Below are 90,710 nucleotides of genomic sequence, written 5' to 3'. Positions count from 1 at the left end.
GCGCGAGCCCGTCCCGGTCGCTCAGGGCGAGCACACCGCCCCGGGCCATGCGGCCGCGGTCCACCCCGTCGAGCCGGCCGGCCATGCCGTGCTCCCAGGCGCCCCAGGCGAGCGACCGGCCCGGCAGTCCGTCGGCGCGCCGCTGCTCCGCCAGGGCGTCGAGGAAGGCGTTGGCGGCCGCGTAGTTGGCCTGGCCCGGGGTGCCGAAGGTGGCCGCCGACGAGGAGAACAGCACGAAGTCGGCCAGCTCGGCGTCGCGGGTCAGTTCGTGCAGGTGCAGTGCGGCGTCCGCCTTGGCGTGCAGCACCGCGTCGAACCGGTCCGGCGTGAGCGAGGTGATCACGCCGTCGTCCAGGACGCCGGCGAGGTGGACCACGGCGGTCAGCGGATGCGCCGGGTCGACCGCTGCCAGGGCCCCGGCCAGGGCGGCCCGGTCGGCCGCGTCGCAGGCGGCCAGGGTCACGTCGGCGCCCAGTTCCGCGAGTTCGGCCCGCAGCGTTTCGGCGCCGGGGGCGGCCGGTCCGCTGCGGCTGACCAGCAGCAGGTGCCGTACGCCGTGTCCGGCGACGAGGTGACGGGCGACCAGGCCGCCGAGTGCGCCGGTGGCACCGGTGACCAGCACGGTGCCGTCCGGGTCCCAGGCGGCGCCGGGCTCCTCGGGGACGGCGACCCGGGCGAGCCTTGCCGCACGCAACTCGCCTCCCCTGATGGTTAGTTGAGGTTCCCCGGTGCCGAATGCGGCGGGCAGGGCGAGGACCGAGGCATCCGTCCCGTCGAGGTCCACGAGGTGGAAGCGGCCGGGGTTCTCCGACTGGGCGGTCCGCACCAGGCCCCAGAGCGGCGCACAGGCCAGGTCGTCCGGGCGCGCGGTGCCGTCGCCGAGCGCGCCCCGGGTGACGAAGACCAGTTTCGCTCCGGCGAACCGCTCGTCGGCGATCCAGGACCGCACGGTCCGCAGTGCCGCGCCGGTGATGTCCCGTATGGCACGGGCCGGGTCGGCCCCGGCGTCGGAGGCGACGGAGACCAGGACGGTCCCGGGCAGGGTCATGCCCGCCGACGCGGCGGCCGACAGGGCCTCCAGGTCGGCGAACGACTCGGTCCACACGCCCGACCCGGTCAGGGTGTCCATGATGCCCAGCGCGTCCGTACCGACCAGCGCGCACCGGCCCGCCCCGGCCTCCGCCTCCGGCACCGGCTGCCACTCGACGCGGAACAGCCCGTCCACCGCCGACGCCTCGCGGGGGCGGCCGACGGCGTGGGGCCGCAGTGTGAGCGAGGCGATCGAGGCGACCGCCCGCCCGGCCGGGTCCACGGCGCTGAGCGCCACCTCTTCGGCGCCGGTCGCGGTCAGCCGTACGCGCAGTGCGGTGGCGCCCTGCGCGTACAGGGCGGCGCCCGCGAAGGAGAACGGCACGAGCCGGCCGGCGGCGCCGGGCAGCAGGTGGGCGAGTCCGTGCAGGGCCGCGTCGAGGAGGGCGGGGTGCAGCCCGTACCGCCCGGTGTCGTCGGGGACCGGTTCGGGCAGCGCCACTTCGGCGTAGAGCTCGCCCTCGCGCCGCCAGGCCGCGGTGAGCCCCTGGAAGGCGGGGCCGTACGCGACACCGGTCCCGCCCGGGTCCTGGTCGCCGTCGTAGAGCCCGTCGAGCGGCACTTCCAGCGCGCCCCGCGGCGGCCATACGGAGGTGTCGAACGGCTCGCCGCCGGACGGGGCGGCCGCGGCGAGGGTGCCGGTCGCGTGCAGGGTCCAGGGCGTCTCGGCGGGCGCGTCGGCCGGCCGGGAGGAGATCCGTACGGTGTGGTTCCCGGCCGGTCCCGCGGGCTCGGTCAGGACCTGGAGCTGCCGGTCCCCCGCGTCCAGGGGCAGGGGCGCGGACAGCACCAGTTCGTCCACCAGGCCGCAGCCGGCGTGGTCGCCCGCGTGCACGGCCAGGTCGACGAGTGCGGTGCCGGGCAGCAGCTCCACCCCGGCGACGAGGTGGTCCGCGAGCCACGGGTGGGCGGCGGTGGAGAGCCGCCCGGTGCAGACGGACCCCCCGCCGGACAGCGGGACGCAGGCGCCGAGCAGCGGGTGGTCGGCGCCGCTGAGTCCGGCGCCCGCCAGGCCGGCCGGGGCCGAGGCGTTCTCGGCCCAGTACCTCTGGTGGTGGAACGCGTACGTCGGCAGGTCGACGCGGCGGGCCCCCGTGCCGTCGTAGAACTCCGGCCGCCGCGCGCCGTTTCCGTGGACGAGCAGCGGGGCCAGCGCGGCGGCGAGCGTCCCGGTCTCGGGCCGGCCTCGGCGCAGGGCGGCGGCGCGCACGACCGGTGCCGCCCCGGTGTCGTCGCTGTCGTCGTTCGCCAGGCACTCCCCGACGGCGGCCGTGAGGACCGGGTCCGGGCCGAGTTCGACGAAGGTGCTCACCCCGTCCGCGCGCAGCCGGGTGACCGCGTCGTGGAAGCGCACGGTCTCGCGGACCTGGCGCACCCAGTACTCCGGCGTCCCGAAGGCGTCCGGCTCGGACGCGAGGGAGCCGCCGGTCGGCACGACCGGGATCTTCGCCGGGTGGTGGGTGACGGACTCGGCGACCCGGCGGAACTCCTCCAGCATCGGGTCCATCCGGGCGGAGTGGAAGGCGTGGCTCACCCGCAGCCGCTTGGCCCGGCGGTCCGCGAACCGCCCGGCCACCGCGAGGACGGCTTCCTCCTCGCCCGACAGCACCACGGCCCCAGGGCCGTTGACCGCGGCGAGGTCCACGCCCTCGCCCAGCAGGGGGGTGACCTCCGCCTCGGTCGCCCGCAGGGCCAGCATCGCGCCGCCCATGGGCAGCGCCTGCATCAGCCGTGCGCGGGCCGCGACCAGTCGGCAGGCGTCCTGAAGGCTCAGTACGCCCGCCACGTGCGCGGCGGCCAGTTCACCGACCGAGTGGCCGGCCAGCTGGTCGGCCACGACGCCGAAGGACTCCAACAGCCGGTACAGGGCCACTTCCAGGGCGAACAGCGCGGGCTGCGCATACCCCGTACCCGACAGGGCCTCCTCATCGGTGAACATCAACTCACGCAGCGAGGTACCGAGTTCGGCGTCGAGGTGCTCGCACACCGCGTCCAGCGCCTCGGTGAACGCGGGCGCGGACGCGTACAGCTCGCTGCCCATGCCGACCCGCTGGCTGCCCTGCCCGGTGAACAGCATCGCGGTGCGGTGCCGCGCGGCCCGGCCGTGCGCGACGCCCGGTGCGGCGGTGCCGGCCGCGATGGCGTCCAGCCCGGCCAGCAGCCCTTCCCGGTCGGCGGCGACCGTGAGCGCCCGGTGGTCGAACAGGGGGCGCGTGGTGGCGAGCGAGTAGGCCACGTCGAGCGGGTCGAGCCCGGGGTTACGTGCGAGGTGGTCGCGCAGGGCCGCGGCCTGGCCGGGTACGGCCGCCTCGGTACGGGCCGACACCAGCAGCGGCAGCACGGGCGGCGCCGGCCGGGTCGCGGGCGCCGGGGCGGCTGCCTGCCGCTCGGCCGGGGCTTCCAGGATGACGTGCGCGTTGGTGCCGCTGATGCCGAAGGAGGAGACACCGGCGCGGCGGGGGCGGTCGGTCGTGGGCCAGGAGACGGTCTCGGTGAGCAGTTCGACCTGCCCGCCCGACCAGTCGACCTCTTCGCTCGGCCGGTCCACGTGCAGGGTCGGCGGCAGCACGCCGTGCCGCATGGCCTGCACCATCTTGATGATGCCGCCGACGCCCGCGGCTGCCTGGGCGTGCCCGATGTTCGACTTGAGGGAGCCGAGCCACAGCGGCCGGCCCTCGGGCCGGTCCTGGCCGTACGTGGCAAGGAGCGCCTGGGCCTCGATGGGGTCGCCGAGCACGGTCCCGGTGCCGTGGCCCTCGACGGCGTCCACCTCTGCGGGGCGGAGCCCGGCCCGGTCCAGGGCCTGCCGGATGACGCGTTGCTGGGCGGGGCCGTTGGGCGCTGTCAGGCCGTTGGACGCGCCGTCCTGGTTGACCGCCGAACCCCGGACGACGGCCAGCACCCGGTGTCCGTGGCGGCGCGCGTCGGAGAGCCGTTCGAGCAGCAGCATGCCGACGCCCTCGGCCCATCCGGTGCCGTCCGCGGTGGACGAGAAGGACTTGCAGCGGCCGTCTGGGGCGAGGCCGCGCTGCCGGCTGAAGTCGATGAAGGTCCCCGGGGTCGCCATCACGGTGACCCCGCCGGCCAGCGCCGTGTCGCACTCGCCCGCGCGCAGCGCCTGCGCCGCGAGGTGCAGCGACACCAGCGAGGAGGAGCAGGCGGTGTCGACCGTCACGGCGGGCCCTTCGAGGCCCATCAGGTAGGCGACGCGGCCGGTGACGACGCTGCCCGCCGAACCGGTGCCGAGGAACCCCTCGGCACCCTTGGGGATGGTGTGCAGCCGGGCCAGGTAGTCGTGGTACATGACGCCCGCGAAGACCCCGGTGCGCCGGCCGCGCAGGGTGGCGGGGTCGATGCCCGCCGACTCCACGGCCTCCCAGGACGTCTCCAGGAGGAGGCGCTGCTGCGGGTCCATGACCAGCGCCTCGCGCGGCGAGATCCCGAAGAACGCCGCGTCGAACTCGGCCGCGTCGTGCAGGAACCCGCCCTCGCGCACATAGCTCGCGCCGCCGGTGTCCGGGTCGGCGTCGTACAGCCGCTCCAGGTCCCAGCCCCGGTCCTCGGGGAACGGGGTGACGCCATCGGCGCCGGTGCGCACCAGGTCCCACAGGTCGTCGGGGCCGCGGACGCCGCCGGGGTAGCGGCAGGCCATGCCGACGATGACGACGGGGTCGTCCGCGTCCGTGCGGCCCGGGCGCCGTACGGGCGCGGCCGGTTCGGCGGGCTCCTGACCGAACAGCCGCTCCAGTACGTGGCGGGCGACGGCCTCGGCGGTCGGGTGGTCGAAGACGAGGGTCGCGGAGAGCCGCAGACCGGTCGCCGCGTTGAGGTGGTTGCGCAGTTCGACCGCGGTGAGCGAGTCGAAGCCCAGCTCGCGGAAGGGCAGGTCGGGGGCCACGTCGTGCGCCGAGCCGTGGCCGAGCACGGTGGCCGCCCGCTCCCGGACCAGTTCGCACAGGGCGGCGAACCGCTCCTCGGACGGGAGCGGGGCGAGCCGGCCGGTCAGCGAGTCCGCCGTGGCGGTGCCGGCGGCGGCCGCGCGTCGCCGGGGGGCGCGGACCAGGCCGCGGAAGACCGGCGGCAGGTGCTCGGCGGACTCGCGCAGCACGGCGAGGTCGAGGCGGACGGGCAGCACCGCCGCGTGCCCGGTGGCGGCCGCGAGATCGAACAGTGCGGTGCCGTCGGCGACGGACAGCGGCACCACGCCGCCCCGTGCCATGCGCCGCCGGTCGGCCTCGCCGAGCTCGCCGGTCATCTCGCCCGAGCCGTCCCACAGGCCCCACCCCAGGGAGAGCCCGGGGAGCCCTTCGGCACGGCGGCGCTGGGCGAGCGCGTCGAGGAAGGCGTTGGCGGCGGCGTAGTTGCCCTGCCCGGGCGCGCCGAGCGCGGCCGAGACCGAGGAGTACAGGACGAACGCCGACAGGGGCGCCTCGCGCGTCAGCTCGTGCAGGTGGAGGGCTGCGTCCACCTTGGGCCGCAGCACGTGCGCCACCTGCTCCGGCGTCATGGACGTCACCGTCGCGTCCGCGAGGACACCGGCGGTGTGTACGACACCGGTCAGCGGGTGTGCGCCGGGCACGGTGGCGAGGGCGGCGGCGAGGGCGTCCCGGTCCGCCGCGTCGCAGGCCAGGAGGCTGACATCGGCGCCGAGCCCGGTCAGTTCGGCGACCAGCTCGGCGGCGCCCGGCGCGGCGGGCCCGCGACGGCTGAGGAGCAGCAGGTGGCGGACGCCCCGGGCGGTGACCAGGTGGCGGGAGATCACACCGCCGAGTTCGCCGGTGGCACCGGTGACGAGCACGGTGCCCTCGGGGTCGTACGCGGGCGCCTCGCCCATCGGCGGTGCGACGGCCAGCCGGCAGGCGAACAGCTCACCGTCACGGACGGCGAGCTGCGGCTCGGACGAGCCGCACGCGAGGTCGGCGGCCTCGCTCAACGCCCCCTGTGCGTCGATGAGTTGGAACCGATCCGGATGTTCGGACTGCGCCGACCGCACGAGACCCCAGACGGCCGCGCCGGCCAGGTCCCGTACGTCCTCCTCGGGCCGGACCGCCACCGCCCCGTCGCAGACGAGGACCAGGCGGGCGTCGGTGAAGCGCTCGTCGGAGAGCCAGTCCTGAAGAAGGGCGAGGGTGCGCAGAACGGCGTCGTGGGTGCGGTCGGCCGGTGCGGTTCCTTCGGTTCCTGCGGCCGCTCGGGCCACCACCACGTCGGGCAGGGGCTGTCCGGCGTCGATCGCCGCGCGCAGGGCCGCCAGGTCGGGGTACGCGGCCGGGCCGCCGTCCTCGCCGATCAGCACCCAGCCGGGCGCGTGGGGCCCGGAGGGCGCGTGGGGCCGGGAAGGCGCGTCCGGCCCGGAGGGCGCGTCCGGCCCGGAAGGCACGTCCGGCCCGGAAGGCACGTCCGGCCCGGAAGGCACGTCCGGCCCGGAAGGCACGTCCGGCCCGGAAGGCGCGTGGGGCCCGGAAGGCGCGTGGGGCGCCGCGATCCGCGTCCAGTCCAGCCGGAACAGGGCGTCCCGCAGGGCGGCGTCCGCCGATGCGGCAGCGCCGGATTCCTCGGAGTCCCGCGCGTCCTGGGCCATCGGCCGAAGCGTCAACGAGGCGACGTCGGCGACGGGCCGGCCCGTGACGTCGGCGACCTGGACGGAGACGCCGTCCGGCCCGCCGAGCGTCAGGCGCGCCCGGAGGGCACCGGCCCCCACGGCGTGCAGGGCCACCCCGTTCCAGGAGAACGGCAGCTGCCCGGGAGCACTCTCGCCCCCGTCCGCCCGGTCACCGGTGGCGCCGAGCGCCATGGCGTGCAGGACCGAGTCCAGGACGGCCGGGTGCAGTGGGTAGGCGTCGGCGCCCGAGGGCTGGGCGGGGTCGTCGAGCAGGGCTTCGACGAAGATTTCGTCGGCCCGCCGCCATGCCCGGCGCAGCCCGCGGAAGACGGGACCGTACTGGAGGCCGAGCCCGGCCAGGGCCGCGTAGAGCCCGGCCGTGTCCAGTTCCTGCGCGCCGTCCGGGGGCCACTGGGTGAGGTCGTACGCCGGTTCCTCGTCCCGGGCCGGGGCGAGCAGGCCGGTGGCGTGGCGCGTCCAGCTGTCGGCGGGCTCGCCGTCCTGCCGGGAGGACACCTGTACGGTGCGGCAGCCGGTGGCGTCCAGCGCGCCGACCAGCAACTGCACGTGTACGACACCGTTCTCCGGGATCACCAGGGGCGCCGTCAGGGTCAGCTCCTCGACCCGTTCGCAGCCGACGTGTTCCCCGGCGCACAGGGCGAGGTCGAGAAGCCCGGTGCCGGGGAACACGATCCGCCCCGCCACCTGATGGTCCGCGAGCCAGGGATGCGCCTGCACTGAGAGCCCGCCCAGGAACAGCACGTCCCCCGAGTCCGCCAGGCTGATCACGGCCTGGAGCAGAGGATGCCCGGCCCCGGCGGAACCGAGCGGAACCGGACCCGCCGTGAGCCGGGCGGTCGGCCAGTAGCGCTGGTGCTGGAAGGCGTAGGTGGGCAGGTCGGTGGTGCGGGCGCCGGTCGGGGCGTAGAACGCCGCCCAGTCGACGTCGGCGCCGTCCGCCCAGAGCCGGGCGAGCGCGGTGACGGCGGTGGTGGGTTCGGGCTGCTTGCGGTTCAGGGCGGCTACGGCGAACGCGTCCTCGTCGGTCTCGCCGATCGCGCCCACGAGGCTTGCGTCCGGGCCGAGTTCGAGGAAGCGGGTGACGCCGAGGGCCTTGAGGCGGGTGACCGCGTCGGCGAAGCGGACCGTGCCACGGACCTGGTCGGCCCAGTACGACGCCGTGAACTCGGTGACCGGCTCGGCGGTGAGGGTGGAGACGATGGGGATACGGGGGGTGTCGTACGTCAACTCGCTTGCGACGGTGACGAATGGGGCCAGCATCGGGTCCATCAGGGACGAGTGGAAGGCGTGGCTGACGTCCAGCCGGCGGCCCTGGTGGTCGGGCAGGCGGTTCGCTATGGCCTCGACGGCCTCGCGCGTACCGGAGACGACGACCTGGCCGGGGGCGTTGACCGCTGCTATGGAGACGCCGTCCGTGAGGAGAGGTGTGACCTCGTCGGGGGTGGCGCGTACGGCCCACATGGCGCCGCCGGTCGGCAGTGCCTGCATCAGCTTCGCGCGGGCGGCGACCAGACGGCAGGCATCCGCGAGGGACAGCGCCCCGGCGACGTGCGCGGCGGCCAGTTCACCGACCGAGTGGCCGACGAGGTAGTCCGGGTGGACGCCCCACGACTCGAACAGCCGGAACAGCGCCACCTCGACCGCGAAGAGCGCGGGCTGCGCCCATCCGGTGTTCTTCAGCGCCTCCGCGTCGGTGAACATGACCTCGCGCAGCCCGTCGAAGTGCCCGCACACCTCGTCCAGCGCCGCCGCGAACACCGGGAACGCTTCCGCCAGCTCCCGGCCCATACCGACGCGCTGGCCGCCTTGGCCCGAGAACACGAACCCGGTCAGGCCGTCCCGAGCCACGACCGGTACCAGCTGCTCGCCGAGTCGCGTACGCAGCTCCTCGGTGTCCGCGCCCAGGACGACCGCGCGGTGCTCCAGCGCGGCCCGGGTGGTCGCCAGCGACAGGCCGACGTCGACCGCGTCCCGGTCACCCGCCCCGGATGCCAGTCGCCGTGCCTGTTCCGCGACACCGGCCGCCGTCTTCGCGGACACCAGCCACGGCACCACCGGTGGTACAACATCCGAAACCGCCACCGACTGCGTGAGGGCCGGCGGCTCCTCGATGATCACGTGAGCGTTCGTCCCGCTGATTCCGAAGGACGACACCCCGGCCCGGCGGAGCCGTTCGGAGTGCGGCCATGCGCGGGGCTCGGACAGCAGCTCGACCGCGCCTGCCGTCCAGTCCACGTGCGAGGACGGGGTACCGACATGGAGGGACTGGGGCAGGGTCTCGTGGCGCATCGCCAGGATCATCTTCATGACACCCGCGACACCGGCGGCGGCCTGCGTGTGACCGATGTTGGACTTGATCGAGCCGAGCCACAGCGGCTGATCGGCCGGACGGTCCTGGCCATAGGTCGCAAGGAGCGCCTGCGCCTCGATCGGGTCGCCCAGCTTCGTACCCGTACCGTGCGCCTCCACCGCGTCCACCTCGGCGGCCGTCAGACCGGCGGTGGCCAGGGCTTGGCGAATGACGCGCTGCTGCGAGGGACCGTTCGGCGCGGTCAGGCCGTTGGACGCACCGTCCTGATTGACCGCGCTGCCGCGCACGACCGCCAGGATCTGGTGGCCGTGGCGCTGGGCGTCGGACAGCCGCTCCAGGACGAGAACGCCGACGCCCTCGCCCCAGCCCGTACCGTCCGCGTCATCGGAGAACGCCTTGCACCGGCCGTCACCGGCAAGACCCCCCTGCCGCTCGAACTCAATGAAGGCCCCGGGCGTGGACATGATCGTCACACCACCGGCCAACGCGAGATCACACTCACCCGACCGCAACGCCTGCGCGGCAAGGTGCATAGCGACGAGCGACGACGAGCACGCCGTATCGATCGTGACCGCCGGGCCCTCAAGCCCCAGCGCGTACGAGACCCGGCCCGACAACACGCTGCCCGAGCTGCCCGTACCGCCGTAGCCCTCGGCGGACTCCCCCGCCAAGGCCAACGCCGTCGGGTAGTCCTGGCCGTTCGTCCCCGCGAAGACGCCCACCGGGAGCCCGCGCAGCGAGTACGGGGCGATGCCCGAGCGCTCCAGCGACTCCCACACGACCTCCAGCAGCAACCGCTGCTGCGGATCCATGGCCAGGGCCTCACGCGGCGAGATCCCGAACAGGCCCGGGTCGAAGTCCGCCGCACCCTCGACGAACCCGCCGACGCCCTGGTGGCCGTCCCAGCCCCGGTCCGGGGGGAACGCGTCCAGCGCGTCGACGCCGTCCGCCACCAGCCGCCAGAGTTCCTCCGGCGAGTTCGCCCCGCCCGGGAAGCGGCAGCCCATACCCACCACGGCCACGGGTTCGGTGCCGGCGGACTCCACGCTGTGAAGGCGCTGCTTGGTCTCGTGAAGCTCAAGCGTGACCTTCTTCAAGTACCCGAGAAGCTTGTCCTCGTTACTCATCAAGCTCACCGCTTCCCGATCTCATGGTCGATAAGAGCAAAGATGTCGTCGGATGTAGCCGCTTCGATCTTTGCCGAGATGTCCACGGCGCTCGTCTCGGATGGCACACCATCCAGTCGTTTCATCAGTTGTTGCAGGCGCGAGGCGACCCTCAGCCGCGCATACTCGGGGGCGGGCAGAGCCAGCAGGGCTGCCTCGATCCGGTCCAGTTCGGCCGCTACGTCCCGGACCTCACCGGCCGGCTCCTCGACCAGCTCGCCGAGCAGGAACTCGGTCAGGGCGAGGGTGGTCGGGTGGTCGAAGGCGAGCGTCGAGGGGAGTTTGAGGCCGGTCTCGGCGGTGAGGGCGTTGCGCAGTTCGACGGCGGTCAGGGAGTCGAAACCCAGGTCACGGAAGGCCCTCGACACCTCCACGGCCGCCGGGTCGGCGAATCCGAGCACGGCCGCGACCTGCCCGCGCACCACGTCCATCACCAACGAACGCCGCGCCACACCCGACAGTCCGGCCAACCGCTCGCTCAGCCCTCCGGCCTCAACGGCCGGACGATCGGCCGCACGCGGTGCGACCTCGTCCCACAGACGGTTCGCGCGCAACGCCGTCACGGACGATACGAACCGTTCCCAGTCCATGTCGGCCACAGCGAAGCAGCCGTCCGCGGAGCCCAGGATGTCCAGTGCGGTGCCGGGGTCGAGCGGACGTACGCCGCCCCGGCCCATCCGGGCCAGAACGGTGGCGTCGTCCGCCATCCCGCCCTCCGCCCAGGGGCCCCACCCGATCGAGGAACCGGTCAGGCCCTGGGCACGCCGGAACTCCACCAGTCCGTCCAGGGCCGCATTCGCCGCCGCGTACGCACCCTGCCCCGCACCACCCCACACACCCGCAGCCGACGAGAACAACACGAACGCGTCGAGTTCGCGCCCGAGCGAGGCGTGGTGGAGGTTCCACGCACCCGCTGCCTTCGCGTTCCAGACACCGGCCACCCGGTCAGGGGTCAGACCATCCACCACACCGTCGTCCAAGACACCGGCCGTGTGCACCACCGCCGAGACGTCGAACCGCTCGAAGAGCGCCTCCACCTCCCCACGCACGGCCACATCACAGGCCACCACGTCAACCTCGGCACCCAGCTCGCGAAGGCCGGTCCGCAGCTCCGGCGCGCCCTCCGCCTCCAGACCGCGCCGGCTCACGAGCACGACGCGCTCCGCGCCCCGCTCCACCACCCAACGCGCCACCCGAGCACCCAACACACCCGTACCACCGGACACCAACACCGTCCCCGCCGGCGACCAGACCGCATCCCCGGACCGCGCGGACGCGGGCGCCAGGCGGCGGCCCAGGACCGCCCCACCCCGCACCGCGACCTCGTCCTCATCCCCGTAACCACCGGCCAGCACGTCCATCAGCCGACCAACGGCCTCTCGGGACGTCTGATCCGGAACGTCGACCAGACCGCCCCAACGCCCCGGCTCCTCCAACGCCACCACCCGGCCCACGCCCCAGACACCGGCCCGCACCGGATGCGTAACCCCATCACCCGGCCCCGCAGACACCGCACCGGACGTCACCCACCACACCGGGCAACCCACCCCGGCATCACCCAACGCCTGCACGAGGACGGCCGACGCAGCGACACCGCCCGACCCCGATTCCTCCTGGCCCAGGAACGACACCACACGCGCGTGACCAGCAAACTCCGAAAGCCGAGCCGCCAGCGCCGACCGCTCCAGATCGCCGGACCCAAGCCGCAGCCGAGCAACCTCCCCGCCGCGCGCCATCAGCTCCTCCGCGAGCGCATCCGCCCACGCATCCTCCACACCCACCGGCTCAACCAGCAGCCATCCGCCACCCGACACATCGACCGCAGCGGACTGCAACGGTGCCCAGGACACCTCATAGCGCAGCTTGTCGGCCGCCTCGCGCTCCCGACGACGGCGCTGCCACGCCGAGAACGCCGGCAGCGTCTCCCGCAGCGGCGCCCCCACATCGACACCGAACTCCGACGCGAACAGCTCGTCGTCACCACGCTCCACCGCGTCCCAGAACACGGCGTCAGCCGCCGAAGCCACCACCGGCTCCCGGCGCACGCCCGGCCAGTAGCGCTCCCTCTGGAACGCGTACGTGGGCAGGCTGGTGGTGCGGGCGCCGGTCGGGGCGTAGAACGCCGCCCAGTCGACGTCGGCACCGTCCGCCCAGAGCCGGGCGAGCGCGGTGACGGCGGTGACGGGCTCGGACTGCTTTCGGTTCAACGCCGCCACGGCGAACGCGTCCTCGTCGCTCTCGCCGATCGCGCCCACGAGGCTTGCGTCCGGGCCGAGTTCGAGGAAGCGGGTGACGCCGAGGGCCTTCAGCTGGGTGACCGCGTCGGCAAAGCGGACCGTGCCACGGACCTGGTCGGCCCAGTAGGACGCCGTGAACTCGGTGACCGGCTCGGCCGTCAGCGTGGAGACGATCGGGATGCGCGGGCGCTCGTACGTCAACCCGCTTGCAGCAGAGGAGAATTCGGACAACATCGGGTCCATCAGGAACGAGTGGAACGCGTGGCTGACCTCCAGCCAACGGCCCTGGCGGCCTTCAAAGCCCAAGGCCACCGCCTCGACCGCCTCGCGCGAACCGGACAGGACGACCTGGCCGGGGGCGTTCACCGCCGCCACCGACACGCCGTCCACCAGCAGCGGAGTGACCTCGTCCAGCGTCGCCCGTACCGCCCACATCGCACCGCCGGCAGGCAGCGCCTGCATCAGACCGGCACGGGCCGCGACCAGCTGGCACGCATCGGCCAGGGAAAGCACCCCGGCCACATGCGCGGCGGCCAGCTCGCCCACCGAATGCCCGACGAGGTAATCCGGGCGCACCCCCCACGACTCCACCAACCGGAACAACGCCACCTCCACCGCGAACAACGCCGGCTGCGCCCAACCGGTGCTCTGCAACGCCTCCGCATCGGTGAACATCACCTCACGCAGCCCGTCGAAGTGCCCGCACACCTCGTCCAGGGCTGTCGCGAACACCGGGAAGACCTCTGCCAGCTCCCGGCCCATGCCCAGGCGCTGGCCGCCTTGGCCCGAGAACACGAACCCGGTCAGGCCGTCCCGAGCCGCTACCGGGACCAGCTGCTCGCCGAGTCGCGTACGCAGCTCCTCGGTGTCCGCGCCCAGGACGACGGCCCGGTGCTCCAGCGCGGCCCGGGTGGTCGCCAGCGACAGGCCGACGTCAATCGCGTCCAGACCCTCGACGCCGGTAGCGAGTCGCCCCGCTTGTTCCGCGACACCGGCCGCCGCCTTCGCGGACACCAGCCACGGCACCACCGGCAGCACAACATCCGAAACCGCCACCGACTGCGTGAGGGCCGGCGGCTCCTCAATGATCACATGGGCGTTCGTCCCACTGACCCCGAACGCGGACACACCCGCCCGCCTCGGCCGGTCACCAGCCGCCCAGTCCCGCGCCCGGTCCAGCAGCTCAACCGCACCCTCCGACCAGTCCACATGCGAGGACGGGGTACCGACGTGCAAGGACTGCGGCAGGATCTCGTGGCGCATCGCCAGGATCATCTTCATGACACCCGCGACACCGGCGGCGGCCTGCGTGTGACCGATGTTCGACTTGATCGACCCCAGCCACAGCGGCTGATCGGCCGGACGGTCCTGGCCATAGGTCGCAAGGAGCGCCTGCGCCTCGATCGGGTCGCCCAGCTTCGTACCCGTACCGTGCGCCTCCACCGCGTCCACCTCGGCGGCCGTCAGACCGGCGGTGGCCAGCGCCTGACGAATGACCCGCTGCTGCGAGGGACCATTCGGCGCGGTCAGGCCGTTGGACGCACCGTCCTGGTTCACCGCACTGCCGCGCACGACCGCCAGCACGTGGTGACCCTTGCGACGCGCATCCGACAACCGCTCCAGAACCAGGACACCGACGCCCTCACCCCAGCCCGTACCGTCCGCGTCGTCCGAGAACGCCTTGCACCGGCCGTCACCGGCAAGACCCCCCTGCCGCTCGAACTCCACGAACGCGCCCGGTGTCGACATCACGGTCACACCACCGGCCAGCGCGAGATCGCACTCACCCAACCGGAGCGCCTGCGCGGCCAGATGCAGAGCGACCAACGATGACGAGCACGCCGTGTCCACGGTCACCGCCGGGCCTTCCAGCCCGAGCGCGTACGAGACACGGCCGGACAGCACGCTGCCCGAGCTGCCCGTACCGCCGTATCCGTCTCCCGACTCACCGGCCAGGGCCAGCAGCGCCGGGTAGTCCTGGCCGTTCGTCCCCGCGAAGACGCCCACCGGGAGCCCGCGCAGCGAGTACGGGGCGATGCCCGACCGTTCCAGCGACTCCCATACGACCTCCAGCAGCAGCCGCTGCTGCGGGTCCATCGCCAGGGCCTCACGCGGCGAGATCCCGAACAGGCCGGCATCGAAGTCCGTCGCACCGGCGACGAAACCGCCGACAGGGGCGAAACCTTGGCCGGCCGCACCCCCGTTCAGCTCCCAGCCACGGTCGGCGGGGAAGGCGCCCAGGGCATCGGTGCCCTCGGCGAGCAGCCGCCACAGCTCCTCCGGGGAATCCGCGCCGCCCGGGAAGCGGCAGCCCATGCCCACCACGACCACCGGGTCATCACCCACGGCCCGGAACGCAGGCAGCACGCCCGGCACAGCGGCCTCTTCCTCCGCGCCGAACAGCTTGGTCACCACAAAGGTGGTCAGCGCATCGACCGAGGGGTAGTCGAAGACAACCGTCGATGCGAGCGTGAGGCCGGTCTCGGCGGTGAGGGCGTTGCGCAGTTCGACGGCGGTCAGGGAGTCGAAGCCGAGGTCACGGAATGCCTTCGACACCTCCACGGCCGCCGGGTCGGCGAATCCGAGCACGGCCGCGACCTGCCCGCGCACCACGTCCATCACCAACGAACGCCGCGCCGCACCCGACACCCCGGCCAGGCGTTCCCTCAGTCCCCCGCCACCAGCGGCTGGACGGTCCGCCCGACGCGGTGCGACCTCGTCCCACAGGGGATTCGGCCGCAGCGCGGTCATCCCGGGTACGAATCGCTCCCAGTCCACATCCGCGACCGTCACACAACCCGACGCCGAACCGAGGATGCCGAGGGCGGCCCCGGGAGCCAGCGGGGTCAGCCCGCCGCGCTCGGCGCGGGCCAGAACGGTGGCATCGTCCGCCATCCCGCCTTCCGCCCAGGGGCCCCACCCGATCGAGGAACCGGTCAGGCCCTGGGCACGCCGGAACTCCACCAGTCCGTCCAGGGCCGCATTCGCCGCCGCGTACGCCCCCTGCCCCGCACCACCCCACACACCAGCAGCCGACGAGAACAACACGAACGCGTCCAACTCACGCCCGAGCGAGGCGTGGTGAAGGTTCCACGCACCCGCTGCCTTCGCGCCCCAGACACCGGCCACCCGCTCAGAGGTCAGACCATCCACCACACCGTCGTCCAGGACACCAGCCGTGTGCACCACCGCCGAGACGTCGAACCGCTCGAAGAGCGCCTCCACCTCCCCACGCACGGCCACATCACAGGCCACCACATCAACCTCGGCACCCAGCTCACGCAGACCATCCCGCAGCTCCGGCGCGCCCTCCGCCTCCAGACCACGCCTGCTGATCAGGACGACACGCTCCGCGCCCCGCTCCACCACCCAACGCGCCACCCGAGCACCCAACACACCCGTACCACCCGACACCAACACCGTCCCCGACGGCGACCAGACCGCATCCCCGGACCACGCGGACGCGGGCGCCAGGCGGCGGCCCAGGACCGCCCCACCCCGCACCGCGACCTCGTCCTCATCCCCGTAACCACCGGCCAACACCTCCACCAGCCGGCCAACAGCGCCCTGAGACACCTCTTCCGGGACATCGACCAGACCGCCCCAACGCCCCGGCTCCTCCAACGCCACCACCCGGCCCAGACCCCACACGCCGGCCCGCACCGGATGCGAGACCGCATCCCCGGGCCCCGACGACACCGCCCCCGAGGTCACCCACCACACCGGGCAACCCACCCCGGCATCACCCAACGCCTGCACCAAAACAGCCGACGCGGCAACACCACCCGACCCCGACTCGTCCTGACCCAGGAACGACACCACACGCGCGTGACCAGCAAACTCCGAAAGCCGAGCCGCCAGCGCCGACCGCTCCAGATCGCCGGACCCAAGCCGCAGCCGAGCAACCTCCCCGCCACGCTCCGCCAGCCCCTCCGCGAGCGCATCCGCCCACGCATCCTCCACACCCGCCGATTCGACCAGCAGCCAGCCGCCACCCGTCACATCGACACCGGCGGCGCCCACGGCTCCCAACGGCGTCCAGGACACCTGGTAGGTCAGGCCGTCCCCGGGGTCCCGCTCCTGCCGCCGGTCCTTGGCGCCTTCGGGGTTCTGCATCCAGTAGCGGTCCCGGGCGAAGGGGTAGGTCGGCAGGTCGGTGGGCCGCGCGTCCGTGGCGTCGTAGAAGTGGTGCCAGTCGACCGGGTGGCCGTCTGCCCACAGCTGGGCCAGGGCGCGCACCGGCGTGCCCGGCTCGGGCCGCTTCCGGTTCAGCGCTGCCAGGGTGAGGGCGTCGCCCTCGCACGTCTCGTCGATGGCACCGGTCAGCGTGGCGTCCGGGCCCAGCTCCAGGAACCGGGTGACGCCGAGCGACTTCAGGTGGGTGACCGCGTCGGCGAAGCGGACCGCGCCTCGGACCTGGTCCACCCAGTACGACGCCGTGAACTCCGCGACCGGCGCACCCGTCAGCGTGGAGACGATCGGGATGCGGGGGGCGTCGTACGTCAACTTGCCGGCGGCTGCCGCGAATGCGGAGAGCATCGGGTCCATCAGGGGCGAGTGGAAGGCGTGGCTGACGTCCAGCCGGCGTCCCTGGCGGCCCTCGAAGCCCGAGGCCACCGCTTCGACCGCCTCGCGCGTACCCGACACCACCACCTGCCCCGGAGCGTTCACCGCCGCCACCGAGGCGCCCTCCACCAGCAGCGGAGTGACCTCGTCCAGGGTGGCCCGTACCGCCCACATCGCACCGCCGGCCGGAAGCGCCTGCATCAGACCGGCACGGGCAGCGACCAACCGGCACGCATCGGCCAGCGAGAACACCCCGGCGACGTGTGCGGCGGCCAGCTCACCCACCGAATGCCCGACCAGGTAGTCCGGGCGCACCCCCCACGACTCCACCAGCCGGAACAACGCCACCTCGACCGCGAACAACGCCGGCTGCGCCCAACCGGTGCTCTTCAACGCCTCCGCATCGGTGAACACCACCTCGCGCAGCGGCCGGTCGAGCAATCCGTCGAAGTGCGCGCACACCTCATCCAGCGCCGCCGCGAACACCGGGAACGCCTCCGCCAACTCCCGGCCCATGCCGACCCGCTGGCCACCCTGGCCCGAGAACACGAAGGCCAGGCGCCTCCGGCCGCGTCCGCCGCTGCTGCGGCCCGCAGCCGTGCCCTGGACCACGCGGCCGGCGGTTGCGTTGCCGGTGGCGAGGGCGGCCAGGTCGGTGAGGGCCGATTCCGCGTCGGGGGCCAGGACCACGGCCCGGTGCTCGAAGGCGGCGCGGCCCGTGGCCAGGGTGTGGCCGATGTCCTGGGGGCGGGTGTCCGGGTGTGCGGTCAGGGACGCGTGGAGGCGGGCGGCGAGCTCGGGAAGGGCCTCGGGCTGCCGGGTGGACAGGGGCCAGGGCAGCACCGGCGGGACCACCGTGCCTGCGGGCTCCTGCTCCTCCGGGGCGGGTGCCTCTTCCAGGATGACGTGGGCGTTCGTACCGCTGATGCCGAAGGACGAGATGCCCGCCCGGCGGGGGCGTTCGCCGCGCGGCCAGTCCTTGGCCTCCGTCAGGAGTTCCACCTCGCCCGCCGCCCAGTCGACGTGGGTCGAGGGCTGGTCCGCGTACAGGGTCTTCGGCAGCGTCTCGTTCCGCATCGCGAGGACCATCTTCATGACGCCCGCGACACCGGCGGCGGCCTGCGTGTGCCCGATGTTCGACTTCACCGACCCCAGCCACAGCGGCCGGTCCGCAGGACGCTTCCGCCCGTATGTGGCAAGGAGTGCCTGCGCCTCGATCGGGTCGCCCAGTTTCGTGCCCGTGCCGTGCGCCTCGACCGCGTCCACGTCCGCCGGTGACAGGCGGGCGTTCTCCAGGGCGGCCCGGATGACCTGCTGCTGCGATGGACCGTTCGGCACGGTCAGGCCGTTGGACGCGCCGTCCTGGTTGACGGCCGTGCCGCGCACCACCGCCAGGACGCGGTGCCCGTCGCGGACGGCGTCGGAGAGGCGGCCCAGGACGAGCAGGCCGGCGCCCTCGGACCAGCCGGTGCCGTCGGCGTCGTCGGAGAACGCCTTGCAGCGGCCGTCTGCCGACAGGCCCTGCTGGCGGCTGAACTCCAGGAACATGCCGGGCGTCGACATCACGGTGACGCCCCCGACGAGGGCGAGGGAGCACTCGCCGGAGCGCAGCGACTGGACGGCCATGTGGAGCGCGACCAGGGAGGAGGAGCAGGCCGTGTCGACGGTGACGGCGGGGCCCTTGAGGCCGAGGGTGTAGGCGATGCGGCCGGAGGCGACGGCCATGGAGTTGCCGGTGAGGAGGTAGCCCTCGACGCCCTGCGGGAGTGCGGTGAGATGCGATCCGTAGCCGGTGGAGGCCGCGCCGACGAAGACGCCGGTGTCGGTGTTCTTCAGACCGGTGGGGTCGATGCCCGCGTGTTCGAATGCCTCCCAGGAGGTCTGGAGCAGCATGCGCTGCTGCGGGTCCATGGCGAGGGCTTCGCGGGGGCTGAGGCCGAAGAAGGCGGGGTCGAACTCGGTGGCGTCGTAGGTGAAGCCGCCTTCGCGGGCGTGGCTGGTGCCGGGCAGGCTGGAGTCGGGTCCGAAGAGCCGTTCCAGGTCCCAGTCGCGGTCGACGGGGAAGGTGGACATGCCGTCGCCGGCCCGGTCGAGGAGCTGCCACAGCTCCTGCGGGGAGCGGATGCCGCCGGGCAGCCGGCAGCCCATGCCGATGATGGCGATCGGCTCGGTGCTCGCGGCCTCGATCTCCCGCAGTCTGCGGTGGGCCTGCCGGAGGTCGCCGGTGACCTTCTTGAGGTAGCCGAGCAGCTTCTGCTGCTCGTCGTCGGCGCTGACAACGCGGTTCTCGCTCAAGACGTCCCACCAAATTCGCCGTCGATCATTTTGAAGAGTTCGTCAGCCGTTGCCGACTCGAGTGCGTCGGTCTCGTCGTCGTCCGTGAGGTCGCCGAGGCCCATGCCCGGCGCCGCCGCCGTCGCCGTACCGGTCGCGGCGGTCCACTTCTCGGCCAGCGCCCGCAGCCGCCGTTGCACCGTGTCGTCGCCGGCCGCACCGGCACCGGCGAGCCGGTCCAGGGTCTGTTCCAGCCGGTCGATCTCGTCCAGGGCTGTGGAGCCGTCCGCGACGGGGCCCGGAACGCCACCCGTGTCGTCGTCCGGGTCGGCGTCGGGGAGGAGTTCGGCCAGCAGGTAGTCCACGAGCGCGGCCGGTGTCGGGTAGTCGAAGACCAGCGTCGCGGGCAGCCGGGTGCCGGTCATGACGCCCATCCGGTTGCGCAGTTCGATGGCCGTGAGGGAGTCGAAGCCGAGGAATGCCTCGTCCGGGTCGATGTCCTCGGCCGAGCCGTGTCCGAGGACGGCGGCCGCCTGTCCGCAGACCAGGTCGAGCAGGTGGTCGGCGCGGTCGGCGGCGGGCAGGGCACGCAGCCGGCCCGCGAGTGCGGCGGCCGGTTCGGGGGCGGTCGCGGTGGCGGCCTGGGTACGCCGGGGTGCGGCGGCGCCCGCGAGGTGGCGCAGCATCGGCGGCACCGGCCCGGCGGTGAACGCCTGCGGTGAGGTGTCCAGTCGCATCGGGAGCAGGGCGGCCTCGTCGGCGGTCAGCGCGAAGTCGAGCAGGGCGAGCCCCGCTTGCGCGTCGAGCGGCCGGAGCCCGGCCTTCTCCATGCGGGCGATGTCGTTGTCGGTGAGGTGCCCGGTCATGCCCCGGTCGGCTATCCACGGCCCCCAGGCCAGCGCCACGGCGGGGACTCCCCGGTGGCGTGCCCAGCGGGCGAACTCGTCGAGGAACGCGTTCGCGGCGGCGTAGTTGGCCTGGCCCGCACCGCCCAGGGTGCCGGCCGCTCCCGAGAACAGGACGAAGGCGGCGAGGTCGCTGTCCTTCGTCAGCTCGTACAGGTTGAGGGCCGCGTCCGCCTTCGGCCGCAGGGTGGTGTCCAGCCGTTCGGGGGTGAGGAAGGGGATGACCCCGTCGTCCACCACCCCGGCGACGTGCACGACCGCGGTGAGCGGGTGCTCCTTCTCGACGGTGGCGAGGGTACGGGCGAGCGCGTCCCGGTCGGCCGCGTCGCACGCCTCGATCCTGACCCGGGCGCCGAGCTTCTCCAGTTCGGCGACGAGGTCGGCGGCGCCCTCGGCCTGCGGCCCCCTGCGGCTGGTGAGCAGCAGGTTGCGGACGCCGTGCCGTTCGACCAGGTGGCGGGCCACATAGTGGCCGAGGCCCCCGGTGCCTCCGGTGACGAGCACGGTGCCGTCCGGGTCGGGGCGGCTGGGCAGGGTGAGGACCACCTTGCCGATGTGCCGGGCCTGGCTGACGTGCCGGTACGCCTCGGGCGCGCGGCGCACGTCCCAGGTGGCCAGGGGCAGCGGGCGCAGCGCCCCCGCTTCGATGAGCCGCAGCACCTCGGTCAGCATCTCGCCGATGCGTTCGGGCCCGGCCTCGATGAGGTCGAAGGCCGCGTAGGCCACGCCCGGGTGCGCCTCGGTGATGCTTTCGGGGGTGCGGACGTCGGTCTTGCCCATTTCGAGGAACCTGCCGCCGCCGCTGAGCAGCCGCAGCGAGGCGTCCACGTATTCACGGGCCAGCGAGTTCAGTACGACGTCGATGCCGCCCGCCCCCGCCGTCGTACGGAAGTGCTCCTCGAAGTCCAGGTCGCGGGAGGAGGCGAGGTGGGTGTCGTCGATGCCGAGGGAGCGCAGCGTGTCGTGCTTGGCCGGTCCTGCCGTGCCGAACACCTCGGCTCCGAGGTGCCGGGCGAGCTGGGCGGCGGCCATGCCGACGCCACCGGCGGCGGCGTGCACGAGGACCGACTCACCGGGCTTGAGCCCTGCCAGGTCGACCAGTGCGTAGTAGGCGGTCAGGAAGACCACCGGCACGGACGCGGCCTGTTCGAAGGACCAGTCCTCGGGCATCCGGGCGATCATGCGCCGGTCGGCGACCGAGACCGGCCCGAACGCCTTGCCGAACATGCCGAGTACGCGGTCCCCGGGCGCGAACCCGGTGACGTCCGGGCCCACTTCGGTGATCACACCGGCGCCCTCGACACCCATCGGTCCGGGCTCTCCGGGATACATGTCGAGCGCGTTCAGTACGTCCCGGAAGTTGAGTCCGGCCGCCCTCACGGCCACCCGGACCTGGTCCGGGCCGAGCGGTTCCAGGAGCTCGGGGTCGGCGGCGAGGGTGAGGTTGGCGAGGCTGCCGCGGCCGGTGCTGTCGAGCCGCCAGGCCGCGGTGTCCGCCGGGGGCAGCAGGGTGTCGTCCGGGGCGGGGCGCACGAGCCGGGCGGCCCGTATCCCGCCGTCGCGGACGACGACCTGCGCTTCGTCGGACTCGATGAGCGCGGCGAACAGGCCGGCCGCCGTTCCCGCGGTCAGCGTGTCCCGGTCGAGGTCGGCGAGCACGAACCGGCCGGGCTCCTCCGACTGCGCCGAGCGGACGAGGCCCCAGACGGCGGCGGCCGCCGGGTCGCCCGGCCCCTCGGGGTCGCCCGCGGTCATCGCACCGCTGGTGACGAGGACGAGCCGTGCGGAGGCGTACCTGCTGTCCGCGAGCCAGCGCTGGAGCAGGGCCAGGACGCGGACGGTCAGGGACCGGGTGTCGGCCGCCATCGTGCCGGCGGTCACCTCGCCCGAGGGGTACGCGCCCGTGCACGGGACGAACAGCACGTCGGGGACCGTCCCTTCGGCGCCCAGCGCGTCCAGGCCGGGGACGAGACGGGCGTCCAGCGCGTCCGCGAGCCCCAGGGTGTCGAGCCCGGTGCTCTCGTCACCGAGCACCGCCCACGACCGGCCCGTGACCGTGGCCGCACCGGGTTCCGGCAGGGACACCGGCTTCCAGTCGAGCCGGAAGATGTCCTGCGGGGCCGTCGTGCGCGAGGAGCTGTGCAGCTGCGCGGCCGACACCTGGCGCATGGCCAGCGACTCCACGTGGGCGACCGGCTGTCCGGTGCCGTCCGCGATGGCCAGGGTCAGCGCGTCGGGCCCGGCCTGGGCCAGCCGTACGCGCAGGCTCGACGCGCCGTACGCGTACAGGGAGACACCGGACCAGGAGAACGGCAGCCTGCTGCGGCCGCTGCCGTCGAGCGCGAGGAAGGTCAGCGCCTGGAGCGCCGCGTCGAGCAGCGGCGGGTGCAGCCCGTAGGCGGCGGCCTCCTCGGCGTGCGGCCCCTCCAGGGCCACTTCGGCGAACACCTCGTCCCCGCTGCGCCATGCCTGGCGCAGCCCCTGGAACGAGGGGCCGTAGGCGAATCCGCCCTGCCGGTACATCTCGTAGAAGTCGGACACGTCGATGGTCTCGGCGCCGGGCGGCGGCCAGGCAGCGAGGTCGTACGCGGCTTCCGGCCGGCCGCCGCCGAGGAGCCCCGTCGCATGCAGGGTCCACGGGGCGTCGGGGGCTGCGTCGTCGCGCCGCGCGTGCAGCTTCAGCGGGCGCAGGCCGGACGCGTCGGGGGCGCCGATCTGGAGCTGCAACTGCACGGTGCCGTCGGCGGGCAGCACCAGCGGGGCCGCCAGCGTCAGTTCCTCCACCCGGTCGCAGCCGACCTCGTCGGCCGCCCGCATCGCCAGCTCCAGGAAGCCGGTGCCGGGGAAGAGGATCGTGCCCATCACCTCGTGGTCGGCGAGCCACGGCAGATCCCGTACGCCGATCCGTGCGGTGAACAGCCGCCCGTCGTCCCCGGCCAGCGCCACGGCGGCGCCGAGCAGCGGGTGCCCGGCATCGGCGAGCCCGGCCGCGGTCACATCGCCCGCCCGCGACACGGGCGGCTTCGGCCAGTAGCTCTGGTGCTGGAAGGCGTACGTGGGCAGAGCAACGGTACGGGCGCCGGTCGGCGCGTAGAACGCCCCCCAGTCGACATCCGCCCCGTCCGCCCAGAGCCGTGCCAGGGTCGTGACGGCGGTGGCGGGTTCGAAGTGCTTGCGGTTCAGCGCCGCTACGGCGAGCGCGTCGCCGTCGTACGTCTCATCGACCGCACCGATCAGGGTGGCGTCCGGGCCCAGCTCCAGGAACCGGGTGACACCGAGGGACTTCAGGTGGGTGACCGCGTCGGCGAAGCGGACGGTGCCGCGCACCTGGTCGGCCCAGTAGGACGCGGTGAACTCGGTGACCGGTTCGGCGGTGAGGGTGGAGACGATCGGGATGCGGGGGGCGTCGTACGTCAACTCGCCCGCGGCAGCGGTGAAGTCGGACAGCATCGGGTCCATCAGGGGCGAGTGGAACGCGTGGCTGACGTCCAGCCGGCGTCCCTGGCGGCCCTCGAAGCCCGAGGCCACCGCTTCGACCGCCTCGCGCGTACCGGACAGGACGACCTGGCCGGGGGCGTTCACCGCCGCCACCGACACGCCGTCCACCAGCAGCGGAGTGACCTCGTCCAGCGTGGCCCGTACCGCCCACATCGCACCGCCGGCGGGCAGCGCCTGCATCAGACCGGCACGGGCCGCGACCAGCCGGCACGCGTCCGCGAGGGAGAAGACCCCGGCGACGTGTGCGGCGGCCAGCTCACCCACCGAGTGGCCGACCAGGTAGTCCGGGCGCACCCCCCACGACTCCACCAACCGGAACAACGCCACCTCGACCGCGAACAACGCCGGCTGCGCCCAACCGGTGCTCTGCAACGCCTCCGCATCGGTGAACACCACCTCGCGCAGCGGCCGGTCCAGCAGCCCGTCGAAGTGGGCGCACACCTCGTCCAGCGCCGTCGCGAACACGGGGAAGACTGCCGCCAGTTCCTGGCCCATGCCCAGGCGCTGGCCGCCCTGCCCCGAGAACACGAACCCGGTGGAGCTGGTGCGGGCCCGGCCGGTGACGGTGTGCGGTGTCGGTTCACCGGCCGCCAGGGCCGACAGGGCCGTGCGCAGCTCGTCGGTGTCGGCGCCGATGACGACGGCCCGCTGGTCCAGTGCGGCCCGGGTCGTCGCCAGGGACAGGCCGACGTCGGCCGCGTCCCGGCCGTTCACGCCGGCCGCCAGGCGCTCGGCCTGTGCGGTCAGTGCGGGGCCCGTCTTCATGGACACCGGCCAGGGCACCACCGGCAGGGTGACGTCCGGGGTCACCGCCGGGGCCGGGGCGGGGGCGGGTGCCTCTTCGATGATGACGTGCGCGTTGGTGCCGCTGATGCCGAACGATGAGACACCCGCGCGCCTCGGCCGGTCGCCGCGCGGCCACGGACGGGCCTCGGTCAGCAGCTCCACGGCGCCGGACGACCAGTCGACGTGTGTCGACGGCTCGCTCACGTGCAGTGTGACGGGCAGTTCCCCGTGCCGCATCGCCAGCACCATCTTGATCAGACCGGCCACACCGGCGGCGGCCTGCGTGTGCCCGATGTTGGACTTGATCGAGCCCAGCCACAGCGGCCGGTCGGCGGGGCGGTCCTGGCCGTACGTGGCGAGCAGCGCCTGCGCCTCGATCGGGTCGCCGAGCGTCGTGCCCGTGCCGTGCGCCTCGACCGCGTCCACCTCGGCGGCCGTCAGACCGGCGGTGGCCAGGGCCTGCCGGATGACGCGCTGCTGGGACGGGCCGTTCGGGGCGGTCAGGCCGTTGGACGCGCCGTCCTGGTTGGTGGCGCTGCCGGTGACGAGGGCGAGCACCTGGTGGCCGTTGCGGCGGGCGTCCGAGAGCCGTTCGAGGACGAGGACGCCGACGCCTTCGGCCCAGCCGGTGCCGTCCGCGTCGTCGGAGAACGCCTTGCACCGGCCGTCCACGGCGAGCCCGTGCTGACGGCTGAAGCTGACGAACGGGGTGGGCGTGGAGATGAGCGTGACACCGCCGGCCAGGGCGAGGTCGCACTCGTCGCCGCGCAGGGCCTGCGCCGCCAGGTGCAGCGCGACGAGCGAGGAGGAGCAGGCCGTGTCGACGGTGACCGCCGGGCCCTCCAGACCGAGCGTGTAGGCGACCCGGCCGGACAGGACGCTGGAGGCGTTGCCGGTCATGAAGTAGCCGTCCGCGCCCTGCGGGGAGGCGATGAGCAGGCCGCCGTAGTCGGAGCCGTTGCTGCCGGCGAACATGCCGGTCCGGCTGCCGGACAGGGACAGCGGGTCGATGCCCGCCCGCTCGGTTGCCTCCCAGGCGGTCTCCAGGAGCAGCCGCTGCTGCGGGTCCATGGACAGGGCCTCGCGCGGGTTGATGCCGAAGAGCGTGGCGTCGAACTCGCTGATTCCCTGCACGAATCCGCCGTGCCGGGTGTACGTCGTACCGGCGTTGTCCGGGTCGGGGTCGTACACCCCGTCGATGTCCCAGCCGCGGTCGTCCGGGAAGTCGGAGATCGCGTCGACGCCCTCGGACACCAGCCGCCACAGCTCCTCCGGCGAGGAGACGCCGCCGGGGAGGCGGCAGCTCATACCGACGATGGCGATCGGGTCGTCGTCCTGGCCGCTGCCGCCACCGGCCGGAAGCGGGGCGGCGGGCGCCGGGTCGGCGAGGCCGACGAGTTCCTGGCGCAGCAGGCGCGTGAGCGCGGTCGGGGTCGGGTGGTCGAAGATCAGCGTGGCGGGCAGGCGCAGCCCGGTGGCCGAGTTGAGCCGGTTGCGGAGTTCGACCGCCGTCAGCGAGTCGAAGCCGATGTCGGAGAACACGCGTGCGGGTTCCACGTCGGTGGGTGCGGCGAAGCCGAGCACCGCGGCGACGTGGCCGCGCACCAGGTCGAGCAGTTCGCGTTCCCGCTCGGCCTCGGTGAGCCCGGCCAGCCGGGCGGCGAGGGAGTCGGGGCTGCCGGCGGTGGTGTCGCCGCTCGTGGTCTCCAGGGCGCTGCGGGCCTCCGGGATTCCGTCGAGGAGGGTGCTGCGGCGGCTCGCCGTGAGGGCGGGCGCGTAGATCGCCCAGTCGATGGAGGCCACGGTGAGCGTGGCCTCTCCCTCACCGACCGCCTGCCGGAGCACGGCGACGGCGGACTCGGGGGCCAGGGAGTGGACGCCGCCCTTGCGCTGCCTGGCCTCGACGGCCGCGCTGTCCGCCATGCCGGCGTCGGACCAGGGGCCCCACGCGATGGAGGTGGCGGCGAGGCCGTCGGCCCGTCGGCGCTCGGCCAGGGCGTCGAGGACCGCGTTGGCGGCCGCGTAGTTCGCCTGCCCGGGGCCGCCCCAGATTCCGGCGGTGGAGGCGAACAGGACGAAGGCGTCGAGTTCCACGCCCAGCGCCCGGGTCGCCTCGTCCAGGAGCAGCGCGGCGTGCGCCTTGGGCGCCATGACCTGGGCGATGCGTTCGGGGCTGAGCGCGTCGAGGATGCCGTCCGCCAGGACACCGGCCGCGTGGACGACCGCCGTCAGCGGGGCCGCCTCGTCGGTGAGGCCGCCGAGCAGCGCGGTGACCTGCTCGCGGTCGGCCATGTCGCAGGCCGCGAGGGTGACCCTGGCGCCGAGTGCTTCCAGTTCCCGGGCGAGTTCCGGCGCGCCGGGCGCCTCGGCGCCGCGGCGGCTGGTCAGCACCAGGTGCGCGGCGCCGTTCTCCGCCGCCCAGCGGGCCATGCGGGCGCCCAGGGCGCCGGTGCCGCCGGTGATCAGGACCGTGCCCGAAGGCGTCCACGCCGTGTCCGCGTCCGTCGCGTGCGGGGCGCGCACGAGCCGCCGTCCGAACAGGCCCGAGGCGCGCAGGGCGACCTGGTCCTCGTCGGCCGCGGCCATCGCGTTCAGCAGCCGCCGCGCGGACCGCGCGTCGGCCTCCTCCGGTACGTCGACCAGCCCGCCCCAGCGGTCCGGGTGCTCCAGTGCGGCGACGCGCCCGAGCCCCCACACCGCCGCCTGACCGGGCCGGGTCACCGTGTCCCAGCGGGCGGCCGAGACCGCTCCGGAGGTCAGCGACCAGAGCGGTGCGGCGATGCCCGCGTCCCCGAGCGCCTGGAGCAGTACGGCGGTCAGCGCGAGGCCCCGGGGCAGCCCGGGGAGCCCGTCGGTGTCGCGCTCGTCCCAGGCCAGCAGGGACACGACTCCGGCGAACTCGGTGGGCTCGTCGGCCGTTTCGACGGTTTCGGTGAGCAGGGCGGTGAGGGCCGCCCGGTCCTGCGCCGTCTCGTCCAGCCGCAGGGGCCGTACGGTCGCACCCCGGGCGGTCAGCTCGTCGGCGATGGAGTCCGCCCAGCTCGGCGCGGGACCGTCCGTGTCGTCGGCACCGGCCGAGGTCACCACCAGCCATGCGCCGGTGAGCCGCTCCCCGTCCGCCGGGGCGAACGGGGTCCAGTTGACCCGGTAGCGCCAGGAGTCGGTGGTGTCCTGCTCACGCTGCTTGCGCCGCCAGTCGGCGAGCGCGGGCAGCAGCGGACCGATGACCGATGCCTCCGCGTCCAGCGTGCCGGCCAACGCCTCCGCGTCCGCGCGCTCGACGGCCGCCCAGAACTCCCGGTCCGCCGCCGTGCCGCCCTCCGCGACCACAGGGGCCTCGGTGTCGAACTCCGGCCAGTAGTGCTTGCGCTGGAAGGCGTACGTGGGCAGATCGACGAGGGCGGGACGGGGCTCGGGGAAGGCGGTCGTCCAGTCGACGTCCACGCCGTGGACCCACAGCTCGGCGACCCCTGCCAGGAACCGGTCCAGGCCGCCGTCGTCGCGTCGCAGCGAACCGGTGACCACAGCCTCGTCCGCGATCTCCTGGACCGCCGCCGACAGCACCGGGTGCGAGGAGACCTCCACGAACACGCCGTAACCCTCGGCCGCCAGCTTCTCGATCGCCTCCGCGAAACGAACCTGGGAGCGAAGGTTGGTCACCCAGTAGTCGGCGTCCATCCCGGAGCCGTCGATGAACTCACCCGTCACCGTCGACAGAAGCGGAATCGTGCCCGCACGCGGAGTGATACCCGCCAAGCTCGTGGCCAGCTCGTCGTGCAGTACGTCCATGGCCGGCGAGTGCGAGGCGTAATCCACCGCGATACGGCGAGCCCGCAACCCCAACTCCACGCACCGGGCCACAGCCTCCTCCACGGCAGCGACCTCACCCGAGACCACCACCTGCGAAGGACCATTCACCGCAGCAACCGACACCCGACCACCCCAGGCGGAAAGGATCTCCTCCACCTGGACGACACCGGCACCGACCGACGCCATCGTCCCGGCCCCGCTCGCCAACCCGGCAATCGCCCCACTGCGCACGCAGACCACCCGCAGCGCATCCTCCAGCGACAACGCCCCCGCCACATACGCGGCAGCGATCTCCCCCTGCGAGTGACCCACCACAGCCGCCGGCACGACACCGAACGACCGCCACACCGCCGCCAAACCCACCATCACCACGAAGGAAGCCGGCTGGACCACATCGACCCGCTCCAAGGACACCGCCCCGCGCAACACATCGGTGACCGACCAATCCACCAACCCGGACATCGCGGCCTCACACTCCGCGACCACCCCCGCGAACACCGGCGACTCATCCAGCAACCGGGCACCCATCGACACCCACTGCGCCCCCTGACCCGGGAACACGAACACCGACCGACCCACCGGGCCAGCCACGCCCGACACCACACCAGCCGACGGCTCACCGCCCGCCAACGCGCCCAGCCCGGCCCCGTACGCACCCAGCACCACAGCCCGATGCTCGAACCGCGCACGCGTCGTCGCCAACGACCACCCCACCGACACCGGATCGGCGTCGGCCAGCGCGCCCAGCACGGCGGCCTGACCCCGCAGGGCATCGGCGCTCCGCCCCGACAGCAACCACGGCACCACCGACGACGAATCCGACTGCACCGGCTCCGCAGCCTCCGGGGCAGGCGCCTCCTCCAGGATCACGTGCGCGTTCGTCCCGCTCATCCCGAACGCCGACACACCCGCCCGTCGCGGCTGCTCACCACGCGGCCACTCACGGGCCTCCGCCAGCAGCTCCACCGCACCCGCCGACCAGTCCACATGCGACGACGGCGTACCCAGGTGCAGCGACTTCGGCATCACACCGTGCCGCATCGCCTGCACCATCTTGATCACACCCGCCACACCGGCAGCCGCCTGCGCGTGACCGATGTTCGACTTGATCGAGCCCAGCCACAGGGGGTCGTGCTCCGCACGGTCCTGGCCGTAGGTCGCGAGCACGGCCTGTGCCTCGATCGGGTCGCCGAGCGAGGTACCGGTGCCGTGCGCCTCCACCACGTCCACGTCCGCGCCCGTCAGGCCGGAGTTGGCCAGCGCCTGGCGGATCACCCGCTGCTGCGAGGGACCGTTCGGCGCCGTGAGGCCGTTCGACGCACCGTCCTGGTTGACCGCTGTGCCGCGCACGACGGCCAGCACACGGTGTCCGTTGCGCCGGGCGTCCGACAGCCGCTCCAGGAGCAGCATGCCGACGCCCTCGCCCCAGCTCGCCCCGTCCGCGTCCTCGGAGAACGGCTTGGAGCGGCCGTCCTCGGCCAGGGCGCGCTGGCGGCTGAACTCGATCAGCGAGATGGGGGTGGACATGACCGTCACACCACCGGCGAGCGCCATGGTGCAGTCGCCCTCACGCAGGGCCTGGCAGGCCGAGTGCAGCGCGACCAGGGAGGAGGAGCAGGCCGTGTCGATCGTGACGGCGGGGCCTTCGAGGCCGAAGGAGTACGAGACCCGGCCGGACAGGACGCTGGGCGAGTTGCCGGTGCCGAGGAAGCCCTCGGAGCTCTCCTTCGCGACCGCGAGCAGGCCGCCGTAGTCCTGGTAGGTCACCCCGGCGAAGACGCCCGTGCTGCTGCCGCGCAGCGAGTGGACGTCGAAGCCGGCGTGTTCCATCGCCTCCCAGGACGTCTCCAGGAGCAGCCGCTGCTGCGGGTCCATGGAGACGGCCTCGCGCGGGCTGATGCCGAAGAAGGCCGCGTCGAACCGGCTCGCGTCGTGCAGGAACCCGCCCTCGTGGACGTAGCAGGTGCCGGGGTTGTCCGGGTCCGGGTCGTACAGCGCGTCCAGGTCCCAGCCCCGGTCGGTCGGGAAGCCGGAGATCGCGTCGGTGCCCTCGGCGACGAGTCGCCACAGGTCCTGGGCGGTGTGGATGCCGCCCGGGTAGCGGCAGCTCATGCCGATGATGGCGATCGGGTCGTCCAGGTCCGTGCTCGCACGGGTCCGCAGCGCCGGAGCGGTGACGGGCTCGTCCCCGCCGAGGAGTTCGTCGCGCAGGTGGTCGACCAGGGCGCGCGGTGTCGGGTAGTCGAAGACGAGCGTGGCGGGCAGCCGCAGGCCGGTCTCCTCCCCGAGCGCCTCGCGCAGCTGGACGGCGGTGAGGGAGGTGAAGCCGAGTTCACGGAACGGCAGTTCGGCGTTCATCGCCTGCGTAGGAGGCTGCTCCAGGACGATCGAGGCGCGGCGGCGCACGATCTCCAGCAGGGCGTCGCGCTGTTCCTGCCGGGGCAGCGCGGCGAGGCGGTCGCGGAGGGCCTGACCGCCGCCGGACACGGCCGCGGCGGCCTTGCGGCGCGCGGACGGGCGGGGCGCCGGGGCATCCGCATCGGCCTCGGGGGCCGCTGTGGCCGTCGGCCCCTGCGCGGGGGCGGAGAACGGGGTGCCGTCATAGGGCCGCAGGGTCAACGCGTCCGCCGTCAGCACGGGTTCGCCCGAGGTGTCCGCGACGGTGACGGTGTACGCGCCGTCCGCCGCGCCCGGCGCGATGGCGACGCGCAGCAGGGACGCCCCGCTCGCGTGCAGGGTGACCCCGCTCCAGACGAAGGGGAGCCGGGCCGCTCCCGCCGCGCTCTCGTCGTACGACAGTGCCTGGAGTGCGGCGTCGAGTACGGCCGGGTGAAGGCCGAACCGGTCGGCCTCGCCCCGGAACTCGTCGCCGAGCACGACCTCGGCGAACAGTTCCGCGTCCCGCCGCCAGACGGCGGTCAGGCCCTGGTAGATCTGCCCGTAGCCGAAGCCGTTCTCGGCGCGGGCCGGGTAGTGGCCGTCGATGGCGACGGCGGTGGCCCCGGCGGGCGGCCAGGCGGTGAGCCCGGCGTGCTGCCGTCCGGGCGCGGTGCCGAGGACGCCGCTCGCGTGGCGTGTCCACGGCCGGCCGCCGGTGCGGGAGCTGATGCGGAAGGAGCGGCTGCCGGCCGCGTCGGCGGTGTCGACCACGACCTGCAGCTGGACCGCCTGCCGTTCCGGCAGGACCAGCGGGGCTTCGAGGACGAGTTCGTCGATCCGGTCGCAGGCCAGGTGGTCACCGGCACGGACGGCGAGTTCCACATAACCGGTGCCGGGGAAGACCGCCTCCCCCGCGACCTGGTGCTCGGCGATCCACGGGTGGGTGCGGGCGGATATCCGGCCGGTGAACACGTGCCCGTCACCGTCGGAGAGCTCCACCGCCGCGCTCAGCAGCGGGTGCTTGAGCGGCTCGGCCCCCAGGGCTCCGGCGTCCACGACACCGGAGCCGCCGTCCAGCCAGTAGCGCCGGTGCTGGAAGGCGTACGTGGGCAGAGCGACGGTACGGGCGCCGGTCGGCGCGTAGAACGCCCCCCAGTCGACATCCGCCCCGTCCGCCCAGAGGCGGGCGAGCGCCGTGACCGCGGTGGCGGGCTCGGGCTGCTTGCGGTTCAGGGCCGCCACGGCGAGGGCGTCGCCGTCGTACGTCTCATCGACCGCACCGATCAGCGTGGCGTCCGGGCCCAGCTCCAGGAACCGGGTGACACCGAGGGACTTCAGGTGGGTAACCGCGTCGGCGAAGCGGACCGTGCCGCGTACCTGGTCCACCCAGTACGACGCGGTGAACTCGGTGACCGGCTCGGCAGTGAGGGTGGAGACGATGGGGATACGGGGGCTGTCGTACGTCAACCCGCTTGCGGCGAGCGCGAATTCGGGCAGCATCGGGTCCATCAGCACCGAGTGGAAGGCGTGGCTGACCTCCAGCCGGCGGCCCTGGCGATCGGGCAGACGGTTCGCCACCGCCTCGACCGCTTCACGGGCACCCGACAGGACGACCTGGCCGGGGGCGTTGACCGCCGCCACTGAGACGCCCTCCACGAGCAGCGGAGTGACCTCGTCCAGCGTGGCCCGTACCGCCCACATCGCGCCACCGGCGGGCAGTGCCTGCATCAGCCCGGCGCGTGCGGCCACCAGTCGGCACGCATCCGCCAGCGAGAACACCCCGGCCACATGCGCGGCGGCCAGCTCACCCACCGAATGCCCGACCAGGTAGTCCGGGCGCACCCCCCACGACTCCACCAGCCGGAACAACGCCACCTCAACCGCGAAGAGCGCGGGCTGCGCCCAGCCTGTGTTCTTCAGCGCCTCCGCATCGGTGAACATCACCTCACGCAGGCCGTCGAAGTACTCACACACCTCGTCCAGGGCGGTGGCGAACACCGGGAACGCCTCCGCCAGCTCCCGGCCCATGCCGACGCGCTGGCCGCCCTGGCCCGAGAACACGAAGCCGGTCAGGCCGTCGCGGGAGATGCCCGACACCTGGCCGGGCGTCGGCTCACCGGCTGCCAGCGCATCGAGGCGCGTACGCAGTTCGCCGGCGTCGCCGCCGAGGACGACCGCCCGGTGTTCCAGAGGCGACCGGGTGGTGAGGAGGGACAGGCCGATGTCGGCCGCGTCCAGACCCGCCACCGCGTCCGCCAGTCGGCCGGCCTGTGCGGCCAGGCCCTCCGCGGAGCGCGCCGACACGGCCCACGGCACCACCGGCAGAGTGGTGTCCGAAGCCGCCTCCGGCTCCGGCTCCCGGGCGGGCGCCTCCTCGACGATCACATGGGCGTTGGTGCCGCTGACGCCGAACGCCGACACACCCGCGCGGCGCGGGCGCTCGCCACGCGGCCACTGCCGGGCTTCCGCCAGCAGCTCCACCGCGCCCGCCGTCCAGTCCACGTGCGAGGACGGGGTGTCCGCGTAGAGGGTCCTGGGCAGCTCGGCGTGGTGCAGCGCGAGGACCATCTTCATGATGCCCGCGACACCGGCGGCGGCCTGCGTGTGCCCGATGTTCGACTTGACCGACCCCAGCCACAGCGGCCGGTCGGCGGGCCGGTCCTGGCCGTACGTGGCAAGCAGCGCCTGCGCCTCGATCGGGTCACCGAGCGAGGTGCCCGTGCCGTGCGCCTCGACCGCGTCCACGTCCGCGCCGGTCAGGCCGGAGTTGGCCAGCGCCTGGCGGATGACCCGCTGCTGCGAGGGACCGTTCGGGGCGGTGAGGCCGTTCGACGCACCGTCCTGGTTGACCGCTGTGCCGCGCACGACCGCCAGCACCTGGTGGCCGTTGCGCTGCGCGTCCGACAGCCGCTCCACCAGGAGCAGGCCGACACCCTCGCTCCAGCCGGTGCCGTCGGCGTCGTCGGAGAACGCCTTGCAGCGGCCGTCGGTGGCCAGGCCGCCCTGGTGGGCGAAGTCGATGAACGCGTCGGGGCCCGCGATGACCGTGGCACCGCCGGCGAGCGCGAGCGAGCACTCCCCCGAACGGAGCGCCTGCACGGCGAGGTGCAGGGCGACGAGCGAGGACGAGCAGGCCGTGTCGACGGTGACGGCCGGGCCCTCCAGGCCCAGCGCGTACGAGATCCGGCCGGACAGGACGCTGCCCGAGTTGCCGGTGATCAGGTGGCCGCCGACTCCGTCGGGCACGTCGTTCACCTGGCTGAGGTAGCCGGAGCTGCCGGCTCCGACGAAGACGCCGACTTTGTCGCCCTTCAGGGACAGCGGGGCGATGCCCGCGCGTTCCAGGGACTCCCAGGCGACTTCGAGGAGCAGCCGCTGCTGCGGGTCCATGGCCAGGGCCTCGCGCGGCGAGATACCGAAGAAGGCGGCGTCGAAGTCGGCGGCACCGGAGAGGAAGCCGCCTTCACGGGTGAAGGCGGAACCGGCGGCGTCGAGCGCTTCCAGGTCCCAGCCCCGGTCGGTGGGGAACGGGGTGATGGCGTCGGCCGCCCCGGAGATCAGCTGCCACAGGCTCTGCGGGTCCGTGGCGCCGCCGGGGAAGCGGCAGCCCATGGAGACGATCGCGACCGGCTCGTCCAGGACCGCGTGGGCGGCTTCGACCTGTTCGGGCCGCTGTTCGGTCCCCAGCAGCCGGTCGACCAGGAAGTCGGCGAGTACCGCCGAGGTGGGGTGGTCGAAGACCAACGTGGCGGACAGCGAGAGGCCGGTCGCCACGCGCAGCCGGTCACGGAACTCGACGGCGGTCAGCGAGTCGAAGCCGAGCTCGCGGAAGGCGTGCTCCGGTTCGATCGCCGCCGCGCTCGCGTGGCCGAGGACCGCAGCGGCCTCGCCGCGCACGAGCGCCAGGACGTGGCGGCGCCGCTCCCGGCCGTCGAGGTCGCGCAGCTGCTCGCGCAGGCGGGCGGCGGTGTCGTTCCCGTCATCGGTGGCACGGCCGTTGCCGTGGTCGGCGGTGCGGGCCGTGTCGAACGCGGCGAACAGCGCGCTCGGGCGGCGCAGGGTGAAGGTCGGCAGGAAGCGGTCCCAGTCGACGTCCACGACCGACACGGCGGGCTCGCCCGCGGACAGCGCCGACTCCAGCGCGGCCATCGCGTCGTCAGGCGACAGGGCCGGAAGTCCGCGCCTGCGCAGATCGTCCTGAGCACCCTCGGCGGCGGCCATGCCACCGCCGTCCCACGGGCCCCAGGCGACGGAGGTGGCGGCCCTTCCCTGACCGCGCCGCCGGGTCGCGAGGGCGTCGAGGTAGGCGTTGGCGGCCGCGTATCCGCTCTGGCCGCCGCTGCCCCAGGTGGCGGCGATGGAGGAGTAGAGCACGAACGCGTCGAGGTCGCGGTCACCGAGCAGGGCGTCGAGGTTCGCCGCCCCGGCCGCCTTCGCGCCCAGCATCGCGGCGAGCGAGTCGGCGTCGGTCTCGCCGAGAGCGACGCCCTCGGTCAGGCCCGCCGCGTGGAAGACGGACCGGATCGCGGGCCCTGCGGCCTCGATCCGGTCGAGGGCCGACGCGAGGGACGTACGGTCGGCGAGGTCGCAGCCGGCGAAGGTGACGGTCACCCCGCGCGCTTCCAGCTCCGCACGCAGTTCGGCGGCGCCCGGGGCTTCCTCGCCCCGGCGGCTGACGAGCGCGAGGTGCCGTGCGCCCCGGTCCACCGCCCAGCGGGCCAGCCTGCCGCCCAGTGCGCCGGTGCCGCCGGTGATCAGGACCGTGCCCGAGGGCGTCCATCCGGCGTCCGTGCTCTCCGGCGACAGCGACGCGGGGACGAGCCGCCGCCCGAGCACGGCCCCGCCGCGCACGGCCAGCTGGTCCTCGCCATCGGCGCCACCGGCCAGTACCTCCACCAGCCGGGCGACGGCACTGCCCGCCGGCCGCTCCGGCACGTCGACCAGACCGCCCCAGCGCTCCGGCTCCTCCAGGGCGACGACCCGGCCCAGGCCCCAGACGGCGGCCCGTGCGGGGTGCGCGAGCTCATCGCCCGCGCCCACGGACACCGCGCCCGAGGTCACGGACCACACCAGGGCGTCCACGTCGGCATCGGCCAGGGCCTGCACCAGCGTGGTCGTGGCCGTCAGACCGAACGTGAGACCGGGACGCCCCGGGTGCTCCCGCTCGTCCTGTCCCAGGAACGACACCAGGCGCGTCCGGACGGCGGACTCGGCCGACCCGGCGAACTCCGCGAGGCGTGCGGCCAGGGCCGCCCGGTCCAGGTCCCCGGCGTCCAGCCGCAGCCGGGTGACCCGGGCACCGCGCGCCGCCAGCTCCTCGGCGACGGCACCCGCCCAGGGGGCGCCGGCCTCCGCCGCGTCCGGCTCCACGATCAGCCAGTTCCCGGAGGCCGCCGTGCTGTTGGCCGGTCCGGTGGGCGTCCAGTCGATCCGGTAGCCGAGCCGGTCCACGCCCGCGCCCTCGCTCCGGCGGCGCTGCCACGCGCTCAGGGCTTCCAGGACGCGGCCGGGGTCGGCATCGGGTGCGAGGCCGAGCGACCGCGTGAACGCCTCCGGGTCGCCGCCCTCGACGATCTCCCAGAACGCGGCATCCGCACCGCCTCCGGCGGGCTCGGCCGGCCGGAGCTGAGCCCGCGGCCAGTAGCGCTGGTGCTGGAAGGCGTACGTGGGCAGGCTGGTGGTGCGGGCGCCGGTCGGGGCGTAGAAGGCCGCCCAGTCGACGTCGGCGCCGTCCGCCCAGAGGCGGGCAAGGGTCGTGATGGCGGTGGTGGGTTCGGGCTGCTTGCGGTTCAGGGCGGCTACGGCGAACGCATCCTCGTCGGTCTCGCCGATCGCGCCCACGAGGCTTGCGTCCGGGCCGAGTTCGAGGAAGCGGGTGACGCCGAGGGCCTTGAGCTGGGTGACCGCGTCGGCGAAGCGGACCGTGCCACGGACCTGGTCGGCCCAGTAGGACGCGGTGAACTCGGTGACCGGCTCGGCGGTGAGGGTGGAGACGATGGGGATGCGGGGGGTGTCGTACGACAACGCGGCTGCTGCGGCGCTGAACTCGGACAGCATCGGGTCCATGAGCGCCGAGTGGAACGCGTGGCTGACCTCCAGCCAACGTGCCTGGCGGCCTTCAAAGTCCAAGGCGACCGCTTCGACGGCCTCACGCGTACCGGAGACGACGACCTGGCCGGGGGCGTTGACCGCTGCCACCGACACGCCGTCCACCAGCAGCGGAGTGACCTCGTCGGGGGTGGCGCGTACGGCCCACATGGCGCCGCCGGTCGGCAGTGCCTGCATCAGCTTCGCGCGGGCGGCGACCAGACGGCAGGCATCCGCGAGGGACAGCGCCCCGGCGACGTGCGCGGCGGCCAGTTCACCGACCGAGTGGCCGACGAGGTAGTCCGGGTGGACGCCCCACGACTCCACCAACCGGAACAACGCCACCTCGACCGCGAAGAGCGCGGGCTGCGCCCATCCGGTGTTCTTCAGGGACTCGGCGTCGGTGAACATGACCTCGCGCAGCCCGTCGAAGTGCCCGCACACCTCGTCCAGGGCTGTCGCGAACACCGGGAACGCTTCCGCCAGCTCCCGGCCCATGCCCAGGCGCTGGCCGCCTTGGCCCGAGAACACGAACCCGGTCAGACCGTCCCGAGCCACGACCGGTACCAGCTGCTCGCTGAGTCGCATACGCAGCTCCTCGCTGTCCGCGCCCAGGACGACCGCGCGGTGCTCCAGCGCGGCCCGGGTGGTCGCCAGCGACAGGCCGACGTCAATCGCGTCCAGACCCTCGACGCCGGTAGCGAGTCGCCGCGCCTGTTCCGCGACACCGGCCGCCGTCTTCGCGGACACCAGCCACGGCACCACCGGCAGCACAACATCCGAAACCGCCACCGACTGCGTGAGGGCCGGCGGCTCCTCGATGATCACGTGGGCGTTCGTCCCACTGACCCCGAACGCGGACACACCCGCCCGCCTCGGCCGGTCACCAGCCGCCCAGTCCCGCGCCCGGTCCAGCAGCTCAACCGCACCCTCCGACCAGTCCACATGCGAGGACGGGGTACCGACGTGCAAGGACTGCGGCAGGATCTCGTGGCGCATCGCCAGGATCATCTTCATGACACCCGCGACACCGGCGGCGGCCTGCGTGTGACCGATGTTCGACTTGATCGACCCCAGCCACAGCGGCTGATCGGCCGGACGGTCCTGGCCATAGGTCGCAAGGAGCGCCTGCGCCTCGATCGGGTCGCCCAGCTTCGTACCCGTACCGTGCGCCTCCACCGCGTCCACCTCGGCGGCCGTCAGACCGGCGGTGGCCAGCGCCTGACGAATGACCCGCTGCTGCGAGGGACCATTCGGCGCGGTCAGACCGTTCGACGCACCGTCCTGATTGACCGCGCTGCCGCGCACGACCGCCAGGATCTGGTGGCCGTTGCGACGGGCGTCGGACAGCCGCTCCAGAACCAGGACGCCCACGCCCTCGCCCCAGCCGGTGCCATCCGCGTCATCGGAGAACGCCTTGCACCGGCCGTCCCCGGCCAGACCCCCCTGCCGCTCGAACTCGATGAAGGCCCCGGGCGTGGACATGATCGTCACACCACCGGCCAACGCGAGATCGCACTCACCCGACCGCAACGCCTGCGCGGCAAGGTGCATAGCGACGAGCGAAGACGAGCACGCCGTATCGATCGTGACAGCCGGGCCCTCAAGCCCCAGCGCGTACGAGACCCGGCCCGACAACACGCTGCCCGAGCTGCCCGTACCGCCGTAGCCGTCTCCCGACTCACCGGCCAGGGCCAGCAGCGCCGGGTAGTCCTGGCCGTTCGTCCCCGCGAAGACGCCCACCGGCAGGCCGCGCAGCGACGAAGGCGCCACGCCCGACTGCTCCAGCGACTCCCACACGACCTCCAGCAGCAACCGCTGCTGCGGGTCCATGGCCAGGGCCTCACGCGGCGAGATACCGAACAGGCCCGGGTCGAAGTCCGCCGCACCCTCAAGGAATCCGCCCACCTGGGCGTAGTCGCCGCCTGCGAGGCCGATCTGCTCCCAGCCACGGTCGGCGGGGAAGGCGCCCAGGGCATCGGTGCCCTCGGCGAGCAGCCGCCACAGCCCCTCCGGGGAATCCGCGCCACCGGGGAGGCGGCAGCCCATGCCCACCACGACCACCGGGTCATCACTCACGGCCTGGCGCACGGGCACCACGCCCGGTGCCGCCGGCTCCTCGTCCGCGCCGAAGAGCCGGGACAGCAGTTCGTCGGTCAGCGCCTCGACGGACGGGAAGTCGAAGACCAGCGTCGAAGGCAGTTTCAGACCCGAGGCCGTGGTCAGGGCGTTGCGGAGTTCCACCGCCATCAGCGAATCGAGGCCGAGGTCACGGAAGGCCGTGGACACCCCGATGGCTGTCGGTTCCTCGAACCCCAGCACCGTTGCGGCCAGGCCCCGTACGGACTCCATGAACTTCGCCCGGCGGGCTGCGGGTGCGAGGCCGGCGAACCGCTCCTTCAGCTCCCCGGCGGCCGTGCGCGGCTCGGTCGTGGTGGTGCTGCGCGGTGCGACCTCATCCCACAGGCGATTCGCCCGCAGCGCGGTCATCCCGGGGACGAATCGCTCCCAGTCCACATCCGCGACCGCCACACAACCCGATGCGGAGCCCAGGACGTTGAGTGCGGTGTCGGGGTCGAGCGGACGTACGCCGCCCCGGCCCATCCGGGCCAGAACGGTGGCGTCATCCGCCATCCCGCCCTCCGCCCAGGGGCCCCACCCGATCGAGGAACCGGTCAGGCCCTGGGCACGCCGGAACTCCACCAGTCCGTCCAGAGCCGCATTCGCCGCCGCGTACGCACCCTGCCCCGCACCACCCCACACACCAGCAGCCGACGAGAACAACACGAACGCGTCCAACTCGCGCCCGAGCGACGCGTGGTGAAGATTCCACGCACCCGCTGCCTTCGCGTTCCAGACACCGGCCACCCGGTCAGGGGTCAGACCATCCACCACACCGTCGTCCAGGACACCGGCCGTGTGCACCACCGCCGAGACGTCGAACCGCTCGAAGAGCGCCTCCACCTCCCCACGCACGGCCACATCACAGGCCACCACATCAACCTCGGCACCCAGCTCACGCAGACCATCCCGCAGCTCCGGCGCGCCCTCCGCCTCCAGACCACGCCTGCTGATCAGGACGACACGCTCCGCGCCCCGCTCCACCACCCAACGCGCCACCCGAGCACCCAACACACCCGTACCACCCGACACCAACACCGTCCCCGACGGCGACCAGACCGCATCCCCGGACCACGCGGACGCGGGCGCCAGGCGGCGGCCCAGGACCGCCCCACCCCGCACCGCGACCTCGTCCTCATCCCCGTAACCACCGGCCAACACCTCCACCAGCCGGCCAACAGCGCCCTGAGACACCTCTTCCGGGACATCGACCAGACCGCCCCAACGCCCCGGCTCCTCCAACGCCACCACCCGGCCCAGACCCCACACGCCGGCCCGCACCGGATGCGAGACCGCATCCCCGGGCCCCGACGACACCGCCCCCGAGGTCACCCACCACACCGGGCAGACGACCCCCGCATCACCCAACGCCTGCACCAAAACAGCCGACGCGGCAACACCGCCCGACCCCGACTCGTCCTGACCCAGGAACGACACCACACACGCGTGACCAGCAAACTCCGAAAGCCGAGCCGCCAGCGCCGACCGCTCCAGATCGCCGGACCCAAGCCGCAACCGGGTGGCCTGCCCGCCGCGCTCCGCCAGCCCCTCCGCAAGCGCATCCGCCCACGCATCCTCCACACCCGCCGATTCGACCAGCAGCCAGCCGCCACCCGACACATCGACCGCAGCGGACTGCAACGGTGCCCAGGACACCTCGTAACGCAGCCTGTCGGTTGCTTCACGCTCACGGCGGCGGCGCTGCCACGCCGAGAACGCCGGCAGCGTCTCCCGCAGTGGCGCTCCCACATCGACACCGAACTCCGACGCGAACAGCTCGTCGTCGCCGCGTTCCACCGCGTCCCAGAAGACCGCGTCAGCCGCCGAAGCCACCACCGGCTCCCGCTGCACACCCGGCCAGAAACGCTGGTGCTGGAAGGCGTAGGTCGGCAGATCAACGATCTGGGCACCGGTCGGCGCGAAGAACGCCGCCCAGTCCACAGAGCCGCCCTCCGCCCAGAAGCGGGTCAGCGCGGTCACGGCCGTAGGTCCTTCGGGCCGGTCGCGGCGCAGCATCGATACGGCGAACACCGCGTCGTCGCTCGCCTCGCCCACGGCCCCGACCAGGGAGGCATCCGGTCCGAGCTCCACCAGCCGCGTGACGCCCAGCGCCTTCAGCCGGGCCACGGCGTCGGCGAAGCGGACCGTGCCGCGCACCTGGTCCACCCAGTACGAGGCGGTGAGCTCCTCGCGCAGCTCGCCCGTCAGCGTCGACACGATCGGGATGTCCGGAGTGCCGTACGTCAACGTGCCCGCGGCCGTGGCGAATTCGGCCAGCATCGGGTCCATCAGGGATGAGTGGAAGGCGTGGCTGACGTCCAGCCAGCGGCCCTGGCGGCCTTCGAAGCCCGAGGCCACCGCTTCGACGGCCTCGCGCGTACCGGAGACGACGACCTGGCAGGGGGCGTTCACCGCCGCCACCGAGACGCCCTCCACCAGCAGCGGAGTGACCTCGTCCGGCGTGGCCCGTACGGCCCACATCGCACCGCCGGCAGGCAGCGCCTGCATCAAACCTGCTCGCGCAGCCACCAGCCGGCACGCGTCGGCCAGGGGGAAGACCCCCGCCACATGCGCGGCGGCCAGTTCGCCCACCGAGTGGCCGACCAGGTAGTCCGGGCGCACCCCCCACGACTCCACCAGTCGGAAGAGGGCCACCTCAACCGCGAACAACGCCGGCTGCGCCCAACCGGTGCTCTGCAACGCCTCCGCATCGGTGAACATCACCTCACGCAGGCCGTCGAAGTGGCCGCACACCTCGTCCAGCGCCGCCGCGAACACCGGGAACGCCTCGGCCAGCTCCCGGCCCATGCCGACGCGCTGACCGCCCTGGCCCGAGAACACGAAACCGGTCCGGCCGCCCCGGGCCTCCACCGGCGCAGGCTGCTCGCCCAGGCGCGCGCGCAGCTCCTCGGTGTCCGTGCCCAGGACGACGGCGCGGTGCTCCAGCGCAGTCCGGGTGGTCGCCAGCGACAGGCCGATGTCGGCCGCGTCCCGGCCCTCAACGCCGGAAGTCAGCCGCCGCACCTGTTCCGCGACACCGGCCGCCGTCTTGGCCGACACCAGCCAGGGCACCACCGGCAACGCGAGCGCCGGAGCCACCGGCTCCTGTTCGGCGTCCGGCGCCTCCTCGACGACCGGAGCCTCCTCGACGGCCGGAGCCTCCTCAAGGATCACGTGGGCGTTCGTCCCGCTGACGCCGAAGGCGGACACACCGGCCCGCCTCGGCCGGTCACCGGGCGCCCAGTACCGCGCCCGGTCCAGCAGTTCGACCGCGCCCTCCGACCAGTCCACGTGCGAGGACGGGGTCTGCGCGTACAGGGTCTTCGGCAGCAGCCCGTGCCGCATCGCGAGGACCATCTTCATGACGCCCGCGACACCGGCGGCGGCCTGCGTGTGACCGATGTTCGACTTCACCGAACCCAGCCACAGCGGCTGGTCCGCCGGACGGTCCTGGCCGTACGTGGCAAGCAGGGCCTGCGCCTCGATCGGGTCGCCGAGCTTCGTGCCCGTGCCGTGCGCCTCCACCGCGTCGACATCGGCCGACGACAGGCGGGCGTTCGCCAGGGCCTGGCGGATGACGCGCTGCTGGGACGGACCGTTCGGGGCGGTGAGGCCGTTGGACGCGCCGTCCTGGTTCACGGCGCTGCCGCGCACGACCGCGAGGACCTGGTGGCCGTTGCGACGGGCGTCGGACAGGCGCTCCAGGACGAGGACGCCGACGCCCTCGCCCCAGCCCGTGCCGTCCGCGTCGTCCGAGAACGCCTTGCAGCGGCCGTCACCGGCCAGGCCGCCCTGGCGCTCGAACTCCACGAACGCGCCGGGCGTCGACATGATCGCGGCGCTGCCGGTCAGGGCGAGTTCGCACTCCCCCGCGCGCAGCGACTGAGCCGCCAGGTGCAGAGCGACCAGCGACGACGAGCAGGCCGTGTCCACGGTCACCGCCGGGCCTTCGAGCCCCAGGGCGTACGAGATGCGGCCGGACAGGACGCTGCCGGCGCTGCCGGTCATGATGTAGCCGTCGACGCCCTCGTCGGCGCCGAGCAGGATGTCGTAGCGGGACGGGGAGCCGCCCATGAAGACGCCGACCTTCTCGCCCTTCGTGGACATCGGCGCTATGCCCGCACGCTCCAGCGACTCCCACACGACCTCCAGCAGCAACCGCTGCTGCGGGTCCATGGCCAGGGCCTCACGCGGCGAGATCCCGAACAGGGCGGCGTCGAAGTCGCCCACGCCCTCCAGGAATCCGCCCTGGGTTTCGGGGCCGACCCCGGGCAGGTTCAGGTCCCAGCCGCGGTCGCGTGGCACGGGGGACATGGCGTCCACCCCGTCCACGACGAGCTGCCACAGGTCGTCGGACGAGCGGACACCGCCCGGGAACCTGCAGTTCATCGCGATGATCGCGATGGGTTCCCGGGCCGCGTCCTCCACTTCACGGAGCCGCTTGCGGGTCTCGTGAAGGTCGGCTGTCGTCCACTTGAGATAGTCGCGAAGCTTGTCCTCGTTCACCGTACGGACCGTCTCCTGTTGGCGTCGCCACGGGAGACGGTAGCTTCGGCTTTCGCTCAGGAAGACTTACCGAACTCCCTGTGGATGAATTCGAACAGCTCGTCGTCTGTCGCTGTCTCCAACTTGCGGGTTACGGGCACTTCGTCATCCACGGTCTGCCTGTCCCCCAGCGCCGACAGTAGGCTCCGCAGCCGCGCTTGAACGGTGTCGAGGTCGTGGTCTGGGGAAAGAGCTGAAATTCCGGCTTCAATCTTGTCCAGCTCCTGAAGAACTGCCTGGTCCGGCGAAAGCTGTTCGGGCTGCTCGCCGATGAGCCCGGTGCGCAGCCTTCCGACGAGGTCCAGGGCCGTGGGGTGGTCGAAGACCAGCGTGGCGGGCAGCTTCACCCCCGTCGCCGTCGTCAGCCGGTTGCGCAGCTCCACGGAGGTCAGCGAGTCGAACCCGAGGCTCTTGAAGGGCCGGTCCACCTCGATGGCGTCGGGCTCGTCGTGGCCCAGGACGGCGGCGACGGCGGACCGTACGAGTCCGAGGAGGGCCGCGTCCCGTTCCGCCGCCACCATGGCGCGCAGCCGGTCGGCGAACTCCGCGTCCGGCTGGGCGGGCGCCTCGGGGCCGGGGTCGTCCGCCGCGGGGCGGCCGGTGGGCAGTTCGGTGAGCAGGGGCCGGGGGCGGGCGGCGGTGAAGCCGGTCGCGAAGCGCGGCCAGTCGATGTCGGCGACGGTGAGCAGCGTCTCGTCGTGCTCCAGGGCCTGTCGCAGTGCGGCGACGGCCCGGCCGGGGGCCATGGCGTTGACGCCCCGGCGGCGCAGCTGTTCCTCGGCCGCCGGGTCGGCGGCCATGCCGCTGCCGGACCAGGCGCCCCAGGCGACCGAGGTCGCGGTGCGGCCCCGTGCCCTGCGGGACTGGGCCAGGGCGTCGAGGGCGGCGTTCGCGGCGGCGTAGGCGGCCTGGCCGCCGCTGCCCCAGACGCCGGCGTTGGACGAGAACAGCACGAACGCGTCCAGGTCGGCCTCGTCGAAGAACTCGCCGAACAGCTCGTCCAGGTGGGTCGCGCCCAGGGCCTTCGCGGCGAGCACGTCCGCGCACTCGGCGAGGCTCATCTCGGGGAGCGGGGTGGCCTGGACGACTCCGGCGGCGTGGACGACGGTGCGAACGCGCAGGCCGTCGTCGCGCAGTTCGGCCAGGAGAGCGGCCAGCGCGGCGCGGTCGGCGACATCGCAGGCGGCGATGGTCACGCGGGCGCCGAGCGCGGTCAGTTCCTTGTGCAGTTCCTCGGCGCCGGGTGCGTCGGGTCCCCGGCGGCTGGTGAGCACGAGGTGCCCGGCGCCGGATGCGGCCAGCCAGCGGGCGATGTGGGCGCCGAGTCCGCCGGTTCCCCCGGTGATGAGGGCGGTGTCCCGGGGCTGCCAAGGCCGTGCGGGCGGGGTGTCGCCGAGTGGCGCCGGTACCAGCCGCCGTACGAGGACGCCTTGGCGGCGCACCGCGATCTGGTCCTCGTCGCCGCTGTCGGCCAGGACCTGGCGCAGCCGTTCCGCGTCGGGTCCTTCGGGTCCGTCGAGTGCGGCGGGCAGGTCGATCAGGCCGCCCCAGCGGTCGGCCTGCTCCAGGCCGATGACCCGGCCCAGGCCCCAGATCTGCCGCCCGGCGGTGTCGGTGAGCCGGTCGTCGGGGACGGCCAGTTCGGCGGCGCGGGTCAGCAGCCACAGGGGCGCGTCGCCGTCCGTGTCGGTGAGTGCCTGCGCGAGTCGCAGGGTCGCCGCGACGCCGGCGGGCGCCGAGGGGTGCTCCGGGTGGGGGCGTACGTCGGTGCCGAGCAGGGAGACGATGCCGCGCAGGGCGCCGGATTCCGCCTGGTGGGCGCGCAGCAGTCCGGCGAGCGCGTCGCGGGTCGATGCCGCCGCGTCGACGGTCACGGTCCGCAGGGTGACGCCGGGGGCGGCCGCCAGGGCCTCGCCGACCGTTTCGCACCAGGCCGCGACCTCGCTCACGGCCGCGCCGGAGAGGGCGGGGGTGAGCAGGAGCCAGGTGCCGGACAGGCGTGCGGGCCGTTGCTCGGGGAGCGGGCGCCACACGGCGCGGTAGCGCCAGGCGTCCAGCGCGGCGGCGTCCCGCCTGGTGCGCCGCCAGGCGGACAGCTGGGGCAGCACCTCGCCGAGGGCGGCGGCGCCGACGCCGAGGGTGTCCGCGAGGGCGTCGGCGTCCTGGCTCTCGACGGCCGTCCAGAAGGTGTCGTCCACCGGATCGGCTGCGGCCCTTTCCGGGGCGGCCGCCGCCGGGCGCGGCCAGTAGCGGCGGTGCTGGAAGGCGTACGTCGGCAGCTCCACGCGGGCGGTTTCCCCGCCCTCCGAGCCCGCGGTGACCGCGTACCGGTCGATGTCCATGCCGGAGCAGTACGCCTCCGCGAGCGAGGTCGCGAACCGGCGCGGGCCCCCGTCGTCGCGGCGCAGCGAACCGCCGACGAAGACCTGCCCGGCGGCCGGGGCGCCCTCGGCCAGATCGTCCACGGTCTCCCGGACCGGGACGGTCAGGACGGGGTGCGGGCTCATCTCCAGGAAGCCGCGGTGGCCCTGCCTTGCGAGGACGCGTACGACGGGGTCGAGCATCACGGGACGGCGCAGGTTGTGGAACCAGTAGTCGGCGTCCACCTCTTCACCTTCGATCCACTCGCCGGTGACGGTGGACAGCATGGGGATCGTGGGGCGCTGGGGCCGGATCGGGCGCAGTGCCGTGCGGACCTCCTCCTCGATGCGGTCGACGTGGGCGCTGTGCGAGGCGTAGTCGACGGGGATGCGCCTGGCCCGTACGCCGTTGCTCTCGCAGTGGGCCAGCAGTTCGTCCAGGGCGTCCACGTCGCCGGAGATCACCACGGACGCGGGTCCGTTGACCGCGGCGACCGAGCAGCGTCCGTCGTAGCCGGCGACCAGGTCGGCGGCGGGTTCGGGCGCGAGCATCACGGAGACCATGCCGCCGCTTCCGGCGAGTGCGGTCAGGGCGCGGCTGCGCAGGGCGACGACCCGGGCGGCGTCGCGCAGGGAGAGGGCGCCGGCCACGCAGGCGGCGGCGATCTCGCCCTGGGAGTGCCCGATCACGGCGTGCGGGCGGACACCGCAGGACTGCCAGAGGTCGGCGAGGGAGACCATCACCGCGAACAGGACGGGCTGGACGACGTCCACCCGGTCGTATCCGGGGGCTCCGGGCGCGCCGCGCAGGACGTCGGTCAGCTTCCAGTCGACGTACTCGGCAAGGGCCTCCTCGCACTCGGCGAGTTTCGCGGCGAACACCGCTGAGGAGGCGGCGAGTTCGGTGGCCATGCCGGTCCATTGGGCGCCCTGGCCGGGGAAGACGAACACGGTCCTGCCGGGCGAGCCGGCCGTCGCGGTGACGACGTGGGCGGCCTCCCGGCCATCGGCGAGCGCGGTCAGGCCGGCCAGCAGCTCGTCGGGGCCGGTGCCGATGACGGCGGCGCGCCGGTCGAGCGCCGCGCGCGTGGTGGCCAGGGCCCGGGCCACGGCGGCGGGGGCCGGTGCGTCCGGGCCGGTGACGCCGGACAGCAGCCGGGTGGCCTGGTCGGCGAGGGCCTGCGGGGTCTTGCCGGACAGGGTCCACAGCACCGCGTCCGAGAAGGGGGCGGTGCGGGGGTCGGCGTCCGGGAGCGCCGGCTCGGACGTCCGCTCGGGCGCCTGCTCCAGGATCACGTGGGCGTTGGTGCCGCTGACGCCGAAGGCCGAGACGCCTGCGCGGCGCGGGCGGCCGAGGTCGGGCCAGGCGCGCTGCTCGGTGAGGAGCCGTACGCCCCCGCCCCGCGCGCTCTCCCAGTCGACGTGCGAGGTGGGGGTGGAGACGTGGAGGGTCTTCGGCAGGGTGGCGTGCCGCAGGGCCAGGACGGTCTTGATGACTCCGGCGACACCGGCCGCCGCCTGGGTGTGGCCGATGTTCGACTTGAGCGAGCCGAGCCACAGCGGCTGGTCCTCGGGCCGGTCCTGCCCGTACGTGGCGAGCAGTGCCTGCGCCTCGATGGGGTCGCCCAGCTTGGTGCCGGTGCCGTGTGCCTCCACCGCGTCGACGTCCTGCGGGGTGAGGCGGGCCGCGGCGAGCGCCTGGCGGACGACCCGCTGCTGGGCGGGGCCGCTGGGCGCGCTGAGGCCGTTCGACGCACCGTCCTGGTTGACGGCGGTGCCACGGATCACGGCGAGCACGGGGTGCCCGTTGCGGCGCGCGTCGGACAGGCGTTCCACCATGAGGACGCCCGCGCCCTCGCCCCAGCCGGTGCCGTCCGCGTCCTCGGAGAACGCCTTGCAGCGGCCGTCAGGCGACAGTGCGCGCTGGCGGCTGAACTCCACGAACGCGCCGGGGGTGCTCATCACGGACGCACCGGCCACCAGGGCGGCGCTGCACTCGCCGGCCCGCAGCGCCTGGCAGGCCAGGTGCAGCGCGACGAGGGAAGCGGAGCAGGCGGTGTCCACGGTCATGGCCGGGCCCTCGAGCCCGAACGTGTACGAGATCCGGCCGGAGAACACGCTCGCGGAGCTGCCGGTGGCGATGTAACCGGCGACGTTCTCCTCGGAGTTGTGCAGGGCCACCGGGTAGTCCTGGCCGTTGGTGCCGGCGAACACGCCGATGCGGCTGCCCCGTACGGAACGCGGGTCGACGCCGGCCCGCTCGAACGCCTCCCAGGAGCATTCGAGGAGGAGGCGCTGCTGCGGGTCCATGGCCAGCGCCTCGCGCGGGTTGATGCCGAACAGGTCGGCGTCGAAGTCCGCGACGCCGTGCAGGAAGCCGCCCTCCCGTGCGTACGAGGTGCCTTCGTGGGCGGGGTCCGGGTGGTACAGGCCGGCGGTGTCCCAGCCCCGGTCCTCGGGGAACGGGCCGATGCCGTCCGCCCCGGCGGTGAGCAGCCGCCACAGCTCCTCGGGGGTGCGGATGCCGCCGGAGAACCGGCAGCTCATGCCGACCACGGCGATCGGTTCGTCGTCGGCCGACGCCACGGCCGCCGGGAGGAGGTTGTCGTCGGGGGCGTCTGCGGTGCCGGTCAGCTCCTGGAGCAGGTGGCGGGCGAGCGCGTCGGCGTTGGAGTGGTCGTAGACGAGGGTGGCGGGCAGGACGAGGCCGGTGAGCGCGGCGAGCCGGCCGCGCAGGTCCAGGGCGAGCAGCGAGTCGAAGCCGAGCGCCGAGAACGCGGCCTCCGGTTCGACGGCGGCGGCGGACGCGTGCCCGAGCACCTCGGCGGCCTCGGCGCGCACCGCGTCCAGCAGTGCGGCGTGCCGCGCCTGTCCGGGCAGGGCCAGCACCTCGCGCCGCAGCGTCGGTACGTCGCCCCGTGCCTCGGCGGGGGTGCCCGCCGGGCCGCCCAGCTCCGTGAGGAGGCCGCTCGGCCGGCCGGCGGACATCCGCGCCCAGTCGGCGTCGGCGATCACCGCGCACGGCGCGTCGCCGGTCAGTGCGTCCTCCAGTGCGGCGAGCGCGGCCGGGGCGTCCATCGGGTTCAGCCCGGTGTGCCGCATCCGCTCCGCGAGGCCGTCGTCGGCGGCCATGCCGTCACCGGCCCAGGGGCCCCAGGCGACCGACAGCGAGGGCCGGCCGGAGCGCCGGCGCGTCTCGGCCAGGGCGTCCAGGTAGGCGTTGGCCGCCGCGTAGCCCGCCTGGCCGACCGCACCGAGGGTGCCGGCCAGCGAGGAGAACAGGACGAAGGCGGCCGGTTGCCGCTCACCGAGCAGCTCGTTCAGGTGCGCGGCGGCCGTCGCCTTCGATGCCCAGATGTCCGCCAGTTGACGGCGGGTCATGGTGTGGAGCAGTCCGTCGTCGACCACACCGGCGGCGTGCACGACACCGTCGATGCGGACGCCGTCGCTCTCGAGTCCGCCGATCAGCGCGGCGAGCGCGTCCCGGTCGGAGACGTCGCAGGCCGCGAGGGTGACACGGGTCCCGGCCTCGGCCAGTTCGTCGCGCAGCGCGGCCGCGCCGGGCGCGTCCGGGCCGCGACGGCCGACGAGTACGAGGTGCTGGGCGCCGTGGCCGGCCAGCCACCGGGCGACGTGGCCGCCCAGCGCTCCCGTACCGCCGGTGACCAGGACGGTGCCGCCCAGCGGCAGTCCGCCCGTCTCGCCGGCCGGCCGGGTGGTGCGCTCCAGGCGCCGTACGGACAGGCCCGCCGAGCGGATGGCGATCTCGTTCTCGCCGCTGCCCCCGGCCAGCAGACCGGCCAGCCGTTCGAGGTCCCGCGCGCTCGGCCGGGCCGGCACGTCCACCAGCCCGCCCCAGCGGTCGGGGTGTTCCAGCGCGGCCACCCGCCCCAGGCCCCAGACGGCGGCCTGCTCGGGGTCCGGTGCCGCGTCCGCGTCACCGGTGGCGACGGCACCGCTGGTGACGCACCACAGCGGCGCGGTGACGGAGGCGGTGCCGAGCCCTCGCACCACCTCCGCGAGCCAGCCGGCCCGGCCCGGTCCGGGCCCGGCGGCCCGGGTCGGCAGGCAGACGACTCCGGCCACGCCGGTGTACCCGCCGAGCAGTTCCGCCGGGTCCGTGTCCGGGGCGAGGGCGACCGGCTCGGGCTGCGCGCCGTTGGCCCGCAGTCCTTGGGCGAGCGCGGCGACGGAGGGGTCCCCGTCCTCGGGCGCCAGCAGCAGCCAGCGTCCGGCGAGCCGGCCGTGCCGCTCGGTGATCCGGCGCCAGACGACCTGGTGGCTCCAGCCGTCCCGGGCCCCGGAGGGTTCGGCGCCGAGCCAGTAGCGCCGGCGCTGGAAGGCGTACGTGGGCAGGTCCGTGACCCGTGCTCCGGCCGGGGCGAAGAACGCCTCCCAGTCGGCCTCCGCACCGGACGCCCACAGCCGGGCCAGGGCGGTGACCGCGGTGACGGGCTCCGGCTTGTCCCGGCGCAGCAGCGAGACCACCGAAGCGGCGCCCTCGTACGCTCCCTCGACGGCCCCGACCAGGCTCGCGTCCGGCCCGAGTTCCACGAAGCGGGTCACGCCCAGGGCCTTCAGGCGGGTGACGGCATCGGCGAAGCGCACCGTGCCGCGCACCTGGTCCGCCCAGTAGGCCGGGGAGAAGTCCGCGACCGGCTCGCCGGTCAGCGTCGACACGATCGGGATGCGCGGGCTTTCGTACGTCAACTCACTTGCGGCAGAGGTGAATTCGGACAGCATCGGGTCCATGAGCGCCGAGTGGAAGGCGTGGCTGACGTCCAGCCGGCGTGCCTGGCGGCCTTCGAAGCCCGCGGCGACCGCTTCGACCGCCTCGCGCGTACCGGACAGGACGACCTGGCCGGGGGCGTTCACCGCCGCCACCGAGACGCCCTCCACCAGCAGCGGAGTGACCTCCTCCGGCGTGGCCCGTACCGCCCACATCGCACCGCCGGCGGGCAGTGCCTGCATCAGCCCGGCGCGTGCGGCCACCAGTCGGCACGCATCCGCCAGCGAGAACACCCCGGCCACATGCGCGGCGGCCAGCTCACCCACCGAGTGGCCGACCAGGTAGTCCGGGCGCACCCCCCACGACTCCACCAGCCGGAACAACGCCACCTCGACCGCGAAGAGCGCGGGCTGCGCCCACCGCGTCGTCCCCAACGCCTCCGCGTCGGTGAACACCACCTCGCGCAGCGGCCGGTCGAGCAGCCCGTCGAAGTGCGCGCACACCTCGTCCAGGGCGTCCGCGAAGGCGGGGTAGGCCGCCGCCAGCTCCTGGCCCATGCCGACGCGCTGACCGCCCTGGCCGGAGAACACGAACCCGGTCAGGCCGTCACCGGCCGCCGCCGTCACCGTGCCCGGCACCGGCTCACCGGCCGCCAAGGCGCCCAGCCGGTCGAGCAGTTCGTCCGCGTCGCTGCCGAGCACGACCGCGCGGTGCTCCAGCGCTGCCCGGGTCGTCGCCAGGGAGAGGCCGACATCGGCCGCCTCCCGGTCGTCCACCCCGGACCGCAGCCGGCCGGCCTGGGCCACGACGGCCTCGCGCGACCGGGCCGACACCAGCCACGGCACGACCGGCAACGGGGCCTCGCCCCGGACGGGCTCCGGTTCGGCGGGCGCCTCTTCGAGGATCACGTGCGCGTTGGTGCCGCTGATACCGAAGGCGGAGACACCGGCCCGCCTCGGCCGGTCCCCGGCGGGCCATTCCCGTGCCTCTGACAGCAGCTCCACCGCGCCCGCCGACCAGTCCACGTGCGACGACGGGGTACCGACGTGCAAGGACTGCGGCAGGGTCCCGTGGCGCATCGCCAGGACCATCTTCATGACGCCCGCGACACCGGCGGCGGCCTGCGTGTGGCCGAGGTTCGACTTCACCGAACCCAGCCACAACGGCTGGCCGGCGGGCCGGTCTTGGCCGTACGTGGCGAGCAGGGCCTGCGCCTCGATCGGGTCGCCCAGCCTGGTGCCCGTGCCGTGCGCCTCGACCGCGTCCACCTCGGCGGCCGAGACACCGGCGGTGGCCAGCGCCTGCCGGATGACCCGCTGCTGGGCGGGGCCGCTGGGGGCGCTGAGGCCGTTCGACGCACCGTCCTGGTTGGTGGCGGTGCCGCGCACGACGGCCAGTACCCGGTGGCCGTTGCGCCGGGCGTCCGAGAGCCGTTCCAGGACGAGCACACCGGCGCCCTCGCCCCAGCCGGTGCCGTCCGCGTCGTCGGAGAACGCCTTGCAGCGGCCGTCTGCGGCCAGGCCGCCCTGGCGGCTGAACTCGGTGAAGCTGTCCGGTGTGACCAGCACGGCCACACCGCCCGCGAGGGCCATCGTGGACTCGCCGGAGCGCAGCGACTGGGCGGCCCAGTGCAGCGCGACCAAGGAGGACGAACAGGCCGTGTCGAGGGTGACCGCCGGGCCCTCCAGGCCGAGCGTGTAGGCGACCCTGCCCGATACGACGCTGGTGGCGTTGCCGACGAGGAGGTGCCCCTTGACCTCGTCGGGGACGGACGGCAGCCCGCTGCCGTACCCCATGCCGTTGCAGCCGATGAAGACGCCCGTACGGCTGCCGCGCACCGACGACGGGTCGATTCCGGCGTGCTCGAAGGCATCCCAGGCCGTTTCGAGGAGCAGCCGCTGCTGCGGGTCGGTGGCCAGGGCCTCGCGCGGGCTCATACCGAAGAAGGCCGCGTCGAAGTCGATCGCGTCGTGGACGAACCCGCCCTCGCGGACCCCGCCGATGTCGGAGGGCCAGCCCCGGTCGGAGGGCAGCGGCGACAGCGCGTCCGTACCGGAGCAGAGCAGCGCCCAGAAGTCCTCCGGCGAGCGGATGTCGCCCGGGTAGCGGCAGCCCATGCCGACGATGGCGATCGGCTCGTCGGCCGCCCGGCCGCCGTCCGGTACGCCGGTGTCCTGCGCGGCGCCCGCTTCGCCGACGAGTTCCGTGTGGAGGAAGGAGGCGAGCAGCCGGGGCTGGGCATGGTCGAAGACGAGGGTGGCGGGCAGCCGAAGGCCGGTGGCGGCGTTCAGCCGGTTGCGCAGTTCCAGGGCGGTGAGCGAGTCGAAGCCGAGCTCGCGGAAGGCGCGGCCCTGCTCGATGGCGTCGCCGTCCGCGTGGCCGAGCACGGCGGCGGCGTGGGCGCGCACCAGGTCCAGCAGTTCGCGCTGCTGCTCCCCCCGTGTCAGGCCGGCCAGTCGGCGGCGCAGTGTGTCGTCGGCCCGGTCCTCTCCCGGCTCCGGCTGCCCGGCCGCCAGGGCCTTCGCGGCCTCGGGAAGCTCGTCGAGCAGCGGGCGGGGGCGGGCCGACGCGAAGGCCGGGGCGAACCGCTCCCAGTCCATGTCGGCCACGACCGCGGCGGTCTCGTCACGCTCGACGGCGGCGCGCAGCGCGGCGAAGGCGGAGGCGGGCGGCATCGGCCGGATGCCCCGGGCGCCCAGATGGCGGGCCATGGTGTCGTCGGCCGCCATGCCCGCGCCGCCCCAGGCGCCCCAGGCGACCGAGGTGGCGACCCGGCCTCGGGACCGCCGGTCGTGTGCGAGCGCGTCGAGGTGGGCGTTGGCCGCCGCGTAGACCGCCTGGCCGCCGCTGCCCCAGACGCCGGCGCTGGAGGAGAACAGCACGAACGCGTCCAGCGGCCGGTCGCCGAGCAGGTCGTCCAGGTGGGTGGCGCCGAGCGTCTTCGCCGCCAGGACGTCCGCGAGGTCCGCGAGGCCGTGCTCGGCCAGCGGGGCGAACTCACCGACGCCCGCCGCGTGCACGACCGCCGTCAGCGGGTGCTCGTCGGGCACCAGGCCGAGCACCCCGGCGAGCGCCGCGCGGTCCGCGACATCGCAGGCGGCGAGCGTGACGCCCACGCCCTGCGCCGTCAGCTCGTCCCGCAGTTCCGCCGCCCCGGGCGCGTCGGCGCCGCGCCGGCCGGCCAGGATCAGGTGGTCGATGCCCTCGGCCGCGAGCCACCGGGCGAGTTCCGCGCCGATCCCGCCGGTACCGCCGGTGACCAGCGCGGTGCCGTGCGGCCGCCAGCGGCGGGCCCGTGCGTCCTCGGGCCGGGCGTGCACGAGGCGCCGCACGAAGGAGCCGGAGGCGCGCACCGCGACCTGGTCCTCGGTACCGTCCGCGAGCGCGGCGGCAAGCCGCTCCGCGCCCCGGGCGTCGAGGAGTTCGGGCAGGTCGAGCAGCCCGCCCCAGCGGTCGGGATGCTCCAGCCCGACGACCCGGCCGAGCCCCCAGACCGCCGCCTGCCGCACACTGCGCTGCGGATCGGAGGAGCCGATGCCGACCGCGCCCCGCGTGGCGAGCCACAGCGGTGCGGCGACGTCCGCGTCACCGAGTGCCTGGACCAGCGCGACCGTGGCGGCCAGCCCGGCCGGCACGGCGGGCTGCCCGGGGAGCGGGCGCTCGTCGAGCGCCGCGAGGGACAGCACCCCGGCCGGCTGCGGGGCGAGGGCGCGCAGCCGTTCGGCGATGACTGGCCGCTCGGCGCCGTCGTCCGCCAGCACCAGGGTGTGTACGTCGGCCCCGTGCGTGCGCAGGGCGTCGAGGAGGGCGGCGGTGTGCTCGGTTCCGGCCTCGCTCTCCGGCAGGGCCACCAGCCACGTCCCGGTCAGCTCGGGCCGCCCGTCGCCGGTGCGCCAGGGGCGCCATTTCACTTCGTAGCGCCAGGAGTCGGTGGTGTCCTGCTCACGCTGCTTGCGCCGCCAGTCGGCGAGCGCGGGCAGCAGCGGACCGATGACCGATGCCTCCGCGTCCAGCGTGCCGGCCAACGCCTCCGCGTCGGCCCGCTCGACGGCCGCCCAGAACTCCCGGTCGGCGGCGGTCCCCTCAGCGGTGACGGATGACTCGTCGGTGGCGGACTCCGGCCAGTACGCCTGCCGTTGGAAGGCGTACGTGGGCAGATCGACGGGGGCGGGACGGGGCTCGGGGAAGGCGGTCGTCCAGTCGACGTCCACGCCGTGGACCCACAGCTCCGCCACACCCGCCAGGAACCGGTCCAAGCCCCCGTCGTCGCGTCGCAGCGAACCGGTGACCACAGCCTCGTCCGCGATCTCCTCGACCGCCGCCGACAGCACCGGGTGCGAGGAGACCTCCACGAACACGCCGTAACCCTCGGCCGCCAGCCTCTCGATCGCCTCCGCGAAACGAACCTGGGAGCGAAGATTGGTCACCCAGTAGTCGGCGTCCATCCCGGAGCCGTCGATGAACTCACCCGTCACCGTCGACAGAAGCGGAATCGTGCCCGCACGCGGAGTGATACCCGCCAAGCTCGTGGCCAGCTCATCGCGCAGCACGTCCATGGCCGGCGAGTGCGACGCGTAATCCACCGCGATACGACGAGCCCGCAACCCCAACTCCACGCACCGGGCCACAGCCTCCTCCACGGCGGCGACCTCACCCGAGACCACCACCTGCGAAGGACCATTCACCGCAGCAACCGACACCCGACCACCCCAGGCGGAAAGAATCTCCTCCACCTGGACGACACCGGCACCGACCGACGCCATCGTCCCGGCCCCGCTCGCCAACCCGGCAATCGCCCCACTGCGCACGCAGACCACCCGCAGCGCATCCTCCAGCGACAACGCCCCCGCCACATACGCGGCGGCGATCTCCCCCTGCGAGTGCCCCACCACAGCCGCCGGCACGACACCGAACGACCGCCACACCGCCGCCAAACCCACCATCACCACGAACGAAGCCGGCTGAACCACATCGACCCGCTCCAAGGACACCGCCCCCCGCAGCACATCGGTGACCGACCAATCCACCAACCCGGACATCGCAGCCTCACACTCGGCCACAACCCCCGCGAACACCGGCGACTCACCCAACAACCGGGCACCCATCGACACCCACTGCGCCCCCTGACCCGGAAACACGAACACCGACCGACCCACCGGACCAGCCACGCCCGACACCACACCAGCCGACGGCTCACCGCCCGCCAACGCGCCCAACCCGGCCCCGTACGCACCCAACACCACAGCCCGATGCTCGAACCGCGCACGCGTCGTCGCCAACGACCACCCCACCGACACCGGATCAGCGCCGGCCAGCACACCCAGCGCCTCCGCCTGACCCCGCAGCGCAGCCACACCCCGCGCCGACAGCAACCACGGCACCACCGACGACGACGACACCGAAGGCACCGGCTCCGCAGCCTCCGGGGCAGGCGCCTCCTCCAGGATCACGTGCGCGTTCGTCCCGCTCATCCCGAACGCCGACACACCCGCACGCCTCGGCTGCTCACCACGCGGCCACTCACGGGCCTCCGCCAGCAGCTCCACCGCACCCGCCGACCAGTCCACATGCGACGACGGCGTACCCACGTGCAGCGACTTCGGCATCACACCGTGCCGCATCGCCAGCACCATCTTGATCACACCCGCGACACCGGCGGCGCCCTGCGCGTGACCGATGTTCGACTTGATCGAGCCCAGCCACAGCGGCTGGTCGGCCGGGCGTTCCTGGCCGTACGTCGCCAACAGCGCCTCGGCCTCGATCGGGTCGCCGAGCGTGGTGCCCGTGCCGTGCGCCTCGACCGCGTCGATGTCAGCGGGGGTCAGCCCGGCGTTGGCGAGCGCCTGCCGGATCACGCGCTGCTGGGCGAGGCCGCTGGGGGCGGTCAGCCCGTTGGACGCGCCGTCCTGGTTCGCGGCGGTGCCTCGGACCACGGCAAGCACCCGGTGGCCGTTGCGCCGGGCGTCCGAAAGGCGCTCGACCAGGAGCAGGCCGACGCCCTCGCTCCAGGCCGTACCGTCCGCGTCGTCCGAGAACGGCTTGCACCGGCCGTCCGGGGCCAGGCCGCGCTGTCGGCTGAACTCGCGGAAGGTGGACGGGCTCGCCATCAGCTGGGCACCGCCGGCCAGGGCCAGCGAGCATTCGCCGGACCGCAGGGACTGCACGGCCAGGTGCAGGGCGACCAGGGAGGTCGAGCAGGCGGTGTCCACGGTGACCGCGGGGCCTTCGAGTCCCAGGACGTAGGCGATACGGCCGGAGGCGACGCTCGTGGCGACGCCGGTGGCGAGGTAGCCCTCGGTGTCGATGCCCGACTCGTGGACAAAGGGCCCGTAGTCCTGGCCGGTGGCTCCCGTGAAGACTCCGGTGGCGGTGCCGCGCAGGGTCGCCGGGGAGATGCGGGCGCTCTCCAGGGTCTCCCAGGCGACCTCCAGGAGCAGCCGCTGCTGCGGGTCCATCGCCAGGGCCTCGCGCGGGCTGATGCCGAAGAACCCGGCGTCGAACCGGTCGGCGTCGTGCAGGAAGCCGCCCTGGGTGACGTAGGTGGTGCCGCGCCGGTCGGGGTCCGGGTCGAAGAGCGCGTCGAGCTCCCAGCCGGGCCGGTCGGGGAACGGCGAGATCGCGTCCTCGCCCGCGGTGAGCAGCTGCCACAGCCGCTCGGGGCTGTCGACGTCGCCGGGGAGCCGGCAGCCCATGCCCACGATCGCGATCGGCTCCCGCGCGACCTGCTCCAGGCGCTGGTTGCGCTGCTTGAGCCGTTCGTTGTCACGCAGTGCGGCGCGCAGCGCGTCGACGATCTTGTCCGAAGGTGCGGTCATGTCAGCTTTCCCGTACGTGGGTGTCGGTGCCGAGTGCCAGTTCGACGAGGTCGGCCACGTTCATGTCGTCAATGCGGTCCACGGCGTCCGCCTCGGTCTCCGGCTCCGGGGCGTCGGGCTGGTGCGGGGCCTCGGCCAGCTCCAGCAGGACGTCGAGCAGCCCGGTTTCGCGCAGTTTGCTCAGCGGGATGGTGCGCAGGGCCGACCAGGTGGCCGCCTCTTCGGGGCTCTGCGCGGTCGTCCCACCGCCGGTGTCGAACAGCCGGGTCGTCAGATAGCGGGCGAGGGCCGGGAAGGTGGGGTGGTCGAAGACCAGGGTGGTGGGGAGCTTCAGGCCGGTGATCGCGGACAGCCGGTTGCGCAGGGCGACCACGGTCAGCGAGTCGAAGCCCAGGTCCCGGAAGGACCGGTCGGACTGCAACTCGGCGACGGAGTCGTGGCCGAGCGCCACCGCGGCCTCGCGCCTGACCCGGTCGAGCAGGAGCCGTTCCCGCTCGCCGGTGTCCAGCCCGGACAGTTCGCGGACGAGTTCGGTCGCGTCGTCGCTCTCGGCGGCGGCCGTCTCCGGCTCGGTGAGCGCCTCGCGCGCCTCGGGCACGCCGAGGATCAGCGGCCTGGGGCGGGCGGCGGTGTACGCGGGGGCGAAGTCCTGCCAGCCGATGTCGGCGATGAGCAGGTTGCGGTCGCGGCGGCCCACCGCGTCGGCGAGCGCGGTGATGGCGAGGTCGGGGTCCATCTGCCGGTTGCCGGACCGGCGCAGATGGGTGGCGGTCTCCGCGTCGACCATGCCGCCGCCGTCCCAGGCGCCCCAGGCCAGGGAGACGAACGGCAGGCCGGCGGCGCGGCGTTCGGCGGCGAAGGCGTCGAGGTGGGCGTTGGCCGCCGCGTAGCCGATCCGGCCGGAGTTGCCCCAGGTGCCGGCGCTGGAGGAGAACAGGACGAAGGCGTCGAGTTCGAGGTGTTCGGTGAGGTCGGCGAGGTGGCGGGTGCCGGTCACCTTCGGCGCCAGTACGGCGGCGAGTTCGGCGGGGGTCAGCTCCTCGGCGGGCAGCTCGCGCCCGCTGGTGCCCGCGGCGTGCAGGACCGCGCGGATCGGCGGGCCGTCGGAGCCGATCTTGTCGAACAGGTCGCCGAGGGCGGCACGGTCGGCCAGGTCGCAGGCGGCGATGACGACGTCGGCGCCCGATTCGACCAGTTCGTTGAGCAGTTCGGGCATGCCTTCGGCGGCCTCACCGCGCCGGCTGACCAGGACGATGCGATCGGCGCCGGAACGTGCGGCCCAGCGGGCCGCCCGGCTGCCGAGCGCGCCGGTGCCGCCGGTGATCACGACGGTGTCCCGGGGCTTCCAGGGGGTCGCGGGGCCTTCGGCGGGGGCGCGGACCAGTCGGCGGGCGAGCAGGCCAAAGGCTCCGATCAGCAGCTGTTCCTCGCCGGTGCTGCCGGAGAGCGCGGCGGCCAGGTGGCGGGCGCTGTCGGCGTCGAAGTCGTCCGGCAGGTCGATCAGTCCGCCCCAGCGGCGGGGCTGGTCGAGGCCGAGCACCACACCCGTGCCCCAGACGAGTGCCTGCGCCGGGTGGCGCGGCGGGTCGTCGGGTCCGGACCCCACGGCCCCCGAGGTGGCCAGCCACAGCGGGGCGTCGAGGTCGAGTGCGGTCAGGGCCCGGACCGTGGCCAGGACCGAGGTGAGCCCGGCGGTCACGGCCGGGTGGTCGGGGTGGGGGCTGTCGTCCAGGCCGGTGAGGCAGAGCACGCCTGCGGGGCGCCGGTCGCCGAGCGCGTCCGTGATCCGCCGGGCCACCGCGGGGGTGTCGCTCCCGGTCGTGTCCACGGGTACGTCGATCACGTCGGCGCCCGTCAGGGCCAGTGCCCCGGCCACGGTGTCCGCGAGGGGGTGGTCCCCCTCGGCGGGGCGCAGCACGAGCCAGCTTCCGGACGCCATGCCCTGGTCCGTCGTCGGGACCGGCTCCCACTGGGTGCGGTACCGCCAGCCGTCGAGCGTGGCGCGGACCTGGTGCCCGGTGTGCCAGCGGGACAGCGCGGGCAGCACGGGTTCCAGCTCGCCGCGCGCCAGGCCGGTGTGTTCGGCGAGCGCGTCGAGGTCCTGGTGGCGTACGGCCCGCCAGAACTCGGCCTCGACCGGGTCGGCGGCCCGCGCCTCGGTCTGTTTGAAGTCCGGCCACAGGCGGCGGCGCTGGAAGGCGTACGGGGGAAGGTCGGTGCGGCGGGCTCCGGTGCCCTCGAAGACCTGGGTCCAGTCGACGGTCACGCCCGCCGCGTGGGCCGCGCCGACCGAGCGCAGGAAGCGGGCAGGCCCGCCGTCGAAGCGGCGCAGCGAGCCGAGGGCGACCGCGTCGTCGCGGTCGGCGAGGGTCTCTTCGACGGCGCCGGTCAGCACGGGGTGGGCGCTGACCTCGATCAGCGGTCCGAAGCCCTCGTCGGCGAGCGCCCGCACGGAGTCGGCGAAGCGCACGGGCAGGCGCAGGTTCCGGAACCAGTACGAGGCGTCGAAGACGGGGCCCTCGGCCCAGTCGGCGGTCACGGTGGAGAAGAACGGCACCTCGGGCGCCGAGGGGGTGATGGGTGCGAGGACTTCCGCGAGGCGGTCCTCGACGGCGTCCGCGTGCGGGGAGTGGGAGGCGTAGTTGATCGGGACGGTCCTGGTGCGGATGTCCTGGGCCGCGCACTCGGCGGCGAACTCCTCCAGGGCGTCCGCGTCCCCGGAGATCACCAGGGCGCCGGGGCTGTTGACCGCGCCGATGTGCAGCCGGCCCGCGTACGGGGTCAGCAGTTCCTCGACGCGGGCCTGCGGGGCGGCCACCGAGAGCAGGCCGCCGAGCCCGGCGAGCGCGGTGACCTCCCGGCCGCGCAGGCAGACCACGCGGGCGGCGTCGCGCAGGGACAGGGCGCCGGCGAAGCAGGCGGCGGCGATCTCGCCCTGGGAGTGGCCGACGACGGCGGCCGGTTCGACGCCGTAGGAGCGCCACAGTTCGGCCAGTGACACGGTGACGGCAAAGGTCGCGGGCTGCACCACGTCGTCGCTGTCGAGACCGGGCGCGCCGGGCGCGCCGCGCAGCACGTCGGTGAGCCGCCAGTCCACGAACTCGGCGAGCGCGGCCTCGCAGCGGGCGATGCTCCGGGCGAACCTGGGTGTGGTGTCGATGAGTTCGGCGGCCATGCCGGCCCACTGGGAGCCCTGTCCTGGGAAGACGAACACCGGGCGGCTCGCCGGGCGGGCCACCGCCTCGAGGACGTGCGCGCTGGGTTCGCCGGCGGCGAGGGCCTGGAGCCCGTCGAGCAGTTGGCCCCGGTCGGCTCCGACGATCACCGCACGGTGGTCGAAGGCGGACCGGGTCGTGGCCAGGGTCAGCCCCACGTCCACGGGCGCGCGTTCCTGCACGGCCGGCAGCAGGTGGTGTGCCTGCGCGCGCAGCGCCGGTGCGGTCGGCGCGGACAGGGTCCAGGCGACGGCTGCCGGGGGCGCCGGCTGCTCGTCGGTCCGGTCGTCCCGCGCCTCGGGGGCCTGTTCGAGGATCACATGGGCGTTGGTGCCGCTGATGCCGAAGGAGGACACCGCGGCCCGGCGCGGACGTCCGGTGTCCGGCCAGTCCTGATTGCTGTCCAGCAGCTGCACGGCGCCGGAGTCCCAGTCGACCCGGGTGGACGGCTCGTCCAGGTGCAGGATCTTCGGCAGGACGCCGTGGCGCATGGCCAGGACGGTCTTGATGATTCCGGCGACACCGGCGGCGGCCTGGGTGTGCCCGAGGTTCGACTTGAGCGCGCCGACCAGCAGCGGGGCGCCGTCGTTGCGTTCCCGGCCGTAGGTGTTGAGCAGCGCCTGCGCCTCGATGGGGTCGCCGAGCGGGGTGCCGGTGCCGTGCGCCTCGACGGCGTCCACGTCCGCCGCGTCGAGGCCGGCGTTGGCGAGGGCCTGCCGGATCACTCGTTGCTGCGAGGGGCCGTTGGGGGCGGTGAGCCCGTTGGAGGCGCCGTCCTGGTTGAGGGCGGAGCCGCGTACGACGCCGAGCACGGTGTGCCCGTTGCGGCGGGCGTCGGACAGCCGCTCCAGGAGCAGCAGGCCGACGCCCTCGCCCCAGCCGGTGCCGTCGGCGCCCTGCGCGAACGGCTTGCAGCGGCCGTCTGTGGCCAGGCCGCGCTGCCGGCTGAACTCCACGAACACCGTCGGGGTGGACATCACGGTGGTGCCGCCGGCCAGGGCGAGCGAGCACTCACCGGCGCGGAGGGCTGCGACCGCCATGTGCACGGAGACGAGGGAGGAGGAGCAGGCGGTGTCGACGGTGACGGCCGGGCCCTCGAGCCCGTACGTGTAGGAGAGCCGCCCGGAGGCGACGCTGCCGGCGGTGCCGGTGCCGAGGTGGCCCTCCAGGTCGTGGTCGAGGCCCTGCATCAGGTTCGCGTAGTCGGTGTACATCAGGCCGATGAACACGCCCGTGCTGCTGCCCCGCAGGGAGCGGGCCGGAAGACCGGCCCGCTCGAAGAGCTCCCAGGAGGATTCGAGCAGCAGTCGCTGCTGCGGGTCCATCGCCAGGGCTTCGCGGGGTGAGATGCCGAAGGGGGTCGGGTCGAACCGGTCGGCGCCGGTGAGGAAGCCGCCCTCGGACGCGTAACTGGTGCCGGGCCGGTCGGCGTCCTGGTCGAACAGGGCGTCGAGGTCCCAGCCGCGGTCGTCCGGCATCGGCCCCACGGCGTCCTCGCCGCGCAGCACCAGCTCCCACAGCTGCTCCGGTGTCTCGACGCCGCCGGGCAGCCGGCAGGCCATGGACACGATCGCGATCGGCTCGTCGTCGGCCGTCCCGGTGGCCGCCGGGACGGGCGCGGTCCGGGCGGCGGGCTTCGTCCCGGGGCCGGCCGCCAGGGACTCCAGGTGCTCGGCCAGGGCGGCGGGGGTGGGCCGGTCGAAGATGATCGAAGCCGGCAGCCTGAAGCCGGTCTGCTCGCTGATCGCGTTGCGCAGTTCGACGGCCATCAGCGAGTCGAAGCCGAGTTCGGAGAAGGCCCGGTCGGGGTCGACCGCGCCCGCCGACGCGTAGCGCAGCACGGCGGCGACCCGGGCCCTGACCAGGTCGATCATCCGGGCCGGGCGGGCCGCTGCCGGGCCGGTCGCGGGCCGCTCGTGGCGGACCAGGCCGCGCAGCAGCGCGTGCATCGTCTGGTTGCCGTCCTGCTCGCGCAGTACGGGGAAGTCGAAGGCGGCCGGCACCAGGTTGGCCTCGGGGCGCCCGAGGGCCGTGTCGAACAGGGCGAGCCCTTCGGGGCCGCTCAGGGTGAGGACGCCGAAGGTGGCGACCCGTTGCAGGTCGAGGTCGCTGAGGCCGCCGACCATGCCGTCCTGGCCCTCCCACAGCCCCCAGGCCAGCGACAGGCCCGGGAGCCCTTCCCGCCGGCGCTGCGCGGCGAGGGCGTCGAGGTAGGCGTTGGCGGCGGAGTAGTTGCCCTGGCCGGGGCCGCCGAAGGGTCCTGCGGCCGAGGCGAACTGGATGAACGCCGAGAGGCCGAGGTCCCGGGTGAGCTCGTGCAGGTTGATCGCGCCGTGGACCTTCGGGGCCAGTACGGCGTCGATGCGCTCGGGCGTCAGGGACTGGATGATGCCGTCGTCGAGGACACCGGCCAGGTGGACGACCGCGGTCAGCGGGTGCTCGGGCGGCACGGTGGCGAGCAGCGCCGCCAGCGCGTCCCGGTCCGCCACGTCGCACGCCGTGAGGCTCACCTCGGCGTCCAGCGCGGTCAGTTCGGTGGCGTCCGCGGCGCCGGGCCCGGAGCGGCTGGTCAGCAGCAGGTGCCGGACGCCGTGCTCCTCGACCAGGTGCCGGCACAGCGCGCGGCCGAGCCGGCCGGTGGCGCCGGTGACCAGGACCGTTCCTTCGGGGTCGAGGGCGGGGGCGGTCTCCTCGGGGCGGGGCTCGGGCCGCACGAGGCGGGGCGCGTACCAGCGGCCGTCGCGCCACAGGAGCGACGGCTCGTCGTCCGGGAGGGCCCCGGCCGGGATCTCCGGCTCGTCGTCGGTGGCGTCCACGAGGACGAAACGGTCCGGGTTCTCGGACTGCGCCGAGCGCACCAGGGCCTGCACGGCGGCGGCGACCGGGTCGATGTCCCCGCTCTCGCCGGGCAGCCGTGCCGCGCCGCGGGTGCGCAGCACGAGCGGGGCGAAGTCGTCGGCCGCCGGCTCGGCGAGCAGGCCGTGCAGCAGCGCGAGGGTGCGGTGCAGGGCGTCGCGCACCGCCTCGTGCGGGTCTTCGGCGAGCGCGGGGCCGCCCGGCAGGTCCACGACGTCCGGCAGCCCGCCCCCGGTCGCGGGGCCGGCGGGGACCTCCACCCAGTCGACGCGGAACAGCGTGTCGCGGTGGCGGGGCGCGGGGCGGGGCCGCCCGCCCGCCAGGGGGCGTACGAGCAGTGAGTCGACGGACACGACGGGCGTCCCGGCGGTGTCCGTCGCGGTCAGCGTCAGCGAGCCCTGGCCTGACCGGCCGAGCGTGACGCGCAGTGCGGTGGCACCCGGGGTGTGGACGCTGACGCCGGTCCAGGTGAAGGGGATCGCCCCGGTGGCCGAGGTGTCGGCCGCGAGGGCGGACGCGTGCAGGGCGGCGTCGAGGAGGGCCGGGTGCACGGCGAAGCGCTCGGCCTCGATGTGCCGGGACTCGGGCAGCTCGACGTCGGCGTGGATCTCGTCACCGAGCCGCCAGGCGGCCCGCAGCCCGCGCAGCAGCGGCCCGTACTCGAGGCCGCTCAGGGCGAATTCCTCGTACAGGTCCCCGATGTCCAGGGGCGTCGCACCGGCCGGCGGCCAGACGGCGGGCCCGGATACGGCGGCGTCCGGCGCGGCGGTCAGGGTGCCGGTGAAGTGGCGGGTCCACGGCAGGTCCGGCCGGTCCCGGGCGTCCGTCTGCGGCCGTGCGTAGCCGGTGACGGGGCGGCGGCCCGCGGGGTCCGCGGCGCCGACCACCACTTGCAGGGCGATCCGGTCGTCGGCGTCGAGCGCCAGTGGCTCGGCCAGCACGAGTTCCTCGACCCGGGGAGCGCCCGCCCGGGCGCCGGCGGACAGCGCGAGGTCCAGGAACGCGGTGCCCGGCACCAGGATGCGGTCGGCGACGCGGTGGTCGGCCAGCCAGGGCTGGGCGAGGACGGAGAGTTCGCCGCCGAGGACGAACCCGTCCGCGTCGGCGCGTTCCAGCCGCACGTCGAGGACGGGGTGGCCGGGCTCCGGGTCGCGGCGGGCGACGGGCGCGTCCAGCCAGAAGCGGCGGTGCTGGAAGGCGAAGGTGGGCAGGTCGGCGCGGCGGGCGCCGCTGCCCTCGTAGAACGCGGGCCAGTCGACCGCGATCCCGCTCGTCCAGAGGCGGGCCAGTGTCTCAATGAGGGTTTCGGACTCCGGCCGGTCCCTGCGCAGCAGCGGCTCCACCAGGTTCGGGGCGGGCAGGTCGGCGGCGACGGCGGCGCAGAGCGGGCCGGTCGGGCCCACTTCGACGAACCGCCTGGCACCGAGCGTGCGCAGCCGGTCGATGCCGTCGGCGAAGCGGACCGTCTCGCGCACGTGCCGCACCCAGTGGCCGGCGGTGAACTCCTCGACGGGCCGCCCCGTCAGGTTCGACACGACGGGGATGTCCGGCCTGCGGTACTCCACCGTCTCCGCCACCGCGCGGAACTCTTCGAGCATCCCGTCCATGCGGTGCGAGTGGAAGGCGTGGCTGACGTTGAGGCGGCGGGTGTCGCGGTCGCCGAACCCGGCGGCGACGCGCAGCACTTCGTCCTCGTCGCCGGAGAGCACCACGGAACCGGCCGCGTTGATCGCGGCGATCGAGACGCGCTCGCCGAGGAGCCCGGCGACCTCCGCCTCCGTGGCCCGTACGGCGACCATGGCGCCGCCGCCCGGCAGTGCCTGCATCAGCCGGGCGCGGGCGGCGACCAGTCGGCAGGCGTCCGGCAGGGAGAGGACGCCCGCGGCATGGGCGGCGGCGAGTTCGCCGATGGAGTGGCCGATGAGGTGGTCGGGCCGTACGCCCCAGGACTCCAGCAGCCGGAACAGCGCCACTTCGAGCGCGAACAGGGCCGGCTGGGTGTACTCGGTGCGGTCGAGCAGGCCGGTGTCCTCGAACATGACCGTCTTCAGCGGGGTCCCGGAGCCGGTGTCGAAGTGCGCGCAGATCTCGTCCAGCGCCCGAGCGAAGACGGGGTGGGCGGCGTACAGTCCGCGGCCCGTGCCGGGGCGCTGGGAGCCCTGGCCGCTGAACATGAAGGCGACCGGTCCGCCGAGGGGCGGTCCTGCCACCACGCCGGCTCCGGTGGTCGCGCCGTCCGCGATCGCGGTGAGCGCGTTCCGCAGCTGCTCCGGGTCCGCTCCCACCGCTGCCGCGCGCCGCTCCAGGGAGGCGCGGGTGGTGGCCAGCGAGTAGCCGATGTCCTGGGGGGTGTGCCCGGCGACGCCGGTCAGCAGCCGGCGCGCCTGGGCGGCGAGACCTTCGGGGGTCTTCGCGGAGACCACCCAGGGGACGACGGGGAGCGGTGCCCCGCCGTCCGGCGGGGCGGCGGACTCCGTTTCCGCCGGGGCTTCTTCCACGATCACGTGCGCGTTGGTGCCGCTGACGCCGAACGCCGAGACCCCGGCGCGGCGGGGACGGTCCGCCTCGGGCCACGGCTGGGCCTCGGTGAGCAGGCGTACGCGCCCGGCGGACCAGTCGACGTGCTGGGAGGGCTCCGCCACGTGCAGGGTCTTCGGCAGGCTGCCGTGCCGGATCGCCTGCACCATCTTGATCACACCGGCCACACCGGCGGCGGCCTGGGTGTGCCCCAGGTTCGACTTGAGCGATCCGAGCCACAGCGGCCGGTCCCGGGGGCGGTCCTGGCCGTATGTCGCGATGAGTGCCTGGGCCTCGATCGGGTCGCCGAGACGGGTCCCGGTGCCGTGCGCCTCGACGGCGTCCACGTCGGCGGTGGTGAGCCCGGCGCTCGTCAGCGCCTGCCGGATGACGCGCTGCTGGGAGGGCCCGTTGGGCGCGGTGAGGCCGCTGCTGGCGCCGTCCTGGTTGATGGCGCTGCCACGGATGACGGCGAGCACCGGGTGGCCGTTGCGGCGGGCCACCGACAGGCGCTCCAGGGCCAGCAGGCCGACGCCCTCGGACCAGCCCGTGCCGTTGGCGCCCTCCGAGAAGGACTTGCAGCGCCCGTCCGGTGACAGGCCCCGGTGCCGACTGAACCCCACGAAGGCGACCGGGGTGGACATGACGGTCACCCCGCCGGCCAGCGCGAGGGTGGCCTCCCCCGACCGCAGGGCCTGGCAGGCGAGGTGCAGGGCCACCAGCGACGAGGAGCACGCCGTGTCCAGGGTCACCGCGGGCCCTTCCAGGCCGAGGGTGTAGGCGACACGGCCCGAGGCGATGCTCGGCGAACTGCCGTTGCCGATGTAGCCCTCCAGGCCGCGCGGCGCCTGGCGCACCCGGGTGGCGTAGTCGTTGTACATCACGCCGACGTACACACCCGTACGGCTGCCGCGCAGCGAGGCGGGGCTGATCCCGCCGCGCTCCAGCGCCTCCCAGGAGGCTTCGAGGAGCAGCCGCTGCTGCGGGTCGGTGGCCAGGGCCTCGCGCGGGCTCATCCCGAACAGCTCGGCGTCGAACTCGGCGGCGTCGTGGAGGAATCCGCCCTGCGTGGAGTAGCAGGTGCCGGGCTGGTCGGGGTCGGGGTCGTACAGCGACTTGAGGTCCCAGCCGCGGTCGGCCGGGAACTCCGAGACCGCGTCGGTGCCCTCGGTCACGAGCTGCCACAGCTGCTCCGGCGAGGCGACCCCGCCGGGCAGCCGGCAGCTCATGCCGACGATCGCGATCGGTTCGGAGCTCTTCTCCTCGTACTCCGCGATCTTCTGGCGGGAGCGCTGCAGATCGGAGGTGGCGCGCTTCAGATACTCGCGCAGCCGTTCCTCATTCATGGGACTCATCGGTTTCCCCCTCGTCCGGACCGCGTGGCCTGATGCACGTCGTGCTCCTCCATTCGCCGCTCACGTGCCCAGCCCGGCGGAGAACCGGAAGATCTCCGCGACGGAGGCCATGGGGCGCGCTGATCCCGCCTATTCCGCGATCTTGGTGAACCCGGTCCAGCGGAAGGTCCTCGACGACTGGCCGGCGTTCCCGCCCGCCTCGTCCGAGGGCTCGAAGTGCTGGTAGCCGCCGTAGTACTTGATCTTGATCTTCTGCTGGGCCCGGTCCGCGTCGATGTGCAGCCTCCGCTGGGCCTGCGGGAGGTCCGCCGGTCCGCCGACCAGCTCCACGAGCACCTTCCGCTCGTTGTCGGTCCGCTCGATGCTTCCGCTCATGGGATGCCCCTTCTGTCTGCCGGTTGTATGACGGTGCGTTGTCAGGTGCCGGATGGGTCAGTCCGCGCAGGCGTGCAGGCAGGCGATGAGACTGCGGGCCTGCACATTGAGGTAGTGCCGGTGCTGGAGCAGCCAGGTGATCTGGGGCAGCGTCATCCAGCGGAATCCGGGCGGCTCCTCGTCGGGGTGGTCCTCGCCCACCTCGATGATCATGTAGCGGCTGCGGGAGTGGTGGAAACGGCCGCCCTCCTCCGACATCTCGGCGTCGTACAGCACGCGGTCGGTACGCAGGCGGCGCTCGATGTCGAGCAGCTGCTCGTGAACGGCTCCCCCCAGCCGCGCGTGGTTCTCGGGGGTGCCCTGCACGGTCGGTGCGAGTTCGATGGCGTCGATGTAGCCGGGCTCGATACGGGCGCGCAGCAGCACGTGCAGCACGCCGCCGAACCGCTTGACCAGCAGGGCGGCGATGCCGACCCCGTGCGGTTCGAACAGCGGCTGGCTCCAGCCGCCCACCTCCCGGCTGTTGGCGACGACGTCCACGGCGGTGACGCTGAAGAAGAGTCCGCTCTCGTGCGAGATCGACCAGTCCGACCGCTGCCAGCCGGGCAGGTCCCGCAGGCCGACCACGGTGGAGTCCACGTCGTGGACGGCCTGGTTGGAGGTGATCCAGCTGAGGATCTCGGTCTCGGTGTGCAGGCCGCCCCGCTCCTCGCCGGCTCCGGGCAGGCAGGACAGCACCGTACGGGTGTCCATGTTCACCCGGTGGTCGATGCGCAGCTGCTCCTGCACCTGACCCAGGGTCAGCCAGCAGAAGTCCTCGCCCGCCTCGATCTCCGGGCCGACCTCGATGACCATGTTGCGGTTGCGCTTGCGGTAGAACCAGGCGCCGTGCTCGGACTGCAGCACGTCGGCGATCACGCTGCGCGGCTCGGCGTGGGCGAAGTGCTCCACGTAGGGCACGAGCCGCCCCTGGTGCACCCCGGTGTAGTTGCTCTTGGTGGCCTGCACGGTGGGCGACAGCTGCACCCCGTTGGGGTTGCCCGGTTCCGCCTTCGCCTGCATCAGCAGGTGCAGTACGCCGTCGATCTCGCGTACGGCGATGCCGAGCAGGCCGATCTCCCGCTGCAGGATGATGGGCTGGGACCACTGCCGCACGGGCCCCTCGTCGACCTCCACCTTCAGGCCGGCCACCGTGAAGAAGCGGCCGCTGTCGTGCACCAGGTGTCCGCTGTTCTCGGCGAACGACCAGTTCCGCAGCTGCGCGAACGGGATCCGGTTGACCTCGTGGACCTGCGCGGCGCAGCGTTCGGCGAACCACTTCTCGAACTGCTCGGGGCTGGTGGCCACACCGTCGGTCGCACGCGCCGATTCTGCGAGTCGCGCGCGCAGAGTCGAGTCCGCATGACGCAGAACGTCGGTTCCGGTGGTCCGCGGCATAGTTTCTCCCCCGGTTCGTCTGTCAGTGAGCGCTCCTGTTCCGGTCGGGTGACCGGGGCCGGCCCATGGCGTCGCGTACCAGGTGAACACGGCGGCGGGAACTGACCCAGTGGGGCCGGACCGGTCTAGGTGTTCACTCAGATCCCCGCCGAGGAGCTGCCACGAGGCCGGTCCGCGCACTTCCCTGGATGCCGGACGTGCGCATGGATACGCCGGCTGCCGGAGGCCCGGCCCGAGCACCGCAACCGACCGACGACCGGCTGCCCCGTCATTCCCCCGAAGTCTGGAGAACCCATGAAGCACACGGCACGGCCGGCCTCGTCGCCGAAGAGCACGGCCGTCCGATGACGTACGCCATCGAGACCGAAGGGCTCGTCAAACGGTTCGGCAAGGTCACCGCGCTCAGCGGCCTCGACCTCACGGCCCGCACCGGCACCGTGCTCGGTGTCCTCGGCCCGAACGGCGCGGGGAAGACGACGGCGGTGCGCATCCTGGCCTCGCTGATGCCGCCGGACGGCGGCATCGCTGATCGCGCTGTTCGCCACCGGCATGGCCTGGATCTCGATGCTGGTCGGTCTCGCCGCCAAGTCCGCCACCACGGTGCACATGCTCACCGGGATGCTGGCGATCCCGCTCACTTTCTGCAGCAACGTGTTCGTCAAGACGGACACCATGCCCGGCTGGCTTCAGACCTGGGCCGACATCAACCCGATCTCGCAGGAGGCGACCGCGCTGCGCGCACTGACCTCCGGCGGACCGGTAGGCAACTCGGTGTGGTGGACGCTGGCCTGGTCCGTGGTGTTGACGGCCGTCTTCGCCCCGCCGGCCATTCAGGCGTACCGAAGACGGGTCTGACGTGGCCCCGCGCCGCTCCCAAAGGGGGACGTTCGGATGAAACACGGAATACAGGAACTGGCACTTTTCGGCGGGAGACCGGCGTTCCTCCGGGATCGCCGGGTGGGCCGCCCCAACCAGGGCGACCGTCAGCGGTTCCTCGACCGGATGAACCAGGTCCTGGACAACGAGTGGCTGTCCAACATGGGCCCGTTCATGCACGAGTTCGAGGCGCGGGTCGCGGAGCTCGCGGGCGTGCGGCACTGCGTCTCGCTGTGCAACGCGACCGTCGCCCTGCAGATGCTGGTCGGGGACGAGGCCACCGGCGGCGCCCCCGGCGACGAGGTCATCGTCCCGGCGCTGACCTTCCCGGCCACGGCACACGCCGTGCGGTGGCGCGGGCTGCGGCCGGTGGTCTGCGACGTGGACCCGGTGACCGGGCTGATCGACCCGGACCGGGTCGAGGCGCTGATCACGCCCCGGACACGGGCGATCATCGGCGTCCATCTGTGGGGGCAGGCATGTGACGTGCGGCGGCTGGAGAAGATCGCCGAGACGAACGGGCTGCGCCTGTGCTTCGACGCGGCCCCCGCACTGGGCTGCACCTACGAGGACACCCCGATCGGGGGCTTCGGGGACGCGGAGGTGTTCAGCTTCCACGCCACGAAGATCGTCAACTCCTTCGAGGGCGGGGCGATCGTCACCGACGACGACGCGCTGGCCGCACGCATGCGGGCCGTACGCAACTTCGGCTTCGGACCGGGCGGCAGGGTCGAGGAGGTGGGCACCAACGGCAAGCTGAACGAGGCCGCCGCCGCGATGGGCCTGACCTCGCTCGACGCGCTGGAGGACACCGTCGCGCACAACCGCGCCAACTACGAGACCTACCGGGCCGCGCTCGCCGCGGTCCCGGGGGTGCGGCCGCTGGAGTACGACGCCCGGCACCGCAACACCCACCACTACATGATGGTCACCGTGGACCGGGCAGCCGCCGGCCTGCACCGGGATGTGCTGCTGGACGTGCTGCGCGCCGAGAACATCGTCGCCCAGCCCTACTTCCCGGAAGCCATGCATCAACTTCGGCCGTACGCCGACGAGTCGACCGTGCCGCTCCCCCACGCCGAGGCCCTGTGCGAGCAGCTGCTCGCCCTGCCCACCGGCCCCGGGGTCAGCGCCGACGACATCGGGGCCATCAGCGAGGTCGTGCGGGCCGCCGTCGCCCACGGACCCGAGGTCACCGCACGACGGCATACCGAAACCACCGCGCAATAGCCGGACCGGACCCGGCGCAGCCGTGCCCAGCGCACGCCGGACAGGAGCGAGGAGTGGCTGCCATGGCAGCGAGCACCACCGAGACGCCGGTCGGCAGGGTCAAGCCCAGCCGGCTCATCGGTCTCGAACAGCACAAGGACGCACGCGGCTGCATATCGGTCGCCGAGTCGGAGTGGACGGCCGGTTTCCCGATCCGGCGTGTCTACTTCCTCCACGACCTGACGGGCGGTACGTCCCGGGGCGGGCACGCGCACCGCGAGCTGGAGCAGCTCTTCATCGCCGCCCACGGCGGCTTCACCATCCGGGTGGACGACGGCCACCAGCAGGCCGAGTACCGCCTGGACACCCCCGGGACCGCGCTGTACGTCGGCCCGATGGTGTGGCGGGACCTCAGCGACTTCACCCCGGGCGGGGTCTGCCTCGTACTGGCGTCGCACCACTACGACGAGGCGGACTACTACCGCGAGTACGAGGAGTTCCTGCGAGACAGCCGGAGGCAGGCGTGACCAAGGTTCCCTTCTTCGACCTGCAGGAACTGCATACGGCCACCGGCACCCAGGAGGAGATCGACGCGGCCGTGCTGCGGGTGTCGCGCTCCGGCCGCTACATCCTGGGCCGCGAGCTTGAGGCGTTCGAGGCGGCCTACGCGGCGTACTGCGAGAACACGCACTGCGTCGCGACCGGCAGCGGCCTGGCCGCCCTCGAACTGGCGCTCAGAGCGCTCGGGGTCGGTCCGGGCGACGAGGTGATCGTGCCCGCCCACACCTTCATCGGGACCTGGCTCGCCGTCTCGGCCACCGGGGCGCGCCCGGTGCCCGTGGAGCCGGGCGAGGGGTCGTTCCAGATCGGTACGGAGCTGCTGGAGGCGGCGCTCACCCCGCGCACCCGCGCCGTGATGCCGGTGCACCTGTACGGGCATCCCGTCGACCTGGACGCGGTGGAACGCTTCGCCGAGCGGCACGGTCTCGCCGTGCTGGAGGACGCGGCCCAGGCGCACGGGGCCCGCTACCGGGGCCGCCGGGTGGGCAGCGGGCGCGCCGCGGCCTTCAGCTTCTACCCGGGCAAGAACCTGGGCGCCCTGGGCGACGGCGGCGCCGTCGTCACCGACGACCCGGAGCTGGCCGACCGGATCCGGCTGCTGCGCAACTACGGCTCCCGCGAGAAGTACGTCCACCAGGAGCAGGGCGCCAACTCGCGGCTGGACGAGATCCAGGCCGCGGTGCTCGCCACCAAGCTGCCCCACCTGGACGCCTGGAACGAGCGGCGCCGCGAGGTCGCCCGCCGCTACACGGAGGCGTTCGCGGACCTGCCCGGACTCACCACCCCGGAGGACGCGCCATGGGCGGAACACGTCTGGCACCAGTACGTACTGCGCACCCCGCACCGGGAATTCCTGCGCCGACGGCTGGAGGAGGCGGGCGTGGGCACGCTGATCCACTATCCCGTGGCCATCCACCGCACGCCCGCCTACGCGGGGCAGGGCCTCGAACCGGCCGCCGGCCTGCCGAGGACCGAGCGGCTGGCCGACGAGGTGCTGAGCCTGCCCATCGGCCCCCAGCTGCCGGACTACGCGATCGACCTGGTCGTGGACGCCGTACGGACCGCGCTCACCGCTGTCTAGCGGGAGCCCTAGTCTTCGCCCCGCGCCCTCGAAGGCGGCACCCGCGCATGTACATACTCACGCCGTGAACGGACAACCGGCCCAGGACGGACCCATGCACCCGCAGACACCCGGCCTACGCGGACACGTCGGTGTCTGCACCTTCCCCGCGTACGCGCACATCGCACCGGCCGTCCCCATGATGGCCGAGCTGGTGCGCCGCGGGCACCGGGTCACCTGCTTCGTCACGGAGCGCTTCACCGAGCTGGTCCGGGGCAGCGGCGCGGAGGCCGTCGTCTACCCGTCGCGCTTCCCGTGGGCGAACGGGCCGACCGGTTCGGCGCTGGAGAACATCCTCGCCTTCTTCGAGGAAGGGCTCGCCCCGCTGGAGACGGCGGTGGCCCGCTTCGACGGCGACCGGCCCGATGTCCTCGCCCACGACCTCGCCGCATCCGAGGGGGCCAGGCTGCTGGCCCGCGCCTGGGACGTACCGGTGCTCCAGCTGTGCCCGACCATCGCCTCCGGCCCCGGCTTCTCGATGTCCGAGCGGCAGAACCGGGAGGTGACGGGGCCGGAGCCGGACCCGATCGACCCGCACGACCCGGCGATCGCCGAGTTCGTGGAGCGCAGGGGCCGGCTGCTCGACGCCCACCGCATCGACGGCTCCCCGCTCGACGGCTTCGGCGCGGAGCACGGCGACAACATCGTCTTCCTGCCGAAGGAGTTCCAGCCGGCCGCGGAGACCTTCGACGACCGGTTCTCGTTCATCGGGCCCTGTCTCGCCGAAACGTCCGCCGACCCGTCCGACGACCCTTCCGACGCCGCCGCCCCGGACCCGGGCGGCTGGCGGCCGCCCGAGGGCCGCAAGGTCGTGCTGCTCTCCCTGGGCAGCTCCTACACCCCTGACCAGGCCGCCTTCCTGCGCTTCTGCGTCGAGGCGCTGGCCGACTCGCCGTGGCATCTCGTGGTGACCCTCGGCCACCGTGTCACCGCCGATGAGCTGGGACCGCTGCCCGCCCATGTGGAGACCCACCAGTGGCTCCGCCACCCCGAAGTCCTCAGGCACGCCGCCGCGTTCATCACGCACGCCGGCATGGGCAGCGTCATGGAGTCGCTCGCCCACGGGGTCCCGATGGTGCTCGTGCCGTACCACATCGACCAGCGGGTCATCGCCCGCCAGGCGGCCGGTCTCGACCTGGGGCGCGCCCTGATGCGGGAGTCGGCCGACCCGGCCGCGCTGCGTGCGGCGGTCGAGGAGGTCGCCACCGCCCCCCGTATCGCAGCCGCCGTGGCCGCGATGCGCCGGCACGTGCACGAGGCGGGAGGCGCCTCGCGCGGAGCCGACGTGGTCGAACGCCTGATGCGCGGTCCCGGACGTCCACGCACCCACCACGCGCCACCTAAGGAAGTGACTCACCCATGAAGGGCATCATCCTCGCCGGGGGCGCCGGAACGCGCCTGCACCCCGTGACCCTCGCCGTCTCCAAGCAGCTGCTCCCGGTCTACGACAAGCCGATGATCTACTACCCGCTGTCCGTGCTCATGCTCGCGGACGTCCGGGACATCCTCATCATCTCGACCGCCGAGGACCAGCCGCTCTTCCAACGCCTGCTCGGTGACGGTTCCGAACTGGGACTGCGGCTCAGCTACGCCGTGCAGCACGAGCCCAACGGCCTGCCCGAGGCGTTCGTCATCGGCGCGGACTTCATCGGCGACGACTCGATCGCGCTGATCCTCGGCGACAACATCTTCTACGGCCCCGGCATGTCCGACTGCCTGCGCGACAGCCGCCGCGACCTGGACGGCTGCGTCCTGTTCGGCTACCACGTCTCCGACCCGGAGCGCTACGGCGTGGGCGAGGTGGACGCGCGGGGCCGGCTGCTCAGCATCGAGGAGAAGCCGCTCCGGCCGCGCAGCGACCGCGCCATCACGGGGCTGTACTTCTTCGACAACCAGGCCGTGGACATCGCCAAGAACCTGGCACCGTCGGCGCGCGGCGAGCTGGAGATCACCGACGTCATCCGGCACTACCAGCGGGAGGACAAGGCCAACGTGGTCGACCTCGGCCGGGGCTTCGCCTGGCTGGACACCGGAACCCACGACTCGCTGATGGACGCCGGCCAGTACGTCCAGGTGCTGGAGCGGCGCCAGGGCGTGCGGATCGCCTGCATCGAGGAGATCGCCCTGCGGCGCGGCTTCATCGACGCCGAGGCGTGCTACCGGCGCGGCTCGCGGCTGACCAAGTCCGGCTACGGCGAGTACGTCATGGACATCGCCAGGAAGCACATGGAGACGCGGCTCACGAGTCCGGTGGACACCTCCTCGGTGAAGCTGCGGGAAATGGTGGGCCTCCGGTGAGCGGCCGGCACATCGCCTTCTTCAACTACGCGGCCCACGGCCACGTGAACCCCACGCTGCCGGTCGTCGCCGAACTGGTGCGCCGCGGCAACCGGGTGACGTACGTGGTCGCCGACCAGTTCGCCGACGTGGTCGCGGCGACCGGCGCCGAGGTGATCCCGTACGAGTCCGTCGTACCGAAGTCGTGGAACACCGTGGCCATCCCGGCGAAGATCACCGGCAACGACATGGCCGAGGCCGCGGAGAAGCACCTCACCGAGGCGTTCGCGCCGCTCGCCGAAGCGGAGAAGCGGCTCGGCGACGACCGCCCGGACGTGATGGTCTACGACGGGTTCGGCTACGCCACCGGCCGGCTGCTGGCCCGCAAGTGGCAGCTGCCCACCGTGATGACCGCGACCACGTTCGTCGTCAGCGAGACCTGCAACCCGTACGCCGAGCTCGCCGCCACCATGTCCGCGCCCGACCCCGGCCACCCGGCCCTGGCCCGGACCCAGGAGCTGCTGCGCGGCACGCTGGACGCGCACGGGCTCGGTGACCTGTCGAACGAGGAGTTCACCGGCGCCGCCGAGGAGCGGACCGTCGTCTTCGTGGCGCCCGAGTTCCAGCCGGGCACCGAGACGTTCGACGAGCGGCACGTCTTCGTCGGACCGTGCATCGGCGACCGCGCCCTGCAAGGGACCTGGCAGCGGCCCGGCGACGGGCGCCCGGTGGTGCTCGTCGCGCTGGGCAGCTTCGGGTACGAGAACCAGGCGGCCTTCTACCGCGACGCGCTCGCCGCGCTCGCCGACCTGCCCTGGCACGTCGTCATGTCGCTCGGCGGCCTGGTCACACCGGACGACCTCGGGCCGCTCCCACCGAACGTCGAGGCCGCCCCCTGGGTGCCCCAGCTCTCGGTCCTGAAGCACGCCTCGGCCTTCGTCTCGCACGCCGGCATGGGCAGCACCATGGAGGCCCTGTCCTTCGGCGTGCCGCCCGTCGTGGTGCCCCGCACCGGCGAACAGGACCTGGTCGCCGCACGGGTGGCCGAACTGGGCCTGGGCCGGTCCATCGCCCCGGACGCCCTCGACGCGCAGGTGCTGCGCGGCGCGGTCCTGGACCTCTCCGAGAACCAGGAGGTCCGCGGCCGGGTACGGGAGCTGTCCGCGAGCATCGCGGCCCGCCGTGGACCCGAGCTCGCCGCCGACACGATCGAATCCCGGGCGGCCGCGTCATGACCGAGCCGACCCGCCAGAGTCCACCGCCGGGCCCGCCCCGTCACCTCGCCTTCCTCCCCTACCCGGCCTACGGGCACATGGTCCCAGCGCTCCCGGTGGTCGCCGAACTCGTGGCCCGCGGCCACCGGGTGACCTGCTTCACCACCGAGGAGTTCCAGGACCGGGTCCGCGCCACGGGCGCCGAGGCGTGCCTGTACGACCCGCCGCTGTCCTCCGATCCGCCGCCGGACGTCATCGACGCCGACGAGTGCGCGCGGGCCCCGCTGAAGCTGCTGGAGGCGAGCACGGCGGTGCTCCCGTCGGTCGAGGCCCGCTTCGCGGACGGCCCGCCGGACGTCGTCGCGTACGACACCACGCTGTGGCTGACCGGACGGCTGCTGGCGGCCCGCTGGGGGCGGCCCAGCGTGCAGCTGTCCCCGACGTTCATCTCGAACGAGCACTTCAACCTCTCCGAGCAGCACCAGGAGTTCGCCGGGCGGATCGACCCGGCGCACCCGGCGATCGTCGCCTTCGCGGACCGGCTGAAGGACATCGTGGCCGGCAGCGGCCTGCGCGAGGAGCAGCAGGCCGAACTGTTCCACGGCCACGAGGAGTTCACGGTCGCGTTCGTGCCGAAGGAGTTCCAGTTCGCGGGCGGCACCTTCGACGAGCACCATGTGTTCGTCGGACCGACCACGCAGCCGCCGGCACCGGCGGACGACGGCACGGCCTGGCAGCCGCCGGCGGACGGGCGGCCGGTGCTGCTCGTCTCGCTCGGCACCACCGTGAACAACCACCCCGACTTCTTCCGCGACTGCGTCGCGGCCTTCGCCGATCTGCCGTGGCACCTGGTGCTCGCGCTCGGCAAGCGCGTCTCCCCCCAGGAGCTGGGCCCGCTGCCGCCCCATGTGGAGGCACACCCCTGGGTCCCGCTGGCCGAGGTCCTGCCGCACACCTCGGTCCTGCTGTGCCAGTCGGGCATGGGCAGCATCCAGGAGGCCCTGCGGGCCGGCGTGCCCATGGTCGTCGTCCCCCACCACCCGGAACAGCACGTCAACGCACGGCGGCTGACCGAACTGGGCCTGGCCCGGGCGGTGCGGCGCGAGGAGGCGTCCGTCGAGGCGCTGCGCGGCGCCGTACTGGACGTGGCGGACGACGCCGCCCTGCGGGAGCGCGTACGGCGGATGCGGCACCACGTCCGGTCGGCCGGCGGCGCCGCGCGGGCCGCCGACGCCATCGAACAGCGACTGCACGCACCGTCCCTGGAGACGACATGACCCAGCTCCCGGACGCCGGCCCCGCGCCCGCACCGCACCCGCCGGTCACCCTGCCCTCGGCGCGGACCTGCCCCTTCGACCCGCCCCCCGAGTACGCGGAGCTGCGCGAGACCTGCCCGGTCGCCCCTCTGAAGCTGACCGTGGGCCCGGGCGGCGGCGCGGGATGGCTGGTCACCCGGCTCGCCGACGTACGGGCCGTCCTGAGCGACCGCCGCTTCAGCCACCGCAACGAGCTGATCGCGCTGCCGATCCCGCCGCCCTTCCCGATGACCGAGTACGACCCGCCGCCCGCCGCCCCCGGCGCCTTCATCAAGATGGACCAGCCCGACCACTCCCGCTACCGGCGGCTGCTGACCCGCCGGTTCACCATGCGGGGAGTCGCCGCGCTGACCCCGATGATCACCCGCCTCGCGGAGGAACACCTCGACGCGATGGCCCGCTCCGGGCAGCCCGTCGACCTGGTGAGCGCCTTCGCGGAACCGCTCACGGTCCGGGTGATGTGCGAGATGCTCGGCGTGCCCGGGGCGCTGCGCGAACCGCTGGCCGACCACCTGGCGGTCCTGTCCCGGATGCACTACACGGTCGAGGAGCTGATCACCGCCTGCACGGCCATCGCCGAGGCGCTCCAGGACCTGGTCAAGGCCAAGCGCGCCGACCCCGGCACGGACCTGCTCGGTGAACTCGCCGCCGACGACGGCCTCACCGACGAGGAGGTCGTCAACATCGCCTGGGCCCTGCTCGGCGGCGGTTTCGACACCACGGCCAACATGCTGGCCCTCGGCACGTTCGCCCTCCTCGCCCACCCCGGCCAGCTCGCCCTGCTGCGGGCCCGCCCGGAGCTCTCCGACAACGCGGTGGAACAGCTGCTGCGCTACCTCACGATCTCCCACCTCGGAGCGAGCCGGGCCGCCCTGGAGGACGTCGAGCTGAACGGCACCCGGATCAAGGCGGGCGACACGGTCGTCCTCGCACTCTCCGCCGCCAACCGGGACCCCGGGCACTTCGACGCCCCGGACCGCCTGGACATCACGGCCGAGGCCCAGGGCCACGTGGCCTTCGGCCACGGCGAGCACCAGTGCATCGGCCAGAACCTGGCCCGCACCACCCTGCGCATCGCCCTGCCCATGCTGTTCGCCCGCTTCCCCGACCTACGCCTGACCACTCCCGCCGACGAGGTCCCGCTCCGCTCGGACATGCTCCACTACGGGGTGCATGAGCTGCTGGTGGATACGGGGGCCTGAGCCGCGGTCGACGCGGCATCACCCCTGCCGCCGTGGTTCATCGGCGTCCGCCGAACTCCCAGGCGTGGACCTCGATGTCCGCGTACCGGTCCTGGGTCAGGATGCCGCGTGCCGCGTCCGGGTCCGGGGCCCGGACCAGCGCGGCCGTGCCGAGCCATGTGTCACCGTCGTCGGCCAGTAGTGGCCCGTAAGCGATCAGTTCGTCCTGGTCGGACGGCAGGTCGAGGTCTGCTGGGCCCTCGCCGAGGCCGAGGACCAGGTACTGGCTGCCACTGCTTCGGTCACCGGGAAAGTCCCACATGGTGCGCCCCAGCAGATTGCGCCATCGGCGCAGCAGCACGTCCCGGTAAGACCTTTCCTCACGCTGCCCCGGGGCTCAAGTCCCGGGCCGCAGCTGCCTCGCCCCGCCGAGACGGATGCTCTCCGGCCGCCTGGGGCCATCGGGACACTACGCGGGGCCCGGGGGCAGGTGGACGGTCATGATCAGGTGGCAGGTCTCGGTGCCCGAGCCTCGGTAGGTGTGGGTGGCGTCGGCGTCGAAGGCGGCGGTCTGCCCGGCGGCGACGGTGTACTCGGTGCCGTCGACGACGAGGGTCATCTCGCCCGTGGTGACGTTGACGGTCTCGGTCACGCCGGCCTGATGAGGGTGGCTGGGGTATTCCTCTCCGGGTTGCAGTGTCCAGCGCCAGACTTCGGTGGCCGCGGGTCCGCCGGTGGTCAGCATCAGCCGGGCCTCGCTGCCGTGCTCGCCCTTCCACAGGGGCGTGACGGTGTCGGCGCTCACTACCCGCACGCGCTGTTCGGAGCGCCCTTCCATCAACGCGGAGACGGAGGCGCCGAGGGTGTCGGCGAGGCGGACCAGGGTGGCGAAGTTCGGGTTGCCCTGAGCCTTCTCCAGGGCGACCAGGGCGCCCTTGCTGACCTTGGCCCGGCGGCCGAGTTCGTCCAGGGAAAGCCCGGCGCGGGTACGGGCCGCGCGGACGTTGTGCGCGAGCGTCCGCAACGCAGCCTCGGTCTCCGTCATCGCTCTCACCCTCGTAGTAGATGGATCAGTGCACTGCACCTGCCGGTCGTTTGGTTGACAACCTTCGGTCGGCGCGCTGTACGGTGTAGTCGTTCTGTTGATACTAAGGGATGGACCATCCCTGATCGCTCCGCTGCTTGCCCTGGGCAGTTCCCTGACCTACGGATGCGCCGACCTCCTCGGTGGTCCCGGTGCCCGCAAGGCCCATGTCCTGCGGACCGTGACGGTCGCCGCCCCGGCCCACTCCCTCCCCTCGAACGGATACCCCCGCACGATGACCACCTTCCGCCTCAGCCCCGCCGTCGCCGACGCCTTCCCCCACACCCTCATCGCCATCGTCACCGCCACCGGCCTGCGCGGCCACGAGCCCTGGCCCGCCACCACCGCCGCCCAGGAAGACCTGGAGGCCCAGCTCGCCGCCGGCACCTGGACCCCCGCCGACGAGAGCGACCCGCGCGTCGAGGCATGGCACACCGCCTACCGCTCCTTCGGCGCCAACCCCCGCCGCATCCGCCCCAGCGTCGATGCCCTCGGCCGCCGCCTCGCCAAGAAGGGCGCACTGCCCCGGATCAACCCGGCCGTCGACTCCTACAACACCGTTTCCGTCCACCACGGCCTGCCCGCCGGCGCCTTCGACCTCGACCACGTCACCGGCGACGTCGAGATCCGCTACGCCGAGGGCACCGAGACCTTCACCCCGCTCGGCGAACCCGACACGATCGAGAACCCCAGGACCGGCGAGATCATCTACACGGACACCACCGACGTCCTCACCCGCCACTGGAACCACCGCGACGCCCACCGCACCCGCGTCACCGAAGACTCCACGCACGTCGCCTTCGTCCTCGAAACCCTCCACGCCACCCGCGACGGCCACCTCCTCACCACCGCCGTCGGCGAACTGCGGGACCTGCTCACCGACCACTCCGCCCGGAGCACCGTCCACCACCTCAGCCCCGCACACCCGCAGGCCACCCTCTGACACCACACCGCTGGAGCGCCATCCTGACGCATACCGCAGTATGCTTGCCGTATGTCCTCAACGACTCGCATCACCGTCACGCTCCCCAGCGACCAGGTGGCGGAGCTCCGCAAGCTCACGGACAACGTCTCCGGCTATGTGGCGGAAGCCGTGGCCCGCCAGATCCGGCACCAGCTCCTCGGTGATGACCTTCGCCGTCACGAGGAAGAGCACGGACCATTCAGCGACGAGGAGCTGACCGAAGCCCGCACAAGGATCTTCGGCACCGCCGACTCCTCCAAGAGCGCGAACGCCGCGTGAGCGAGCGCGTCGAGACCGTCGTCCTGGACTCGGAGGGGCTCTCCGCCTGGATCGAGCAGGACCGCAAGCTCCTCGCGATGCTGCAGGTCTTCCACGACATGGGAGCCGACCTGGTGACCGGGGCGAACACCATCGTGGAAGTCAGCCATTCCCGTACCAACATGCCTCGCCTGAACTGGACCCTGTCCCGGATCAAGGTGGAACCGGTCACCGAACAAGGCGCCAAAGCGGCAGCGGAGTTGCTCAAGGACGCCGGACTGCACGGGCACAAGTACGCCATCGACGCCACGGTCGCCGAGGTCGCCCTGCGCCAGCCGAGACCCGTCGCACTCCTGACGTCCGACAGCGACGACATGACCAAGCTCTGTGGCAGCCAGGTCCGCATCATCCCCCTTTGACCAGCCGCTCCTACCCGGAGTGGTCGGCTCATTTGCCCTGTACAGGGCGGGACGAGGTGCGTGCTGCGGCCGCCAACTGGCGCCCCGCCGCGCGGTAGCGGCAGGCACAGGGGCCGAGCATGAAGAACGGCTGCGGCGCGGGGCCGACAACCGGCTTGCGTAGGATTCGGCCCCGAGGACCTTCGTCTCCCCGGAGGTGTGGGACCGTGAGGTCACTCTGCTCATGCGCGACTACCCGTTCGACAAGGTCATGGCGGAGCGTCTGTTCGCCGGCGCCGTCTCGTACCTCATCACGGCCATGGAGAAGTTCGGCCAGGGCCTGGAGATGTGCTGCGGGCGGATCGTGGACATCGCGGTCGGCGCGGCGAGGTCGAAGCGGGGACCTCGCCGCCGGCCTGGCGTGACCAGTCCGGCCCGCGCCGCCGGCGAACAGCCACTCGTCACGTCGATGCTGCCCTTCGCGCGCGCAGCCCCCGTCCTCGCCTACGAGCAACGCATGCGTGAGGCCCTCGGCTGACCTCTTACGAGCTGCTGGTCGCCTCGTCCAGGAGCAGATACAGCAGACCGACCAGGCTGCCACTGCTGACGACCTCGCGGCGGTCGATCATGCCCCGGATCTCCGAGATCGGAATCCACTCGATTCGGTCGGACTCGTTCAACTCGGTCGGTGGGCCCGCATACGAGGCGGTCTCGGCACGGAAGACGAAGTGCTCGGAATCCGTGATGCCGTTCGCCGGTTGCGCGTACACGAGCGGCTTGACGCCCTTCACCCGCCAGCCGGTCTCCTCCTCGACCTCGCGGGCAGCCGCCTGTTCCGGAGTCTCATCGGCCTCGATGAGGCCCATCGGAAGCTCCCAGCCCCAGGTGTCGGTGATGAACCGGTGCCGCCACATCATCAGCACGCGCTTCTGGTCGTCGACCACGGCTGCTACGGCCAGGTGCCGCATCCGGACCACATGGTGTTCCCACCGCCGGCCGTCAGGCTGCTGGACGTCCACGAGCAGAGGTTCACCCATGGGTTGTTGTAGATCTGCCGCTCTCCATGGACGGTCCACTGCATGAGCCCAACCCCCTTGTTTCCGTGAAGTATCCATCATGTCACTTTGACGAGAATCCGACCGTCAAGTTGAGGACGAAGACCTCGGGGCTCAAGCTCCGAGCCCCGAGCGCTCTTTCAGCGGAATGGTGGGGAGGGCCTGTACCCACCCACCCACCCTCGTGACCCGCAAGGGTTGACTTTCCGCGATCGAGTTGCGACGCGTGGTAGCCGCGCTCTAGCTTCAGCGAGGACACAGACCAAGACAGCCCCTGCCGGTGCGGAAACACCGCCAAGGGCCTGACCACCTCGATCGAAAGCCTTGGAGAACCGATCAGATGGCTGCCAGCCAGTTTAGTGGTGAACCCGCCCCCGACCACCCGATGGCGAACCCCGGTTACGGCAAGCGCTCCGCGCCGGACCAGCGCCCCCGTACCGGCGCCGACTTCACCCACCTCGTCCCCCGCGACGCCGCCATCGCCGCGTACATCGACTCACTGCGCGACGGCGCCGACATCTCCGTGAAGACCCTCGCGAAAGCACTCCCGTACGGCCAGTGCGCGATCCGCACCACCCTCAACCGCCTCCAGGACGCGGGCCACCTGCGCCGGGGCAGCGAATGCGTCGCCAGCGGGGAGAACCTGCTGTGGGTGACCCGGACGTTCTTCTCCCGCACCGCGCGCGACGACGCGTGGTGGGCGGCCTTCAGCCGGGGCGACGTACCGAAGGACACCCCACGGGCCACCAGCTCCCGCGCGTTCATCCTGCTCGCGGCACTCGGCCGCGCAGCCCCCGCCCTGACGCTCTCCCAGCGTGACTGCGTAACCCTGGAACCGCAGATGACGGAATGGCTGACCCGAGGCGCCACGGAAGCCGAAGTCATGCACGCCCTGACCGCCGGGCTCCCCGACCGCGTCCATCACGCCGCCTCGTTCGTGGCCAAACGCCTCCAGACCAAACTCCCACCCGCCCGCGAGCCGCACACCGTCCTGCGCTCCCTCGAATGCAGCGAATGCCGAGCCCCCGGCACCCCAGAGGCCCTACCGGGCGGCAAGTGCCGCACCTGCCGAGGCACACCCACCCACCAGGAGCCCACCCTCCCCGCCCAAAAGGTCCGAGCCCAAGCCCGAGCCGTACGAGCGGGCCTGATCCCCAAATCAGACCGCCCCAAGCGCTGACGTCGCTTTCCGCGAAGAATTGACACTTCCATTCATGAAAGTATCTTGAATGGAAGTACCGACCGGATACTGTCGAGATTTCCCGTTCTGCTCGTCCTCATCGGGCTCCGGCACGCACGCACACGGCGGCCGCCGGATCACTCGATCCGGCGGCCGCCGCAGCCCTCGTACCGCCCGGTCAGGCGGTCTCGGCCGGCCACCAGTCCGGGTGGTCGGCGTACCACTGCACCGTGCTCTCCAGGCCCGCCGTGAACTCGATCGACGGTGTGAAGCCCAGCTTCGTGATCTTGCTGAAGTCGAGCGAGTACCGCAGGTCGTGGCCCTTGCGGTCGGCGACCTGGTGGATCATCGACGGGTCGGCGCCGCACAGCTCGACCAGGCGCCGGGCGATCGAGACGTTGGTGACCTCGACCCCGCTGCCGATGTTGTAGACCTCGCCCGGTTCTCCGTCGGTCAGCACCAACTGGAGCGCCGCGCAGTGGTCGGCCACGTGCAGCCACTCCCGTACGTTGCGTCCGTCGCCGTACAACGGCACCGGCTTGCCGCGCAGCAGATTGGTGATGAACAGCGGGATGAGCTTCTCGGCGTTCTGGTACGGGCCGTAGTTGTTGGAGCACCGGGTGAGCCGGATGTCCAGTCCGTGCGTACGCCGGCACGCCAGCGCGACCAGGTCGCTGCCCGCCTTGGACGCCGCGTAGGGCGAGTTGGGCTGAAGCGGCTCGTGCTCGTCCCACGAGCCGTGTTCGATGGAGCCGTACACCTCGTCGGTGGACACGCACAGCACCGTCGCCACGTCGTGCCGGGCGCAGCTGTCCAGGAGCTGCTGGGTGCCGACCACGTTCGTCGAGGCGAACGGGACCGCGCCGGCGACCGACCGGTCCACGTGCGACTCGGCCGCGAAGTGCACCACCACGTCGTGCCCGGGCAGCGCCTCCTCCAGGGCGGCCGCGTCGCGGATGTCGCCCCGGACGAAGGTCAGCCGCTCGTGGCCGATCGGCAGGTTCGCCGTGTTGCCCGCGTAGGTGAGCAGGTCGAAGACGGTGACCTCGGCGTCCTCGTACCCGGCGTACTCGCCCGCGAGCATCGCCCGCACGTACTGGGAGCCGATGAAGCCGGCTCCGCCTGTGACAAATACCTTCACGTCGTCCCGTCTCCTCAGCCGACCGGCAGAACCTTCAGGGAGCGGCGGCGGACGCCGTCGCCTGAATCGACGATCGAGGAGATGTGCGAGACGACCCGCTCGTCGGCCGGGTCGTTCGCCGGGTCGTCGTGCACCCGCAGGATCTCGTACGTGGTGCTGCGCTGCGCCGGTACGCGGTCGGCGCCGCGGATCAGTTCCAGCAGCTCGGGCAGGTTGGAGCGGTGCTTGGCACCGGCGGAGGAGACGACGTTCTCCTCCAGCATCACCGAACCGAGGTCGTCGGCCCCGTAGTGCAGGGTCATCTGGCCCATTTCCTTGCCCGTGGTGAGCCACGAGCCCTGGATGTGCGCCACGTTGTCGAGGAAGAGCCGCGCGACGGCGATCACCCGCAGGTACTCCAGCGACGTGGCCTGGGTGCGGCCGCGCAGCTTGTTGTTCTCCGGCTGGTACGTGTACGGGATGAAGGCGCGGAAGCCGCCGGTGCGGTCCTGGACATCGCGGATCATGCGCAGGTGCTCGATGCGCTCGGCGTTGGTCTCGCCGGTGCCCATCAGCATCGTGGTGGTCGACTCGAGACCGAGCCCGTGCGCGGTCTCCATGATCTCCAGCCAGCGCTCGCCGGACTCCTTCAGCGGGGCGATGGCGGTGCGGGCGCGGGCCGGCAGCAGTTCGGCGCCGGCGCCGGCGAACGAGTCGAGACCGGCGTCGCGGATCCGGGCGATGGCCTCCTCGACGGGCACCCCGGAGACCTTCGCCATGTGCGCCACCTCGGAGGCGCCCAGCGAGTGGATCACCAGCTCGGGGAAGCGCTCCTTGATGGCGGAGAACATGCTCTCGTAGTACTCGACGCCGTAGTCCGGGTGGTGCCCGCCCTGGAACATGATCTGCGTGCCGCCCAGCTCGACCGTCTCCGCGCACCGGCGCAGGATGTCGTCCAGGTCCCGGGACCAGCCCTTGGCGGTGTCCTTCGGCGCGGCGTAGAACGCACAGAACTTGCACGCCGTGACGCACACGTTGGTGTAGTTGATGTTCCGCTCGATGATGTACGTCGCCAGGTTCTCCCGGCCGGCGTAACGACGGCGGCGCACCGCGTCGGCCGCCTGGCCGAGTGCGTGCAGCGGTGCGTGGCGGTAGAGCTCCAGTGCCTCTTCGGGCGTGAGGCGGCCTCCGGTGGCGGCACGGTCCAGAGCAGCGGTGAGATGACTGGTCGGGATGGCCATCGGGCCACCTTTCTGTTTCGGATGGATCGGCGCGGCGCTCCTACGAGGTGCGCCCGGTGTCCAGCAAGCGGATGTCCAGGTCGGGCGCGAAGCCGGCGTCGGCTCCGCCGACCCGGCGGGCGAACTCGCGCAGCCCGGCGAGCTGCCGTTCCCCCAGGTCGAAGTCGAGCGCGGACAGGTAGTAGCGCTTGAGCGTCTCGACGTCGAACTTCGCCCAGCGGGCCGCCTTGTGGCAGACCACGTCGATCTCGTCGAGGAAGAGCTCGCGCGACTTCAGGAATCCGGCGTGCACCTCGCGGACCAGCTCGGGGTTCTCGGCGACGAACTCGCGCCGGGCCGCGAACACCGCGAAGACGAACGGCAGCCCGGTCCACTCCCGCCACATCTCGGCCAGGTCGTACACCTGGAACCCGAACGTGTCGGCCTGCTGGAGCGAGGCGCGCAGCGCGGCGTCACCGATGACCACGGCCGCCGGGGCCCCGGCCATCATGGTGGGCAGGTCCGGCGGGCAGCTGAAGTACTCCGGCTTGACGCCGATCGACTCGGTGAGCAGCAGCTCGGCCAGGCGCACGGTGGTGCGGCTGGAGGTGGTGCGGGCGAGCGGGACCCCGTCCAGTTCCTCCAGCGGCACCTTGCTGAGCAGCAGGCAGGACATCACGGGGCCGTCCGCGCCGACCGCGATGTCGGGGAGCACGACCAGATCGTCGGCATGGCGCAGGTACTCCATGACGCTGATCGGGCTGATGTCCAGCTCTCCGGCGACCAGGGCGTCGCTCAGGCGTTCCGGCGAGTCCCGGCGCAGGTCGAGGTCGAGCAGGCTTCCGGTGCGGGCCAGTCCCCAGAACAGGGGCAGGCAGTTGAGGAAGTCGATGTGGCCGACGCGTGGCCGGCCGAGCTCGGCCGACGGGGCGCGCAGGGCCGGCTCGTAGCCGGTGACCGCCGTCATCAGCCGTCCGCCGAGTCCGGTCCGAGGACCTCGACGCCGTCGCTGACCCGGCGCACGTGGATGCACTCCCCCGGGCATTCCTTCACCGAGTCGGTGACGTCGCGCAGGGCGATGGTGGGCACGAGGACCGTGGCACCCGTGTCCTGCAGCAGATCGCCGTCCGCGTTCCTGACGTAGGCGAGCCCGTCGATGTCCAGCTCGAAGACGTCGGGCGCGTACTGGCAGCAGATCCCGTCACCCGTGCACAGGTCCTGGTCGATCCAGACCTCCAGGGCATCGCCCCTGAGGTCCTCGTCCCGTACGGTCATCGCGCACACCTGCCGATACTTGTCGTGATGATGGTCATGGGTCAGACCCGCATGGGCTGGGGGGCCTCCCGGATCTCCGGATCCGGGCCCTCGTACTCGCGGACGGTCTGGTAGAGCGTGTTGCGCTCCACGGGCTGGAACCCGGCGTCGCGGATCAGGTCGAGCAGGCTCTCGCGGGACATCTTGTCCGGGGTGCCGTAGTTGTCCGCGTCGTGCGTGATCTTGTACTCGACGACGGAGCCGTCGATGTCGTCGGCACCGTGGTTGAGCGCGAGCTGTGCGGTCTGGAGGCCGTGCATCACCCAGAAGACCTTGACGTGCGGCACGTTGTCGAAGAGGAGCCGCGAGACCGCGAAGGTCTTCAGGGACTCCGTCGGCGTCGCCATCTTCGTCTTGCCCATCAGGCGGTTGCGTTCCTTGCCGTCCATGGAGTCGTGGAAGTCGTGCTGGTAGCGCAGCGGGATGAAGACCTGGAACCCGCCGGTCTCGTCCTGCAGTTCGCGCAGGCGCAGCACGTGGTCGACGCGGTGCCTCGGCTCCTCGATGTGCCCGTAGAGCATCGTGCAGGGGGTCTTGATCCCCTTCTCGTGGGCGAGGCGGTGGATGCGCGACCAGTCCTCCCAGTGGGTCCGGTGGTCCACGATCTGCTGCCGGATCTCCCAGTCGAAGATCTCCGCGCCGCCACCGGTCAGCGACTCCATGCCGGCGTCGATCAGCTCGTCCAGGATCTCGCCGGCCGGGAGCCCGGAGATGCTCTCGAAGTGGTGGATCTCGGTGGCGGTGAACGCCTTGACGGCGACCGTCGGCGGCAGCGCTTCCTTCAGCGCCCGGATCGAGCGCGGGTAGTAGCGCCAGGGCAGCGTCGGGTGGAGACCGTTGACCAGGTGCAGCTCGGTGAGCTGTTCGTTCTCCATCGCCTTGGCCAGCTTCACGGCCTCCTCGATGCGCATGGTGTACGCGTCCATCTCGCCCGGCTTGCGCTGGAACGAGCAGTACGCGCACGAGGCCGTGCACACGTTGGTCATGTTGAGGTGGCGGTTGATGTTGAAGTGAACGACGTTGCCGTTCTTCCGTGTGCGCACCTGGTGCGCCAGCCCGCCGAGCCAGGCCAGGTCGTCGCACTCGTACAGCGCGATACCGTCCTCCCGGCTGAGGCGTTCGCCGGCAGCGACCTTCTGTTCGATTTCGCGTTTGAATCCTGCGTCCACCCGTGCGTCTCCTCAGCGTGAAATCCGGCATGAGAACGGTCTGCTGGCCCCGCGAACACAACAGCCCCGGGCAGCGCAGCTCCATGCTCCAGGAACCACCGCTAAGAGAATCCCTACAGATACGATCCAGCTCCTCCTGCGCCGCGACCGGTTGCCCGTACCGTGAACTCTCGCGAAGGTCCGCCTCCGGACCGAGACACGCGCATCGGCGTAAGGATGAAGACGCATGTCGAATACAGCGACCGCCTCCCCCACCCGGCAGCAAGCCCGCGGACGGATCGTCTACCCCCTGGTCGCCACCGTGGCGACCGTCATCGTCTGGCTCATAGCGCACGCCACCCTCGACGACGGCCTCAGGGCGGCCTCGGGCGACGACGTCCAGGAGATCGGGCTGCCGATGGTCATCGTCGTGACGCTTCTGGTGGGCTTCGCCGCCCTGGGTGTGGTGACGCTGCTCGACCGCAAATCGCCGAAGGCCCGCACCCTGTGGACGGTGATCTCCTCGGTCGTCTTCCTGCTCTCCCTGCTCGGCCCGGCCGGCAGCGGCGAGGGCGGCGGGTCCAAGGTCGCGCTGCTGTGCATGCACGTCGTCGTGGCCCTGGTGCTCATCCCCGGGTTCGCGCGTACCGCACGAAAGGACTGACGCATGGCGAAGACCGCACTCAGCCTCCACAAGAAGGGCGGCGCCTTCGTCCTCGACGGTCTGAAGGGCTCCTCCGCGACGCTGACGTTCGAGCGTGGCATGCGCAAGGGCACGGTCACCGCGGGTGGCCGTGCTCTGCCGATCGCGGCCACCGGCCGGGGGCGCACCCGTGTGACGGCCGCCGATCCGGCGATCCTGTGCCTGGACGGCCAGGGGGCGTTCGTGCCGGGGAGCGGTGCGCCGGTCGAGTGGCGTACGTCCCGGCCGCGCCGCGGCCACTACCAGGCGACGCTCGTCCGGGGCTCCGACCTGATCGACTTCTCGCTGACCAGGTCCGACGGCAAGTCCGTGCAGATAGAGGTCACCGGCCACTGGGACGATCTCGAACTGCTCGCGCTCGCCGGGTCGTTCGCGCTGCTGTCGCGCCGCCGCGGTGACACCTACCGCAAGATCGCCATCGCCGGCGTCGTCAGCCACGGCCCGCACTGAGCCGTGACCGCCTCCCCGCCGGGCAGGGCCGGCCGCCGCCACGACGAGGGCACCGGCTTCCGGGTCCTCGTCGTCACCGCGGTCGCCGCGGAACAGGACGCGGTGGCGGATGTCTTCCAGGACGCCGCCGCCGCGTCCGTACCGGCCCCGCTCGCCGCCCGCACCCTGCACCGGGTGACCACGGGCGGCGTCGGGGTGGACGTGCTGGCCGCCGGCGTGGGGCCCGCCGCTGCCGCCGCCGCGACCGCCGTGGCGCTGACCGTCGCGGCCCACCGGGGCGCCGGCTACGGCCTGGTGGTCAGCGCGGGCATCGGCGGCGGCTTCCAGCCCGAGGCACCGCTCGGCTCCCTCGTCGTGGCGAGCGAGCTCGTCGCGGCCGACCTGGGCGCAGAGACGGCCGACGACTTCGTGCCGGTCACCGAACTGGGCTTCGGCACCATCGCGTACCGGCCGGACGCCGCGCTCGTGGCCCGCGTCGCCGAAGCGACGCGGGCGCGTACGGGCGCGGTCCTCACCGTCTCCACCGCGACCGGCACCGCCGCGCGGGCCGCCGCGCTGCGGGCCCGTCACCCGGGTGCGCTGGCCGAGGCGATGGAGGGGTTCGGGGTCGCCGAGGCCGCGGCGGCGGCCGGCTGCCCGGTCGTGGAACTGCGCGCCGTCTCCAACGCGGTGGGCCCGCGCGACCGGTCCCAGTGGCGCATCGGCGACGCGCTGGCCGCCCTCGCAGACGCCTCCGGCCGGCTCACCTCCGTGTTCGAGGATCTGCCGGCCGGACGGTCCGATCGGGTGCCGGGTCAGTAGCGGTAGTGGTCCGGCTTGTACGGGCCCTCGACCTCGACCCCGATGTACGCGGCCTGCTCCGGGCGCAGTGTCGTCAGTTTGACGCCGAGTGCGTCGAGGTGGAGGCGGGCGACCTTCTCGTCCAGGTGCTTGGGGAGCACGTAGACGTCGGTCGGGTACGCCTCGGGCTTGGTGAACAGCTCGATCTGGGCCAGGGTCTGGTCCG

At 73.1% G+C, this 90,710-nt stretch carries 31 protein-coding genes and 3 pseudogenes; 18 read left to right on the top strand and 16 right to left on the bottom strand.

All coding sequences use genetic code 11. The features are described from left to right. From E6R18_RS21805 to E6R18_RS21775, 7 genes are all read right to left on the bottom strand, one after another. On the bottom strand, positions 1 to 10,150 hold a 10,150-nt coding region (locus tag E6R18_RS21805; RefSeq protein WP_136318586.1), incomplete at its 3' end, for a type I polyketide synthase. Between the two features lie 5 nt (positions 10,151 to 10,155). Then, positions 10,156 to 19,287, bottom strand: coding sequence for a type I polyketide synthase (locus E6R18_RS21800; RefSeq protein WP_136318585.1), 9,132 nt, complete (start codon positions 19,285 to 19,287; stop codon positions 10,156 to 10,158). After that, positions 19,284 to 43,358 carry a type I polyketide synthase gene (locus E6R18_RS21795; protein WP_136318584.1) on the bottom strand — a complete coding sequence of 8,025 codons (24,075 nt, stop codon included), beginning with the start codon at positions 43,356 to 43,358 and terminating at the stop codon, positions 19,284 to 19,286. The genes E6R18_RS21800 and E6R18_RS21795 overlap by 4 nt, the downstream gene beginning before the upstream one ends. A 56-nt stretch (positions 43,359 to 43,414) precedes the next feature. After that, on the bottom strand, positions 43,415 to 57,301 hold the full coding sequence (locus E6R18_RS21790; protein ID WP_136318583.1) for a type I polyketide synthase: 13,887 nt from the start codon (positions 57,299 to 57,301) through the stop codon (positions 43,415 to 43,417). A 1-nt stretch (position 57,302) separates the two neighbouring features. After that, entirely contained in the window at positions 57,303 to 67,235 is a 9,933-nt protein-coding gene (locus E6R18_RS21785; RefSeq protein ID WP_136318587.1) for a type I polyketide synthase, read from the bottom strand. A 138-nt stretch (positions 67,236 to 67,373) separates the two neighbouring features. Beyond that, positions 67,374 to 67,619, bottom strand: coding sequence for a DUF5988 family protein (locus tag E6R18_RS21780; RefSeq protein WP_136318582.1), 246 nt, complete (start codon positions 67,617 to 67,619; stop codon positions 67,374 to 67,376). 57 nt (positions 67,620 to 67,676) lie between these two features. Continuing rightward, entirely contained in the window at positions 67,677 to 68,966 is a 1,290-nt protein-coding gene (locus E6R18_RS21775; RefSeq protein WP_240799814.1) for an NDP-hexose 2,3-dehydratase family protein, read from the bottom strand. Positions 68,967 to 69,400: 434 nt separating this feature from the next. Here E6R18_RS21775 and E6R18_RS21770 point away from each other — a divergent pair. The 10 genes and pseudogenes from E6R18_RS21770 to E6R18_RS21725 all read left to right on the top strand — a co-directional run. Continuing rightward, a pseudogene (locus tag E6R18_RS21770) lies at positions 69,401 to 69,583 on the top strand (ATP-binding cassette domain-containing protein); the annotation flags it as partial. 22 nt (positions 69,584 to 69,605) lie between these two features. Then, on the top strand, positions 69,606 to 69,911 hold the full coding sequence (locus E6R18_RS21765; RefSeq protein WP_240799813.1) for an ABC transporter permease: 306 nt from the start codon (positions 69,606 to 69,608) through the stop codon (positions 69,909 to 69,911). 102 nt (positions 69,912 to 70,013) lie between these two features. Then, the gene (locus E6R18_RS21760; protein ID WP_240799812.1) at positions 70,014 to 71,162 is read left to right on the top strand and encodes an aminotransferase class I/II-fold pyridoxal phosphate-dependent enzyme; all 1,149 of its coding nucleotides are present in this window, start codon (positions 70,014 to 70,016) and stop codon (positions 71,160 to 71,162) included. A 62-nt stretch (positions 71,163 to 71,224) separates the two neighbouring features. Further along, on the top strand, positions 71,225 to 71,668 hold the full coding sequence (locus tag E6R18_RS21755) for an FdtA/QdtA family cupin domain-containing protein (protein ID WP_136318579.1): 444 nt from the start codon (positions 71,225 to 71,227) through the stop codon (positions 71,666 to 71,668). Continuing rightward, positions 71,665 to 72,783, top strand: a complete 1,119-nt coding sequence (locus E6R18_RS21750) for a DegT/DnrJ/EryC1/StrS family aminotransferase (RefSeq protein WP_136318578.1) — start codon at positions 71,665 to 71,667, stop codon at positions 72,781 to 72,783. Before E6R18_RS21755 ends, E6R18_RS21750 begins: the two co-directional genes overlap by 4 nt. A 64-nt stretch (positions 72,784 to 72,847) precedes the next feature. Beyond that, positions 72,848 to 74,185, top strand: a complete 1,338-nt coding sequence (locus tag E6R18_RS21745) for a macrolide family glycosyltransferase (RefSeq protein WP_136318577.1) — start codon at positions 72,848 to 72,850, stop codon at positions 74,183 to 74,185. Beyond that, entirely contained in the window at positions 74,182 to 75,120 is a 939-nt protein-coding gene (gene rfbA / locus E6R18_RS21740; protein ID WP_136318576.1) for a glucose-1-phosphate thymidylyltransferase RfbA, read from the top strand. Before E6R18_RS21745 ends, rfbA begins: the two co-directional genes overlap by 4 nt. After that, a complete protein-coding gene (locus tag E6R18_RS21735; RefSeq protein ID WP_136318575.1) occupies positions 75,117 to 76,334 on the top strand; it encodes a macrolide family glycosyltransferase in 1,218 nt (405 codons plus the stop codon). The genes rfbA and E6R18_RS21735 overlap by 4 nt, the downstream gene beginning before the upstream one ends. Next, positions 76,331 to 77,590 carry a macrolide family glycosyltransferase gene (locus E6R18_RS21730; RefSeq protein WP_136318574.1) on the top strand — a complete coding sequence of 420 codons (1,260 nt, stop codon included), beginning with the start codon at positions 76,331 to 76,333 and terminating at the stop codon, positions 77,588 to 77,590. Before E6R18_RS21735 ends, E6R18_RS21730 begins: the two co-directional genes overlap by 4 nt. After that, positions 77,587 to 78,831 carry a cytochrome P450 gene (locus tag E6R18_RS21725; protein WP_136318573.1) on the top strand — a complete coding sequence of 415 codons (1,245 nt, stop codon included), beginning with the start codon at positions 77,587 to 77,589 and terminating at the stop codon, positions 78,829 to 78,831. The genes E6R18_RS21730 and E6R18_RS21725 overlap by 4 nt, the downstream gene beginning before the upstream one ends. A 37-nt stretch (positions 78,832 to 78,868) precedes the next feature. Here the strand turns inward: E6R18_RS21725 and E6R18_RS21720 are convergent. Together E6R18_RS21720 and E6R18_RS21715 are read right to left on the bottom strand one after the other, a co-directional pair. Next, a pseudogene (locus E6R18_RS21720) lies at positions 78,869 to 79,183 on the bottom strand (hypothetical protein); the annotation flags it as partial. Positions 79,184 to 79,279: 96 nt separating this feature from the next. Beyond that, a complete protein-coding gene (locus E6R18_RS21715) occupies positions 79,280 to 79,855 on the bottom strand; it encodes an XRE family transcriptional regulator (protein WP_136318572.1) in 576 nt (191 codons plus the stop codon). Between the two features lie 274 nt (positions 79,856 to 80,129). Between E6R18_RS21715 and E6R18_RS21710 the strand changes: the two genes are divergently transcribed. The 4 genes from E6R18_RS21710 to E6R18_RS21695 all read left to right on the top strand — a co-directional run bounded on the left by E6R18_RS21710 (position 80,130) and on the right by E6R18_RS21695 (position 82,052). Continuing rightward, complete coding sequence (locus E6R18_RS21710; RefSeq protein WP_136318571.1) at positions 80,130 to 80,837, top strand: phenylalanine--tRNA ligase beta subunit-related protein; 708 nt, start codon at positions 80,130 to 80,132, stop codon at positions 80,835 to 80,837. Positions 80,838 to 80,888: 51 nt separating this feature from the next. Further along, positions 80,889 to 81,137 carry a type II toxin-antitoxin system CcdA family antitoxin gene (locus E6R18_RS21705; RefSeq protein ID WP_136318570.1) on the top strand — a complete coding sequence of 83 codons (249 nt, stop codon included), beginning with the start codon at positions 80,889 to 80,891 and terminating at the stop codon, positions 81,135 to 81,137. After that, positions 81,134 to 81,535 carry a DNA-binding protein gene (locus tag E6R18_RS21700; protein WP_136318569.1) on the top strand — a complete coding sequence of 134 codons (402 nt, stop codon included), beginning with the start codon at positions 81,134 to 81,136 and terminating at the stop codon, positions 81,533 to 81,535. The genes E6R18_RS21705 and E6R18_RS21700 overlap by 4 nt, the downstream gene beginning before the upstream one ends. Before the next feature lie 223 nt (positions 81,536 to 81,758). After that, the gene (locus E6R18_RS21695) at positions 81,759 to 82,052 is read left to right on the top strand and encodes a hypothetical protein (RefSeq protein WP_168712408.1); all 294 of its coding nucleotides are present in this window, start codon (positions 81,759 to 81,761) and stop codon (positions 82,050 to 82,052) included. Positions 82,053 to 82,056: 4 nt separating this feature from the next. Here E6R18_RS21695 and E6R18_RS21690 read toward each other — a convergent pair. After that, positions 82,057 to 82,595, bottom strand: a pseudogene (locus E6R18_RS21690) (NUDIX hydrolase). Between the two features lie 359 nt (positions 82,596 to 82,954). Between E6R18_RS21690 and E6R18_RS21685 the strand changes: the two are divergent. Next, entirely contained in the window at positions 82,955 to 83,749 is a 795-nt protein-coding gene (locus E6R18_RS21685) for a hypothetical protein (protein WP_136318567.1), read from the top strand. A 178-nt stretch (positions 83,750 to 83,927) separates the two neighbouring features. Here the strand turns inward: E6R18_RS21685 and rfbB are convergent, their stop codons facing one another. Genes rfbB through mqnE form a run of 5 tightly spaced genes read right to left on the bottom strand, consistent with a single transcriptional unit; the run spans position 83,928 to position 88,572 of the window. Continuing rightward, complete coding sequence (gene rfbB, locus E6R18_RS21680) at positions 83,928 to 84,890, bottom strand: dTDP-glucose 4,6-dehydratase (protein WP_136318566.1); 963 nt, start codon at positions 84,888 to 84,890, stop codon at positions 83,928 to 83,930. Positions 84,891 to 84,904: 14 nt separating this feature from the next. After that, complete coding sequence (mqnC, locus tag E6R18_RS21675; RefSeq protein WP_136318565.1) at positions 84,905 to 86,110, bottom strand: cyclic dehypoxanthinyl futalosine synthase; 1,206 nt, start codon at positions 86,108 to 86,110, stop codon at positions 84,905 to 84,907. A 40-nt stretch (positions 86,111 to 86,150) separates the two neighbouring features. Next, the gene (locus E6R18_RS21670; RefSeq protein ID WP_136318564.1) at positions 86,151 to 87,056 is read right to left on the bottom strand and encodes a menaquinone biosynthesis protein; all 906 of its coding nucleotides are present in this window, start codon (positions 87,054 to 87,056) and stop codon (positions 86,151 to 86,153) included. Next, positions 87,056 to 87,364 (bottom strand): ferredoxin, encoded by a 309-nt coding sequence (locus E6R18_RS21665; RefSeq protein WP_136318563.1) that lies wholly within the window; start codon positions 87,362 to 87,364, stop codon positions 87,056 to 87,058. Before E6R18_RS21665 ends, E6R18_RS21670 begins: the two co-directional genes overlap by 1 nt. Positions 87,365 to 87,405: 41 nt before the next feature. Next, the gene (mqnE, locus tag E6R18_RS21660) at positions 87,406 to 88,572 is read right to left on the bottom strand and encodes an aminofutalosine synthase MqnE (RefSeq protein WP_136318562.1); all 1,167 of its coding nucleotides are present in this window, start codon (positions 88,570 to 88,572) and stop codon (positions 87,406 to 87,408) included. A gap of 226 nt (positions 88,573 to 88,798) precedes the next feature. On the opposite strand from mqnE, the gene E6R18_RS21655 reads away from it, so the two are divergent. From E6R18_RS21655 to E6R18_RS21645, 3 genes are read left to right on the top strand one after another with little or no spacing between them, the layout of a single operon-like run. Further along, a complete protein-coding gene (locus tag E6R18_RS21655) occupies positions 88,799 to 89,215 on the top strand; it encodes a DUF6069 family protein (protein ID WP_136318561.1) in 417 nt (138 codons plus the stop codon). 3 nt (positions 89,216 to 89,218) lie between these two features. Next, entirely contained in the window at positions 89,219 to 89,704 is a 486-nt protein-coding gene (locus E6R18_RS21650) for a hypothetical protein (protein ID WP_136318560.1), read from the top strand. A gap of 3 nt (positions 89,705 to 89,707) precedes the next feature. Beyond that, positions 89,708 to 90,505, top strand: coding sequence for a futalosine hydrolase (locus E6R18_RS21645; RefSeq protein ID WP_136318559.1), 798 nt, complete (start codon positions 89,708 to 89,710; stop codon positions 90,503 to 90,505). On the opposite strand, the gene E6R18_RS21640 is transcribed toward E6R18_RS21645, so the two are convergent. Next, positions 90,499 to 90,710 (bottom strand): adenosylhomocysteinase (locus E6R18_RS21640; RefSeq protein WP_206308350.1); only part of this gene is annotated, 212 nt, incomplete at its 5' end. The two genes, E6R18_RS21645 and E6R18_RS21640, sit on opposite strands and share 7 nt — an antisense overlap.

This window comes from Streptomyces sp. A1277, assembly GCF_004795015.1.
GTDB lineage: Bacteria > Actinomycetota > Actinomycetes > Streptomycetales > Streptomycetaceae > Streptomyces.
This window is presented reverse-complemented; position numbering and strand designations above follow the sequence as displayed.

Coding starts and splice junctions, on each gene's coding strand:
- E6R18_RS21665 (WP_136318563.1), bottom strand. CDS start 87,364: ATGACCGTACGGGACGAGGACCTCAGGGGCGATGCCCTGGAGGTCTGG.
- E6R18_RS21755 (WP_136318579.1), top strand. CDS start 71,225: ATGGCAGCGAGCACCACCGAGACGCCGGTCGGCAGGGTCAAGCCCAGC.
- E6R18_RS21715 (WP_136318572.1), bottom strand. CDS start 79,855: ATGACGGAGACCGAGGCTGCGTTGCGGACGCTCGCGCACAACGTCCGC.
- E6R18_RS21695 (WP_168712408.1), top strand. CDS start 81,759: ATGCGCGACTACCCGTTCGACAAGGTCATGGCGGAGCGTCTGTTCGCC.
- E6R18_RS21725 (WP_136318573.1), top strand. CDS start 77,587: ATGACCCAGCTCCCGGACGCCGGCCCCGCGCCCGCACCGCACCCGCCG.
- E6R18_RS21765 (WP_240799813.1), top strand. CDS start 69,606: ATGGCCTGGATCTCGATGCTGGTCGGTCTCGCCGCCAAGTCCGCCACC.
- E6R18_RS21655 (WP_136318561.1), top strand. CDS start 88,799: ATGTCGAATACAGCGACCGCCTCCCCCACCCGGCAGCAAGCCCGCGGA.
- E6R18_RS21790 (WP_136318583.1), bottom strand. CDS start 57,301: ATGACCGCACCTTCGGACAAGATCGTCGACGCGCTGCGCGCCGCACTG.
- E6R18_RS21705 (WP_136318570.1), top strand. CDS start 80,889: ATGTCCTCAACGACTCGCATCACCGTCACGCTCCCCAGCGACCAGGTG.
- rfbA (WP_136318576.1), top strand. CDS start 74,182: ATGAAGGGCATCATCCTCGCCGGGGGCGCCGGAACGCGCCTGCACCCC.
- E6R18_RS21710 (WP_136318571.1), top strand. CDS start 80,130: ATGACCACCTTCCGCCTCAGCCCCGCCGTCGCCGACGCCTTCCCCCAC.
- E6R18_RS21780 (WP_136318582.1), bottom strand. CDS start 67,619: ATGAGCGGAAGCATCGAGCGGACCGACAACGAGCGGAAGGTGCTCGTG.
- mqnC (WP_136318565.1), bottom strand. CDS start 86,110: ATGGCCATCCCGACCAGTCATCTCACCGCTGCTCTGGACCGTGCCGCC.
- E6R18_RS21685 (WP_136318567.1), top strand. CDS start 82,955: ATGGCGAACCCCGGTTACGGCAAGCGCTCCGCGCCGGACCAGCGCCCC.
- E6R18_RS21670 (WP_136318564.1), bottom strand. CDS start 87,056: ATGACGGCGGTCACCGGCTACGAGCCGGCCCTGCGCGCCCCGTCGGCC.
- E6R18_RS21730 (WP_136318574.1), top strand. CDS start 76,331: ATGACCGAGCCGACCCGCCAGAGTCCACCGCCGGGCCCGCCCCGTCAC.
- E6R18_RS21785 (WP_136318587.1), bottom strand. CDS start 67,235: ATGAATGAGGAACGGCTGCGCGAGTATCTGAAGCGCGCCACCTCCGAT.
- E6R18_RS21650 (WP_136318560.1), top strand. CDS start 89,219: ATGGCGAAGACCGCACTCAGCCTCCACAAGAAGGGCGGCGCCTTCGTC.